This is a genomic window from Pseudomonas sp. C1C7, assembly GCF_013359595.1.
GTDB lineage: Bacteria > Pseudomonadota > Gammaproteobacteria > Pseudomonadales > Pseudomonadaceae > Aquipseudomonas.
Genome location: NZ_JABFMP010000008.1, coordinates 57,672 through 170,519 on the forward strand (window position 1 = coordinate 57,672; position 112,848 = coordinate 170,519).

109 protein-coding genes and 1 riboswitch (2 of these 110 running past the window's edge) are annotated in these 112,848 nt (G+C 62.5%); of the genes, 52 read left to right on the forward strand and 57 right to left on the reverse strand.

Annotated elements, in window-relative coordinates; all coding sequences use genetic code 11:
• Nucleotides 1-736: the start of a transketolase gene (tkt, locus tag HNO86_RS08885; RefSeq protein WP_175376630.1), read on the reverse strand. The gene continues 1,262 nt to the left of window position 1, outside the view; 736 of the gene's 1,998 nt are visible here — the first part of the coding sequence; the start codon lies at nt 734-736; its stop codon lies off the left edge, out of view.
• 271 nt (nt 737-1,007) lie between these two features.
• Between tkt and HNO86_RS08890 the strand changes: the two genes are divergently transcribed.
• From HNO86_RS08890 to HNO86_RS08905, 4 genes are all read left to right on the forward strand, one after another.
• A complete protein-coding gene (locus HNO86_RS08890) occupies nt 1,008-2,003 on the forward strand; it encodes a metalloregulator ArsR/SmtB family transcription factor (RefSeq protein ID WP_175376631.1) in 996 nt (331 codons plus the stop codon).
• An 18-nt stretch (nt 2,004-2,021) separates the two neighbouring features.
• Entirely contained in the window at nt 2,022-3,212 is a 1,191-nt protein-coding gene (metK, locus tag HNO86_RS08895) for a methionine adenosyltransferase (protein WP_175376632.1), read from the forward strand.
• 243 nt (nt 3,213-3,455) lie between these two features.
• Complete coding sequence (gene ligB, locus HNO86_RS08900) at nt 3,456-5,135, forward strand: NAD-dependent DNA ligase LigB (protein WP_175376633.1); 1,680 nt, start codon at nt 3,456-3,458, stop codon at nt 5,133-5,135.
• A gap of 81 nt (nt 5,136-5,216) precedes the next feature.
• A complete protein-coding gene (locus HNO86_RS08905; protein WP_175376634.1) occupies nt 5,217-5,612 on the forward strand; it encodes a DUF1090 domain-containing protein in 396 nt (131 codons plus the stop codon).
• 97 nt (nt 5,613-5,709) lie between these two features.
• Here the strand turns inward: HNO86_RS08905 and HNO86_RS08910 are convergent, their stop codons facing one another.
• Nucleotides 5,710-6,159 carry a cytochrome c gene (locus HNO86_RS08910; protein WP_175376635.1) on the reverse strand — a complete coding sequence of 150 codons (450 nt, stop codon included), beginning with the start codon at nt 6,157-6,159 and terminating at the stop codon, nt 5,710-5,712.
• A gap of 128 nt (nt 6,160-6,287) precedes the next feature.
• On the opposite strand from HNO86_RS08910, the gene HNO86_RS08915 reads away from it, so the two are divergent.
• Nucleotides 6,288-7,475 (forward strand): murein transglycosylase A, encoded by a 1,188-nt coding sequence (locus HNO86_RS08915; RefSeq protein ID WP_175376636.1) that lies wholly within the window; start codon nt 6,288-6,290, stop codon nt 7,473-7,475.
• 77 nt (nt 7,476-7,552) lie between these two features.
• Here the strand turns inward: HNO86_RS08915 and HNO86_RS08920 are convergent, their stop codons facing one another.
• Both HNO86_RS08920 and HNO86_RS08925 read right to left on the reverse strand, forming a co-directional pair.
• On the reverse strand, nt 7,553-7,936 hold the full coding sequence (locus HNO86_RS08920; protein WP_175376637.1) for an MAPEG family protein: 384 nt from the start codon (nt 7,934-7,936) through the stop codon (nt 7,553-7,555).
• A 23-nt stretch (nt 7,937-7,959) separates the two neighbouring features.
• A complete protein-coding gene (locus HNO86_RS08925; RefSeq protein WP_175376638.1) occupies nt 7,960-8,793 on the reverse strand; it encodes an EamA family transporter in 834 nt (277 codons plus the stop codon).
• A 298-nt stretch (nt 8,794-9,091) separates the two neighbouring features.
• Here HNO86_RS08925 and HNO86_RS08930 point away from each other — a divergent pair, with 298 nt between their 5' ends.
• Nucleotides 9,092-10,261, forward strand: coding sequence for an MFS transporter (locus HNO86_RS08930; protein ID WP_175376639.1), 1,170 nt, complete (start codon nt 9,092-9,094; stop codon nt 10,259-10,261).
• Nucleotides 10,262-10,316: 55 nt separating this feature from the next.
• Here HNO86_RS08930 and HNO86_RS08935 read toward each other — a convergent pair whose 3' ends face one another.
• Both HNO86_RS08935 and HNO86_RS08940 read right to left on the reverse strand, forming a co-directional pair.
• Nucleotides 10,317-11,186, reverse strand: coding sequence for a formate/nitrite transporter family protein (locus tag HNO86_RS08935; RefSeq protein WP_175376640.1), 870 nt, complete (start codon nt 11,184-11,186; stop codon nt 10,317-10,319).
• Between the two features lie 318 nt (nt 11,187-11,504).
• Nucleotides 11,505-11,909 carry an acyl-CoA thioesterase gene (locus HNO86_RS08940; RefSeq protein ID WP_056853937.1) on the reverse strand — a complete coding sequence of 135 codons (405 nt, stop codon included), beginning with the start codon at nt 11,907-11,909 and terminating at the stop codon, nt 11,505-11,507.
• A 189-nt stretch (nt 11,910-12,098) separates the two neighbouring features.
• Nucleotides 12,099-12,201: riboswitch (S-adenosyl-L-homocysteine riboswitch) on the forward strand.
• Between the two features lie 22 nt (nt 12,202-12,223).
• On the opposite strand from HNO86_RS08940, the gene ahcY reads away from it, so the two are divergent.
• The 5 genes from ahcY (at nt 12,224) to HNO86_RS08965 (ending at nt 18,845) form a co-directional block, all read left to right on the forward strand.
• Nucleotides 12,224-13,633 (forward strand): adenosylhomocysteinase, encoded by a 1,410-nt coding sequence (ahcY, locus tag HNO86_RS08945; RefSeq protein ID WP_175376641.1) that lies wholly within the window; start codon nt 12,224-12,226, stop codon nt 13,631-13,633.
• A 189-nt stretch (nt 13,634-13,822) separates the two neighbouring features.
• Nucleotides 13,823-14,668 (forward strand): methylenetetrahydrofolate reductase [NAD(P)H], encoded by an 846-nt coding sequence (gene metF, locus HNO86_RS08950; protein ID WP_175376642.1) that lies wholly within the window; start codon nt 13,823-13,825, stop codon nt 14,666-14,668.
• A gap of 76 nt (nt 14,669-14,744) precedes the next feature.
• Complete coding sequence (locus HNO86_RS08955) at nt 14,745-15,821, forward strand: hypothetical protein (protein ID WP_175376643.1); 1,077 nt, start codon at nt 14,745-14,747, stop codon at nt 15,819-15,821.
• A gap of 86 nt (nt 15,822-15,907) precedes the next feature.
• Nucleotides 15,908-16,732, forward strand: a complete 825-nt coding sequence (locus HNO86_RS08960) for an ABC transporter substrate-binding protein (protein ID WP_175376644.1) — start codon at nt 15,908-15,910, stop codon at nt 16,730-16,732.
• A gap of 223 nt (nt 16,733-16,955) precedes the next feature.
• Nucleotides 16,956-18,845 (forward strand): DEAD/DEAH box helicase, encoded by a 1,890-nt coding sequence (locus HNO86_RS08965; RefSeq protein ID WP_175376645.1) that lies wholly within the window; start codon nt 16,956-16,958, stop codon nt 18,843-18,845.
• Nucleotides 18,846-19,005: 160 nt separating this feature from the next.
• Here HNO86_RS08965 and HNO86_RS08970 read toward each other — a convergent pair whose 3' ends face one another.
• The 3 genes from HNO86_RS08970 to HNO86_RS08980 all read right to left on the reverse strand — a co-directional run bounded on the left by HNO86_RS08970 (nt 19,006) and on the right by HNO86_RS08980 (nt 22,244).
• Nucleotides 19,006-19,590: a YceI family protein gene (locus HNO86_RS08970; RefSeq protein ID WP_175376646.1), complete on the reverse strand. Its 585-nt coding sequence runs from the start codon at nt 19,588-19,590 to the stop codon at nt 19,006-19,008.
• Nucleotides 19,591-19,622: 32 nt separating this feature from the next.
• On the reverse strand, nt 19,623-20,174 hold the full coding sequence (locus tag HNO86_RS08975; RefSeq protein ID WP_175376647.1) for a cytochrome b: 552 nt from the start codon (nt 20,172-20,174) through the stop codon (nt 19,623-19,625).
• A gap of 309 nt (nt 20,175-20,483) precedes the next feature.
• The gene (locus HNO86_RS08980) at nt 20,484-22,244 is read right to left on the reverse strand and encodes a flavin monoamine oxidase family protein (protein WP_175376648.1); all 1,761 of its coding nucleotides are present in this window, start codon (nt 22,242-22,244) and stop codon (nt 20,484-20,486) included.
• A 222-nt stretch (nt 22,245-22,466) separates the two neighbouring features.
• Here HNO86_RS08980 and HNO86_RS08985 point away from each other — a divergent pair, with 222 nt between their 5' ends.
• The gene (locus HNO86_RS08985) at nt 22,467-23,873 is read left to right on the forward strand and encodes an adenosylmethionine--8-amino-7-oxononanoate transaminase (protein WP_175376649.1); all 1,407 of its coding nucleotides are present in this window, start codon (nt 22,467-22,469) and stop codon (nt 23,871-23,873) included.
• 163 nt (nt 23,874-24,036) lie between these two features.
• Nucleotides 24,037-24,756 carry a 16S rRNA (uracil(1498)-N(3))-methyltransferase gene (locus tag HNO86_RS08990; RefSeq protein WP_175376650.1) on the forward strand — a complete coding sequence of 240 codons (720 nt, stop codon included), beginning with the start codon at nt 24,037-24,039 and terminating at the stop codon, nt 24,754-24,756.
• A gap of 87 nt (nt 24,757-24,843) precedes the next feature.
• Here the strand turns inward: HNO86_RS08990 and HNO86_RS08995 are convergent, their stop codons facing one another.
• From HNO86_RS08995 to HNO86_RS09005, 3 genes are read right to left on the reverse strand one after another with little or no spacing between them, the layout of a single operon-like run.
• Complete coding sequence (locus tag HNO86_RS08995) at nt 24,844-25,746, reverse strand: transporter substrate-binding domain-containing protein (protein ID WP_175376651.1); 903 nt, start codon at nt 25,744-25,746, stop codon at nt 24,844-24,846.
• 31 nt (nt 25,747-25,777) lie between these two features.
• A complete protein-coding gene (locus HNO86_RS09000) occupies nt 25,778-26,128 on the reverse strand; it encodes a RidA family protein (RefSeq protein WP_175376652.1) in 351 nt (116 codons plus the stop codon).
• A 27-nt stretch (nt 26,129-26,155) separates the two neighbouring features.
• Complete coding sequence (locus HNO86_RS09005; protein ID WP_175376653.1) at nt 26,156-27,397, reverse strand: D-amino acid dehydrogenase; 1,242 nt, start codon at nt 27,395-27,397, stop codon at nt 26,156-26,158.
• Between the two features lie 108 nt (nt 27,398-27,505).
• Between HNO86_RS09005 and HNO86_RS09010 the strand changes: the two genes are divergently transcribed.
• Nucleotides 27,506-28,423, forward strand: coding sequence for a LysR family transcriptional regulator (locus HNO86_RS09010; RefSeq protein ID WP_175376654.1), 918 nt, complete (start codon nt 27,506-27,508; stop codon nt 28,421-28,423).
• Between the two features lie 22 nt (nt 28,424-28,445).
• Here the strand turns inward: HNO86_RS09010 and HNO86_RS09015 are convergent, their stop codons facing one another.
• Entirely contained in the window at nt 28,446-29,063 is a 618-nt protein-coding gene (locus HNO86_RS09015; protein ID WP_175376655.1) for a hemolysin III family protein, read from the reverse strand.
• Nucleotides 29,064-29,324: 261 nt separating this feature from the next.
• Between HNO86_RS09015 and HNO86_RS09020 the strand changes: the two genes are divergently transcribed.
• On the forward strand, nt 29,325-30,239 hold the full coding sequence (locus HNO86_RS09020; RefSeq protein WP_175376656.1) for a LysR substrate-binding domain-containing protein: 915 nt from the start codon (nt 29,325-29,327) through the stop codon (nt 30,237-30,239).
• Nucleotides 30,240-30,350: 111 nt separating this feature from the next.
• On the opposite strand, the gene madM is transcribed toward HNO86_RS09020, so the two are convergent.
• From madM to pilG, 15 genes are all read right to left on the reverse strand, one after another.
• Nucleotides 30,351-31,115 (reverse strand): malonate transporter subunit MadM, encoded by a 765-nt coding sequence (madM, locus tag HNO86_RS09025; RefSeq protein ID WP_175376657.1) that lies wholly within the window; start codon nt 31,113-31,115, stop codon nt 30,351-30,353.
• Nucleotide 31,116: 1 nt separating this feature from the next.
• Nucleotides 31,117-31,533, reverse strand: coding sequence for a malonate transporter subunit MadL (gene madL, locus HNO86_RS09030; protein ID WP_175376658.1), 417 nt, complete (start codon nt 31,531-31,533; stop codon nt 31,117-31,119).
• A 65-nt stretch (nt 31,534-31,598) separates the two neighbouring features.
• A complete protein-coding gene (gene mdcH / locus HNO86_RS09035; protein ID WP_175376659.1) occupies nt 31,599-32,510 on the reverse strand; it encodes a malonate decarboxylase subunit epsilon in 912 nt (303 codons plus the stop codon).
• On the reverse strand, nt 32,507-33,127 hold the full coding sequence (locus HNO86_RS09040) for a malonate decarboxylase holo-ACP synthase (protein WP_175376660.1): 621 nt from the start codon (nt 33,125-33,127) through the stop codon (nt 32,507-32,509). The genes mdcH and HNO86_RS09040 overlap by 4 nt, the downstream gene beginning before the upstream one ends.
• Nucleotides 33,121-33,921, reverse strand: coding sequence for a biotin-independent malonate decarboxylase subunit gamma (gene mdcE, locus HNO86_RS09045; RefSeq protein WP_175376661.1), 801 nt, complete (start codon nt 33,919-33,921; stop codon nt 33,121-33,123). Before mdcE ends, HNO86_RS09040 begins: the two co-directional genes overlap by 7 nt.
• A complete protein-coding gene (locus HNO86_RS09050) occupies nt 33,918-34,769 on the reverse strand; it encodes a biotin-independent malonate decarboxylase subunit beta (RefSeq protein ID WP_175376662.1) in 852 nt (283 codons plus the stop codon). The genes mdcE and HNO86_RS09050 overlap by 4 nt, the downstream gene beginning before the upstream one ends.
• Nucleotides 34,762-35,061, reverse strand: a complete 300-nt coding sequence (locus HNO86_RS09055) for a malonate decarboxylase subunit delta (protein WP_175376663.1) — start codon at nt 35,059-35,061, stop codon at nt 34,762-34,764. Before HNO86_RS09055 ends, HNO86_RS09050 begins: the two co-directional genes overlap by 8 nt.
• Nucleotides 35,061-35,936, reverse strand: a complete 876-nt coding sequence (locus tag HNO86_RS09060) for a triphosphoribosyl-dephospho-CoA synthase (protein ID WP_175376664.1) — start codon at nt 35,934-35,936, stop codon at nt 35,061-35,063. The genes HNO86_RS09055 and HNO86_RS09060 overlap by 1 nt, the downstream gene beginning before the upstream one ends.
• A complete protein-coding gene (gene mdcA / locus HNO86_RS09065) occupies nt 35,937-37,607 on the reverse strand; it encodes a malonate decarboxylase subunit alpha (RefSeq protein ID WP_175376665.1) in 1,671 nt (556 codons plus the stop codon).
• Between the two features lie 235 nt (nt 37,608-37,842).
• On the reverse strand, nt 37,843-38,313 hold the full coding sequence (locus tag HNO86_RS09070; protein WP_175376666.1) for a chemotaxis protein CheW: 471 nt from the start codon (nt 38,311-38,313) through the stop codon (nt 37,843-37,845).
• Complete coding sequence (locus HNO86_RS09075; protein WP_175376667.1) at nt 38,306-44,248, reverse strand: Hpt domain-containing protein; 5,943 nt, start codon at nt 44,246-44,248, stop codon at nt 38,306-38,308. Before HNO86_RS09075 ends, HNO86_RS09070 begins: the two co-directional genes overlap by 8 nt.
• Nucleotides 44,249-44,297: 49 nt before the next feature.
• Complete coding sequence (locus HNO86_RS09080; protein WP_175376668.1) at nt 44,298-46,358, reverse strand: methyl-accepting chemotaxis protein; 2,061 nt, start codon at nt 46,356-46,358, stop codon at nt 44,298-44,300.
• Between the two features lie 211 nt (nt 46,359-46,569).
• Complete coding sequence (locus HNO86_RS09085; protein WP_175376669.1) at nt 46,570-47,103, reverse strand: chemotaxis protein CheW; 534 nt, start codon at nt 47,101-47,103, stop codon at nt 46,570-46,572.
• A gap of 10 nt (nt 47,104-47,113) precedes the next feature.
• On the reverse strand, nt 47,114-47,479 hold the full coding sequence (pilH, locus tag HNO86_RS09090; RefSeq protein ID WP_096514418.1) for a twitching motility response regulator PilH: 366 nt from the start codon (nt 47,477-47,479) through the stop codon (nt 47,114-47,116).
• Nucleotides 47,480-47,536: 57 nt separating this feature from the next.
• Entirely contained in the window at nt 47,537-47,941 is a 405-nt protein-coding gene (pilG, locus tag HNO86_RS09095) for a twitching motility response regulator PilG (RefSeq protein WP_175376670.1), read from the reverse strand.
• Nucleotides 47,942-48,287: 346 nt separating this feature from the next.
• On the opposite strand from pilG, the gene gshB reads away from it, so the two are divergent.
• The 7 genes from gshB (at nt 48,288) to HNO86_RS09130 (ending at nt 54,332) form a co-directional block, all read left to right on the forward strand.
• On the forward strand, nt 48,288-49,259 hold the full coding sequence (gene gshB / locus HNO86_RS09100; protein ID WP_175376671.1) for a glutathione synthase: 972 nt from the start codon (nt 48,288-48,290) through the stop codon (nt 49,257-49,259).
• A gap of 161 nt (nt 49,260-49,420) precedes the next feature.
• Nucleotides 49,421-50,320, forward strand: coding sequence for an energy transducer TonB (locus HNO86_RS09105; protein ID WP_175376672.1), 900 nt, complete (start codon nt 49,421-49,423; stop codon nt 50,318-50,320).
• Nucleotides 50,321-50,424: 104 nt separating this feature from the next.
• Nucleotides 50,425-50,997, forward strand: coding sequence for a YqgE/AlgH family protein (locus tag HNO86_RS09110; RefSeq protein ID WP_175376673.1), 573 nt, complete (start codon nt 50,425-50,427; stop codon nt 50,995-50,997).
• Nucleotides 50,997-51,434 carry a Holliday junction resolvase RuvX gene (gene ruvX / locus HNO86_RS09115; RefSeq protein WP_175376674.1) on the forward strand — a complete coding sequence of 146 codons (438 nt, stop codon included), beginning with the start codon at nt 50,997-50,999 and terminating at the stop codon, nt 51,432-51,434. The genes HNO86_RS09110 and ruvX overlap by 1 nt, the downstream gene beginning before the upstream one ends.
• A 94-nt stretch (nt 51,435-51,528) precedes the next feature.
• Nucleotides 51,529-52,032 carry a bifunctional pyr operon transcriptional regulator/uracil phosphoribosyltransferase PyrR gene (gene pyrR / locus HNO86_RS09120; protein ID WP_175376675.1) on the forward strand — a complete coding sequence of 168 codons (504 nt, stop codon included), beginning with the start codon at nt 51,529-51,531 and terminating at the stop codon, nt 52,030-52,032.
• 27 nt (nt 52,033-52,059) lie between these two features.
• Nucleotides 52,060-53,064: an aspartate carbamoyltransferase catalytic subunit gene (locus HNO86_RS09125; protein ID WP_175376676.1), complete on the forward strand. Its 1,005-nt coding sequence runs from the start codon at nt 52,060-52,062 to the stop codon at nt 53,062-53,064.
• Nucleotides 53,061-54,332, forward strand: a complete 1,272-nt coding sequence (locus HNO86_RS09130) for a dihydroorotase (RefSeq protein WP_175376677.1) — start codon at nt 53,061-53,063, stop codon at nt 54,330-54,332. The genes HNO86_RS09125 and HNO86_RS09130 overlap by 4 nt, the downstream gene beginning before the upstream one ends.
• A gap of 37 nt (nt 54,333-54,369) precedes the next feature.
• Here HNO86_RS09130 and HNO86_RS09135 read toward each other — a convergent pair whose 3' ends face one another.
• Nucleotides 54,370-54,789 (reverse strand): TM2 domain-containing protein, encoded by a 420-nt coding sequence (locus HNO86_RS09135; protein WP_175376678.1) that lies wholly within the window; start codon nt 54,787-54,789, stop codon nt 54,370-54,372.
• A 249-nt stretch (nt 54,790-55,038) separates the two neighbouring features.
• Here HNO86_RS09135 and HNO86_RS09140 point away from each other — a divergent pair, with 249 nt between their 5' ends.
• A complete protein-coding gene (locus tag HNO86_RS09140; protein ID WP_175376679.1) occupies nt 55,039-55,659 on the forward strand; it encodes a C40 family peptidase in 621 nt (206 codons plus the stop codon).
• 98 nt (nt 55,660-55,757) lie between these two features.
• On the opposite strand, the gene HNO86_RS09145 is transcribed toward HNO86_RS09140, so the two are convergent.
• Complete coding sequence (locus tag HNO86_RS09145; protein WP_175376680.1) at nt 55,758-56,792, reverse strand: type IV pilus twitching motility protein PilT; 1,035 nt, start codon at nt 56,790-56,792, stop codon at nt 55,758-55,760.
• 86 nt (nt 56,793-56,878) lie between these two features.
• Here HNO86_RS09145 and HNO86_RS09150 point away from each other — a divergent pair, with 86 nt between their 5' ends.
• From HNO86_RS09150 to HNO86_RS09190, 9 genes are all read left to right on the forward strand, one after another.
• The gene (locus HNO86_RS09150; protein WP_175376681.1) at nt 56,879-57,565 is read left to right on the forward strand and encodes a YggS family pyridoxal phosphate-dependent enzyme; all 687 of its coding nucleotides are present in this window, start codon (nt 56,879-56,881) and stop codon (nt 57,563-57,565) included.
• Nucleotides 57,566-57,586: 21 nt separating this feature from the next.
• On the forward strand, nt 57,587-58,405 hold the full coding sequence (gene proC, locus HNO86_RS09155; protein WP_175376682.1) for a pyrroline-5-carboxylate reductase: 819 nt from the start codon (nt 57,587-57,589) through the stop codon (nt 58,403-58,405).
• A 24-nt stretch (nt 58,406-58,429) separates the two neighbouring features.
• The gene (locus HNO86_RS09160) at nt 58,430-59,017 is read left to right on the forward strand and encodes a YggT family protein (protein WP_175376683.1); all 588 of its coding nucleotides are present in this window, start codon (nt 58,430-58,432) and stop codon (nt 59,015-59,017) included.
• Nucleotides 59,018-59,208: 191 nt separating this feature from the next.
• Nucleotides 59,209-60,348 (forward strand): homoserine O-acetyltransferase, encoded by a 1,140-nt coding sequence (locus HNO86_RS09165; protein ID WP_175376684.1) that lies wholly within the window; start codon nt 59,209-59,211, stop codon nt 60,346-60,348.
• A 7-nt stretch (nt 60,349-60,355) separates the two neighbouring features.
• Entirely contained in the window at nt 60,356-60,976 is a 621-nt protein-coding gene (metW, locus tag HNO86_RS09170) for a methionine biosynthesis protein MetW (RefSeq protein WP_175376685.1), read from the forward strand.
• Between the two features lie 26 nt (nt 60,977-61,002).
• On the forward strand, nt 61,003-61,437 hold the full coding sequence (locus tag HNO86_RS09175) for a DUF4426 domain-containing protein (protein ID WP_175376686.1): 435 nt from the start codon (nt 61,003-61,005) through the stop codon (nt 61,435-61,437).
• Nucleotides 61,434-62,030 carry an RdgB/HAM1 family non-canonical purine NTP pyrophosphatase gene (gene rdgB / locus HNO86_RS09180; RefSeq protein WP_175376687.1) on the forward strand — a complete coding sequence of 199 codons (597 nt, stop codon included), beginning with the start codon at nt 61,434-61,436 and terminating at the stop codon, nt 62,028-62,030. The genes HNO86_RS09175 and rdgB overlap by 4 nt, the downstream gene beginning before the upstream one ends.
• Nucleotides 62,027-63,232, forward strand: a complete 1,206-nt coding sequence (gene hemW, locus HNO86_RS09185) for a radical SAM family heme chaperone HemW (protein ID WP_256672586.1) — start codon at nt 62,027-62,029, stop codon at nt 63,230-63,232. Before rdgB ends, hemW begins: the two co-directional genes overlap by 4 nt.
• A 9-nt stretch (nt 63,233-63,241) precedes the next feature.
• Nucleotides 63,242-63,565, forward strand: coding sequence for a DUF3392 domain-containing protein (locus tag HNO86_RS09190; RefSeq protein WP_007975393.1), 324 nt, complete (start codon nt 63,242-63,244; stop codon nt 63,563-63,565).
• Nucleotides 63,566-63,691: 126 nt separating this feature from the next.
• Here HNO86_RS09190 and trmB read toward each other — a convergent pair whose 3' ends face one another.
• The 4 genes from trmB to HNO86_RS09210 all read right to left on the reverse strand — a co-directional run bounded on the left by trmB (nt 63,692) and on the right by HNO86_RS09210 (nt 65,946).
• Nucleotides 63,692-64,417 (reverse strand): tRNA (guanosine(46)-N7)-methyltransferase TrmB, encoded by a 726-nt coding sequence (trmB, locus tag HNO86_RS09195; RefSeq protein ID WP_175376688.1) that lies wholly within the window; start codon nt 64,415-64,417, stop codon nt 63,692-63,694.
• Nucleotides 64,418-64,426: 9 nt separating this feature from the next.
• Nucleotides 64,427-65,221, reverse strand: a complete 795-nt coding sequence (locus HNO86_RS09200) for a thiazole synthase (RefSeq protein ID WP_175376689.1) — start codon at nt 65,219-65,221, stop codon at nt 64,427-64,429.
• 72 nt (nt 65,222-65,293) lie between these two features.
• Nucleotides 65,294-65,494, reverse strand: coding sequence for a sulfur carrier protein ThiS (gene thiS, locus HNO86_RS09205; protein ID WP_175376690.1), 201 nt, complete (start codon nt 65,492-65,494; stop codon nt 65,294-65,296).
• Between the two features lie 71 nt (nt 65,495-65,565).
• A complete protein-coding gene (locus tag HNO86_RS09210; protein ID WP_175376691.1) occupies nt 65,566-65,946 on the reverse strand; it encodes a DUF423 domain-containing protein in 381 nt (126 codons plus the stop codon).
• 75 nt (nt 65,947-66,021) lie between these two features.
• Between HNO86_RS09210 and mtgA the strand changes: the two genes are divergently transcribed.
• Nucleotides 66,022-66,744, forward strand: a complete 723-nt coding sequence (mtgA, locus tag HNO86_RS09215) for a monofunctional biosynthetic peptidoglycan transglycosylase (RefSeq protein WP_175376750.1) — start codon at nt 66,022-66,024, stop codon at nt 66,742-66,744.
• A gap of 142 nt (nt 66,745-66,886) precedes the next feature.
• Here mtgA and rpoH read toward each other — a convergent pair whose 3' ends face one another.
• From rpoH to ftsY, 4 genes are all read right to left on the reverse strand, one after another.
• Nucleotides 66,887-67,741: an RNA polymerase sigma factor RpoH gene (gene rpoH / locus HNO86_RS09220; RefSeq protein ID WP_110965350.1), complete on the reverse strand. Its 855-nt coding sequence runs from the start codon at nt 67,739-67,741 to the stop codon at nt 66,887-66,889.
• A 112-nt stretch (nt 67,742-67,853) separates the two neighbouring features.
• Complete coding sequence (ftsX, locus tag HNO86_RS09225) at nt 67,854-68,876, reverse strand: permease-like cell division protein FtsX (protein ID WP_175376692.1); 1,023 nt, start codon at nt 68,874-68,876, stop codon at nt 67,854-67,856.
• Nucleotides 68,873-69,544 carry a cell division ATP-binding protein FtsE gene (ftsE, locus tag HNO86_RS09230; RefSeq protein WP_175376693.1) on the reverse strand — a complete coding sequence of 224 codons (672 nt, stop codon included), beginning with the start codon at nt 69,542-69,544 and terminating at the stop codon, nt 68,873-68,875. Before ftsE ends, ftsX begins: the two co-directional genes overlap by 4 nt.
• Nucleotides 69,541-71,040 (reverse strand): signal recognition particle-docking protein FtsY, encoded by a 1,500-nt coding sequence (gene ftsY, locus HNO86_RS09235; protein ID WP_175376694.1) that lies wholly within the window; start codon nt 71,038-71,040, stop codon nt 69,541-69,543. The genes ftsE and ftsY overlap by 4 nt, the downstream gene beginning before the upstream one ends.
• Nucleotides 71,041-71,383: 343 nt before the next feature.
• Here ftsY and HNO86_RS09240 point away from each other — a divergent pair, with 343 nt between their 5' ends.
• The 5 genes from HNO86_RS09240 (at nt 71,384) to HNO86_RS09260 (ending at nt 76,744) form a co-directional block, all read left to right on the forward strand.
• Nucleotides 71,384-72,739 carry a pitrilysin family protein gene (locus tag HNO86_RS09240; RefSeq protein WP_175376695.1) on the forward strand — a complete coding sequence of 452 codons (1,356 nt, stop codon included), beginning with the start codon at nt 71,384-71,386 and terminating at the stop codon, nt 72,737-72,739.
• Complete coding sequence (locus HNO86_RS09245; protein ID WP_175376696.1) at nt 72,732-74,222, forward strand: pitrilysin family protein; 1,491 nt, start codon at nt 72,732-72,734, stop codon at nt 74,220-74,222. Before HNO86_RS09240 ends, HNO86_RS09245 begins: the two co-directional genes overlap by 8 nt.
• On the forward strand, nt 74,222-74,833 hold the full coding sequence (rsmD, locus tag HNO86_RS09250) for a 16S rRNA (guanine(966)-N(2))-methyltransferase RsmD (protein ID WP_175376697.1): 612 nt from the start codon (nt 74,222-74,224) through the stop codon (nt 74,831-74,833). Before HNO86_RS09245 ends, rsmD begins: the two co-directional genes overlap by 1 nt.
• Nucleotides 74,834-74,896: 63 nt before the next feature.
• Nucleotides 74,897-75,895, forward strand: coding sequence for a hydrolase (locus tag HNO86_RS09255; protein ID WP_175376698.1), 999 nt, complete (start codon nt 74,897-74,899; stop codon nt 75,893-75,895).
• Between the two features lie 3 nt (nt 75,896-75,898).
• Nucleotides 75,899-76,744, forward strand: coding sequence for an AraC family transcriptional regulator (locus HNO86_RS09260; protein ID WP_175376699.1), 846 nt, complete (start codon nt 75,899-75,901; stop codon nt 76,742-76,744).
• Between the two features lie 15 nt (nt 76,745-76,759).
• Here the strand turns inward: HNO86_RS09260 and HNO86_RS09265 are convergent, their stop codons facing one another.
• The gene (locus tag HNO86_RS09265) at nt 76,760-77,614 is read right to left on the reverse strand and encodes a sulfurtransferase (RefSeq protein WP_175376700.1); all 855 of its coding nucleotides are present in this window, start codon (nt 77,612-77,614) and stop codon (nt 76,760-76,762) included.
• A gap of 45 nt (nt 77,615-77,659) precedes the next feature.
• A complete protein-coding gene (locus HNO86_RS09270; protein ID WP_175376701.1) occupies nt 77,660-78,334 on the reverse strand; it encodes a TetR/AcrR family transcriptional regulator in 675 nt (224 codons plus the stop codon).
• 146 nt (nt 78,335-78,480) lie between these two features.
• On the opposite strand from HNO86_RS09270, the gene HNO86_RS09275 reads away from it, so the two are divergent.
• From HNO86_RS09275 to HNO86_RS09295, 5 genes are all read left to right on the forward strand, one after another.
• Nucleotides 78,481-79,911: a coniferyl aldehyde dehydrogenase gene (locus HNO86_RS09275; RefSeq protein WP_175376702.1), complete on the forward strand. Its 1,431-nt coding sequence runs from the start codon at nt 78,481-78,483 to the stop codon at nt 79,909-79,911.
• A gap of 28 nt (nt 79,912-79,939) precedes the next feature.
• Nucleotides 79,940-80,485: a twin-arginine translocation pathway signal protein gene (locus tag HNO86_RS09280; RefSeq protein WP_175376703.1), complete on the forward strand. Its 546-nt coding sequence runs from the start codon at nt 79,940-79,942 to the stop codon at nt 80,483-80,485.
• A gap of 132 nt (nt 80,486-80,617) precedes the next feature.
• Nucleotides 80,618-82,213, forward strand: coding sequence for a GMC family oxidoreductase (locus HNO86_RS09285; protein WP_175376704.1), 1,596 nt, complete (start codon nt 80,618-80,620; stop codon nt 82,211-82,213).
• Between the two features lie 115 nt (nt 82,214-82,328).
• Nucleotides 82,329-82,808 (forward strand): pantetheine-phosphate adenylyltransferase, encoded by a 480-nt coding sequence (gene coaD, locus HNO86_RS09290; protein WP_085723843.1) that lies wholly within the window; start codon nt 82,329-82,331, stop codon nt 82,806-82,808.
• Nucleotides 82,809-82,953: 145 nt separating this feature from the next.
• A complete protein-coding gene (locus tag HNO86_RS09295) occupies nt 82,954-83,205 on the forward strand; it encodes a YfhL family 4Fe-4S dicluster ferredoxin (protein ID WP_003195146.1) in 252 nt (83 codons plus the stop codon).
• Nucleotides 83,206-83,299: 94 nt separating this feature from the next.
• Here HNO86_RS09295 and HNO86_RS09300 read toward each other — a convergent pair whose 3' ends face one another.
• From HNO86_RS09300 to HNO86_RS09310, 3 genes are read right to left on the reverse strand one after another with little or no spacing between them, the layout of a single operon-like run.
• A complete protein-coding gene (locus HNO86_RS09300) occupies nt 83,300-83,620 on the reverse strand; it encodes a multidrug transporter (RefSeq protein WP_175376705.1) in 321 nt (106 codons plus the stop codon).
• A 52-nt stretch (nt 83,621-83,672) separates the two neighbouring features.
• Nucleotides 83,673-84,485 (reverse strand): bifunctional DNA-formamidopyrimidine glycosylase/DNA-(apurinic or apyrimidinic site) lyase, encoded by an 813-nt coding sequence (mutM, locus tag HNO86_RS09305; protein WP_175376706.1) that lies wholly within the window; start codon nt 84,483-84,485, stop codon nt 83,673-83,675.
• Nucleotides 84,486-84,499: 14 nt separating this feature from the next.
• Complete coding sequence (locus HNO86_RS09310; RefSeq protein ID WP_175376751.1) at nt 84,500-85,315, reverse strand: HDOD domain-containing protein; 816 nt, start codon at nt 85,313-85,315, stop codon at nt 84,500-84,502.
• A gap of 210 nt (nt 85,316-85,525) precedes the next feature.
• Between HNO86_RS09310 and HNO86_RS09315 the strand changes: the two genes are divergently transcribed.
• The 3 genes from HNO86_RS09315 to ilvD all read left to right on the forward strand — a co-directional run bounded on the left by HNO86_RS09315 (nt 85,526) and on the right by ilvD (nt 90,153).
• Complete coding sequence (locus HNO86_RS09315) at nt 85,526-86,722, forward strand: class I SAM-dependent rRNA methyltransferase (protein WP_175376707.1); 1,197 nt, start codon at nt 85,526-85,528, stop codon at nt 86,720-86,722.
• A gap of 134 nt (nt 86,723-86,856) precedes the next feature.
• Nucleotides 86,857-88,053: an MFS transporter gene (locus HNO86_RS09320; protein WP_175376708.1), complete on the forward strand. Its 1,197-nt coding sequence runs from the start codon at nt 86,857-86,859 to the stop codon at nt 88,051-88,053.
• A gap of 258 nt (nt 88,054-88,311) precedes the next feature.
• A complete protein-coding gene (gene ilvD, locus HNO86_RS09325; RefSeq protein WP_175376709.1) occupies nt 88,312-90,153 on the forward strand; it encodes a dihydroxy-acid dehydratase in 1,842 nt (613 codons plus the stop codon).
• 165 nt (nt 90,154-90,318) lie between these two features.
• Here the strand turns inward: ilvD and HNO86_RS09330 are convergent, their stop codons facing one another.
• Nucleotides 90,319-91,374 carry a haloacid dehalogenase-like hydrolase gene (locus HNO86_RS09330; RefSeq protein ID WP_175376710.1) on the reverse strand — a complete coding sequence of 352 codons (1,056 nt, stop codon included), beginning with the start codon at nt 91,372-91,374 and terminating at the stop codon, nt 90,319-90,321.
• A gap of 239 nt (nt 91,375-91,613) precedes the next feature.
• Between HNO86_RS09330 and HNO86_RS09335 the strand changes: the two genes are divergently transcribed.
• A complete protein-coding gene (locus HNO86_RS09335) occupies nt 91,614-93,005 on the forward strand; it encodes an L-cystine transporter (RefSeq protein WP_175376711.1) in 1,392 nt (463 codons plus the stop codon).
• Nucleotides 93,006-93,124: 119 nt separating this feature from the next.
• Here HNO86_RS09335 and HNO86_RS09340 read toward each other — a convergent pair whose 3' ends face one another.
• Nucleotides 93,125-93,637: a dihydrofolate reductase gene (locus tag HNO86_RS09340; protein ID WP_175376712.1), complete on the reverse strand. Its 513-nt coding sequence runs from the start codon at nt 93,635-93,637 to the stop codon at nt 93,125-93,127.
• A gap of 85 nt (nt 93,638-93,722) precedes the next feature.
• Between HNO86_RS09340 and HNO86_RS09345 the strand changes: the two genes are divergently transcribed.
• Nucleotides 93,723-95,093, forward strand: coding sequence for a DUF2868 domain-containing protein (locus tag HNO86_RS09345; RefSeq protein WP_175376713.1), 1,371 nt, complete (start codon nt 93,723-93,725; stop codon nt 95,091-95,093).
• On the forward strand, nt 95,086-96,462 hold the full coding sequence (locus HNO86_RS09350; protein ID WP_175376714.1) for a GTPase/DUF3482 domain-containing protein: 1,377 nt from the start codon (nt 95,086-95,088) through the stop codon (nt 96,460-96,462). Before HNO86_RS09345 ends, HNO86_RS09350 begins: the two co-directional genes overlap by 8 nt.
• Nucleotides 96,463-96,608: 146 nt before the next feature.
• Here the strand turns inward: HNO86_RS09350 and HNO86_RS09355 are convergent, their stop codons facing one another.
• From HNO86_RS09355 to HNO86_RS09380, 6 genes are all read right to left on the reverse strand, one after another.
• Nucleotides 96,609-97,166, reverse strand: coding sequence for a phosphonate degradation HD-domain oxygenase (locus tag HNO86_RS09355; protein WP_175376715.1), 558 nt, complete (start codon nt 97,164-97,166; stop codon nt 96,609-96,611).
• Between the two features lie 124 nt (nt 97,167-97,290).
• Nucleotides 97,291-98,316 (reverse strand): putative 2-aminoethylphosphonate ABC transporter substrate-binding protein, encoded by a 1,026-nt coding sequence (locus tag HNO86_RS09360; RefSeq protein ID WP_175376716.1) that lies wholly within the window; start codon nt 98,314-98,316, stop codon nt 97,291-97,293.
• 52 nt (nt 98,317-98,368) lie between these two features.
• Entirely contained in the window at nt 98,369-100,093 is a 1,725-nt protein-coding gene (locus tag HNO86_RS09365) for a putative 2-aminoethylphosphonate ABC transporter permease subunit (RefSeq protein WP_175376717.1), read from the reverse strand.
• Nucleotides 100,093-101,169: a putative 2-aminoethylphosphonate ABC transporter ATP-binding protein gene (locus tag HNO86_RS09370; RefSeq protein WP_175376718.1), complete on the reverse strand. Its 1,077-nt coding sequence runs from the start codon at nt 101,167-101,169 to the stop codon at nt 100,093-100,095. The genes HNO86_RS09365 and HNO86_RS09370 overlap by 1 nt, the downstream gene beginning before the upstream one ends.
• 163 nt (nt 101,170-101,332) lie before the next feature.
• On the reverse strand, nt 101,333-102,196 hold the full coding sequence (locus HNO86_RS09375; RefSeq protein WP_175376719.1) for a LysR substrate-binding domain-containing protein: 864 nt from the start codon (nt 102,194-102,196) through the stop codon (nt 101,333-101,335).
• 16 nt (nt 102,197-102,212) lie between these two features.
• Nucleotides 102,213-104,468 (reverse strand): heavy metal translocating P-type ATPase, encoded by a 2,256-nt coding sequence (locus tag HNO86_RS09380; protein WP_175376720.1) that lies wholly within the window; start codon nt 104,466-104,468, stop codon nt 102,213-102,215.
• A gap of 86 nt (nt 104,469-104,554) precedes the next feature.
• Here HNO86_RS09380 and cadR point away from each other — a divergent pair, with 86 nt between their 5' ends.
• Nucleotides 104,555-105,004 (forward strand): Cd(II)/Pb(II)-responsive transcriptional regulator, encoded by a 450-nt coding sequence (gene cadR, locus HNO86_RS09385; protein ID WP_175376721.1) that lies wholly within the window; start codon nt 104,555-104,557, stop codon nt 105,002-105,004.
• A gap of 114 nt (nt 105,005-105,118) precedes the next feature.
• On the opposite strand, the gene HNO86_RS09390 is transcribed toward cadR, so the two are convergent.
• The 3 genes from HNO86_RS09390 to HNO86_RS09400 form a co-directional block, all read right to left on the reverse strand.
• Nucleotides 105,119-106,090 carry a thymidylate synthase gene (locus tag HNO86_RS09390; protein ID WP_175376722.1) on the reverse strand — a complete coding sequence of 324 codons (972 nt, stop codon included), beginning with the start codon at nt 106,088-106,090 and terminating at the stop codon, nt 105,119-105,121.
• A 48-nt stretch (nt 106,091-106,138) separates the two neighbouring features.
• Entirely contained in the window at nt 106,139-106,951 is an 813-nt protein-coding gene (gene lgt, locus HNO86_RS09395; RefSeq protein ID WP_175376723.1) for a prolipoprotein diacylglyceryl transferase, read from the reverse strand.
• A gap of 83 nt (nt 106,952-107,034) precedes the next feature.
• On the reverse strand, nt 107,035-107,817 hold the full coding sequence (locus tag HNO86_RS09400) for a sulfite exporter TauE/SafE family protein (RefSeq protein ID WP_175376724.1): 783 nt from the start codon (nt 107,815-107,817) through the stop codon (nt 107,035-107,037).
• 132 nt (nt 107,818-107,949) lie between these two features.
• On the opposite strand from HNO86_RS09400, the gene HNO86_RS09405 reads away from it, so the two are divergent.
• Nucleotides 107,950-108,696, forward strand: a complete 747-nt coding sequence (locus tag HNO86_RS09405; protein ID WP_175376725.1) for an NRDE family protein — start codon at nt 107,950-107,952, stop codon at nt 108,694-108,696.
• Nucleotides 108,697-108,825: 129 nt separating this feature from the next.
• On the opposite strand, the gene ptsP is transcribed toward HNO86_RS09405, so the two are convergent.
• Nucleotides 108,826-111,105 carry a phosphoenolpyruvate--protein phosphotransferase gene (ptsP, locus tag HNO86_RS09410; RefSeq protein ID WP_175376726.1) on the reverse strand — a complete coding sequence of 760 codons (2,280 nt, stop codon included), beginning with the start codon at nt 111,103-111,105 and terminating at the stop codon, nt 108,826-108,828.
• 22 nt (nt 111,106-111,127) lie between these two features.
• Nucleotides 111,128-111,607: an RNA pyrophosphohydrolase gene (locus HNO86_RS09415; protein WP_007897732.1), complete on the reverse strand. Its 480-nt coding sequence runs from the start codon at nt 111,605-111,607 to the stop codon at nt 111,128-111,130.
• A gap of 143 nt (nt 111,608-111,750) precedes the next feature.
• Between HNO86_RS09415 and HNO86_RS09420 the strand changes: the two genes are divergently transcribed.
• Complete coding sequence (locus HNO86_RS09420; protein ID WP_175376727.1) at nt 111,751-112,407, forward strand: HAD family phosphatase; 657 nt, start codon at nt 111,751-111,753, stop codon at nt 112,405-112,407.
• 93 nt (nt 112,408-112,500) lie between these two features.
• Here the strand turns inward: HNO86_RS09420 and HNO86_RS09425 are convergent, their stop codons facing one another.
• Nucleotides 112,501-112,848 carry the 3' portion of a DUF2269 domain-containing protein gene (locus tag HNO86_RS09425; RefSeq protein WP_175376728.1) on the reverse strand. Its footprint extends 78 nt past the window's final position, so the window shows 348 of its 426 coding nt (coding positions 79-426); its start codon lies off the right edge, out of view; its stop codon occupies nt 112,501-112,503.

Consider the following 112,848-nt stretch of genomic DNA (forward strand, 5'->3'; position numbering starts at 1 on the left):
TGGTGGTCTTGCAGCAGATCAGGGTCGGCAGCGGGCTCTTGCGAGCGGTTTCGATGGCGGTCTTGATCTCTTCCGGGTCGTGACCGTCAACGTTGCGGATCACTTGCCAGTTGTAGGATTCGAAACGCTTCGGCGTGTCGTCGGTGAACCAGCCTTCGACTTCGCCGTCGATGGAGATGCCGTTGTCATCGTAGAAGGCGATCAGCTTGCCCAGGCCCAGAGTGCCGGCCAGGGAAGCGACTTCATGGGAAATGCCTTCCATCATGCAGCCATCACCCAGGAACACGTAGGTGTGGTGATCGACGATGTTGTGGCCAGGACGGTTGAACTGCGCCGCCAGGACTTTTTCAGCCAGGGCAAAGCCCACGGCGTTGGCCAGACCCTGACCCAGCGGGCCGGTGGTGGTTTCAACACCCGGGGTGTAGCCGAATTCCGGGTGGCCCGGGGTGCGGCTGTGCAGTTGACGGAACTGCTTGAGGTCTTCGATCGACAGGTCGTAGCCGGTCAGGTGCAGCAGCGAATAGATCAGCATCGAGCCGTGGCCGTTGGACAGCACGAAGCGGTCACGGTCGGCGAACGATGGATTGCTCGGGTTGTGCTTGAGGTAGTCGCGCCACAGCACTTCGGCGATATCCGCCATACCCATAGGGGCACCGGGATGGCCGCTGTTGGCTTTTTGCACGGCATCCATGCTGAGGGCACGAATGGCGTTGGCGCGCTCACGACGGCTAGGCATCGCTGTTCTCCTGCGGGTCTGAATCGAGAGTTAATAAAACGAAACGGAAAAAAGGCGAGCATTTTCCCTCACCGGGCCGCCTCGGGGCAATGACAGATAGTCATCTGAAGGCGTTTTTCCAATCGATAACGGCGCTTTTGGCGGGTGAAACCTTTCCGCCTTCCGTTTGTTGACTGAAGCTAACGCCAGGAAGTGCCATCTATCGAGCAATATCAAAACTTTTTGATATTGCTCTTGCGATGCTACCGGTGCGTGACTAGACTGCCGGCCCATGAACCTACGCGTGCCTTCCATTCGCCATGACGATTGCGACGAGCTGGCGGCCCTTTGCAAGGCCGGCGGCGATCCGTTGCGCCTGAATGTCTTGCGCGCGCTGGCCAACGATTCGTTTGGCGTGCTGGAACTGGCGCAGATCTTCGGCATCGGCCAGTCGGGCATGAGCCATCACCTCAAGGTCCTGGCTCAGGCCGACCTGGTGGCGACCCGCCGCGAAGGCAACGCGATTTTTTACCGCCGCGCCCTGCCCCACACCGATCTGCCGGGCGGCAGGCTGCACGCGGCCCTGCTCGAAGAAGTGGACGAGCTGACGCTGCCGGCCGATGTGCAGGCGCGGATCGCGCAGGTCCATGGGCAACGCGCTGCGGCCAGCCAGGACTTTTTCTCACGGGTCGCGGAGAAGTTTCGCGCCCAGCAGGACCTGATCGCCGGTCTGCCGCAATACGGCGACAGCGTGGTGGCCCTGCTCGACAAGCTGGGCTTCAGCGAAGGCGCGACCGCCATCGAAGTCGGCCCCGGAGACGGCGCCTTTCTTCCCGAGCTGGCGCGCCGCTTCACGCAAGTCACGGCGCTGGACAACAGCCAGGCGATGCTCGAACTGGCGCGCCAGCTGTGCGAACGCCAGGCACTGGGCAACGTCACCCTGCAACTGGCCGATGCCTTGAACGGCGTGAGTTTCAAGGCCGATTGCGTGGTGTTGAACATGGTGCTGCACCACTTCGCCGCACCGGCCGATGCGCTCAAGCACATGGCCAATTTGCTGCAACCAGGGGGCAGCCTGCTGGTGACAGAGTTATGCAGCCACAACCAGAGTTGGGCCAGGGAAGCCTGCGGTGATCTCTGGTTGGGGTTTGAACAGGACGATCTGGCCCGTTGGGCCACCGCCGCGGGACTCGCTCCCGGAGAAAGCCTCTATGTAGGTTTACGTAATGGTTTCCAGATTCAGGTCCGCCACTTTCAGCGGCCGACTGGCGACACTCACCATCGGTAACTTCAGGAAAACATCGAGATGAGCGAATACTCCCTTTTCACCTCCGAGTCCGTGTCTGAAGGGCATCCGGACAAAATCGCCGACCAGATTTCTGATGCGGTGCTGGACGCAATCATTGCTGAAGACAAGTTCGCCCGCGTTGCGTGCGAGACGTTGGTGAAAACGGGCGTGGCGATCATCGCCGGCGAAGTCACCACTTCGGCCTGGGTCGACCTGGAACAGCTGGTTCGTGACGTGATCACCGACATCGGCTACACCAGCTCCAACGTCGGCTTCGACGGCGCGACCTGCGGCGTGATGAACATCATCGGCAAGCAGTCCCCTGACATCAACCAGGGTGTCGACCGCGCCAAGCCTGAAGATCAGGGCGCCGGCGACCAGGGCCTGATGTTTGGCTACGCCAGCAACGAAACCGACGTGCTGATGCCGGCACCGATCACCTTCTCGCACCAGCTGGTTCAGCGCCAGGCCGAAGCCCGTAAATCCGGCCTGCTGCCTTGGCTGCGCCCGGACGCCAAGTCGCAAGTGACCTGCCGTTACGAGAACGGCAAGGTTGTCGGCATCGACGCGGTGGTTCTGTCGACCCAGCACAACCCTGAAGTGTCGTACAACGACCTGCGCGAAGGCGTGATGGAGCTGATCGTCAAGCACGTGCTGCCTGCCGAACTGCTGTCCAAGGACACCCAGTTCCACATCAACCCGACCGGCCAGTTCATCATCGGTGGCCCGGTGGGCGACTGCGGCCTGACCGGCCGCAAGATCATCGTCGACAGCTACGGCGGCATGGCTCGCCACGGCGGCGGCGCGTTCTCCGGCAAGGATCCATCCAAGGTTGACCGTTCGGCAGCCTACGCCGGTCGTTACGTGGCCAAGAACATCGTTGCAGCCGGCCTTGCCGAGCGCTGCGAGATTCAGGTGTCCTACGCCATCGGCGTCGCCCAGCCGACTTCGATCTCGCTGAACACCTTCGGCACCGGCAAGATCAGCGATGACAAGATCGTCAAGCTGGTGCGCGAAGTGTTCGACCTGCGTCCATACGCGATCACCACCATGCTCGACCTGCTGCACCCGATGTACCGCGAAACCGCGGCGTACGGCCACTTCGGGCGCACCCCGGAAACCAAGACCGTGGGCGACGACACCTTCACCACGTTCACCTGGGAAAAAACCGACCGCGCCGACGCTCTGCGTACTGCTGCTGGTCTGTAAGGCTTCCCTGGCGGTACCAGAAGCCCCGCACGGTTTTGCCGTGTGGGGCTTTTTTTGTTGCAGAAGATCAAAAGATCGCAGCCTTCGGCAACTCCTGCATTGGATCGGCTTGCACCTGCAGGAGCTACCGAAGGCTGCGATCTTTTGACTTTGCTCTTCGCAACACTCGGAAAACCTTCTATCCGAGCAGCATTCGATAGCCGACCTAACCTTCAGGCACCCCAATGAGCAAGGACGCTCACGATGCCCCTCTACCTGCGCCTTTTCTTAACTTGCCTGATCACCCTCGCCAGCCTGAACACCCAGGCCACCCCATGCCCCGACTGGCCACCTGAACGCGCCGCAAACGAACTGACCGCCCTGCAAAACCGGGTCGACCTCTGGGACGACAGCTACCACCGCGAAGGAAAATCCCTGGTCAGCGATGAACTCTACGATCAATCCCGCGAGCGCCTCGCCCAATGGCGCCAATGCTTCAACAGCAAGTCCCCCGCTGATCCATTGCGCACGGCGCGCGGCACGATTGTTCATCCGATCGCCCATACCGGTCTCGACAAACTGCAGGACGAAAAAGCCGTCGAGCAATGGTTGCGTCATCGCCAGGACGTCTGGGTGCAGCCCAAGGTCGACGGTGTCGCCGTGACGCTGATCTACCAAGGCGGCCTGCTGACCAAGGCGATCAGCCGCGGTGACGGTGCACAGGGCCAGGACTGGACGGCTTCGGCGCGCCAGATCGCGGCCATCCCCCGGCAACTCACTCAGCCACTAGACCTGCTGGTTCAAGGCGAACTCTATTGGCGGCTGACCGAGCACGTTCAGGCCCAGGCCGGCAGCCTCAATGCCCGCTCGACAGTCGCCGGCCTGATGGCGCGCAAAATCCTGAATACAGAGCAGGCGAATGGCATCGGCCTGTTCGCCTGGGACTGGCCGGAAGGCCCCGCCAGCTTGCCGGAACGCACCGCAACCCTGAATGAACTGGGCTTCCCCGACACCACCCTCTACAGCCAATCGATCAACACACTGGCAGACGCGCAACGCTGGCGCGATCACTGGTATCGCTCGCCCCTGCCCTTCGCCAGCGACGGCATCGTCCTGCGCCAGGCACAACGCCCACCCGCCGAACGCTGGCAAGCCAAACCTTCCTATTGGAGCGTCGCCTGGAAATACCCCTTCGCCCAGGCGCTGGCCGAGGTGCGCAAGGTCCACTTCAGGATCGGCCGAACCGGACGAATCACCCCGGTACTGGAACTGTCACCGGTAATGCTCGATGACCGGCAGATCAAACGCGTCAGCGTCAGCTCCCTGCAACGTTGGCAGGCGCTGGACATCCGGCCGGGCGACCAGGTCGCCATCAGCCTCGCCGGCCTGACCATTCCCCGGCTCGACAGCGTGGTGTTGCGCAGCAGCGAGCGCGCGGAAATGAACGCACCCAACGCCACGGCCTTCCATGCCCTGAGCTGCTGGCAGCCGACACCGGGATGCGAAAGCCAGTTTCTCGCGCGGCTGGCCTGGCTCAGTGGCAAACAGGGGCTGGCCTTGCCCCAAGTCGGCCCGGGCACCTGGGAAAAACTGCTCAACGCAGGTCGCCTGAACGGCCTGCTGGATTGGCTGACCCTCGATGCCCAAGAGCTTGCTAATATTGACGGCTTGGGCGAGCGCAGTGGCGCACGCCTTTCGACCAGTTTCGACGACGCCCGACAGCGCCCTTTTGCCCGCTGGCTCAAGGCGTTGGGCATGCCGCCGACAGGCCAGGCGCGCCTCGCCGACTCATGGCAGGACCTGACACAACGAAGTATTGAACAATGGCAGGCTGAAGCCGGAATCGGCCCGGGACGCGCCGCGCAATTGAGTGCGTTTTTCCGCGATCCGCAGGTGCTGGCCTTGAGTGAAACCCTGAAAGCAGCCGGCATCGACGGTTTTTAGTGTCCGGGAACCCGCCAGTACCGATGAGCTCAAACAAGCCATTGCCGCAGAGAACCGACTGCCTTTTCACATGGAGCTTTTATGAAATTACTTTCACCGCTCGCCCTGTTGACCCTTTGCAGCGTGCTGTCCACCCCATTGATGGCCGATGAAGAAGCGCCCGGGCTGACCGGCTGCGCCGCCAAGAAACAAGGCATCATCAATCAGATTGAACTGGCCAAGTCCCGCGGCAACGACAGTCAGTTGGCCGGTCTGGAAAAAGCCCTGAGCGAAGTCGAGGCCAACTGCACCGACGCCTCGCTGAAGAAAGAGCGGGAGAACAAGGTGCTCGAGGCCAAGCATGAAGTCAGCAAGCGTCAGGCAGACCTGGACAAGGCCATGAAAAAAGGCGACCCGGAGAAGATCGACAAGCGCAAGGAAAAACTGGCCCAGTCCCGCAAGGAATTGCAGGAAGCGGTGGACGAGCTCGATAAATAATCCGGACTAAACGCTCCATGTAGCAGCTGGCGAAGCCTGCGTCCGGCTGCGCAGCAGGACGCAGGCTTCGCCAGCTGCTCCAGAGGCAGCGCACCGATCAATGATCCCTGAACGCCTTATGACATGCACTGCAAGCATCCTCGACCTTCTGCACCGCCGGCCCCAGGTTGCTGGCCTTGTAGGGCTGGATCTGACTGGCGATCACCAGTTCGCCGGTGGCGCTTTCAAGATCGCGAGCCATTGCCTGAAAGCGTGCCTGCTGTTCCCATACATCGCTGGTCGCACTGGTGTGGTCTTCCTCTCGAACCTGCGGGAAATGTTTCCAGGGTTCGTGGGACAAGGCGTCGAGTTTCACCGCGCCTTCGGCAAATTTAGGCCCGTCGAACGGAATGCGGCCACGCAACATGCCACCCAGGTCTTCACCGGTCTTGAGCATTTGCTTGAAAATCGCCTTGCGCTGACCCAGCGGCGAATTGGGGTCGATCCCGCCGCACGCGGACAACGTCAGGCAGGCCAGCAATACAACAGAAAGTCTTTTGAGAGTCATGGTGGCTTCAGGTCACGGGAAACGGCGGCCAGTATCCTCGTGTCCTCGGCAAACACCAATAGCCCTAACATTAATACGGGTTGTCTGAGTGCATGGAGCACTCGGGCAGCCGGCAAAGGAATTACTCCATGAACAGCCGTTTCAAGGCCTGGCGCCAGCGCCTTGCCCGCACCCTGCCCATCGCAGCCCTGCCGATGGTGGCCCTGCTCGCAGGCTGCACCGGTGGTGAAAAACAGCCTCCGAAAACCCACGCCCTGGCCACTTACTCCGCCGGTACCTGGGAGGCCCTGCCGGCCGTGAGCGATAACGACCTGGTCGCCGGTTTCGGCTCCTGGCGCAGCGCCTGTACGCGGCTCAAAGCCGACCCGGTCTGGGGCGGCACCTGCGCCGCGGCGGCGAACGTGCCGCAAATTGCCAACGATATTCGCGGCTTCCTCAAGCAGAACCTCGATGTCTACGGCCTGCGCGCCGCCAACGACAACCCCAACGGCCTGATCACCGGCTACTACGAACCGGTCTATCCCGGCAGCCTGACGCAGACCGCCAGCGCCAACATCCCGGTGTACGGCGTGCCTGAGGACATGATCATCGTCTCCCTGGACAGCATCTATCCGGAACTCAAGGGCAAACGTCTGCGCGGTCGCCTTGAAGGCCGGGTGCTCAAGCCCTACGACGATGCGGCAACCATTGAAAGCAAGGGCGTGAAGGCGCCGGTGGTGGCCTGGTTGACCGATCCGATGAACCTGCAATTCCTGCAGATCCAGGGCTCGGGGCGCATCCAGCTCGACAGCGGTCGCCAGCTGCGCATCGCTTACGCCGACCAGAACGGTCACCCCTATCGACCGATCGGCCGCTGGCTGGTGGAACAGGGCGAGCTGAAGAAAGAAGACGTGACCATGGGCACCATCGCCGCCTGGGCCAAGGCCAACCCGTCGCGTATTCCGGAACTGCTGGGCAGCAACCCGAGCTATGTGTTCTTCACCCGCAACCCCGACAGCAACGAGGGCCCTCGCGGCTCGCTGAACGTGCCGCTGACGGCGGGTTACAGCGCGGCGGTGGATCGCAAGGTGATTCCGTTGGGCAGTCTGTTGTGGCTGTCCACGACCCGTCCGGATGGCAGCGCGCTGGTGCGGCCGGTGGCGGCGCAGGACACCGGTGGGGCGATTGCCGGCGAGGTTCGTGCGGATCTGTTCTGGGGGACTGGAGATGCAGCTGGGCAACTGGCCGGGGACATGAAGCAGCAGGGGCAGATCTGGATGTTGTGGCCTAAGGGGGCGGCGTTGCCGCAGGTGCCTCAGGTTGCTGATAAGCCTTGAGGCCCTGAAGATCAAAAGATCAAAAGATCGCAGCCCCTGCAGGAGCTGCCGAAGGCTGCGATCTTTTGCTTTTGCCGTTACATCGACACCACAAAAAACGCCACGATCAGCCCCAACCCAACGAACCAGACCAGCGTCCGCAGGATCGCCCAGTCCGCCAGGTAGCAAATGATGTAGAGCAGCCGGCTGGTGATGAACAGCACCGCCAGCACATTGATCGTCACCAGCTCGGCGTTTTCCACCAGGTGCGCCACCAGGACGGCCGCGGCGAATGCCGGGGTGATTTCAAAGCCGTTCAATTGCGCCGCATGGGCGCGCCGGGCCAGGCCGTTCAGCGACTCGAGGAAATCCCGGGGATCGTGGTTGTCGTCCAGGCGGTAACCGCCAGCGATCTTGGCCACGGCCGTGCACACATACGGCAGGAAAATCGCGATCAAAATGCACCACAGAGCAACCGTCATAGAGCAATCCCTTCTTCAGGTTTTCAGAATTTCATCACCAGCATGCCGATCAATACCAGCCCACAGGCTAAGAGCCGCGGCCGGCCGAAAGGTTCTTTCAGGTATCGCATGCCGAACAGCACCACCAGAATCACGCTGATCTCGCGCAGGGCCGCCGCTTCGGCAATCGAGCCCAACTGCATGGCCCACAGCACCAGAGCGTAGCTGAACAACACGCAGAACCCGACCGCCAGGCCCAATCGCCATTGCTCGCGCCAGAACAACCGGAACGCCGGTCGCTTGCGCGCCCAGGCCAGCAACGGGAACGGCCAGGCACTGAGCAGTGTCACCCAGACCAGATAATCCAGAGGATGCGACCAGCGCCGCAGCGCCTGACCATCGATGAAGGTGTAGCAGCCGATGCACAGGCCGATCAGCGCCACCACCGGCAGCATCGACCACGGCAAGCGCGCACCGCCTCCGCCCTGCCACAGCAGGCACAACATGCCCAATGGGATCAGCAGGATCCCGAAGATCTGCTGATGGGTCAGCACCTCTCCGGCAAAGATCAGCGTCAACGCCAGCACCACCAGCGGTGACAACCCGCGCATCAGTGGATAGACCAGCCCCAGATCGCCCACCCGATAGGCCTGGATCAACAGATAGCGATAGAGCAACTCGAAGGCCGCCGACGCCAGGATCCACGGCCAGATCTCCAGAGGCGGCAGTTCCACGAATGGCAACATCACGACCACGAACAGCAGCGCCACGCTGTCCATGCAGGCCACCACCAGCAGCCGTTCGGCGCTGAATTTGATCAGGGTATTCCACGCCGCATGCAACAGCGCCGCCACCAACACCAGAGCCGTCGCAAGCACGGCACACTCCTTTTTGTTGCCGCACGGTCCTCTGCAGGCGCTGTCGAAGGCTGCGATCTTTTGACTTTAAAGATCAAGATTAAAAGATCGCAGCCTTCGGCAGCTCCTACATAAAGCGCGCAGAGAATTGATTCGCGATATGTCAGCAGCTGTTTATACTGCAAACCGACCACGCCGCACTCAGTTGCGCACAGACTAATTCCAATAAAAATCCTGCCCCGCCCGCTCTCGTCGAGATCGGGCGCCGGCCTGCGTATGCCTGATCACCGCGTCCAGACTAACGACAGAGACCCTGCGCATGCCACTCGCCTTGCTTGCACTCGCTGTTGCCGCGTTCGGCATCGGCACCACTGAATTCGTCATCATGGGCCTGCTGCCCGACGTCGCCCGCGACCTCGCGGTGAGCATTCCCCACGCCGGCCTGTTGATCACCGGCTACGCGCTGGGCGTGGTGTTCGGGGCGCCGATCCTCGCGGTGGGCACCGCGAACATGCCGCGCAAGGCCACGCTGCTGGGCATGACCTTGATGTTCATCCTCGGCAACGTGCTCTGCGCTTTGGCACCGAACTACGCCACGCTGATGGCCGCCCGAGTGGTCACCGCGCTGTGCCACGGGGCGTTTTTCGGCATCGGTTCGGTGGTGGCCGCAGGATTGGTGGCGCCGAACAAGCGGGCACAGGCGATTGCGATGATGTTCACTGGCCTGACTCTGGCCAATGTGCTGGGTGTACCTTTGGGCACGGCGCTCGGGCAATACGCCGGCTGGCGCGCGACGTTCTGGGCGGTGTCGGTGATTGGCGTGATCGCCGCGATTGCGCAGTGGCTGTGGCTGCCGAAAAACATCGCGATGGACAAGGCCAACCTTGCCAGCGAATTCCGGGTGCTGGGCAAGCTCAACGTGCTGCTGGCGCTGGGCATGAGCGTGCTGGCGTCGACCAGCCTGTTCAGCGTCTTCACCTATATCGCGCCGATCCTGCAGGACGTCACCGGCGTCAGCCCCCACGGCGTGACCGTCATGCTGCTGTTGTTCGGCGTCGGCCTGACTGCGGGCAGCATGCTCGGCGGGCGCCTGGCAGACAGTCGCCTGCTGCCCTCGCTGACGGGCATGGCACTGGCCGTGGTGCTGGTATTGGCTGCCTTCAGCCAGACCAGCCACTCGGTGATCCCGGCGGCGATTACCCTGGTGTTGTGGGGGATTTTTGCCTTCGCGCTGTGCCCGATCCTGCAACTGCTGATCATCGACCAGGCCCACGAAGCGCCGAATCTGGGCTCGACCCTGAACCAGAGCGCCTTCAACCTCGGCAACGCCACCGGCGCCTGGATCGGCGGGCTGGTGGTCGCCAGCGGCGCAGATCTGGCGGACCTGCCATGGACCGGCGCACTGGTCAGCGGGTTGACGGTGCTGACAGCGCTGTTCTTCATCTACCGTCAGCGGCGCTCCGTAGCAGTCCTCAACGCGCCAAGCTGAAACCGAATCACGCTCTCTGTAGCAGCTGGCGAAGCCTGCTGCTACATGGACCGCGTTATTCAGGTTTTTCTTCCTGATCCGCCGACTCTTTCGGGGGGCCGCTCTCGCTGCGAATCTGCGCATGACTGATCAGCGCGAAGATGAAGCTGCCGCCGATGATGTTCCCCACCAGCGTGGGCCCGGCGAACACGGTCCAGAAATCCTTCCACGGCAACTCACCGGCGAACACCAGGTACGAAACCTCCAGTGAGCCGACCACAATGTGGGTGAAATCCCCCAGCGCCATGAAATAGGTGATGAGGACGATGATCCACACCTTGGCGCTTTCCATGGACGGGATCATCCAGACCATGGTGGCGATCATCCAGCCGGAAATGATGCCCTTGGAGAACATCTGGCTGCGGTCGCCTTCCATGACCTTGCGGCCGATGTCAAGAAAGGCGACGTCGGTCTTGCTGTCGAAAATCGGCAGTTCCAGCATCACGTAGGCCACCAGTAAGGTGCCGCACAGATTGCCCACCAGCACCACCGACCACAGTCGCAGCAAGCGGCCGAAATTGCGCAACGTCGGTTCGCTCATGACCGGCAACACCGCGGTCAGGGTGTTTTCGGTAAACAATTGCTGACGGGCAAGGATCACCGCGAGAAAGCCAGCGCAGTAGCCGAAACTGGCGACCACCTTGAAACCCTCGCCATCGGGCAGACGCGAATTCAACAACCCCATGGCCATCAACGACAGCCCCATGGTCAGCCCGGCCGCCAGCGCCGACCACCACAGCGCGGCGATGCTGCGCTCAAGCTCCTGATCGCCCTGTTTTCTGATGATTTCATGCAACACCGCCGCACGCGGTGGCTGATTCTTTTCGACCTCGCGCTTTTCCTTGGCCGAGAGATCGGGGGTCTTTCCACTAATGGGAGTAGTCATGGCACGAACACCGGTGGCGGGTCATTTAGCTACGACCGTGGCCACCGGCATCGGTTCTGTGCGGGAGCAGGCTCCCCCCCGGCAGGAGCGAGGCTTGCCCGCGAAGAGGCCGGCAAATCCAGCAATTTTGGTGACTGACACACCGTCTTCGCGGGCAAGCCTCGCTCCTACAGTTTCAGGGGGTACGCAAAATAGGCGGATCAACCAAAACCACTGTGGGAGCGGGCTTGCCCGCGATGAGGTCGGTACATTCAACGAAGATGTTGAATGTCAGGCTGCCATCGCGAGCAGACTCGCTGCCACCGCTTCAAGTCGGCGTCATTCGACGCTGGCGTCGTCCTTGAACTGGTCCTTGACGTACTTGATCTCGGTCCGCCCGTGGGGTGCCGGCAGGCCGTCTTCGCCGAGGTTGACGAAGACCATTTTCTCCACCGTCAGGATGCTTTTACGGGTGATCTTGTTGCGCACTTCGCAGGTCAGGGTGATGGAGGTGCGGCCGAACTCGGTGGCGGTGATACCCAGTTCGATGATGTCGCCCTGGCGCGAGGCGCTGACGAAGTTGATCTCGGAAATGTACTTGGTGACGACGCGCTGATTGCCCAGCTGAACGATGGCATAGATCGCCGCTTCTTCGTCGATCCAGCGCAGAAGACTGCCGCCGAACAGCGTGCCATTGGGGTTGAGGTCTTCGGGCTTGACCCATTTGCGGGTGTGGAAATTCATGGGGGGTCTCCGAGGTGTCTGGACGAAGGTGGTGAATGGCCCCCAGCTTCAAGCTTCAAGCCTCAAGCTGCAAGTAAAAGCCGACCCGTTCTCGCTTGTCGCTTGTCGCTTGCAACTTGTCGCTCAAAGAAAGCTATAATCGCCCCCGTTTCAAAACGGTAACTTCTACTTGCTACCGTTTCCCGCCACCTGTCCGAGGGGCGCTGCAGCAGGTAAAACCTGTCAGGCTCGGATGGGGCGTTGCCAGGCCTTGAACGGCCCGACACTAAACGCACAACGGCGCCCATTCGCATAACTACGAATGGAGGCTCTTCATGAGCGCTGTAATCACGCCTGCAGATTTTACCGACTACAAAGTCGCCGACATGTCCCTGGCCGCCTGGGGCCGTCGCGAAACCATCATCGCCGAATCCGAAATGCCGGCCCTGATGGGTCTGCGCCGCAAGTACTCCGAAGAGCAACCGCTCAAGGGCGCGAAGATCCTCGGCTGCATCCACATGACCATTCAGACTGCCGTGCTGATCGAAACCCTGGTTGCCCTGGGTGCCGAAGTACGCTGGTCGTCCTGCAACATCTTCTCGACTCAGGACCAGGCTGCCGCTTCCATCGCCGCTGCCGGCATTCCGGTTTTCGCCTGGAAAGGTGAAACCGAGCAAGAGTACGAGTGGTGCCTGGAGCAGACCATCCTCAAGGATGGCCAGCCTTGGGACGCCAACATGATCCTCGACGACGGCGGCGACCTGACCGAGCTGCTGCACAAGAAATACCCACAGGTTCTGGATCGCGTCCACGGCGTGACCGAAGAAACCACCACCGGCGTGCACCGCCTGCTGGACATGCTGGCCAAGGGCGAGCTGAAGATCCCGGCCATCAACGTCAACGACTCGGTGACCAAGAGCAAGAACGACAACAAGTACGGCTGCCGTCACAGCCTGAACGATGCCATCAAGCGCGGTACCGACCACCTGCTGTCCGGCAAGCAGGCGCTGGTGATCGGCTACGGTGACGTGGGCAAGGGTTCGGCCCAGTCCCTGCGTCAGGAAGGCATGATCGTCAAGGTCTCCGAAGTCGACCCGATCTGCGCCATGCAGGCCTGCATGGACGGTTTCGAAGTGGTATCGCCGTTCATCGACGGTATCAACAACGGCACCGAAGCCAGCATCGACAAGGCCCTGCTGGGCAAGATCGACCTGATCGTGACCACCACCGGTAACGTCAATGTTTGCGATGCGAACATGCTCAAGGCCCTGAAAAAGCGCGCCGTTGTCTGCAACATCGGTCACTTCGACAACGAAATCGACACCGCTTTCATGCGCAAGAACTGGGCATGGGAAGAAGTTAAGCCACAGGTGCACAAGATCCACCGTACCGGCGCTGGCAGCTTCGATCCGCAGAACGACGACTACCTGATCCTGCTGGCCGAAGGCCGTCTGGTGAACCTGGGCAACGCCACCGGTCACCCGAGCCGCATCATGGACGGTTCGTTCGCCAACCAGGTGCTGGCGCAGATCTTCCTGTTCGGCCAGAAGTACGCCGACCTGTCGCCGGCCCAGAAAGCCGAGCGCCTGACCGTTGAAGTACTGCCCAAGAAACTCGACGAAGAAGTGGCCCTGGAAATGGTCCGCGGTTTCGGCGGCGTCGTGACTCAACTGACCAAGACCCAGGCCGACTACATCGGCGTGACCGTCGAAGGTCCGTTCAAGCCGCACGCTTATCGCTACTAAGAGCAGCTGCAAGCGATGAGCTTCAAGCGGCAAGCGAGGTCAAAAGCCGACCTTGCCGCACGAAGCTCAACACTTTGCCCCAAACTTGCTATCACAGCTCACCGTTGTAAGTTTCAGGAACGAGAGACGAGCGCACCTCCGCCTCTCTTGCCGCTTGTGGCTTGCAGCTTGAAGCTGGAGACCTCCCCCATGTCACAAGATCGTCGCTACAGCTTCGAGTTCTTCCCTACCAAGACCGACGCTGGGCATGAGAAGCTGCTCGCCACTGCCCGTCAGCTGGCTGCCTACAACCCCGATTTCTTCTCCTGCACCTACGGCGCTGGCGGTTCGACCCGTGATCGCACCCTCAACACCGTGTTGCAGCTCGAAAGCGAAGTCAAAATCCCTGCCGCACCGCACTTGTCCTGCGTGGGCGACAGCAAGGACGACTTGCGTGGCCTGCTGAGCCAGTACAAGGCCGCCGGCATTACCCGTATCGTCGCGCTGCGCGGTGACCTGCCATCGGGCATGGGCATGGCCAGCGGCGAACTGCGCCACGCCAATGACCTGGTTGAATTCATTCGTGAAGAGACTGGCGATCATTTCCACATCGAAGTCGCCGCTTACCCGGAAATGCACCCGCAAGCGCGCAATTTCGAAGACGATATCGCCAACTTCGTGCGCAAGGCCAAGGCCGGCGCGAACAGTGCGATCACCCAGTACTTCTTCAACGCCGACAGCTACTTCTACTTCGTCGATCGCGTACAGGCGCTGGGCGTCGACATTCCAGTGGTGCCAGGCATCATGCCGATCACCAACTACAGCAAACTGGCACGCTTCTCCGACGCCTGCGGTGCGGAAATCCCACGCTGGATCCGCAAGCAACTGGAAGCGTACGGCGACGACACCCAGAACATTCAGCGTTTCGGCGAGCAAGTCATCACCGAAATGTGTGAACGTTTGTTACAGGGTGGCGCGCCAGGGTTGCACTTCTATACCCTGAACCAGGCCGACGCCAGCCTGGCTGTGTGGAATAACCTGAAGCTGCCCCGCTGATCGTTATCCCCGCAGGAACAAGGGCCCTCTTCGGAGGGTCTTTTTTTTGAAAACAAAAACATGGAATGCTGCAGCAATGATGCCCGCCACCCCACGCCCACAACTGGTCTATCTGGTCTTTGGTTCCGAAACCTATCACCAGGAAGCCGTCTTCAGCATTGCCAGTGCCCTGGCGTGGCTAGAGGGAACGCCGGACGCCGCCCTGGATATCCAGGTCTTCAGCGACAACCCGCAGCCCTACGAAAAACTGCCGGTGCGCGTTCGCCCGCTCGACGAGGCCACCCGCCGTCGCTGGAACGAACCCCATGGCTATCACTTTCGCGCCAAACATGTTGCCCTGCGCGAAGTCCTGCAAGAGTCCGAACTTGCACTGCTGATCGACACCGACACCTTCTTCCATTGCTCGCCGCTCAAATTGTTCGAGCGCGTGCAACCGGGCACGCTGCTGTGCAACGACTACTACACCACCTACGGCAACAATAAGGAAAACGTGCTTTACAGCGCGCTGGCGACCACGCTGAAGGAGCGAGGCCTGGCGGACGATCAGATGACGCTGCTCAATTCCGGCGTCATCGGCCTGCACCAAAAGGATGCGCACATCCTGGATCATTCGATCGCCCTGATCGACGAGCTGTATCCGTCCGTGCGCGGCGCGTACACCCTCGAAGAGTTCTGCCTGTCGGTCGCGGCCTACCGCACGCTGAAAGTCACCAAGTGCCCGGACCTGATCCATCACTACTGGAGCCGCAAGCAGCTGTTCCGGGCCAAGGTCCAGGCCTGGGTTGCCAAACATGCCGCGCAACCGACCAGTGTGGCCGCCCTGGCCGATACCCATCAAGTGACGGATCGACTGCCACGCCCCCCTCGCTCCCAGCGAATGCTCTACAAGCTCATCACGCTGGCGCTACCCGTGCACCTGCGTCAGTTCATTCGCGAAATCCTATACGGCTGCTACGACCACCCCAACGAATTCGATAAGGCCTGCGGTCCGGTCTGGTGGGAAAAGGCGCTGCAAAACCAGAAGGAACGCGTCGGTACGCCCGTTTGCCACAAGGTGCTGGAACACTGGTTCACCCACCGGTCGGTCAGGCTGATTCTGGGGCAGCGATGCGCGGCGATTCATGAACACTTGCTCAACACGCCAGCGAAATAGAGACGTCGCGCCCAATCTGCTCAAGTCTTCGTTAAACATGCAAGCCAGAGCTTCTCATTAAGCGTTGGGCGTACTAACCTCAGGCCATGCCTGTCATTTTCCAGCTTCTGACCGCTGTGCTTATCACTTGCCTGAGCTTCACTGCCCGGGGCGAGAAATTGCGCATTGTCACCGAACCGTGGGCGCCCTACGTCTACGAGGAAAATGGCAAGGCCCTGGGCCTGGACTACGAAACTACGGCCATCGTCTTCAAGCGTCTGGGCATCGAAGTCGAATGGCAATTCCTGCCGTGGAAACGCTGCCTGTCGATGCTCGAAACCGGTCAGGCCGACGGTGCGCTGGACATCTTCCACAGTGCAGAGCGCGACGCGACCCTGCTCTACCCCAGCGAACCGCTGTCGCAAGTGCAGTTCGTGATGTTCTACGCCAACGAGCGCCCTCACCCCTTTCGCACCCTCGACGAACTGCGCGGCCTGACCATAGGCATCTCGCCGGGCTACCTGTACAGCCAGGATTTTCGCGACTCGACGCTGTTCACCCGGGAACCTGCGCCGAGTCATGAAGCCAACTTCGGCAAGCTGCTTCGCGGACGGATCGACCTGCTGATCACCGACCGCCGGGTCGGCCAGCATTTGCTCGACGAACTGAAGATCCGCGACAAGATCACCGAAAACCCCACCATCATCAGCCAGCAGAGCCAGTTTCTGGCGGTGCGACGCAATGCCGGCATGGACTTGCTGGTGCAGCGTTTCGGCGCCGAACTCAAGCGTTTCAAGCGCGAGCCGGCCTACGCGGAACTGAGCGCCCGTTACGGTGCCGCGCCCGCCGATCCGGCAAGCGCGACCAATGGCGCGAATGCCACCGCCATCCGCGGCAAAACCGTTGAGCAGCAGGAAAGCGGCGCGCAGTGATTGCTCTGTTATACTCCCGCGTTCCCGCCAGGCTCACGCCCGGACGCCCGGAATCGTTCAAGGCATCTTGACCCCGCTACAGCGCAGCTCTTCAGCCCGCGCGAGCACTCCAGACGAGCTTTCGAAACCCGGCAGGACCGGACGGGATTGCGTCCTCTCAAACGCCATTCGCGCCAGGCAAGACTCCCATTGGGCAACGCCCTAACTAAAAACAGGATTACTCATGTCCTTTGCTTCCCTCGGTCTCTCCGAGGCTTTGGTCCGCGCTATCGAAGACGCGGGCTATACCGAGCCTACTCCGGTGCAACAGCGGGCCATTCCCGCCGTGTTGCAGGGCCGCGACCTGATGGTCGCCGCACAGACAGGTACTGGTAAAACCGGCGGTTTCGCCCTCCCGATCCTGGAGCGGTTGTTCCCCAACGGTCACCCGGACAAATCCCAGCGCCACGGCCCGCGCCAGCCGCGCGTCCTGGTCCTGACCCCTACCCGCGAGCTCGCAGCCCAGGTTCACGACAGTTTCAAGGTCTATGCCCGTGACCTGAAATTCGTCAGCGCCTGCATCTTCGGCGGCGTCGGCATGAACCCGCAGATCCAGGCCATGTCCCGTGGCGTGGACGTGCTGGTGGCCTGCCCCGGCCGTCTGCTGGACCTCGCCGGCCAAGGCAGTGTCGACCTGTCCCACGTGGAAATCCTCGTGCTGGACGAAGCCGACCGCATGCTCGACATGGGTTTTGTCCATGACGTGAAGAAAGTCCTCGCGCGCCTGCCGGCCAAACGGCAGAACCTGCTGTTCTCGGCGACCTTCTCCAAGGACATCACCGATCTTGCCGGCAAGCTGCTGCACAACCCGGAACGCATCGAAGTCACGCCGCCGAACACCACGGTCGAGCGCATCGAACAGCGCGTGTTCCGCCTGCCTGCCAGCCACAAGCGTGCGCTGCTGGCCCACCTGATCACCGCCGGCGCCTGGGAACAGGTGCTGGTGTTCACCCGCACCAAGCACGGCGCCAACCGCCTGGCCGAGTACCTGGACAAGCACGGCCTGCCGGCTGTGGCGATCCACGGCAACAAGAGCCAGAACGCGCGCACCAAGGCCCTGGCCGACTTCAAGGCCAATGAAGTGCGCATCCTGGTCGCCACCGACATCGCCGCTCGCGGCCTGGACATCGACCAGTTGCCACACGTGGTCAACTTCGAACTGCCGAACGTCGATGAAGACTACGTGCACCGCATCGGCCGTACCGGTCGTGCCGGCCGTTCGGGCGAGGCCATCTCGCTGGTCGCGCCAGACGAAGAAAAACTGCTGAAAAGCATCGAACGCATGACCAAGCAGAAAATCGCCGACGGCGACCTGATGGGCTTCGATGCCAGCGCCGTGGAAGCGGAAAAACCTGAAGCCCGCGAACGTCCGGACATGCGCAACCCGCGCAACGCCCGTGGCCCGCGCGGTGAAGGCGCGAACGCCGGCAGTGGCGGTCGCAAGGACAAGGGCAAGGACAAAGGCAAGGAAAAATCCGCCAGCGAACGTGGTGAACGCGGTGAGCGTGGCGACCGCCCTGCCCGTCAGCAAAAACCACGGGAAGGCACCCCGGCTCGCGAACAGCGTCCAAGCCAGCCGCCACGTGCCGCAGCCGATCGTGATCCGGAAGAGTTTCTGGACGACGATATCGACAACTTCGGTAACCGCGTCGACTACGTGCCGCAGCAGAAGCCGGCCCAGGGTCGTGGCCGTCGCCAAGGCACTCCGGGACAAGGCGCAGCCGCCGGTTCCGGCGCGCCACGTGGCGGCAAGCCACAGGGCCAGGGTCGCCAGAACGGCCCGCGCAACAGCGATGGTGCCAGCAGCGGCACCCCAGGCGCCAAGCGCAATGGCCCACGCAACGGTGCACCACGTGGCGATGGCCAGGGCCGTCGTGAAGACTCGCGCAATCGCCGCCCGTCCCGTGACGACCAGTCCCGTTCGGAACCGGCCGTGCAGAACCCTCGGGGCAATGCGCCGAAGATCATGCACAAGGAGTCCAAGGTCGACCGCTTCCCGACGCCTGAGCAGCTGGATCAACTGCCAAGCCGTCCGCGCGGTGAAAAGCCGGCGTTGCTGACGCGTAATCGCTGAGCTGTCGCTGAAATAAAAAATGCCCCGTACCGAAAGGTCCGGGGCATTTTTTTATGCACATCAAATTGCTTGTGTAGGAGCTGCCGAAGGCTGCGATCTTTTGATCTTAAAAAACAAAATCAAAAGATCGCAGCCTACGGCAGCTCCTACAGTCTCAGCATTACTTCGCTTTGACACCTTCAAACGAAACGTACATGTCGACCGCGTCGGACTGTGGACCCAGGTCCATCATCTTGCCGAAATCAGAGCGCTTGAGGCTGAAGGTACCCTCGAAGCCTGCACGGTAGCCGCCCCATGGATCCTTGCCTTCACCCAGGAAAGTGGCCTTGACCACGATTGGCTTGGTCACGCCCAGGATGGTCAGGTCGCCGGCCACGTCAGCGGTGTCCTTGCCGGCAGCGTTCTTGCCGGTTGGCTTGACGCTGGTGGAGACGAAGGTGGCCTTGGTGCCGTTCAGGAAGTCTTTGCTGGAGATGTGCTTGTCACGTTCGGCGTTGTTGGTGAAAACGCTGGCGGTGTTGACGTTGAACTCGATCTTGCTGTCTTCAGGCTTGGCAGCGTCGAAGCTGAACTTGCCATCGATGTCCTTGAAAGTACCGGTGATGTAGCTGTAGCCCAGGTGGCTGATCTTGAAGTCAACGAAGGCGTGCTGGCCTTGTTTGTCGACCACGTAGTCGGCGGCCATCACATTGGCGGACAACAGGGCGGAACCGATTGCCAGAGCGGCGAGAGTCTTTTTCAACATGCTTTGTTTTCCTTGGTAGTCGAGGTTGAACTTCAGTCTTTGCGACCCAGCATGCGCTTGAGGGTCACGTCGCGGTCGATAAAGTGGTGCTTCAATGCTGCCAACGCATGGAGGCCGGAAAAAATTACCAGCGCCCACGCCAGGTAGAGGTGAATCGCGCCGGCGTTATCCGCCTGATCCGGTAGCCCGGAAATCAGCGCAGGCACTTCAAACCATTCAAACACCGGTATCCCGACACCTTCTGCGGTGGAAATCAGGTAACCGGCAATCATCACGGCGAACAGACACAGATACAGAAAGGCATGGCCGAATTTCGCGCCCAGGCGCGTCATGGGGCTATAGCTGTCCAGGGTCGGCGGCGGTGGGCTGATGAAGCGCCACAACACCCGAAAAATCATGACCGCCAGCAGAATCAGACCGATGCTCTTGTGCAGGTCGGGACCTGCCTTGCGCCACGGATCGTAGTAGCCGAGGCCAACCATCCACAGCCCCAGGCCGAACAAACCGAACACTGCCAGAGCCACACCCCAGTGCATGAAGATGCTGACCCAGCCGTAGCGGGAAGTAGAGTTACGTAGCTGCATTGCCGGGTTCCTGTAAGTGCTGGGCCAAGACTATCGATTTACCTATCGAATTAAAGCCGAAAATTTCGCTCTGAAAGATCGAGAAATGCGATCAAGAGTCTGAAATGGGTGAGTTAAGAAAAGATTAAAGGCGAAAGTTTGACCAGGTGTTAGCGATCAGACGGAAATTTGTCGCAGCCCATCCGACGCCATCGCGGGCAAGCCCGCTCCCACAAGGATCTATGGGAGCGGGCTTGCCCGCGAAGGCATTAGTCCAGGCAATAAAAAAGCGCGGCCTGTAAGCCGCGCTTTTTTGTTCAACCCAATGCCTTACTGAGCCTTGGTCTCAGTCGCCGGTTTGGCCGCCGGCTTCTTCGCCGGTTCAGCCTTTTTCGCCGGAGCTTTTGCCGGGGCCTTTTTCGCTTCGGTCTTGGCCGCCGGTTTCTTGGCCGGTGCCTTGGCTGGCGTCTTCTTGGCGGGCTCTGCTTTTACCGGTGCCGCAGCAGGCTTCGGCGCTTCTACCGGAGCAGGGGCCGGCGCTGGCGCAGGTGCTGGAGTCGGCGCAGGTGCCGGGGCAGGCTCTGGTGCCTTGGCCGGTTCCGGCTTCTTCTCGTCATCCGAACCACCGAACAGGTTGGTGAAGAAGTTGCCCTTCTTCGCCGCGACCGCGCCGGCTGCTGCGGCGGCCGCCACTGGTGCGGTTTTGGCTGGCTCGAACGACTTGCCCGCCGCCAGGTCTTCGACCTGACTGGCCGCGCGCTGGCCGGAACGCAGTGCGCCTTCCAGGGTGCCCGGGTACAGGGCGTCGGTGTGTTCGCCGGCGAAAGTGACGCGCTGGATCGGACGTTCCCACAGGCGCCAGAACTTGCTGATCTGGCCAGGACCGAAGGCCAGGTAGGCGCCGCCGGTCGATGGATCGGTGCTGTAGCGACGGATTTCATAACCGGTGAACGAGCCGCGCGCCTGTGGATAAAACGCGTGCAGGCGAATCAGTACCTGATCGACCATCTGCTTGTCGCCAAAGGCCTGCATCACCCGCGCGTTGTCGCCGGACAGGTTGATCACCACGTTGGCGCCGCCCTTCAGGGCCGGTTCGATCCACAACATGCCAAGGCCGGTGTTGCTGTAGATCTCGCCGGACATGCGCGCCTTGCTTTCCCACACCGGCGTCTTGAACTTGAGCATGATCTGGTCGCGCCAGCCGTAGTTGGTGCCCTTGATCGCGGCCAGGTGCTGGGCGTCCAGCGCCGGAGTCATCTGGATCTTGTTCAGGGCGCGCAACGGCACGGCCAGGACCACGTAGTCAGCCTGGTAGCCAACGCTGCCGACCTTGACGGTCACGCCGTCCTTGTCCTGGGTGATGGCCGACACCGCAGAATCGGTCTTGATGGTCTTCAGCTGTTTAACGAAGGCCTGGGACAGCACCGCACTGCCGCCCACCAGTCGCGAAGCGCGCAGGTCGCGGTCGGAGACGCCACGATAAACACGGTTCTGCTGGGCGAAATACAGCAGCGACAGGCGCGAAGGCTCGTCATAGCGGGTACGGATCTGCTGGTTGACCAGCTGACGCGCGGTCGGCGGCAGGTTCTGCTTGTCGAGCCAGCCGGACACGTTGATCTGGTCCAGGGCGTGCAGGGTGTTGTTGGCCGCCGGGTTCAGCGGGTCATCGATCGAGCGCGCCAGATCATCGGCGGTTTTCTCGTAACGCTTGAGTGCCTCGGCGGTGACCGGGTCCTTGGTGGCCAGGTCCGCCGCGCTGTAATACACGCCGTCGATCAGGTAGCCCGGAGTCCGCACGAATTCAGGGGCCGGCGTGGTGCTCAGCTTGAAGGTCGAGACGTACTTGTTGAGCACCGGCTGGGTCTTGTCGTTGCCGATCCACTCGCTGGTGGCCATGCCGGAGCGGCCGCCCAGGCTTGGCTTGGCCTCCAGCAGCGTGACCTGCCAGCCCTTGGTCTGCAGCTCGTAGGCCGCGGTAAGGCCCGCAACCCCGCCGCCGATCACGATCGCGGTTTTATCCTTGGCCAGCGCAGACACGCTGAACAGCCCCAACATCACCAGCGCACAGGCGCGCAGCCAACCGACAGACATTCAGCGAACTCCGGAAAACACGTAGGAAAAATCTGTTTTGCGAGCCAGACGGCTCAAAGAAGCGCGAAGGATACGTCAGGCTTCCGATGCTCGCCAGCAACGTCTATCGCCCCGTAAAAAGTAGCTCAATCGACACAATGGGTTGTTCGCAGGGCACGCATTGCATAGGCTTGCGCGACTGTATGTCCGCGTGTGTCACGGACAGCCTCGAGGAGACTGAGAATGGGCCTGAATAATCAGTGGATGCAGCGCGATCTCGCCGTGTTGTGGCATCCCTGCACCCAGATGAAAGACCACGAACAGCTGCCGCTGATCCCGATCAAGCGCGGTGAAGGCGTCTGGCTGGAAGACTTCGAAGGCAAGCGCTACCTCGATGCCGTCAGCTCCTGGTGGGTCAACGTGTTCGGCCACGCCAACCCGCGGATCAACCAGCGCATCAAGGATCAGGTCGATCAGCTGGAACACGTGATCCTCGCCGGTTTCAGCCATCAACCGGTGATCGAGCTGTCCGAGCGCCTGGTGAAGATGACGCCTGAGGGCCTGAACCGGGTGTTCTACGCCGATAACGGTTCGTCCTGCATCGAAGTCGCGCTGAAAATGAGCTTTCACTACTGGCTCAACCGAGGCCAGCCGAACAAGAAACGCTTCGTCACCCTGACCAACAGCTACCATGGCGAAACCATGGCGGCGATGTCGGTGGGCGACGTGCCGCTGTTCACCGAAACCTACAAAGCCCTGCTGATGGACACCCTCAAGGTGCCGAGCCCGGACTGCTACCTGCGCCCCGAGGGCATGAGCTGGGAAGAACACTCGCGCAATATGTTCGCCGCCATGGAACAGACGTTGGCCGAGCATCACGACAGCGTCGCGGCGGTGATCGTCGAGCCGCTGATCCAGGGCGCCGGCGGCATGCGCATGTACCACCCGGTATACCTCAAGCTGCTGCGCGAAGCGTGCGATCGCTATGGCGTGCACCTGATCCACGACGAAATCGCCGTGGGCTTCGGCCGCACCGGCACCCTGTTCGCCTGCGAACAGGCCGGCATCCGCCCGGACTTCCTCTGCCTGTCCAAGGCCCTGACCGGCGGTTATCTGCCGCTGGCGGCGTGCCTGACCACCGACGAGGTCTACAGCGCCTTCTACGACGATTACCCGACCCTGCGTGCCTTCCTGCATTCGCACAGCTACACCGGCAATCCGCTGGCCTGTGCGGCGGCGTTGGCGACGCTGGATATCTTCGAGCAAGACAACGTCATCGAGAACAACAAGGCCCTGGCCGCGCGCATGGCCTCCTCCACGGCGCACCTGGCCGAGCATTCGAACGTGTCCGAGATCCGCCAGACCGGCATGGTGCTGGCGATCGAGATGGTCAAGGACAAGGCCAGCAAAGAGGCTTATCCGTGGCAGGAGCGTCGTGGGCTGAAGGTGTTCCAGCATGCGCTGGAGCGTGGTGCGCTGCTTCGGCCACTGGGTAGCGTGGTGTATTTCCTGCCGCCGTATGTGATTACGCCGCAGCAGATTGATTTCCTGGCTGAAGTGGCCAGTGAGGGGATCGATATCGCTACCCGTGACAGTGTCAGCGTGGCGGTGCCGAAGGACTTTCATCCGGGGTTCCGGGATCCGGGCTGATTTGTTGTAGTGCCTGGGCGGGCCTCATCGCGGGCAAGCCCGCTCCCACAAGGATCTGCGTCGTACACAAATCATGTGAACACCAATGAACCTGTGGGAGCGGGCTTGCCCGCGATGAAGTCGCCACCGATTCAACTGATTCACACTTTTCCAGAGACAAGAAATGAGACTGTCCCGCTTCTTTATCGACGCCCCCCTGAGCACCGGGGAGCACGAATTGCCCGAGGCCCAGGCCCATTACATCGGCCGGGTGCTGCGCATGGCCGAGGGCGATGCGTTGCAACTGTTCGACGGTTCGGGCCAGGAATTCCGGGCCCGGCTGGTCGAGGTCGGCAAGAAACGCGTCGTGGTGCAGATCGATGAAAGCTTCGCCGGTCAGGTCGAGTCGCCGTTGCAGATCCACCTCGGCCAGGGCCTGTCCCGTGGCGAGCGGATGGACTGGGCGATTCAGAAGGCCACCGAGCTGGGCGTGAGCGAAATCACCCCGATCTTCAGCGAACGCTGCGAAGTCCGCCTGAAGGACGAACGCGCCGACAAACGCCTGCTGCACTGGCGCCAGGTGGCGATCAGCGCCTGCGAACAATGTGGTCGCTCGCGGGTGCCGGTGATCCATCCGCCGGTGTTGTTGGCCGATTGGTTGAAGCAGACTCAGGCCGAGTTGAAGCTGGTGCTGCATCCGGTGGCAGAGCCCCTGGTCAGTCATGCCAAGCCATCGACGCTGGCGTTTCTGATCGGGCCGGAGGGTGGGTTGTCGGATGTCGAGGTTGAGCAGGCCAAAGCCAGCGGTTTTCGTGCTGCCCGCCTGGGGCCGCGGGTGTTGCGCACAGAGACTGCGCCGGTTGTGGCGCTTTCTGTGGCCCAGCAGCTTTGGGGTGATTTCTAAAAAAAGATCGCAGCCTGCGGCAGCTCCTACAGGAGTACGCATTCCCCTGCAGGAGCCGCCGAAGGCTGCGATCTTTTGATCTTGACCTTACTGCACCGGATGACTCACCGGCTTGGCAATGATCGCCTTCAACTCACTGGTCATCGGAAACTCGAGATTCAAACCCTTCGGCGGAATCGGCTGTTCGAACCAGCGCTGATAAATGCCATTGATCTCCCCCGAGCTGTACAGATCCCCCAACGCCCCGTTGACCAGCGCAAGGAACTGCGGATCGTCCTTGCGCACCATGCAGCTGTAGATCTCCCGCGATTGCTCTTCTCCGACCACCACCCACTTGTGCGGATCATGGGCCTTGGCGCGTTCGCCGTAGAGCAGCGCGTCATCCATGTAGAACGCCGCCGCTCGCCCCGATTGCAGCATCTGGAACGCTTCGCCATGGTCCTTGGCACTGATCACGAACATGTCGATCTTGTTGTCGACGTTGTAGCTCTTCAGGAAGCGCTCGTTGGTGGTGCCGGCGGTGGTCACCACATTCTTGCCACGCAGGTCGGCGAAGCTCTTGATGCCGCTGTCCTTGGCCGTCAGCAACTGGCCTTTGACGTAGATGAAACCGTAGGAGAACGCCACTTGCTTCTGGCGCTCGGCAGTCACGCCCGTGGAGCCGCATTCCAGATCCACGGTGCCGTTCTGCACCAGCGGAATGCGCGTCTGCGAAGTCACCAGGTTGTACTTCACCCTCAGGTCCGGCAAGGCCAGTCGCTGCTGGATGCGCTCGACGATCTTGCTCGCCAGATCCACCGAATAGCCCATCGGTTTGCCGCTCTGATCCCCCACGTAAGAGAACGGCACCGACGCATCGCGATAGCCCAGGGTGATGCTGTGGCTGTTGGCGATCTTGCCCAGGGTGCCGGTCAGCGGCGCCTCGTTGGCCTGAACCTGACTGCCGAGCAACAGCCCGAGGGTGCAGCCGAGCAACGTGATTTTTTGCATTGTTATTCTCCGTTGTGGGTGTTGGTGTGTTTCACGAACGAGCAGCGATGACGGTGATTTCCACCAGCACCTGCGGGCGGGCCAGTTCGGCCTGCACCGTGGTCCGGCTGGGCGCCTGTCCCGGCGACAGCCAGGCCGACCAGACTTCGTTCATCGCGGCAAAATCCTCGCCGATGTTTTTCAGGTAAATGGTCGCGCTGAGCAGATGATCCTTGTCGCTGCCGGCTTCGGCCAGCAAGGCGTCGATCTTCGCCAGCACTTCGCGGGTCTGGTCGCCGACCTCTGTGGCATCCCCCGGCACCTGGCCGGAGAGAAATACCAGGTCGCCGAAGGTCACGGCGCCGGACAGGCGCGGGTTGCTGTGCAGACGTTCAATGGTCATGACTGACTCCTCATGTGAAACAGGCGTTCACGCCGCACGGTGATTGAAGCCGTGCAGGTCGATGGAAGGTTGGCGCTGGCCGATCAGCTCGCTGAGCAGGCGTGCGCTGCCGCAGGCGAGGGTGAAGCCCAGCGCGCCATGGCCAAGATTGAGCCACAGGTTGCGATACGCCGTGCCCCCCAGCAGCGGGACGCCGCTGGGCGTTGCCGGACGCATGCCGGCCCACTCCACGGCAGCCTCGTAGTCGCCGGCATTGGGGAAGGTGTCGCGGGCCTGGCGCTTGATCAGGGCCAGGCGCTTGGGGTCGACGGCCGGGTCGAAGCCGACGATGTCGACCATCGCCGCCACCCGAAGTTGCTCGCCGATGCGCGCATAGACGATCTTGCGGTCGTAGTCGGTGATGCTCACGTCCGGCGCCCGGTGGCCGGCACCGATCGGCACGGTCAGGCTGTAGCCCTTGAGCGGGTACAGCGGCAGTTGCAGGCCCGGCAGGTTCAGCAGCGGGCTGCGGTGGCCGGCGGCGATCACCAGTTGATCGACCGCCAATACCTGCTCGCCCAGCTCGATGGCATTGACGCTGCCATTGGCGTGGCGAATGCCGGTCACCGTTTGCCCCATGCGCCATTCGCAGCGGCCGGAAGCGGAGAGCCGTTCGGCCAGCACCTGGCAGAAGGCATGGCAATCGCCCACCTCTTCGTCCGGGGTATGGATCCCGCCGACAAAGGCACCCTCGGCCAGCGCTGGCTCGAGCTGCGCACACTCGGCAGCCGACAGCACCCGCTGCTGTTGCGGATCGGCCAGCTTGTTGCGCGCATGCTCGAAATTGCCGCTGTTGCGAAACGTCACCAGCTTGCCATTGCGCCGCCACTGGAAGTCGGCCAGGCCGTCGTCTTCGCGCCAGTGCTTGAGCGTGTCCTGGCTCAACAGCGCCAGGCGCAACAGATGGGCGGCGTTTTCCCGGTTGACCGAGCTACGGCAGGCGGCGAGGAACGAGACCATCCAGCGCCACTGCGCCGGGTCCAGGCGCGGGCGCAGCTTGAGGGGCGAATCGCCGCGCAGCATCCAGCCGATCGCCTGCAACGGCACGCCGGCATCGGCCAGCGGCGCGACGTAGCGATAGGAGAGCTGGCCGCCATTGGCGAAACTGGTCTGGCTGCCCAACGCGTCCCGGGCCTCAATCACTGTCACGTCGAAACCGTCGCGCACCAGCGCATAAGCCGTTGCCAGACCAATCACACCGCCGCCGATGATGCACACACGCTGAGCCATTGCCGTTCCAAAACCGTTGTGAAGATGCGCCCGAGGTTAGAGCCAGGTGACAGGCGTCGAACAATGAATAAAGATGCCAAACCCATAAACAAAGGTTATGGACTCGCCATGCGCCTTCGTCACATCGAGATTTTCCAGGCCATCCGCCAGACCGGATCGATCAGCGCCGCCGCGCAATTGCTGCACGTCTCCCAGCCGGCGGTGACCAAGGTGCTGCAACACGCCGAGCAGCAGCTTGGGTTCCCGCTGTTCCTGCGGGTGCGCGGCAAGTTGCAGGCCACCCCCGAAGCGCTGGAGCTGGAGCGCGAGGTCGACAAGGTCAGCGAGAGCCTGCAAGGCGTGCGGCGCCTGGCGCAGAGCCTGCGTCGCCAGCCGGGCCACAGCCTGCGCATCGGCGCCACCCCGGCCTTGGCTCTGTCACTGCTGCCACCGGCCATTCACGAGTGGACCGGGCGTTACCCGGATATCGCCTGCGAACTGTCCAGCGCCCACAGCCGGGAGCTGGTGCAGAACCTCTTGATGCGCGAAGTGGATGTCGCCCTGACGTTGCAGCGACCGGATCATCCGGGGTTGAAGGCTCAGGAACTGGCTCGCGGGGTGTTGGTGGCGTTGGCGCCAAAGGGGCATTGGCCGGAGGCGGAAGTCGGCCAGCCGTTGCCGCTGATGGCGTTGGCGGATGCGCCGTTGATTGGGCTTTCCAGCGCCGACCCGTTGGCCGCACGGCTCGACAGTTATCTGGAAGCAGTCGAACCGCCTCCCCGGGTGCGCATTGCCGTGCAGACTTATTCACTGGCCCGGGCGATGGTGGAGTCGGGTGCAGGGCTGGCGGTGATCGATCCGTTCACGGCCCTTGGCGCGTCTCCCGCCACGACCACCATCCGCCCGCTGGCACCGCCGCTGCCCATCACCCTGTACGCCGTCACCCGCGCCAGCGAACCACCGCCGCATACCTTGAATGATTTGTTGCAAGTGTTCAGTCGGCGGGCGCAGGAGCAACTGGATCACTTGATCCCGACACCGACCTGACTGCTCCCACAGGGGGTTGGGTTCACAACACGTAGAACCAGATCGCCACAAAGTGCAGCAAACTCCCGGCAATCACGAACAGATGCCAGATCCCATGGGCATGCCGCAGCCGATCCCCGAGTGCAAAGAAAATGATGCCCACGGAGTACAGCACCCCACCCATGGCCAACCAGGTAAACCCCGCGCGCCCCAACGCCGCCAGCAACGGCTTGACCGCCACCAGCACGATCCAGCCCATCACCGCATAAATCACGATCGACAGCACCCGCGCTTCCGAGCGCGGTTTGATCTCCTGCAGGATGCCGATCAGCGCCAGCCCCCAGACAATCCCGAACAGCGTCCAACCCCACGGCCCGCGCAGCGTGACCAGGCAGAACGGCGTGTAGCTGCCGGCGATCAGCAGATAGATCGAGAAGTGATCGACCTTCTGCATGATCGCCTTCTTGCGCCCGCGCACGCTGTGGTACACGGTCGACGCGCTGTAGAGCACCAGCAAGGTAAAGGCGTAGATCGCCATGCTGACGATCTTCCACACACTGCCATCCAGGCTGGCGACCACGATCAGCCACACCCCCCCGACAAACGCCGCAATCGCCCCGACCAGATGCGTCCAGGCGTTGAGTTTTTCCCCGTGATACATCGTTTACCTACCTCGTATTTCGCTACAGCCAGCCTCAAGCATAAAACCCCAACATGTCCGTCCATCGCATCCCCTGCAGGAGCTGCCGAAGGCTGCGGTCTTTTGATTTTGCCTTTGAAAGATCGCAGCCTCGTTTCACTCGACAGCTCCTACACGCTCGTACACAGCTCCTGCACAGCCCCGGCACGTCGGCATGAACAAGCCAAGGCGCAGGACAACGGAATTGGGCACAATCGACAGATTCCAAAAAGAGTCCACCCCATGTTGATCGACGAAGAGTTGACCCTGAAAAAACTCGAGGTGTTCCTGGCCTTCATGCGTACCGGCAATCTGGCCCGGGCCGCGGCCGAGTTGCAGACCAGTAACGTCAGCGTGCACCGGGCGATTCATTCTCTGGAAAGCGCCCTGCGCTGCCCGCTGTTCAAGCATGAGGGGCGCAACCTGACGCCTCTGGAGAGCGCCTATGTGCTGGAAGAGCGCGCGCAGAAGCTGATTCAGGACGTGGTCGAAAGCGTGCGTCTGACCCGCGAGGCCGCGGGGTTTTCCGCCGAGCGTTTCAAGCTCGGCTCACTCTATTCACTGACCGTGAAGACCGTGCCGCAATTGATCATGGGCCTGAAGATCCGCCGCAGCGAGCTCAACATCGACCTGATCCTGGGCTCCAACTTCGACCTGCTCTACAAGCTCAAGAACATGGAAGTCGACGCGATTCTGGTGTCCCTGGACGACAGCATCAACGACCCGGACCTGGAGCACCTGCCGCTGTTTTCCGACGACATCTTCCTGGCCACCCCGGCCGACTCGAAGTTCGCCCATCGTGCTGAAGTGGACCTGGCCGAGGTGCGCGACGAAACCTTCATCACCCTGACCCAGGGCTTCGCCACCCATCAGGACGGCAATCGGGTGTTCAACCAGGCGGGGTTCGAGCCGAAGGTGGCGATGCAGGTCAACGACATCTTCACCCTGCTGAGCATGGTCAGTTCGGGCGTGGGTTATGCGTTGCTGCCGGGGAGGATTGCGGCGGTGTATGAGAACCGGGTGAAGCTGATTCCATTGCAGGAACAGTACCGGTTGCAGCAGCACATCGGGGTGGTGTTCCTGAAGGCCAAGGAGCGTGATCCGAATCTGCTGGCGTTGTTGGCGGAGTGTCGGATGTATGCCAATCGGCAGGGTTGAGACGGAGTCGCCCCATTCGCGAGCAAGCCCGCTCCCACATGGGATCGCATTCCAATGTGTGAGCGGGCTTGCTCGCGAAGGCGTCGGAACATTCAATGAATGATTTAAGGCTTAACCAACAATCCCACGAACAATGAAGTACAGCACCGAAGGCCCCAACAGGCAGCCCAGCCCGGTATGGAAAGTCGCCGTCAACGCCCCATAAGGCACCAACCGCCGATCCGTCGCCGCCAGCCCCGCCGTCACCCCGCTCACGGTCCCGGCCAGGCCGCCGAAGACCATCGCCGAGCGTGGATTGTCCAGGCCCATCCAGCGGGCCGCTACCGGTGTGCCGACCATCACCAGAATCGCCTTGATCAGGCCGGTGGCAATCGACAGCGCCATCACATCAGAAGTCGCACCAATCGCCGCGCCCGTCACCGGGCCGACGATGTAGGTCACCGCCCCCGCACCAATGGTGGTCATGCTGATCGCATCGCGATAACCGAACGCCCAGGCCATGCAGGCCCCGACAATGAACGGCAGCACCGTGCCCAGCAGCAGCGCGATGACGCCGATCAGCCCGGCCTTTTTCGCTTCGGTGGCCTGCACTTCGAACGCCGTGGCGACAATGGCGAAGTCCCGCAGCATGGCGCCGCCCATCAGGCCGATGCCGGAGAACAGCGTCAAATCCGCCAGGCCTTTTTGCCCGCCGGTCAGGGTGCCGCCGACCCAGGCCAGGATCAGGCCGATGACGATGGCAATCGCCGAGCCGTGGATGCGCCCGAAGGTCAGGCGCTTCGACAGGATGACCGACACCCACATGATCACGCCGACGAAGGCGAATGCCGTGACCAGACCGTTGTGTTCCAGACCTTTCTCGATGAGATCCCACATATCAGCGACCTCCTGCTGGCGTGCCGGCCACCGATAACTCGGTCGGCTCGTCAGGCAACGGATCGCCCTTGTGGGTCCGGCTGATCAGGGCAATGGTGCAACCGCAGACCACCACCGAACCGATCGCCGCCAGCACCGCCACCGGGCCGCCGTGCAGGGCCGTGACCACGTTCTGCTGCGCCGCCATCGCCACCACCACCGGAATGTACATGGCGCCCCAGAAGCCGACGCCCATCTCGCAGTCCTTGGTCATGCCGCCGCGGTTGTGCATCCACAAGCGCGCGCAGATCAGCAGGATCATCGCGATCCCGACCCCGCCGACGTTGGATTTGACGCCCAGCAACACGCCGAGCATGTCACCGATGATCACTCCTGCCAGCGTACAAATCGCCAACAGCGCCACACCGTAAATAATCATTGTCGTTGTCCTCAAAGTGCATCGTCGAATGTTGTTTTTGTTGTTCGAAGGCCTGAGTCGGTGATCTAGAAGTGGCGGCTTCCCTCCTCACGCAACAGCGCCTGCAGGGTATCGAGCCGCGCACCGTCGAAAGCCATCACGGTGCCTTGCTCGAACACCCGGCGCGCCAGCCCGGTCAGCACCGCACCGGGCGGCAGTTCGATGTGCAGGCGTACGCCGCGCTCGTAGGCGCTTTGTACCGTGCCGCGCCAATCCACCACGCGGCACATGTTGAAAGCCAGGTCGTCGCGCAAGGCCTCGGGGTTGATGATCGGCCGTGCGCGGCTGCCACTCAGGTAGCCGATTTTCGGGGTTTGCAGCTTAACGCCGGCGAAGGCTTCGGCCAGGGTTTTAGCAGGCTTATCCAGCAGCGGACAGTGGGACGGCACACTCACCGCCAACCGCTTGGCCATGCCGGCACCACGGCTTCTTGCGAGTTCGGCCACCCGCTTCATTGCGCCGTCGCTGCCGGCGATCACCACCTGGTTGTCGGCGTTGATGTTCGCCAGGTAAACCGGTGAAGCATCGCTGTGAACCTGCGCCAGCAAACCTTCTACCGTCGCCAGTTCGAGGCCAGTGATCGCGGTCATGCCATAGCCCTGTGGATAAGCCTTCTGCATCAGCTCACCGCGCAGGCTGACCAGATGCAGTGCATCGCTGAACCCCAGGGCACCGGCCACCACCGCCGCCGGATAGGCACCGATGGACAGGCCGGCGACATAATCTGCCGACATCGCCAGTTGCCGCGCCGCCGCCACACCGGCGATCAGCAGGCAGAGCTGCACCGCGCGGGTCGATTGCAACGCTTGGGCAGAATCCAGCCGCGAGACGTCCTCACCGAGTACATCGCTGGCCTCGATCAGGGTTTCGCGAGGCACACGCTCAAGCATGCCCGGCTGCTGCGCGCCCTGGCCCGGGAACACCAGCAAGCTGCTCACGCTGCCTGCTCCTGCGGGTTCCAAGGATCGAGTACCAGGCAAGCCTGGCTGGCGTTTTTCAGCAGTACTCGACTCGAAGCACCGGCCCACTCGCGCAAGGCCACGGCGCCGAACGGTGTCTGCAACTGCATGTCCACTACGCACTGCGCCGCATCGAGTTGAGCCACCAGCGCACGTGCATGAACACGAGACAAAGGCTGCGCAGTACGCAGGATCAAATCCAGATCGCTGCCTTCATGCAAGGCTTCAAAACCGCTGGCCAATTCAAACCCGGCACTGCCACTGACACCCCATGTCCAACCGCAACGGTCGAGCAGTGGACGCAGTTGTTTCAGCGCCCGCAGCGCCGGCAAATCCCGAGGGCTATCGACATGGCACAGCGCTTCGGGCTGCACCCGGCGCGTCATCGAATCGATCGCCATCGACGCCGCATACCGCTGCTCGCGCAACCGCCCACGCACGCCGACCGCCACCTGCCCCGCCACCGAAACCGCACGCCGTACCACCACCGGCTGGCCGGCGCTGAGCGAGTCGATCACCCAGGCAGGCGCGTCCGCCGGCAGCTGCTCCGGGGACATACCCCAGAGCAGGTCGTGGGCCATGAGCGTGCTCACCACTGCGCTCTCAACAGTTGGCGGACGTGGCTGGAGGCCGCGCGGTTGCTGGCACCCAGACGGCTGCTCAGGTCCCGGCTACCGGCGGCATCGCTGATCGCCTGGGACAGGCACTCCGTCACGCGGCTCACATCGGTGGCGGTTGGGGTTTCGATCTGTTCCACCGACAGGGTTTCCCAGAGCAGCCCGAGGCTGGCGTAGCTGTCGATGTCGTAGGCCATCGGCGGCACGCTGGCAGCCAGGGTTTCCAGTTCCTCGACACTGCGCAGGGTCACCCGCGCGGCCGAGGCCTTGCCCATGGCATGCACCATCACTCCCGGATCACGCAGGGCGATCAGTCGGTTGGCCTGATAACCGTGGGCCAGAAACGCCCCGGACATTGCCTTGCCCACCAGCAGACCGATCACCGCATGCCCGGCCAGTCGGGCGCGGGCGTAACTGTCTGCGGCGGCCGCCAATGCCTGATGGATGCCGAGCGCTTCTTCGCGCCGGCCATAGGCCTGGCTCGGTACATCGACGATGGCGATCAGTGCGCGTTTGTGCGCCTTGCCCTGATCGGCCGTGATCACTTCATCCACCGCCTTGGCCAGGCCCCAGCCTTCCAGCAGGCCGACCTCGCCATTGCGAGCGCGGGCGAAGCGGTTGTCGGGGTCGGCCACCACGGCGATAAAGCGCACGGCCTGATCGCCCAGAAATCCATCGGCCACTTTCAACGAAGCCGGCAAGCCGTCGACCGCCTTGGCTTCGGCAGCCAGCGCGTTGAACCAGTGCAGGCCCCGGAGGGAATACGAACTCATGAGCGCGCTCCTTGATACAGGTCGCGAACCGTGGCCGGTTCGATTTGCGGTTCGGCGTTCAGTTGCGCCAGTCGCTGCAGGTACAGATCGGCCTGGGTGCTGCGTTGCCGCGCCGGCAAACCTAGCTTGAACAACTCGCCGACCTGTCGGCGAATCTGCGCCACATCATCCTCGGCGTAACGGTCCACCAGCCCGGTGGCGAAGCGTTGCTCGCCGCCGGTCAGGCTCCAGATGAAAGGCCGGTCGCGGGAGTCGTATTCCTCAAGACCGGCTTCCTGCTCGATCACCTGCGGACCGTTCAGGCCCAGACGCGCTTCCTGGGTCACCACCAGGTAGCTGCACAATCCGGCGGCGATCGACATGCCGCCGAAGCAACCGACGCTGCCGGCGATCACACCCACCACCGGCTGGTACTGGCGCAGATCGACAATCGCCGCGTGGATATCGGCAATCGCCGCCAGGCCAAGGTTGGCTTCCTGCAAGCGCACGCCACCGGTTTCCAGCAGCAGGACGGCGCGGGTCGGGATGCCCTTGCGGTTATCTTCGGCGGCCAGTTCCAGCGCGCCGGCAATCTTCGCGCCGCCGACTTCACCAAGGCTGCCGCCCTGGAAAGCGCCTTCGATGGCGGCGATCACTACTGGCGAACCGTCGAGGCTGCCCTTGGCGATCACCACGCCGTCATCGGCCTGCGGCACCACGCCCTGACGCGCCAGCCACGGCGACATGACGCGCTGGAACGGGTCGATCAGTTCTCGAAAAGTGCCGGTGTCGAGCAGGGCCTTGGCCCGCTGCCGCGCACCGAGTTCGATGAAGCTGTGCTTGTTGAGCAACGCGGTGCTGTCAGCCATGAGCGATCTCCTCGAAGCCCTGTTCCAGGCGCAGGCGCACCACACCGGGGGTGGCGCCGAAATCGTGGATGTCGATGTCCATCGCCGACGGCGTCTGGCCGTCGAACATCCGCGCGAACAGATGCTGCCAGCGCTGTTCGCTGCCGTTGACCGAGGTCTGCACGGTGATGGTCAGCTTGCCGGGTTGGCCCGGCTGGATCAGCACTTCCAGATCGCCGGAGCCGACACAACCGACCAGCGTGCGTCCGCGTGGCGGCTGCCCGGCGGGGAATTCAAAGGATAAGGTTTCCATCAGAAAGCTCCCTGGATGAGGCTGTCGCCCGCGTCGATACGGTCGATGAACAGGCAGGCTGCGAGCAGGTCGGCAGCGCCACCGGGCGAGGCATTCAAAGCGATTAATTGTTGGTCCAGTTCATGTAGCCGACGACGGCCGGCGAGGCTGGCACTGCCGCCTGCGTCGAGCACCGCCTGGGCGCCGCGCTGCATGGTGTGCAGGCCCTCTTCGCCGGCGCGGTAGAGCACGCAGGTGTCGGCCAGCCGGGTCATGATCGCCAGCAGCGCATCGAGCCGGGCGTTCTGTTCGCCATGGCCGGCGGCGCGGCTGCGTTGCAGTTGCGGCAAGGCACGTTCGATCACCGCGGGGAAGCCGAGTTGTGCTTCTTCACGGGCACCGCGTGCGCCGTAGCGCTGGGCGACTTGCGCGCCGTGGCTGAGCGGGCGTGGGGCGTGGCGATCATCGAGCAGGGCCAGGCGGGCGGCACGCAATGCGATGGAACCGGCAGCGTTGGATTTTGGCTCCAGGGCCACGGCGGCGACCAACAGGCCCAAGGCCCAGATCGCGCCACGGTGAGTATTCACACCGTCGGTGGTGGCGAGCATCGCCTGTTCGCCTTCGCGCCCGACCAGGCCGATGGCTTCGCGCAGCGGCAGACCGATTTCGCCGATCTCGATGGCGGCCTCGGCCATTTCCTTGAACGCCGGCCACAGGGCCAGTGCCGAAGCGTGCATCAGCCCCAGGTGCAGATCGGTATGGGCGCCACTGCCACGACGGTCGACCAAGGCCGGTTTCGGCGACAGGTCCGCTTCGTCGATCAGCGCGTCCACCGCCAGGTCAGCCAGGTATTCGGCCAGGCTGACGGGTTTGGGTTGCAGGTTGAATGCGTGCATTTACCAGCTCCTGAACTTGGCGGGCGGGTTGTAGAGACCACCGGACCACTCCACCAGATCGGCCACGCTTTTCGCCGCGAGCAGCTCGCGGGTGGCGTCGGTGCGGCGGATGCCGAGGTCTTCGGGCAAGGCGATCAGGCCTTCGCGGCGCATGCGCGCAGTGTCTTTCGGGTTGTGCCGCAGGCCGATGGCGGTCACCCCGGCCACGGCGGCGATCATCGCCTGGCGCTCTTCCAGCGAGCGGGCCTTGTACAGGTAGGCGATGCCTTCCTCGGTGAGCAGGTGGGTGACGTCGTCGCCGTAGACCATGATCGGCGCCAGCGGCATGCCGCTCTTCTTCGCCACGTCGATGGCATCGAGGGTCTCGACGAAGGTCGGTTTGCCGCCTTCCTGGAAGGTCTCGACCATTTGCACTACGAGCTTCTTGCCGCGTTCGAGCATCGGTTCGGCCGAGTCGGTGTGGCGCATGTCGAGCCAGGCCGGCGTGCCGTGACGGCGACCGCGTGGGTCGTGGCCCATGTTCGGCGCGCCACCGAAACCGGCCAGGCGGCCACGGGTCACGGTGGAGGAATGACCGTCGCCATCGACTTGCAGGGTGGCGCCGATGAACAGGTCCACGGCGTATTGCCCGGCCAGCTGGCTGAACATCCGGTTGGAGCGCAGGGAGCCATCGCGTCCGGTGAAGAACACGTCGGGACGGGCGGCGATGTAGTTTTCCATCCCCAGCTCGGTGCCGAAGCAATGCACGCTTTCGACCCAACCGCTTTCGATGGCAGGGATCAGGGTCGGGTGCGGATTGAGGGTCCAGTTGCGGCAGATCTTGCCCTTCAGGCCCAGAGATTCGCCGTAGGTCGGCAGGATCAGTTCGATGGCGGCGGTATTGAAACCGATGCCGTGGTTCAGGGACTGGACGTTGTGTTTTTCGTAGATCCCGCGGATCGCCATCATCGCCATCAGCACGTGCACCGGCTTGATATGGCGGGGGTCGCGGGTGAACAGCGGTTCGATGTAGAACGGCTTGTCGGCCACCACCACGAAATCGACCCAGGACGCGGGAATGTCGACCCGCGGCAGGTCGGTGACGTCGTCCACCAGCTGGTTGACCTGGACGATGACGATGCCGTCGCTGAAGGCGGCCGGTTCGATCAGGGCCGGGGTGTCTTCGGTGCTGGGGCCGGTGTAGATGTTGCCGGCGCGGTCGGCCATGAAACCGGCCGAGAGCACGACGTTGGGGATCAGGTCCACCACCAGCCGGGCGTAGAGTTCGATGTAGGTATGGATCGCGCCGATTTCCAGCAGCCCGTCTTCGAGCAACTGGCTGATGCGCAGGCTCTGGGTGCCGGCGAAGGAGAAGTCGAGCTTTCGGGCGATACCGCGCTCGAACAGATCCAGATGCTCGGCCCGCCCGACGCTGGGCATGATCATGTGCAGGTCATGGAGCTTGGCCGGATCGGCCTTGACCAGCGAGCGGGAGAGGAAATCCGCCTGCTTCTGGTTGTTGCCCTCCAGCACCACACGATCGCCCGGCAGGATCAGCGCCTCGAGCGCCGCCACAATGTTCTCGGTGGGCAGCACCACACCATCAGCCAGGCCCTTGACCTGCTCGAGCCGCCGCTGCTTCTCACTGCGCCGCCGCGTCCATCGCGAGTCGGGGGATATTGTTGTTGTCATGACCACTCCACGGGTTCGCTGTCGTGGGAGTCACCTTAGGAGTGTTGGGTGGGGGCATCAATCAAGCAGCGAGGCGGATCGTTACGGTCAGAGTAATGGTTGGCCGGGCAGACGCCTTCGCGGGCAAGCCTCGCTCCTACAGGAGGTTCGGTTGCCTGCAAATTTCGCATCCACCCACAATCACTGTGGGGGGCTTGCTCGCGAAGGGGCCGGTGGGGTCAGCGCAGAAGCCAGATCAGGCCCCCAACCCCGCCCCCACCAACAATTCTTCCATCCCCAACAAATCCGGCACCCGGGCCACTTGATCCGCCACTTGCACCGCCGCCTTTTCCAGCCGGCACAGCGGCACATCCACATAGCTCAACTGACTGTCGAGCTTGTACGACCGCGGAATCCCCTGGACCAGCATGGCGATGAATTTCAGCTCCGGCCGCCCGCCCAGTGCATTGAGGATGACGATGCGTGCACGGTCGCCGATGACGATCTTGTTGCCGCAGGCCGATTCGAAGCTCAGCAGGGGGATCTGTCGGTTGCGCCAGGTGACCCGGCCCAGGTACCAGGGCGGGGTGTCGAGGTCGAAGGCGGCAGGCTGGTAGTCGATCAGTTCGGCCACCGCGACGTTGGGCAGGATCAGGTTACGGTCGGCGAGCGGCAGCAGCAGGCCGGTGAGGTTGATGCTGCGCTGGTTGAGGCGCCGCTCATGCATGGGTTTTGCTCCACAGGGCAATGCTTTCGAGCAGGACCGATTCCTGGTACGGCTTGCCGAGGTAGTCGTTGACGCCGATGGCCATGGCCCGGTCGCGGTGTTTCTGGCCGGTGCGGGAGGTGATCATGATGATCGGCAGGTGTTGCAGGCGCTCATCGTTGCGCACCTGCGTCGCCACTTCGAAGCCGTCCATGCGCGGCATTTCGATGTCCAGCAGCATGATGTCCGGCATGTGCTCTTCGAGCAGCAGCATCGCGTCGACCCCGTCCTTGGCCGTCAGCACGTTCATGCCATGGCGTTCCAGCAGACGGCTGGTGACCTTGCGCACGGTGACCGAGTCGTCGACCACCATCACCAGCAACGGCTTTTGCGGTTCGAATTCGCTGTCCTGCACCGGCGGGCGCTGCGGCACGTGGGCCTGCATGGCGCGGATCGGCGCCAGCAGATCGAGAATCAGCACCACCCGGCCATCCCCCAGGATGGTCGCCCCGGAAACCCCCTGCACCGCCGCGAACTGCGGGCCGAGGCTCTTGACCACGATCTCCCGCGTGCCGGCCATGGCGTCGACCTGCACCGCGACATGACGATCGTTGCACTGCACCAGCAGCACCGGCAACGGCAGGCTCTGGGCCGGTAGTTTCGGCCGCGGATGGGTTTTCAGAAGATCGCCCAGATAGCACAGCTCGTAGCGCTGCCCGGCGTATTCATAGGCCGGCGGATCGAGGCGGAAATGCCCTTCCAGTTCGTTCGGCAACACGCGGACAATGCCGTCGATGGTGTTCAGCGGAATCGCATACTGATCCTCGCCGCATTGCACCATCAGCGCCCGGTTCACCGACACGGTGAACGGCAGGCGTATGCGGAAATGCACGCCCTGCCCCGGCACCGAGTCGATGCTCATGCTGCCACCCAGTTGCCGCACCTCTTCATGCACCACGTCCATGCCGACGCCGCGCCCGGAGATCTGGGTGATTTTCTCGGCGGTGGAAAAGCCCGGCTGCATGATGAACTGCAACACGTCACGGTCGCTGATTTCACTGTGCTCTTCGATCAGCCCACGCTTGATCGCCTTGCGCCGCACGGCGTCCATGGGCACACCGGCACCGTCGTCGCGGATGTCGAAAATCATGTCGCCGCCTTCGCGCAGCAGATCGAGGGTGATCCGCCCCTGCGCCGGCTTGCCCGCCGCGGCGCGCACTTCGGCGGACTCAAGGCCATGGTCGACGGCATTGCGCAGCATGTGCTCCAGCGGCGCGGCCATGCGTTCGAGGACGTTGCGGTCCATCTCGCCTTCGGCGTTGCCGACGATGAACTCCACATCCTTGCCCAGCTCGCCCGCCACCTGACGCACGATGCGTTTCAGGCGCGGCAGCATGCGTTCGAACGGCACCATGCGCGTGCGCATCAGGCCTTCCTGCAATTCGGTGTTGATGCGGCCCTGCTGTTGCAGCAGGTTCTCCGCGTCCTGATTACGCCGATCGAGGGTTTCCTTGAGGTCGAGCAGGTCGGAGGCGGACTCGAACAAGGCTCGCGACAGTTGCTGCAACTGCGAGTGACGGTCCATCTCCAGCGGGTCGAATTCTTCGTAGCCCAGGCGCTCGGCTTCCTGCTGCCGGCTGAGTATCCGGCCCTGGGTTTCGATGTCGAGGCGACGCAACTGATCACGCATCCGCTCGATGGTGGTTTCCATCTCGTTCAACGCCACCTGCGCATCGTTGACCTGCTGTTCGATGCGGCCGCGAAAGATCGATGTCTCGCCCGCCAGGTTGACCAGATCGTCGAGCAGCTCCGCCGAGACCTTGACCATGTCCGCGTTGGGGTCCGCCGGTTGCAACGGTGTTTCGGCCTTGACCGCGACTGGCTGCGCGACCGGTGTCGGCGTTTCAGGGATCGCGGCTTGAGGCACCGGTAACTCGGGAACCGAGGGATGGCTGAAATTGCGGATAGCATCGAGCAAGCGGTCGGCCGGCGGCAACGGCTCCCCGGCTCGGGCCGCGTCAAGCATCTGCGCCAGCCGGTCATGACTGCGCTGCAGCAGCTCGAACAACGCACCGGTAGGTTTCAGCAGGCCCGTGGACAAGCCTTCGTAGAGAAACTCCAGCTCATGGGCCAGATCGCCGATCGGCGTGATTTCCACCATGCGCGCACCGCCCTTGAGGGTGTGCAGGTCGCGCAGCAGGGTTTCCACTTCCTGGCGGTTCGAAGGTTCGGCCTGCCAGCGCGACAGCGCCGCGCCGGAGCTTTCGATGATGTCGAAACCTTCTTCGAGGAAGATCTCCAGCAAATCGCTGTCGTGATGGGGCGAGTCGTCGGCCTCCGGCTCGATCACTTCGACAGCACTGCCATGGCCCTGACGGAACGCGTGAATCGCCTCGATCAGCTCGGCGGGATCGTCCAGCGACTGGTGGCTCTGCAACTGCTCGAGCTGCTGCGCCAAGTGGTCATGACTGTTCTGCAGCAGCAGCGCCAGCCCTTCGCTGTAGCTGTAGCGGCGGTCCACCAGACCTTCATAGAGACCTTCCAGCTCATGGGCCAGATCGCCCACCGGCTCGACCTCGGCCATCCGCGCGCCGCCCTTGAGGGTGTGTAAATCCCGTTGCAGTGACGACAGCGGCGCCGGGTTCTGCGGATCGGCCAACCAGCGCTGCAACGCCTGGCTGGCGCTGTCGAGGATATCCACGGCTTCTTCGAGGAAGATCGAGACGATCTCGTCGTCCAGCACCACATCGGTCGCGGTCTGCGCCAGATCAGCGGTGACATCGCCCAGTTCGCGAATGCTCAGGGTGCGGCTGCCGTCACTGCGAATCAGGCCCATGGCCGACGGGTCGAGGCTCTCGTTGAGCAAGCCCTGCAAGGCCCGAACCCGATCCGGACGCGGGCTGACTTCCTGGCCCGCCGCCAGTTCGTCGAGCATGTCGATCAGCGCTTCGTGGGCACTTTGCGCTTCGCGGAAAAACACCTCGCTGACCGCCAGGCTGCTCTCTTCCACGGCACCGTAGAGGTCGAGCAAGGCTTCGCACAGTTCATCCACCGGGTGCAGATCGGCCAGGTGCGCGCCTTCGCCCAGGGTGGTCAATTCGTCCAGCAGCGCACTGAGTTCCTGGCGCTCGCCGGGGTGCTGCTGCCAGCGCTGCAACAGGCTTTCGGCGTCCAGCAGGATGTCCATGCCCTGGGCCAGGAAGTTGTTGATCAACTGCGGATCACGCTTGATCCGCAGGCTGCTGCTGGGCGCGTCCACCAGGCTTTGCAGCCGTTCGGCGAGCAAAGCCTTGGCGCGCTCGATCAGCTCGTGGGCGTGGGGAATTTCCGCCAGCGGATCCTTCTTGAGTTGGCGCAAGCCGAGGAGGAACAAGCCTTCGGCTTCCAGCAGCACTTCGACTTCGTCCAGATCCAGAGCGATCTGGTGCGCCTTGTACTCGCGCACCAGTTGATCCAGCGGCACCGCCAGTTCGACGATCGGCAAGACCCCGGCCATCGAGGCGCTGCCCTTGAGGGTATGCAGGGCGCGCAGCAGCGCATCGCTGGCCGGCAGCGGTACATGCTCGGCGGCCTCGTCGAGGAAGCGATTGAGGCTGCTCAAATGGGTTTCGGCTTCCTTGCGAAAGATCTCCAGCAGCAGCGGATCGAGGGCCGAGACGTCCTGCGTGTCCTCGTCGGACAGCGGCTCTTCACCCTTGGCCAGGGCATGGGCACGGGCGGCCATCTGATCGACATCGCTGCGCTGGCGCTGGGCATGGGCGGCGTATTCGGCCACCAGTTCCGGCAGTACACGCAGCACATCGCCGATCAGTTGCTGCACCGTGGCGCCCGGTTCGACGCTGCCTTCGAGCACCCGGTTTAACAGGTTTTCCACCGCCCAGGCCAGCTCACCGATCACCAGCGCGCGAACCATCCGGCCACTGCCCTTGAGGGTGTGGAAGGCGCGGCGCAGTTCGCTCAGGGCCGAGCGGTTGTCGGGATTGATCGACCAGCGCGGCAGGTACTCGCGAAGGATTTCCAGCACCTCGTCGGTCTCTTCGAGGAACACTTCGCGCAATTCATCGTCCACCGGCTCCTCGCCGGCGGGCGGCGGCAACAGGCTGCCGGGAGTGGTCTGGGCCGGGGGATTGAGGGCCGATACGGGGCTGGCCAATACATCGGCCAGGGACCGGGCCACTTCCGAGGCGTCCAGTTCCTGCTGGTGCTGCAGGGTCTGCGCCTCGCTGGGGCTGAGCACATCCTCGAGCACCGGAACCTGTTGCTCGCTGGGCTCTTCATTAGGAAAGAAGCCGAGGGTCGCAAGACTTTGTTCAGCGATGTCGAGCAGCTGTTCCCCAGGCGCTTGCGGGTCATCGTTGAGGCGCTCGAGGTAGTACTCGAGGCTGGCAATGACGTCCGCCAGGCTGTCCAGTTCCTGCCAGTCCGGCTGGCCCCGTTCAAGCAACAGATGCTCGCGGATGAAGTGATTGCAGGTTTCCACCAGGCTGGCCGCGCGGCTTAGCGCAATCATCGCCAGCGCGCCACGCACCTGGGTCAGCAAGGCCGGCAGCGGCTGCAAATGCTGACGGTCCCAGTCAGCGTCGATGTAGTCGACGATCATGTCCTTGGCCTGTTGCAGGCAGATGCGTGCTTCCTTGATCACGATCTGATGGATCTGCGTCAGGTCCGTGGTCGGCAGGGCGTCCTCTTCCTGGCTCTCGGGCTCCACGGTGCCGACCATGCCGGCCAGGGTCGCCTCGACGTAGAGCAAGGCCCCGGCGACGTCCATGAGAGTGGCGTCATCAGGGGCGCGCTGGCCCTGGACCAGGCTCAGCACCACCGCCAGCTGGTCGATGATGACCTTGCGCGGCTGGCCGAAACCCAGCACCGCCAGGGTGTCGGCGATCTGCCGCAAGGGCGCGAGCAGGCTGTCGAGGTCCGAGGTGTGCTGGCGGTCGCTGCGCACGAACAGGTCCAGGCGCTCCTTGACCCGCACCAGTTCCTCGCACAGGGCCGCGAGCACCGAACGCATGGCATCGCGGTCGGGACCGGCCAGGCGTGCGCGCTCTTCATCGACCATCGCGCTGTCGGGCAGCGCGTCATCCAGTCCATAGCGTTCTTTCATGGTCAGCATCTGCCCGGTGGGGTGTTCGGCCTTGGCTATGTAGAACAGCAAACTCTTGAGCAGCTCCGGCGGCGCGGGCTGATTGATGGCGGCCATGCCGTGTTCGAGCAGGCGCTTGAGTTCCTTGTCGGCGTCCTTGAACAGGCTGCGCAGCGCCGGGCTGTTGGCGATCACCCCGTCGCGCATGCCTTCGACCAGCGCCGAGGCGACCTGCCACAGCGGGCCCAGCGGCGCGTCTCCGCAAAGACTTTCGAGGCGGGAAAAGACTTTGGTCAGATAACCAAGGTTGGTGTCGCCGTCTTCCTCGCGCAACAGACCGGCCAGGGCCATTTGCAGCATCTGCCGCCACTTGCGCAGCACATTGGACAGATCGGCCGGCTCCAGCAGCGCCAGGGCTTCGTCGTTCAATGGCGGCAAGTCCGGCAGCTGCGGGCTGAACAGGCTGGTTTCCGACAACAGGGCTTCGCCCCGGGCGCTGCGCAGGTCGTTGATCAGTGGCAGCAACATCAGCGGCAGGTCACGGCGCGCGGCCTGCACCCGGTCGAGGTAGATCGGCAGTTGGCCAAGGGCTTGCAGCATCAGGTGCAGCGCTTCGTCACGATGGCTGACGCGATCGTTCTGCAGGGCGACGATCAGGTGCTCCATTTCTTCGGCGAGCAGGGCCGCGCCGTAGAACTCGACCATCTGCAAACTGCCGTGAACCTGATGGATGCACGCCAGGCAATCGCTCAGGGCATGCGTCGCCTGCGGGTCATCAAGCAAGGTTTCGATCGCGTGATGAGCCTGCTTCAGCGTTTCGGCAATCTCGCCCTTGACCCATTCGAGGGCCACATAGTCGTGCCGATCACCCATAACCACTCCACATCCCACTTCATTCAAGGTTCAAGCGCCCATGGGCGGTTCAAGCGTTGTCCGCCACCGCTTCCTTGGTGGCCGGCAAGGTGAAACCGGACACCGAGCGGCGCAGCTGGCTGGCCATTTTCGCCAGGTTGCCGATGCTCTCGGCGGTGGCGGTGGAACCGGACGACGTCTGCGTGGTGATCTGCTGGATCACGTTCATGGTCAGGGAAATCTGGCCGGCAGACGACGTCTGTTGTTGTGCGGCGTTGGAAATACTCTGGATCAGCGCCGCGAGGGTTTTGGAAACGCCTTCGATTTCTTCCAGGGCCACACCGGCATCCTGCGCCAGACGCGCGCCGCGCACCACTTCGGTGGTGGTCTGCTCCATGGAAATCACCGCCTCGTTGGTGTCGGTCTGGATCGCCCGCACCAGGGTTTCGATCTGCCGGGTCGCCGCCGATGAACGCTCCGCCAGCCGCTGTACTTCGTCGGCCACCACCGCGAAACCGCGCCCGGCATCGCCGGCCATGGACGCCTGGATCGCCGCGTTGAGGGCCAGGATGTTGGTCTGATCGGCAATGTCATCGATCAGGCTGACAATGTCGCCGATTTCCTGGGACGACTCGCCCAGGCGCTTGATGCGCTTGGCGGTGTCCTGGATCTGTTCGCGAATGTTGTCCATGCCGTGGATGGTGTTGTGCACCACCTCGTTGCCCTTGTTGGCGATTTCCACCGAGCGCTCCGCCACCGCCGAGGATTCGGCGGCGTTGGCCGAGACCTGATCGATGGATTCGGCCATGTCGTTGATCGCGGTGGAGGCTTCGGAAATCTGCTGCGCCTGATGCTCGGAGGCCTGCGCCAAGTGCATGGCGGTGGCCTGGGTTTCCTGCACGGCGGCGGCGACCTGTCCGGCGGTGAGGTTGATGGTCGCCACCAGATCGCGCAGCTGGTCCACGGAATAGTTGATCGAATCGGCGATGGTTCCGGTGAAGTCTTCGGTCACCGAAGCGGTCACGGTCAGGTCGCCGTCGGCCAGGTCCTCGATCTCATCGAGCAGACGCATGATCGCGTTCTGGTTGCGCTCGTTCTTCTCGGCGGTTTCCTGCAACTGGCGATTGGTCTCGCGGACCATGACCATGCCGATCAGGATGATCGACGCCAGTGCCGCCAGGCCCAGCACGTAGCCACCGATGGTGTCGGTGTCGCGCCCGCCGGCGAGGTTTTCGAAACCGCTGGCCAGGTGCGAGGCTTCGTCGAGCAGGGTTTGCGACAGGCTGAAGATGTTGGTGGCCGACTCGCGGACCTTGAACAGTTCGGGGGAGGTTTCGAGGATTTCATCCACGGAGCCGGAGACGAATTCGAACAGCTCGGAAATTTCCATCAGGCGCGCCCGCGCATCGCGGTCTTCGACCTGGCTGACTCGCAACGCCACATTGCCGTTCAGCATGCCGTTGAGCACCTGGCCGAAACGCGCGGCATCGCGACCGAAGGCATCGGCGGCCTGCTGCGAGTTCTCATCGCCGGACAGTACCGTGTTCACGGCGCCAAGGATGCGCTCGGCCAGCAGCGACTGACGCTGGGCCATGGCCACCTGGGCCGCGGGAGCGCCTCGCTGCAGGAGGATTTCCACGACCTTTTCGTATTCGACCTGCAACTGCGGCACGGTTTCGGCCAGGGTTGCGGCGACCTGATGCAGCGAGAGCACGGTCTGCTCGCTGGTGAGGATGGCGTCGGTGTTTTTCAGCAGGCGTTCCCAGTCCAGTTGCACCGCGCGCATTTCCGGGCGTACGGCTGGCGGTGCCGGCGGCAGGCCGGTGGCGGGGTCGCCTTTTTTCAGATAGCTCCAGCGCTGGGCAAAATCATTGCGCGCATCGCTGAGCAACTTGAACGCCGCGGCCTTGCCGGCGGCGGCTTCGGTGGCGTTCTTGGCAATGCGCTGGGACAGCACGCGCAACTCGCCGGCGTGGCCGATGTACTGCTTGTCGTACGTGGCCTGGGTGTTGAGGTAGGCGAAGTTGGCGAACAGCAACATGATGAAGATGATCAACGCAATGAACAGCGCGATGATCTGCGAACGACTGCGCGACCCTTCCATTGGCTTGCCTGTTTTAGCTTTTATCATCGGTCTTCGCCTGACTGCTGATTTTTCTGACGCGATTACTCACCCGAAACGACGAACCCTTGTAGCAGCTGGCGAAGCCTGCGTCCGGCCGCGCAGCGGTCGTAAATCTTGATATCGCGGTACATCTGGAAAACTGCATAGCCTGATTCTGCGAGGGCTTCGCCCTCGGACGCAGCCTTCGGCAGCTGCTACAGGAGGCCCTGCATATTCGTTATACCGCGATGTTCATGAACCCTTGTGACTGCGCCAGCGCAAAAGGGCTGAACACCTGCCAGCTCTGCTCGCGCTCGAAACGGCCCTGAATGAACGGCGCCATCGGGCCGTCCAGCGTATCCACCGGCTCCAGGCTGTCCTGGGCAAAATGCTGAAGGCCGAAGACTTCATCGACCATCAGCCCGGCGAACACTTCCTGATGCTCCACCACCAACACCCGCCGCTGCCGGCGTGCCGTGGACAGCTCATGCCCCAGGAAACCACCCAGGTCCATGATCGGCAGCAGACGCCCGCGCAGATTGGCCACGCCCTTGACCCAGGACCTGACCCCCGGCACCTGGGTAAAACGCGGTTCGTGCAGCACTTCGCTGACTTCGCTCATGGGCGCGACGTAGCAGTGATCGCCCAGGCGAAAACCGATGCCGCTCCAGTGTTCCTGACCGGTGGCCTGCGACGGCAATTCGGCCGCCAGCAGGCGACAGCGCTGGTCGATCTGCAGCAGCAACTCGAAAGCCGTCAGCGACTCGGTCATGACCGCGCGATCAACCGTTCAGTACGTTGTTCAGGGTTTTGAGCAGGGTTTCTTCGTCCACCGGTTTGGTCAGGTAGTCCTTCGCGCCCTGGCGAGTACCCCACACCTTGTCGGTTTCCTGATCCTTGGTGGTGATGATGATCACCGGGATGTGCCCGGTTTCCGGGTCCTTGGTCAGCTGGCGGGTGGCCTGGAAGCCGTTCAGGCCAGGCATGACGATGTCCATCAGCACGGCATCGGGTTTTTCCAGGCGGGCCAGGGCCACGCCGTCCGCGCCGTTTTCGGCTTTCAGGACTTCATGACCGTGCTTTTCCAGCATGCCGGTCAGTTTGTACATTTCAGTCGGCGAGTCATCGACGATCAGAATACGTGCCATGGTCTTCCCCATTCTTGTCGACGCAGGGCCCGTTGGCCGAGCGTCACTGTAGGTGTCTTACTGCGGCAAAACGGCGGCGAAGCCCGGAACATGGGCCTGGATCGCGTTGAGCAGTTCTTCCTTGCTGAAAGGCTTGGTCAAAAACTGATCGGAACCGACGATGCGCCCCTTGGCCTTGTCGAACAGCCCGTCCTTGGACGACAGCATAATCACTGGCGTGGACTTGAAGGCACTGTTGTTCTTGATCAGGGCGCAGGTCTGATAGCCATCCAGGCGCGGCATCATGATGTCGACGAAGATGATGCCGGGATGGTTATCGGCAATCTTGGCCAGCGCATCGAAACCGTCGATGGCCGTGATGACCTCACAACCCACGTTCTTGAGCAGCGTTTCGGCGGTGCGGCGAATCGTCTTCGAATCGTCGATCACCATAACCTTCAAGGCGCTGGGGTGCCGTTCCATAAATGCTCTGCCGTCGCCTTTGCGAATCTATTTGTCCATTTCCGGTAACCGGAAGGCTCGAAGCCCTTGATACGCAAGGGCCAGTACCACGTGGCAGCCTTTTTAGCACAGTCTCCCATGCCAATCTATCGGCCGACCGGTGCGGTGGTTTTTCCTTGACCGGGAACACACTCGGCGCCACTCTGACGCCAATTTTCACGCCGATCTTCTGTAGGAGCGAGCTTGCTCGCGATGGTCGCTAACGATGACGCGGGCAGGCTGTATGAACGCGGCGCCCTGAAGTCCATCGCGAGCAAGCTCGCTCCTACAGGTCATCACATGCCCCCCAAATTTTGAGGAAAGACCCATGAGCGTTCGCGTTGGGATTGTCATGGACCCTATCGCCAGCATCTCCTATAAAAAGGATAGCTCGCTGGCCATGCTGCTGGCCGCGCAGAAACGCGGCTGGGAACTGTTCTATATGGAACAGCGCGACCTCTACCAGGGCGAAGGCCAGGCCCGGGCGCGCATGCGTCCTCTGAAGGTGTTCGCCAACCCGGAAAAATGGTTTGAACTGGACGCCGAGCAAGACAAGCTCCTCAGCGACCTGGACGTGATCCTGATGCGCAAGGATCCGCCGTTCGACATGGAGTTCGTGTACTCCACCTACCTGCTCGAACAGGCCGAAAGCGCCGGCGTGCTGGTGGTCAACAAGCCGCAGAGCCTGCGCGACTGCAACGAAAAACTGTTCGCCACGCTGTTCCCGCAGTGCACCCCGCCGACCATCGTCAGCCGTCGCCCGGACGTGCTGCGCGAATTCGCCGATCACCACGGTGACGTGATCCTCAAGCCGCTGGACGGCATGGGCGGTTCTTCGATCTTCCGTCACACCGCCGGCCACCCTAACCTGTCGGTGATCCTGGAAACCCTGACCCTGCACGGTCAGCAACAGATCATGATCCAGGGTTACCTGCCGGCCATCGTCGATGGCGACAAGCGCATCCTGATGATCGACGGCGAGCCTGTGGATTACTGCCTGGCGCGCATCCCGGCCGCAGGCGAAACCCGTGGCAACCTCGCCGCCGGCGGCCGTGGCGAAGCCCGTCCGCTGACCGACAAGGATCGCTGGATCGCCGCCCAGGTCGGCCCGAGCCTGCGCGAAAAAGGCCTGCTGTTCGTGGGCCTGGACGTGATCGGCGAGCACCTGACCGAAATCAACGTCACCAGCCCGACCTGCATCCGCGAAATCGACAACGCCTTCGGCACCGACATCGGCGGCATGTTGATGGAGGTCATTGAGAAGAAGCTGCAAGCTGCAAGCCGCAAGCCGCAAGCTTGAAGCTCAACGCCTACAGCTTGTCGCTTGAAGCTTGAAGCTTGAAGCTTGTAGCTTGTAGCTCAACGCCTACATCTTGTCGCTTGAAGCTCGTAGCTTGAAGCTAAAAACCAACATTGCGTTATCATGCCGAGCCTCTAAAAACGCGATGTTGGTTTTTTGCCATGACCCTCCCATCCGATCTGCCCGCCGAATTTGCCCATAAGGGCGTGCGCGCGGCTGATCGTCTCGGTTTTACCCTGTTTCTGGCGGCGCTGGTGCACCTGGCGCTGCTGTTGGGCGTCGGCTTCACGATGGTCGAGCCCAAGCAGATCAGCAAAACCCTGGAAATCACCCTCGCCACCTTCAAAAGCGAAAAGAAGCCGGAGAAAGCCGACTTCCTCGCCCAGGAGAACCAGCAGGGCAGCGGCACCCTGGATAAGAAGGCCATCCCCAAAACCACCGAGGTCGCGCCTTTCCAGGACAACAAGGTGCAGAAGGTCACTCCTCCGCCCGCTGCCAAGCCCGAGGTCCAGGAGACCGCGCCCAAGGCGGCGGTGACCACCGTTGCACCGAAGCCGAAAAAAGCCGCCACCAAGACCGAAGAACCCAAGCCGGTCACCAAACCTGCGGTGGCCGCGCCGACGTTCGACAGCGAACAACTGTCCAGCGACATCGCCAGCCTGGAAGCGGAACTGGCCAACGAACAACAGCTGTACGCCAAGCGTCCGCGCATCCACCGCCTGAGCGCCGCCTCGACCATGCGCGACAAGGGCGCCTGGTACAAGGACGAATGGCGCAAGAAAGTCGAACGTATCGGCAACCTCAACTATCCCGACGAAGCCCGGCGCAAGCAGATCTACGGCAACCTGCGCCTGATGGTCTCCATCAACCGCGATGGCTCTCTGTACGAAGTGCTGGTGCTGGAGTCCTCCGGGCAACCGCTGCTGGACCAGGCCGCCCAGCGCATCGTACGGCTGGCGGCACCTTTTGCGCCGTTCACCGGCGACTTGTCGGACATCGACCGCCTGGAAATCATCCGGACCTGGAAATTCGCCCGGGGCGACCGCCTTTCCAGCAACTGATCCCGCACATCGCCCCACACGCTCCCACATTTGATCCGCGTCGCCAGCCAAATTGCGCCATCCCCAGCTTGTCAGTTCGCCCCTCGAACGCCACACTAGCGGTCATGAAAAACGTCAGCCCCAGCTACCTCAAGCATCACTTCCTGATCGCCATGCCTCACATGGTCGACCCGAACTTTGCCCACACCTTGACCTACATCGTCGAGCACACGGCCAATGGCGCCATGGGGCTGGTGGTCAACCGTCCGCAGGACCTGAACCTGGCCGACATCCTCGAGCAACTGCGCCCCGATATCGAACCGCCAGCCATCTGTCAGCACGTGCCGATCTTCGTCGGCGGGCCCGTACAGACCGATCGCGGTTTTGTCCTGCATCCGTCGGGACAGTCCTATCAGGCGACCGTTGATCTGGAAGGCGACCTGTCGCTGTCGACCTCCCAAGACGTGCTGTTCGCCATCGCCGATGGCGTGGGCCCGGCGAAAAGCGTGATCGCCCTCGGTTACGCCGGCTGGGAAGCGGGCCAGCTGGAATCGGAACTGGCCCAGAACGCCTGGCTGACCTGCCCGTTCGACGCCAACATCCTGTTCAACACCAGCAGCGAACTGCGTCTGGAAGCGGCGGCCAAACACCTTGGCATCAACTTGAGCCTGCTCACCAGCCAGGCGGGGCACGCCTGATGGCCCTGCGGTTGATCCTGGGTTTCGATTACGGCACCAAACAGATCGGCGTAGCGGTCGGCCAGGTGATCACCGGCCAGGCCCGCGAGCTGTGCACCTTGAAGGCGCAGAACGGCATTCCCGACTGGGATCAGGTCGAAGCCCTCATCAAAGAGTGGAAACCCGACGCCGTGGTGGTCGGCCTGCCGCTGAACATGGACGGCACGCCCAGCGAGATGTGCGCCCGCGCGGAAAAATTCGCCCGCCGTCTCAACGGCCGCTTCAACCTGCCCTTCTATACCCACGATGAACGCCTGACCACCTTCGAGGCCAAAGGCGAGCGCCTGGCCCGTGGCGGACAGAAAGGCAGCTACCGCGACAACCCGGTCGACGCCATCGCCGCCGCCCTGCTGCTGCAAGGCTGGCTCGACGAAAACGGCGCGCTGTTCGAAACCTGATGCACTTAAACCCGAAGAGCCGCCTAGCGGCTCTTTTAGTGATACCCCGAGCCACTTCCAGCAGCACCGGCCTGGGGCCCAAGAAGGAGCAACCATGAGCCTGCCCAATCCCGCCGAACTGATCAGCCAGATGGCGATCAGCCTCAAGGCACACCTGGAACACCGTGGCATCAGCGAACCGCGTTACATCGGTATCCGCACCGGCGGCGTCTGGGTCGCCCAGGCCCTGCTCAAGGAGCTGGGCAGCGATGAGCCCCTCGGCACGCTCGACGTTTCCTTCTACCGCGACGACTTCAGCCAGAATGGCCTGCACCCGCAAGTGCGCCCCTCGGCCCTGCCGTTCGAGATCGAAGGCCAGCATCTGGTGCTGATCGATGACGTGTTGATGAGCGGCCGGACCATCCGCGCCGCCATGAACGAACTCTTCGACTACGGCCGCCCGGCCAGCGTGACCCTGGTCTGCCTGCTCGACCTGGACGCCGGCGAGCTGCCGATCCGCCCGAACGTGCTGGGTGCGACCCTGTCCCTGGCCGCCCACGAGCGGGTGAAACTGTCTGGACCTGAGCTTGAGCTCGAAATCCAGGACCTTGCCCTTTAAACCGCCCTATTGAGAGTCCCCCTCGCGATGACGCCTCCAGAAACCAAGCGCCCGCTGCAGCTCAATGACCAGGGCCAGCTGCGCCACTTCCTCTCGCTCGACGGTTTGCGCCGCGAGCTGTTGACGGAAATCCTCGACACCGCCGACTCCTTCCTCGAAGTCGGCGCCCGGGCGGTCAAGAAAGTCCCGCTGCTGCGCGGCAAGACCGTGTGCAACGTGTTCTTCGAGAACTCGACCCGCACCCGCACCACCTTCGAACTGGCGGCCCAGCGCCTGTCGGCGGACGTGATCACCCTGAACGTGTCGACATCGTCGGCGAGCAAGGGGGAAACCCTGCTCGATACGCTGCGCAACCTGGAAGCCATGGCCGCCGACATGTTCGTCGTGCGCCACGGTGATTCCGGTGCTGCGCACTTCATCGCCGAGCACGTCTGCCCGCAGGTGGCAATCATCAACGGCGGCGACGGCCGTCACGCGCACCCGACCCAGGGCATGCTCGACATGCTGACCATCCGCCGGCACAAGGGCAGTTTCGAAAATCTGTCGGTGGCCATCGTCGGCGACATCCTGCACTCGCGGGTGGCGCGCTCGAACATGCTGGCCCTGAAAACCCTCGGCTGCCCGGACATTCGCGTGATCGCGCCGAAAACCCTGCTGCCGATCGGCGTCGAGCAATACGGCGTGAAGGTCTACACCGACATGACCGAAGGCCTGAAAGACGTCGACGTGGTGATCATGCTGCGCCTGCAGCGTGAGCGCATGACCGGCGGCCTGCTGCCGAGCGAAGGCGAGTTCTACCGCCTGTTCGGCCTGACCACCGCGCGCCTGGCCGGCGCCAAGCCCGATTGCATCGTGATGCACCCGGGACCGATCAACCGGGGCGTGGAGATCGAGTCGGCGGTGGCCGACGGCCCGCACTCGGTGATCCTCAACCAGGTGACCTACGGCATCGCGATTCGCATGGCCGTGCTGTCCATGGCCATGAGCGGGCAGACCGCGCAGCGTCAATTCGAGCAGGAGAACGTGCAGTGAAGCTCAGCATTCTTGGCGCCCGCGTCATCGATCCGGCCAGCGGCCTGGATCAAGTCACCGATATCCACATCGAAGCCTGCAAGATCGTCGCCTTGGGCGCCGCGCCAGCCGGCTTCGTCGCGGTCGACACCATCGACGCCAAAGGCCTGGTGGCCGCCCCTGGCCTGGTCGACCTCAATGTCGCCCTGCGCGAGCCAGGCTACAGCCGCAAGGGCTCGATCGTCAGCGAAACCCGCGCCGCCGCGGCCGGTGGCGTGACCAGCCTGTGCTGCCCGCCAAAGACCAAACCGGTGCTGGACACCTCGGCCGTGGCCGAGCTGATCCTCGACCGCGCCCGCGAAGCCGGCAACACCAAAGTGTTCCCAATCGGCGCCTTGAGCAAAGGCCTGGACGGCGAACAGCTGGCCGAACTGGTCGCCCTGCGCGATGCCGGTTGTGTGGCCTTCGGCAACGGCCTGGAGAGTTTCCGCAACACCCGCACCCTGTGCCGGGCGCTGGAATACGCGGCGACCTTCGACCTGACGGTGATTTTCAATTCCCAGGATCATGATCTGGCCGATGGCGGCCTGGCCCACGAAGGCCCGACCGCGAGCTTCCTCGGCCTGCCGGGCATTCCGGAAACCGCCGAGACCGTGGCCCTGGCCCGGGATCTGCTGCTGGTGGAACAGACTGGCGTGCGTGCGCACTTCAGCCAGCTCACCAGCGCTCGCGGCGTCGCCCTGATCGCCCAGGCCCAGGCTCGCGGCCTGAAGGTCACCGCCGATGTGGCGCTGTACCAGTTGATCCTGACCGATGAAGCGCTGATCGACTTCAGCAGCCTCTATCACGTCCAGCCGCCGCTGCGCACCCGCGCCGACCGCGACGGCCTGCGCGAGGCGGTCAAATCCGGGGTGGTCACGGCCATCTCCAGCCATCACCAACCCCACGAGCGGGACGCCAAGCTGGCGCCGTTCGGTGCCACCGAACCGGGCATCAGCAGCGTCGAATTGCTGCTGCCGCTGGCGATGACGCTGGTGGAAGATGGCTTGCTGGACCTGCCGACGCTGCTGGCACGCCTGAGCGCCGGCCCAGCCCAAGCATTGCGCCTGCCGGTGGGCAACCTGGCAGTGGGTGGTGCGGCGGATATCGTACTGTTCGACCCGGCGGCCTCGACCGTGGCCGGTGAGACCTGGCTGTCCAAGGGCGAGAACTGCCCGTTCATTGGTCACAGCCTGCCGGGCGTGGTGCGCTACACGCTGGTGGATGGGCGCGTCAGTCACCAGGCTTAAAACCTTGGGGTGAGGGGTTACCCCCTCACCCCAATCATTAGCGCCGCTGAGCGTTACGCAGGGAAACCTGGTCGTTCAGCGTCCAGAAGTCATACAGCACCCCGATGAAGAACAACCCACCCGTCACCAGATAGATCAAGCCGCTGATCCACTTGCCCTGGTACATCCGGTGCACGCCGAACACCCCGAGAAAGGTCAGCAGGATCCACGCCACGTTGTATTCGATGGGCCCGGCGGTGAAACGCAGGTCCGCTTCACGGTCCATGGCCGGGATCAGGAACACGTCGATCAGCCAGCCAATGCCCAGCAAACCGAAGGTGAAAAACCAGATCGTCCCGGTCACCGGCTTGCCGTAATAGAAGCGGTGAGCGCCGGTAAATCCGAAAATCCACAGCAGGTATCCGATCACTTTGCTGTGGGTGTCTTGCTGTGCAGCGGACTGCTGATAGGGGTTCATGAATGACCTCAATTCACGCGATAGATAAATATTCTTTAAATCTTTGTGACTTTTTTACGAGTGGCCGACGGATGGCAGGTGCTACCTTCTGCCCCGTGAAACCCTTGTGCCGCCTGACTTCTGTCCGACAATTGCGTCAATTTGACGCTTATTTGGTTCCGTTAGACCAAAGTGGAATCGACCAACGGCCTCGGGAATCAAAAAAAAGCTGTTATAAAGTTTCGCGCTAACCCATACGAGCCCTGCCTGATGCGTCCATTTTTTAAGACATGGCTAACCATTTGCCTATTATTGCCACTGGCCGCCCACGCCACCAATCGTGAGCAACGTCTTCCGAACGTTAATGGTTACACCCCAAAATCCCATGCTTCGGCTCCTTCGAGCAAAAGCAAGAAGTCGGTCAAAACCGCTCCTCAACTGAGCAGCAGCAAAAGCGGCCTGGTTCCGCCAATGGCGACCAAGGAAAGCAGCAACGTGCTGAGCCGCGCCGTTAATGTCCTCGGTACTCCGTACCGTTGGGGCGGCAGCAGCCCGAGCAAAGGTTTCGACTGCAGCGGTCTGGTGAAATACGCGTTCAACGACGCCACCTTCGACCTGCCACGCACGTCCAACGCCATGGCCAGCGGTCACGGCGAGAAAGTCGAGCGCGCCGACCTCAAGCCCGGCGACCTGATTTTCTTCAACATCAAGAGCCGTCGAGTCAATCACGTTGCCATCTACCTGGGTAACGACCGCTTCATCCACGCACCTCGCCGTGGCAAGTCGGTGACCATCGATACCTTGAAGAAGCCGTATTGGGAACAGCACTACGTGGTTGCCAAGCGGGTTCTGCCGAAAGAACAGAACGCGATGCGGGTTGTTCAGCGCTGATAGAAGCAAGATCAAAAGATCGCAGCCTTCGGCAGCTCCTACAGAGAAATGCATATGTAGGAGCTGCCGAAGGCTGCGATCTTTTGCTTTGAAGGCCATCAAATATTATCCGGCGTTCGCGCCTTCTCCCGCGCCTGCTCGCGGGTGACCAATCCCCGGTTCACCAGGTCTTTCAGGCCCATGTCCAGCGTCTGCATCCCCAGCGACCCGCCCGACTGAATCGATGAATACATCTGCGCCACCTTGTCCTCGCGGATCAGGTTACGGATCGCCGATGTGCCGAGCATGATCTCGTGGGCCGCAACCCGCCCGCCGCCGATTTTCTTCACCAGCGTCTGCGACACCACCGCCAGCAGCGACTCGGAAAGCATCGAGCGCACCATGGACTTTTCGTCCCCCGGAAACACATCGACGATCCGGTCGATGGTTTTCGCCGCCGATGTCGTGTGCAGCGTGCCGAACACCAGGTGCCCGGTTTCGGCGGCGGTCAGCGCCAGGCGGATAGTCTCCAGGTCGCGCATCTCACCCACCAGGATCACGTCCGGGTCCTCCCGCAGGGCCGAGCGCAGCGCCGTGGCGAAACTGCGGGTATCGCGGTGGACTTCACGCTGATTGATCAGGCATTTGCGCGATTCGTGGACGAACTCGATGGGGTCCTCGATGGTGAGGATGTGGTGATGGCGATGGTTGTTCAGGTAATCGATCATCGCGGCCAGGGTGGTGGACTTGCCGGAACCGGTCGGCCCGGTCACCAGCACAAGGCCACGGGGCGCGTCGGTCATCTTGCGGAACACGTCGCCCATGCCCAGATCCTCCATGCTCAGGATCTTCGACGGGATGGTACGAAACACCGCGCCGGCGCCGCGGCTCTGGTTGAAGGCATTGACCCGAAAACGCGCCACGCCGGGCACATCGAAGGAAAAGTCGGTTTCCAGATTCTTTTCGAACTCCACGCGCTGGGTGTCGTTCATGATGTCGTAGATCAAAGCCTGCACTTGCTTGTGGTCCAGCGCCGGCAGGTTGATGCGTCGCACATCGCCGTCAACGCGGATCATCGGCGGCAGGCCGGCGGACAGGTGCAAGTCGGAAGCGCCCTGCTTGGCGCTGAACGCCAGTAGCTCAGTGATATCCATAACACCTCTCGTTCCAGAAGCCCCAATCCAGAAGCTCTCAATTCCAGTAGAATGCCGCCAACCTCAGACCCGCTGGCGCCTCTTGAATGTCCACCATAGCAGACAACATTGAACTGGTTAGTTCGCGCATCCGCGCCGCCGCCCTCGCCGCCAACCGTGATGAACACAGCGTCCAGCTGCTGGCCGTGAGCAAGACAAAGCCCGCGCAGGACCTGCGTGAAGCCTATGCCGCCGGCCTGCGTGACTTCGGCGAGAACTACCTGCAAGAGGCACTGGCCAAGCAAGTGGAACTGGCCGACCTGCCCTTGATCTGGCACTTCATCGGCCCCATTCAGTCGAACAAGACTCGCGCAATCGCCGAGCACTTCGCCTGGGTGCACTCCGTGGATCGTCTGAAAATCGCACAACGCTTGTCCGAGCAACGCCCCGCCGATCTGCCACCTTTGAACATCTGCATCCAGGTCAACGTCAGCGGTGAAGCCAGCAAGTCCGGCTGCACCCCGGCCGACCTGCCGGCCCTGGCCAATGCCATCAACGCCCTGCCGCGTCTTAAACTGCGCGGGCTGATGGCCATTCCCGAGCCGACGGACGACCGCGCCGCCCAGGATGCCGCCTTCGCTGCCGTACACAGTTTGCAAGCCAGCCTGAATCTGCCACTCGACACACTTTCCATGGGCATGAGCCACGACCTCGAGTCGGCCATTGCCCAGGGCGCTACCTGGGTTCGTATCGGTACGGCCCTGTTCGGCGCTCGCGACTACGGTCACCCGTGACCTCATTTATAAGGACCTGACATGAGCAAGACGCGTATTGCCTTTATCGGTGCCGGCAACATGGCCGCCAGTTTGATCGGCGGCCTGCGGGCCAAGGGCCTGGACGCCGCGCAGATCCGCGCCAGCGATCCGGGTGAAGAAACCCGCGCCCGTGTGAGCGTCGAGCACGGCATCGAAGTGTTCGCCGACAACGCCCAGGCCATCCAGGGTGCCGATGTGGTGGTGCTGGCGGTCAAGCCTCAAGCCATGAAGACCGTCTGCGAAGCCATTCGCCCAAGCCTGACGCCGGGCCAGCTGGTGGTTTCCATTGCCGCCGGCATCACCTGCGCCAGCATGAACAACTGGCTCGGCGCCCAGCCGATCGTGCGCTGCATGCCCAACACCCCAGCGCTGCTGCGCCAGGGCGTGAGCGGCCTGTTCGCCACCGCCCAGGTGAGCGCCGAACAGCGCCAGCAAGCCCAGGAACTGCTGTCGGCCGTGGGCATCGCCCTGTGGCTGGACGAGGAACAGCAACTGGATGCCGTGACCGCGGTGTCCGGCTCCGGCCCGGCCTACTTCTTCCTGCTGATCGAAGCCATGACCGCTGCCGGCGTGAAGCTCGGCCTGCCAGCGGACGTCGCCGCGCAACTGACCCTGCAGACCGCTCTGGGCGCCGCGCACATGGCGGTGTCCAGCGACGTCGACGCGGCTGAATTGCGTCGCCGCGTGACCTCGCCAGCAGGCACCACCGAAGCGGCCATCAAGTCGTTCCAGGCTGACGGCTTTGAAGCTCTGGTCGAAAAAGCACTGGGCGCCGCCGCACACCGTTCCGCCGAGATGGCTGAGCAACTCGGCCGCTAATCAGCACTTAAAAAGGAATCGATAATGCTCGGACTCAATGACGCTGCCATTTTTGTGATTCAAACCCTGGGCAGCCTGTACCTGCTGATCGTGCTGTTGCGTTTCATCCTGCAACTGGTGCGGGCGAACTTCTACAACCCGCTCTGCCAGTTCGTCGTGCGCGCCACCCAGCCACTGCTCAAGCCACTGCGCCGGGTGATCCCGAGCATGTTCGGCCTGGACATGTCGTCGCTGGTGCTGGCCCTGCTGGTGCAGATGGCGCTGTTCGCGGTGATCCTGCTGCTGCAGGGTTACGAAGTGAACGTGCTGTTCCTGGTGCCTTGGGCGCTGATCGGCATCTTCGCGCTGTTCCTGAAGGTGCTGTTCTGGGCAATGATCATCAGCGTGATCCTGTCCTGGGTCGCACCGGGCAGCCACAACCCTGGCGCGGAGCTGGTGCAGCAGATCACCGAACCTGTCCTGGCGCCGTTCCGCCGGATCATCCCGAACCTGGGCGGCCTCGACATCTCGCCGATCTTCGCCTTCATCGTGCTGCAATTGCTGCAAAGCTGGCTGATCCCGCGCCTGGCGATGTACGCGCTGATGCCGCGTGAGCTGTTTGGCCTGATCTAGTATTCAGACCGCGTTATCGTTCTTCGCGGGCAAGCCACGCTCCCACAGGGATATGCATTCCAATGTGGGAGCGGGCTTGCTCGCGAATGCCGCGCCTCGGTCCAACTGAAGAAAAATCAGGCCCGGCCTTTGCTTGCCGCTAACCCCAGCGGTCTTTAGACTTACGCCTCATTTCAACGAGAGCAGGGTCGATGCCAGCTGCCTTTCCCCCCGATTCTGTTGGTCTGGTGACGCCGCAAGTGGCGCACTTCAGCGATCCCCTGGCATTGGCCTGCGGTCGCTCCCTCCCGGCCTACGACCTGATTTACGAAACCTACGGCACGCTGAACGCCACGGCGAGCAACGCCGTGCTGATCTGCCACGCGCTGTCGGGCCACCACCACGCTGCCGGCTTCCACAGCCCCGACGACCGCAAGCCCGGTTGGTGGGACAGCTGCATCGGCCCCGGCAAGCCGATCGACACCAACAAGTTCTTCGTGGTCAGCCTGAACAACCTCGGCGGCTGCAACGGCTCCACCGGCCCGAGCAGCATCAACCCGGAGACCGGCAAGCCATTCGGCGCCGACTTCCCGGTGCTGACCGTGGAAGACTGGGTGCACAGCCAGGCGCGTCTTGCCGATCGTCTCGGTATCAGCCAATTTGCAGCGGTCATCGGCGGCAGCCTGGGCGGCATGCAGGCGATGCAATGGAGCATCACCTACCCCGACCGCATCCGTCACTGCCTGGCCATTGCCTCGGCGCCCAAGCTGTCAGCGCAGAACATCGCCTTCAACGAAGTGGCGCGCCAGGCGATCCTCACCGATCCCGAGTTCCACGGCGGCTCGTTCCAGGAACAGGGCGTGATTCCCAAGCGCGGGCTGATGCTGGCGCGGATGGTCGGGCACATCACCTACCTGTCCGACGACTCCATGGGCGAGAAATTCGGCCGTGGCCTCAAGAGCGAAAAGCTCAACTACGACTTCCACAGTGTGGAGTTCCAGGTCGAAAGCTACCTGCGCTATCAGGGTGAGGAGTTCTCCGGACGTTTCGACGCCAACACCTACCTGCTGATGACCAAGGCCCTGGACTATTTCGATCCGGCGGCGAACTTCGACGATGACCTGGCCAAAACCTTCGCCAACGCCACCGCCAAGTTCTGCGTGATGTCGTTCACCACCGACTGGCGCTTCTCGCCGGCCCGCTCGCGGGAACTGGTGGATGCGCTGATGGCGGCGCGCAAGGACGTCTGCTACCTGGAAATCGACGCACCGCAAGGCCACGACGCCTTCCTGATTCCGATCCCGCGTTACTTGCAGGCGTTCGGCCACTACATGAACCGAATTACCGTGTGAGATAGCCATGAGAGCTGATCTGGAAATCATCCAGGAATGGATCCCCGCCGGCAGCCGCGTGCTCGACCTGGGTTGCGGCGACGGCGAACTGCTGACCTGGCTGCGCGACAACAAGCAGGTCACCGGTTATGGCCTGGAAAACGACGCCGACAACATCGCCGAGTGCATGGCCAAGGGCATCAACGTCATCGAGCAGGACCTGGACAAGGGCCTGGGCAACTTCGCCAGCAACAGTTTCGACATCGTGGTCATGACCCAGGCGCTGCAAGCGGTGCACTACCCGGACAAGATCCTCGACGAAATGCTGCGGGTCGGTCGCCAGTGCATCATCACCTTCCCCAACTTCGGTCACTGGCGCTGCCGCTGGTACCTGGCGAGCAAGGGCCGGATGCCGGTTTCCGAGTTCCTGCCTTACACCTGGTACAACACGCCGAACATTCACTTCTGCACCTTCGCGGACTTTGAAGCCTTGTGCCGCGAACGTGAAGCGAAGGTCATTGATCGGCTGGCAGTGGATCAACAGCATCGCCACGGGTGGGCCAGCAAGCTATGGCCTAATCTGTTAGGTGAGATCGGCATTTACCGCGTCAGCAGCCCGGGGCTCACAGACCACAAAGTCGCGGTCTGAACCGCCCTATTTCCAGGAGAACGATCATGGGTCGTCTTGCGCTGTTTGTACTTACCGCCTGCCTGAGCGTCACGGCCATGGCCGCTGATGCAATCAAAAGTGATCGCCAGGAACAATTCGGCGACACCACGGTGCACTACAACACCTTCAACTCCACCTACCTGACGCCGGAAGTCGCCAAGGCGGCGCAGCTCACCCGCAGCAAGAACCAGGGCGTGATCAATATTTCGGTAATGAAGGACGGCAAGCCGCAGATGGCCCAGGTCAGCGGCACGGTCAAAGACCTGACCAGCCAGAGCGTGCCTCTGAACTTCCGGCAGATCACCGAACAGGGCGCGATCTACTACATCGCCCAGTACCCGGTTCCGCAGCAGGAAACCCGCACCTTCGAGATCAAGGTGCAGAACGGTGACAAAATCAACACCATCAACTTCAACCAAGAGCTCTTTCCCGGCGAATGATCAACTTCACCCAACTCGTACTGGCCAGCCACAACGCCGGCAAACTCAAGGAACTCCAGGCCATGCTCGGCCAGTCGGTGCAACTGCGCTCGATCGGCGAGTTCAGCAAGATCGAGCCTGAAGAGACCGGTCTGTCGTTCGTCGAGAACGCTATCCTCAAGGCCCGCAATGCCGCGCGCATTTCCGGCTTGCCGGCACTGGCGGACGATTCGGGCCTGGCGGTGGACTTCCTCGGCGGCGCGCCAGGCATCTACTCGGCGCGTTATGCCGACGGCAAGGGCGACGCGGCAAACAACGCCAAGCTGCTCGACGTGCTGAAGGACGTGCCGCAGGAAGAGCGCGGCGCACAGTTCGTCTGCGTGCTGGCGCTGGTGCGTCACGCCGATGATCCGCTGCCGATCCTCTGCGAAGGCCTGTGGCACGGTCGCATCCTGACCCAGGCCAGCGGCGAACACGGTTTTGGCTACGACCCGCTGTTCTGGGTGCCGGAGCGCGATTGCTCCAGCGCCGAGCTGAGCCCGGTCGACAAGAACCAGATCAGCCACCGCGCCCGTGCAATGGATCTGCTGCGCCAGCGTCTGGGCTTGAAATGACCCATGAATCATCCGCGTCGCCGCTGATCTACGGTGGCGGCGCCCCATCACCTCGGGCGGCCCTGCCTGTGCTGCCGCCCCTGGCGCTGTACATCCACATCCCGTGGTGCGTGCGCAAATGCCCTTATTGCGACTTCAACTCCCACACCGCCAGCCCCGAACTGCCGGAAGAGGAGTACGTCGAGGCGCTGCTGGCTGACCTCGATCAGGACCTGCACGCGGTTTACGGTCGCGAGCTCAGCTCGATCTTCTTCGGCGGCGGCACGCCAAGCCTGTTCAGCGCCCCGGCCCTGGGCCGCCTGCTCAAGGGCGTCGAACAGCGCATCCCGTTCGCCCACGACATCGAAATCACCCTGGAAGCCAACCCGGGCACCTTCGAGCAGGACAAGTTCGTCGCTTACCGGGCGCTGGGCATCAATCGCCTTTCGATCGGCATCCAGAGTTTCCAGCAGGACAAGCTCAAGGCGCTGGGGCGGATTCATAACGGCGACGAAGCGGTGCGTGCCGCCGGCATGGCGCGTCAGGCCGGGTTCGACAACTTCAACCTGGACCTGATGCACGGCTTGCCCGATCAGTCCCTGGAGGATGCGTTGGGCGACCTGCGCACCGCCATCGCCCTGAAGCCGACCCATCTGTCCTGGTATCAGCTGACCCTGGAGCCGAACACGGTGTTCTGGAACCAGCCGCCGACGCTGCCGGAAGACGACACGCTGTGGGACATTCAGGAAGCCGGGCAAGCCTTGCTGGCCGAACACGGTTACGTGCAGTACGAGGTGTCGGCCTACGCCCAGCCCGGCCGGGCGGCGCGGCATAACCTCAATTACTGGAGCTTCGGCGACTTCATCGGCATCGGTGCTGGCGCCCACGGCAAGCTCAGCCATCCGGACGGGCGCATCGTGCGCACCTGGAAGACCCGCCTGCCGAAGGACTACCTGAACCCGGCGAAGAGCTTCAAGGCTGGCGAAAAGGCACTGGCCAATGATGAAATGCCGTTCGAATTCCTGATGAATGCCCTGCGCCTGACTGAAGGCGTCGAAGCGCGGCTCTATCCGGAACGCACCGGCATGCCCCTGGACAGCCTCGCCGAAAGCCGCCGCGACGCCGAACAAAGCGGCCTGTTGCAGGTCGAACCGTCACGTCTGGTGGCCACCGAGCGCGGACAGCTATTCCTCAACGACTTGCTGCAGAATTTTCTGACATAAGGACTTCGAATGGATTTGGTACTCGACCTGCTCGCCACCGTGTCTCGCTGGAGCCGCAGCAATCTCTCGGAAATCGCCCTGGCCCTGGTGGGTTGCCTGCTGGTGCTGTTCGGCGCGGATTTCAAAGGCTGGGTCGAACAACGCCTGGGCAGCATCGCCGGCGCCCTGCGCGTCCCGCTGATGGCCTTGCTGTGCATGATCGGCAGCGGCGCCGCCCTGATCTACGCCACGCCCTGGGTCGTGCGCGGGCTGAGCCAGTTCAACAACTACAGCCTGGCGCCGGTGTTGTTGGTGGTGTTGGTGTTGATTGGCGTAGTAGCTGACCGCCGCTGATTTCAGCCACACCCTAAAACAACTGTAGGAGCGAGGCTCGCCCGCGAAGAACGATAACGCGGTGTATCAGTTACACCGCAGCGTTCTCTTCGCGGGCAAGCCTCGCTCCTACAGATTGGGTGTTGCTCAGGATTGCTTTTCGAACTTCAGATCCCAAACCCCATGCCCAAGACGTTCGCCACGGCGTTCGAACTTGGTGATCGGGCGTTCGGCCGGGCGCGGGACGCACTTGCCGTCTTCGGCCAGGTTGCGATAACCGGGCGCGACATTCATCACTTCCAGCATGTACTCGGCGTACGGCTCCCAGTCGGTGGCCATGTGCAGGACACCGCCGACCTTCAGCTTGCTGCGCACCAGCTCCGCGAACGAAGCCTGCACGATGCGGCGCTTGTGGTGACGGCTCTTGTGCCACGGGTCCGGGAAGAACAGCATCAGGCGGTCGAGGCTGTTATCGGCGACGCAACGGTTGAGCACTTCGATCGCATCGCAATCGTAGACCCGCAGGTTGGTCAGGCCCTGGGTCAGCACGCCATTGAGCAGCGCACCGACACCCGGACGGTGAACTTCGACACCGATGAAATCCTGCTCCGGCGAGGCCGCCGCCATTTCCAGCAGCGAATGGCCCATGCCGAAACCGATTTCCAGCGAGCGCGGTGCCGAGCGGCCGAACACCTGGTCGTAATCCACCGGCGCATCGGCCAGCGGCAGCACGTACAGCGGCGCGCCCTGCTCCAGGCCGCGTTGCTGGCCTTCGGTCATGCGCCCGGCACGCATCACGAAACTCTTGATGCGGCGGTGTTGGCGCTCGTCGCCTTCTTCCGTCTGGATAGGCGTGTCGTTCGATTCAGTCATCAATGGCTCTTACTTGATCAGACCATCCAGCGGCGAAGAGGCGCTGGCGTAGAGTTTTCTCGGCATGCGGCCGGCGAGGTAGGCCAGGCGGCCTGCGACGATCGCGTGTTTCATGGCTTCGGCCATCATCACCGGCTGCTGCGCGTGGGCGATGGCGGAGTTCATCAGCACGGCCTCGCAACCCAGTTCCATGGCGATGGTGGCGTCGGATGCGGTGCCGACACCGGCATCCACCAGCACGGGAATCTTGGCTTCTTCGAGGATGATCTGCAGGTTGTACGGATTGCAGATCCCCAGGCCCGAACCGATCAGACCGGCCAGCGGCATGACCGCGATGCAGCCGATTTCCGCCAGTTGGCGAGCGATGATCGGGTCATCGCTGGTGTAGACCATCACGTCGAAGCCTTCCTTGACCAGCACTTCGGCGGCCTTGAGGGTTTCGATCACGTTGGGGAACAGGGTCTTCTGGTCCGCCAGCACTTCCAGTTTCACCAGGTTGTGGCCATCGAGCAGCTCACGGGCCAGGCGGCAGGTACGCACGGCTTCGACGGCGTCGTAGCACCCGGCGGTGTTCGGCAGGAAGGTGTAGCGATCCGGCGACAGCACTTCGAGCAGGTTCGGCTCGCCCTCGATCTGGCCCAGATTGGTGCGGCGCACGGCGAAGGTGACGATCTCGGCACCCGACGCCTCGATGGCCTGGCGGGTTTCTTCCATGTCACGATATTTGCCGGTACCGACCAGCAGACGCGACTGGTAAGTACGACCGGCCAGAACGAAAGGCTTGTCGCTACGAACGATGCTCATGGGAAATCCTCTGTAGGGGTGAGGTTCTTGCGGAATGCTTGATGCTGAGGCCGCAGGCCTTTTGCCGGACGACTAGCCGCCGCCGATGGCGTGCACCACTTCGACGGAGTCGCCGTCGTTGAGCGCGGTGTCTGCGTGCTGACTGCGCGGAACGATATCCAGATTGAGTTCGACCGCCACCCGGCGTCCGGTCAGGTCCAGACGGGTCAGCAGGGCCGCAACGGTTTCACCGTCGGGCAGTTCAAAGGATTCGCCGTTCAACTGAATGCGCATGCCAAATGCCGCCATCATTTTAAAGGGCTGGCATTCTAGCCCGATCGTGACCTAAAGGTCAGCAATAAGCGTCAGGCGGTCAGCGGCAAGCGCCAGGCGGCGAGGCCCAGGCAGAGCCAGCCCGCGAGGAAGCACAGGCCACCGAAAGGGGTGATGATCCCCAGCTTGCTGAAACCGGTGAGAGTCAGCACATACAGGCTGCCGGAGAACAGCAGGATGCCGATGGCAAAGGATGCGCCGGCCCATGTCACCAGACGCCCCGGGACCTGCGTGGCCAGCAGCGCGACGCCCAGCAGCGCCAGGGTGTGCACCAGTTGATAGGTGACGCCGGTGTGGAAAATCGCCAGGTACTCGGCGCTCAGGCGGTTTTTCAGGCCGTGGGCGGCAAAGGCCCCAAGGCCGACACCGGTGAATCCGAAGAAAGCGGCCAGCATCAGAAAGCCACGCAGCATGAATAACTCCAGTCAGACTCGATCAACAGGGTCTGTATAATGGCCCGCTTCAACGGGTTCGGCCAAGCCATCTCTATGCTGCGTATCTATTTCCGTCGCTTCACCAAAGCCGTGCTCTGGTTCATGGCTGGCAGCGTATTGCTGGTGCTGATCTTTCGCTTCGTGCCACCGCCCGGCACGGCGCTGATGGTCGAGCGCAAGATCGAATCCTGGATCGACGGCGAACCCATCGACCTGCAGCGCACCTGGAAGCCCTGGGAAGAGATCTCGGACGATCTGAAAGTCGCGGTGATCGCCGGCGAAGACCAGAAGTTTCCCGAGCACTGGGGCTTCGACATCGACGCCATCCGCGCGGCGCTGGCCCACAACGAGCTGGGCGGTTCGGTACGCGGGGCCAGCACCCTGAGCCAGCAAGTCTCGAAAAACCTGTTCCTGTGGTCCGGCCGCAGCTGGCTGCGCAAAGGGCTGGAAGCCTGGTTCACCGGGCTGATCGAAGTGTTCTGGCCCAAGCAGCGGATTCTCGAGGTCTACCTGAACAGCGCCGAGTGGGATGACGGGGTGTTTGGCGCAGAAGCGGCGGCGCGGCATCACTTCGGCGTCAGCGCCAAAAATCTCAGTCGCCAACAGTCGAGTCTGCTGGCGGCGGTATTGCCGAACCCGCGGGTCTGGAGCGCGAGCCACCCTACCAGCTATGTGGCGCGGCGTGCCGGGTGGATTCGGCGGCAGATGAGTCAGCTGGGTGGCGACAGCTATCTGGTGGGGCTCAACGATTCGCGCCGGGCGCCGTGGTCCCGATAAAAGCAAAAGATCGCAGCCTTCGGCAGCTCCTGCATGGAATGGTGTGCCCCCTGTAGGAGCTGCCGAAGGCTGCGATCTTTTGATCTTCAAACAAAAACGCCCCGATCAATGATCGGGGCGTTTTTCATGTCCATCCCACCGCTTACGCGGCGATCGACAACTTGAGCTTGTTCATCGCGCTTTTCTCAAGCTGACGAATACGCTCGGCCGACACGTTGTACTTCTGCGCCAGGTCGTGCAGCGTGGCTTTTTCTTCTGCCAGCCAGCGCTGGTAGAGGATGTCGCGGCTGCGGTCGTCCAGCACTTCCAGCGCTTCGTGCAGGTTGTGGTTGGAGTTGTCACTCCAGTCGGCATCTTCCAGTTGACGGGCCGGGTCGTACCGGTGGTCTTCCAGATAGTTGGCCGGCGACTGGAAAGCGCTGTCGTCGTCGGCTTCGGCAGCCGGGTCGAAGGCCATGTCATGGCCGGTCAGGCGACTTTCCATCTCGCGCACTTCCCGCGGCTCGACGCCGAGGCTTTCGGCCACGCGATGCACTTCTTCGTTGTTCAACCAGGCCAGACGCTTCTTCTGGCTGCGCAGGTTGAAGAACAGCTTGCGCTGGGCCTTGGTGGTGGCCACTTTCACGATGCGCCAGTTGCGCAGGATGAATTCGTGGATTTCAGCCTTGATCCAGTGCACGGCGAACGAAACCAGACGCACGCCCATTTCCGGGTTGAAACGCTTCACGGCCTTCATCAGGCCGACGTTGCCTTCCTGGATCAGGTCAGCCTGAGCCAGACCGTAGCCGGAATAGCTACGGGCGATATGTACGACAAAACGCAAGTGGGCGAGCACCATCTGCCGAGCCGCCTCAAGATCCTGCTCATAATAGAGACTCTCGGCCAGTTCACGCTCCTGCTCCGGCGACAGCAATGGAATGCTGTTGACGGTGTGCACATAGGCTTCCAGGTTCGCACCCGGGACCAGCGCATACGCAGGCTGCAAAGAATTGGTCATACGAAAAAACCTCCGACTTACAAACTCGTGCCGTTAAGCACTGCCAGAATTGACCGGAAACCGAAGAACAAGTTCCCACAAAAAATGAAAGGTCAATACGAGCAAAATGACATTACTTGGGTGCAAGCTCCCGCAAATGGCGAGCGACTGCAATCCATGCACCGATATACCCCAACAGTACCGCGCCAAGCAAGAGAGACAGACCGTCGGCGACCGGCACGCCGGCCAGCGCAAAATCACTGCCGTACAAACCGGCCAGTCCCACTACCGCGTCGTTCAGCCAATCAAGGCCGAACGCCAGCACGCCCCAGGAAAGAATCCCCGCACCAAAGCCATACAGCGCGCCCATATAGAGGAAGGGCCTGCGCACATAGCTGTCAGTGCCGCCGACGAGTTTAATCACTTCTATCTCTGTGCGGCGGTTTTCAATATGAAGACGAATGGTATTGCCTATCACCAAAAGTAATGCGGAAACCAGAAGCACGGTCAGACCGAAGACAAATCGGTCGCCCAGCTTGAGGATGGCTGCCAGACGCTCGACCCAGACTAGATCAAGCTGCGCCTGTTGTACCTTGGGCAATTCGGAAAGTTTTTGTCTTAATGCTTCAAGCGTCGACTTGTCGACTTCCTTCGGCGTCACCAGGACCACACCGGGCAGCGGGTTTTCCGGCAGTTCCTTGAGCGCCTCACCCAGGCCGGACTGCTGCTGGAACTCTTCCAGCGCCTGATCGCGCCCCACATATTCGGCATCAGCCACACCGGGCATGCCCTTGATCTGCTCGCGCAGCGCTTCGCCTTCCGTCGGGCTGGCTTCGAGTTGCAGGTACAGGGAAATCTGCGCCGCACGCTGCCTGGAACCACCGAGACGCTCGACGTTGCTCAGCAAAAGTGACAGCCCCATGGGCAGACTCAGGGCCACCGCCATCACCATGCAGGTGAAAAAGCTGCCGATGGGCTGCTTGCCCAGGCGGCGCAGGCTGTCCGCCATGCTGGCGCGATGGCTTTCGATCCAGGCGCGGAACAGCGTGGCGAAGTCCGGGCCGTCATCGTCGTCGTGTTTTTTCTTGGCAGGCTGCGGATCGGCGGCCTTGGGGGCCACGCGCTCGGAAACCTTTGGACTGCGTGTCGCACTCATACCCCGGCCTCCCCGTCGCCGATCAATCGACCGCGCTGCAAGGTCAGCATGCGGTGGCGCATGCGCGCAATCAGTGCCAGGTCGTGACTGGCGATCAGCACGCTAGTGCCCAGGCGGTTGATATCTTCGAACACACCCATGATTTCCGCCGCCAGACGCGGGTCGAGGTTACCGGTCGGTTCGTCCGCCAGCAGCAGTGCCGGGCGGTGAACGATGGCGCGGGCGATGCCGACGCGCTGTTGCTGACCGGTGGACAGATCGCCGGGATACAGATCGGCCTTGTCCGACAGCGCAACGCGCTCCAGGGCCGAATCCACGCGCTTGGCGACTTCGACCTTGGACAGGCCGAGAATCTGCAACGGCAGCGCGACGTTGTTGAACACCGTGCGGTCGAACAGCAGTTGGTGGTTCTGGAACACCACGCCGATCTGTCGGCGCAGGAATGGAATCTGCGCGTTGCTGATGGTGCTCAGGTCCTGTCCGGCGAGCAGCAGCTTGCCGCTGGTCGGGCGCTCCATGGCCAGCAACAGCCGCAACAGGGTGCTTTTACCGGCGCCGGAATGGCCGGTGACAAACAGAAACTCGCCACGACGGACTCGAAAGCTCAGCTCATGCAAGCCGACGTGACCGTTCGGATAGCGCTTACCGACCTGTTCGAAACGAATCATGAACGCTCCCGCTCGGCAAACAGTGCCTGGACAAAGGGTTCAGCTTCAAAAGTGCGCAAATCGTCGATGCCTTCACCGACACCGATGTAGCGGATCGGCAGGCCGAACTGCTTGGCCAGGGCAAAAATCACCCCGCCCTTGGCGGTGCCGTCGAGTTTGGTCAGCGCCAGGCCCGTCAGTTCGACGGTCTGGTTGAATTGCTTGGCCTGGTTGATGGCGTTCTGGCCGGTACCGGCATCGAGCACCAGCAGCACTTCGTGCGGCGCGTCGGCGTCGAGCTTGCCGATCACCCGGCGAACCTTCTTCAGCTCTTCCATCAGGTTGTCTTTGGTGTGCAGACGACCGGCGGTGTCGGCGATCAGCACGTCGATGCCACGGGCCTTGGCGGCCTGCACGGCGTCGAAGATCACCGAAGCCGAGTCGGCGCCAGTGTGCTGGGCGATGACCGGGATCTTGTTGCGCTCCCCCCAGACCTGCAATTGCTCCACCGCCGCGGCGCGGAAGGTGTCGCCGGCGGCCAGCATGACTTTCTTGCCTTCCAGCTGCAGCTTCTTCGCCAGCTTGCCGATGGTGGTGGTCTTGCCGGCGCCGTTGACGCCGACCACCAGAATCACGAACGGCTTGTTCTGCGAGTGGATTTTGAGTGGTTGCTCGACAGGCCGCAGCATCGCCGCCAGCTCGCCCTGCAGGGATTTGTACAGCGCATCGGAATCGGCCAGCTCCTTGCGCGCGACCTTCTGGGTCAGGCGCTGGATGATCACCGAAGTGGCTTCGACGCCAACGTCAGCGGTCAGCAAGCGGGTTTCGAGATCATCGAGCAACTCGTCATCGATGGCTTTCTTGCCCAGGAACAGGCTGGCCATGCCTTCGCCGATGCTGGCACTGGTCTTGGACAGGCCCTGCTTGAGACGGGCGAAGAAACCGGTTTTGGCTTCTTCGACGCGCGGTGGCTCGGCAGGCTTTTCGACAGGAGCTTCGACAGGCGCTTCGACGGGAGCGACAGGGGCAGCAGCTACGGGCGCAGGCGCCTGGACTACCGGTGCAGGCGGGGCCACGAAGGCAGGAACGACAGGTTCGGGAGCAACAGGCTCGGCCTGGACAACGGGCGCTGCGACCGGCGCCTGAACCGGCTCGGGTGCAAACGCGCTCGGCGCGGGAATCGGTGGAGTAACGTGCGGCGCCTGTTCATCTTCAACCAGTGCCACCGGCTCTTCCGCCACCGGCAAGGTCAGCCATGGCTCGGAAGCTGGCGTCAAAGGCTGTTCGACGGCAACGGCAGGCTCCGCTTCGACCACCGGCTGGAGCACCGGCTCCGCGATCGGCAATACCACCGGTGCCGGTTCTGCTGTTTCTACAGCTGGCGCGGGAGCCGGCTCGGGAATTGGTTGGGGCTGTTCGACGACGGGTTCCTGCGGCTTTTTGCGCAGCCATCCGAACAGGCTTTTTTTCTCGCCAGCCGCAGCTGGGGTCTTCTTGTCGTCGTTGGAACCAAACATGGAGGACGGCTATCTCACGGTAGCGACGCGCCAAGGGGCGCCCCGGTAATAAATATTCGATGCAGAACAGACTGCGATTGATCGAGCTTGTTCACGCGCAACATTTTGTCGAGGTGCTGATCGGCGCCTCAAGGAATCGATTTCTCAATGGACTAAAGCAGCAAAATCGGCGAAAAAGCAGAAATCGGTTGATAAATATCCACCTTTCGTCGCAAACCCATTCAACCTGATCAAGCATAAAGGCCTGATAGGCGTGGCCGCCGCTAAAACGGATCAGTATCCTAGCACCCTCTCGCCCGCAGACGCTAAGACCAAGCGGGCAGCCCAACAGGTTTAAAAACGAATGAATGCTCTAGCCCGCCGCGCCGCAGGCCTGCTGCTCAGCACAGTTTGTCTGCCCCTCTCGGCCCTGGCTGCCGATCCGCAACCCACCCACGAATTCACCCTCGACAATGGCTTGAAGGTCGTCGTGCGCGAAGACCATCGCGCGCCGGTGGTGGTTTCCCAGGTCTGGTACAAAGTCGGGTCCAGCTACGAGACGCCGGGTCAGACCGGCCTGTCCCACGCCCTGGAACACATGATGTTCAAGGGCAGCGAAAAAGTCGGCCCCGGCGAAGCGTCGCTGATCCTGCGCGACCTCGGCGCCGAAGAGAACGCTTTCACCAGCGATGACTTCACCGCCTATTACCAGGTGCTGGCCCGCGACCGTCTGGGCGTGGCCTTCGAACTGGAAGCCGACCGCATGGCCAGCCTGCGCCTGCCGCCTGACGAGTTCGCACGCGAGATCGAAGTGATCAAGGAAGAACGCCGCCTGCGCACCGACGACAAGCCGATGTCCAAGGCCTACGAGCGCTTCAAGGCCATGGCCTATCCCGCCAGCGGCTACCACACGCCGACCATCGGCTGGATGGCGGACCTGGACCGCATGAAAGTCGAAGAGCTGCGTCACTGGTATGAATCCTGGTACGTGCCGAACAACGCAACCCTGGTGGTGGTCGGCGACGTGACCCCGGACGAAGTCAAAACCCTGGCCCAGCGCTACTTCGGCCCGATCGCCAGACGCGATGTGCCGCCGGCGAAGATCCCGCTGGAACTGGCCGAACCCGGCGAGCGCCAGATCACCCTGCACGTGAAGACCCAACTGCCCAGCCTGATGCTGGCGTTCAACGTGCCGAGCATCGCCACCGCCGAAGACAAACGCTCGGTCAACGCCCTGCGCCTGATCTCGGCCCTGCTCGACGGCGGCTACAGCGCGCGCATCCCGACACAACTGGAGCGCGGCGAGGAACTGGTGTCCGGCGGCTCGTCGAGCTACGACGCCTACACCCGCGGCGACAGCCTGTTCACCCTGTCGGCCACGCCCAACAGCCAGAAGAAAAAGACCATGGCCCAGGCCGAAGCCGGTTTGTGGAAGCTGCTCGAACAGCTGAAGACTACCGCGCCGTCCGCCGAAGAACTCGAGCGTGTACGCGCCCAGGTCATTGCCGGCCTGGTTTACGAGCGTGACTCGATCACCAGCCAAGCCACCGCCATCGGCCAGCTGGAGACCGTCGGCCTGTCCTGGAAACTGATGGACACCGAACTTGCCGACCTGGAAAGCGTGACCCCACAAGACATCCAGAACGCCGCCAAGCTGTATTTCACCCGCGAACGTCTCAGCGTCGCCCATGTACTGCCGGAGGAGACGCCTCATGAGTGATCACAAGAAACCGCGCCGCGCCTTGCTCGGCCTGGTCGCCGTGGCCCTGATCGGCTCGGCTGCCTTCTATTTCACCAAGACCGGCGACACCGTCGCCAGCGAAGCCCTGGACAAAGCCAAGGCCAGCCAGAAGCTGCAATCGCTGGCCGAACTCAACGGCAAGGCGCCAAGCCATCGCAAACTCGACGTACAGACCTGGAACACCGCCGAAGGCGCCAAGGTGCTGTTCGTCGAAGCCCGTGAGCTGCCGATGTTCGACATGCGCCTGATCTTCGCCGCCGGCAGCAGCCAGGACGGCGACGCTCCTGGCCTGGCCCTGCTGACCAACGCCATGCTCAACGAAGGCGTGGCCGGCAAGGATGTCAGCGCCATCGCCCAGGGCTTCGAAGGCCTGGGCGCCGATTTCGGCAACGGTGCCTACAAGGACATGGCGGTGGCGTCCCTGCGCAGCCTCAGTGCCGCGGACAAGCGCGAACCGGCGCTCAAACTGTTCGCCGAAGTCGTCGGCAAGCCGACCTTTCCCGAGGACTCCTTCACCCGCATCAAGAACCAGATGCTCGCCGGTTTCGAATACCAGAAGCAGAACCCCGGCAAACTGGCCAGCCTTGAGCTGATGAACCGCCTGTATGGCGATCATCCGTACGCCCACGCCAGCGATGGCACGGCCAAAAGCGTTCCGGCCGTCACCCTGGCGCAACTGCGGGCGTTCCACCAGAAAGCCTATGCCGCCGGCAACGTGGTGATCGCGCTGGTCGGCGACCTGTCCCGCGCCGAGGCCGAAGCCATTGCCGCCCAGGTTTCCGCCGCCCTCCCGAAAGGCCCGGCCCTGGCGAAGATCGCGCAACCGATCGAACCCAAGGCCAGCATCGGCCACATCGAGTTCCCGTCCAAGCAGACCAACCTGATGCTCGCGCAACTGGGCATCGACCGTGACGATCCGGATTACGCGGCCCTGTCCATGGGCAACCAGATCCTTGGCGGCGGCGGTTTCGGCACGCGACTGATGAGCGAAGTGCGGGAGAAACGTGGTTTGGCCTATGGCGTGTATTCGGGCTTCACCCCGATGCAGGCGCGCGGCCCGTTCATGATCAACCTGCAGACCCGCGCCGAGATGAGCGAAGGCACCCTGAAACTGGTGCAGGACGTGCTTGCCGACTACCTCAAGACCGGCCCGACCCAGAAGGAACTCGACGATGCCAAGCGCGAACTGGCCGGCAGCTTCCCGCTGTCCACCGCCAGCAACGCCGATATCGTCGGCCAGCTGGGTGCGATCGGCTTCTACAATCTGCCATTGAGTCACCTGGAAGACTTCATGCAGCAGTCGCAGAACCTGACCGTCGAGCAAGTCAGGGATGCGCTGAACAAACACTTGAGCACGGATAAAATGGTCATCGTCAGCGCTGGTCCGACCGTGCCGCAAAAGCCGTTACCGGCCCCATCTGATAAACCTGCCGAGCAACCGCTCGGGGTTCCGGAGCATTAATGGCCACTCGTGCGAAAAAACCTGCCCCAAGACAGCACAACGGCGTGAACCAGCTGCGCATCATCGGCGGCGAATGGCGCAGCCGCAAGCTGAGCTTCCCCGACGCCCCGGGCCTGCGCCCGACGCCGGACCGGGTGCGTGAAACCCTGTTCAACTGGCTCGCCCCCTACGTGCCCGGCGCCAAGGTGTTCGACCCGTTTGCCGGCAGTGGCGCGCTGTTCCTCGAAGCCCTGTCCCGTGGCGCCTCCACGGGTCAGGCGCTGGATGCCAGCAGTCTGGCGGTGTCCAGCCTGAAGGAACACCTGGGCACCCTGCGCTGCACCAACGGTCATGTGCAGACCGCCGACGCCCTGCGTTATCTGGAAACCCAGCCGGCCATCGCCTATGACCTGGTATTCCTCGACCCACCGTTCCACCAGGACCTGCTGCCAGCCGTTTGCAAGCTGCTCGAAGAGCGCCAGTGGCTGGCCGAGGACGCCTGGGTCTACACCGAAAGCGAAACCGCCCCCTCGACCCTCAGTCTGCCCGGCAACTGGCGCCTGCACCGGGAGCAAAAATCCGGGCAGGTCTATTATTCGTTGTGGCAACGTATGGCAGAGATCGCCGGCTGATCGGCCGGCCTGTACAAGGCGCGCACCTTGATCCGGGTGCGCGTTGCTGCTTCGAGAGCAATCGTGTCCCATCCGTCAGAACGCTTCACTCCCGCCTTCGGCCTCGGCAACCCGCACTTGCAGACCTTGTGGGGACCGCTGTGGCGTAAAACCACCCATATCGAGCGCGAACGCGAGCGTCTGTGGCTCGAAGACGGCGACTTCCTGGATCTTGACTGGCACGGCCCGCACAGCGCCGAAGCGCCCTTGGTGCTGGTGTTGCACGGGCTCACCGGCTCGTCGAACTCGCCTTATGTGGCCGGCATGCAAAAAGCGCTGGGCGACCGTGGCTGGGCCAGCGTCGCGCTGAACTGGCGCGGCTGCTCAGGCGAACCCAACCTGCTGCCACGCAGCTACCATTCCGGCGCCAGCGAAGATCTGGCCGAAACCATCAGCCACCTGCGGGCCAAGCGACCACTGGCACCGCTGTACGCGGTGGGTTATTCGCTGGGCGGTAATGTCCTGCTCAAGCACCTGGGCGAAACCGGCAGTGACAGCGGCGTGCTCGGCGCCGTGGCGGTGTCGGTGCCGTTTCGTCTGGACCAGTGCGCCGACCGCATCGGCCAGGGTTTCTCCAAGGTCTATCAGGCGCATTTCATGCGCGAGATGCTCGCCTACATCAAGAACAAGCAGCGCCAGTTCCAGCATGACGGGCGCGAAGATGGCCTGGCGGCACTGGCGGCCCTGGGCTCGCTGGAGAACCTGCGCACCTTCTGGGATTTCGATGGCCGGGTGACGGCGCCGCTCAACGGCTTCCTCGATGCCGAGGACTACTACCGCCGGGCGTCGAGCCGCTATTTCCTGGGTAAAATCCGCACCCCGACCCTGATCATCCAGGCCGCCGACGACCCCTTCGTGTTTCCCCACAGCCTGCCGCAAGCCGAAGAGCTGTCGCCCTCCACGCAATTCGAGTTGCAGGCACGGGGCGGACATGTGGGATTCGTCGACGGCTCGGTCAGGCAACCGGGTTACTACCTTGAGCGGCGGATTCCGCAATGGCTCAGCTCTGTAGGGCTGACATAGGTCATGGACGTCAATCAGGGCGAGTCGATCCACTTCTGGCAAACCGCGCCATTGGCCGGGATCGAACTGCTGTCGGCGCGCTACATCGACCATCGCTTCGCGCCCCATGTGCACGATGGCTATGTGATCGGCATGATCATGGCCGGCGCCCAGCGCTACCGCTATCGCGGCGCCGAACATCTGGCGGGCAGCGGCACCCTGGTGCTGATCAACCCCGATGAACTGCACACCGGCCACAAGGGCACGGAAGACGGCTGGCTGTATCGGGCGTTTTATCCGGAAAGCGGGCAGATCACGTCTCTGCTGGACGAGCTCGAACTGCCAACCCACCACCTGCCGGCGTTCGGTGCCACGCTTTACCGCGATCCGGACCTGGTCAGCGGTTTCTGCCAATTGCATCGGCTATTGGAAAGCCCGGCCACCGCACTGCAGCAGCAGACCGCTTGGCGTGAACTGACGCTGGCGTTGTTGCAGCGTCATGCGGCGGTGGGCGAAGCCGGCAAGCCGGGCAAGGAACATCGGGCGGTGACCCGAGCCAAGGAGTTGTTGCACGCACAACTGGCAGCGCCGCCTTCGCTGGAAGAGCTGGCGGCGGCGGTCAATCTGTCGCCCTTCCATTTCGCCCGCGTGTTCCGCCGCGCCACCGGCATGCCGCCGCACACCTGGCTGATGCAACAGCGCATCGCCCGGGCGCGAGCCTTGTTGCAAGGGGGGTGTTTGCCGCTGGAAGTCGCGATGCAACTGGGTTTTGCCGACCAGAGCCATCTGAGTCGGCAGTTCAAGCAGGTGTATGGGGTGGGGCCGGGGGCGTATCGCAGCGCCCGGCAATCACTCACAACACATCTCTAAATGTGGGATTTACAGTTACTCCCCGGTAGCGATCCCCCGCGCAGGATCGTTGATCCACTCGCTCCACGAACCGGCATACAACGATCCCAACGGATAACCCGCCAGACACAGCGCGAACAGGTTGTGGCAAGCCGTCACGCCGGAACCGCAGTACGCCACCAGATCATCCGGCGAACGCCCCGCCAGCTTCTGAGCGAACCGCTGCTTGAGCTGATCGGCCGGCAGGAAACGCCCGTCGGCACCCAGGTTGTCGGTGAACGCCGCGCATTGCGCGCCGGGAATATGCCCGGCCACCGGGTCGATCGGCTCGACTTCACCCTTGAAACGCGGCAAAGCGCGGGCATCGATCAAGGTCAGTTCCGGTCGACTCAGGCGTTTCTGCAATTGTTCGGCACTGAGCAGCAGCGAATGGTCCGGGGCTCCGCTGAAGCTGCCACGGGTGATCGTCGGCGCATCCAGGCTCAGCGGCAGACCCGCCCCGTGCCAGGCCTTGAGCCCGCCATCGAGGATGAACACCCCCTCGCGCTTGCCCAGCCACGCCAGCACCCACCAGGCCCGCGCCGCATAGGCACCGGGGCCGTCGTCATACAAAACCACTTCGCTGTCGTTGTTGATGCCCCAGGCCTGCAGACGTTCGATCAGCTCGGCCGGCTCCGGCAACGGGTGTCGGCCGGTCACGCCCTTGACCACCTTCCCGCTCAGATCCCGCTCCAGATCGGCAAAGCTCGCCCCGGCGATATGGCCTTCGGCATAGCTGCGTTGACCGTAATCCGGGTCTTCGAGGGCAAAACGACAATCGAGAATCACCAGCCCCGGCTGGTCCTTTTTCAGGTCCAACGCTTGCGGGCTGATCAACTGCGCAATGGGCATAACGGGCTCCTGTGAATAAACCGGGTCTGGATGCTACTTCACTTTTTAACGCGAGACTTCTTCCAGCGCCTGTGCCAGCGGCACGTAAAACTCTTCGAACAGCGCATTGACCTCATCACGGGCCTGATCGGTGACGAACCCGGCCTCCAGCACCAGCACCTGGTACACGCCGCGCTTGATCGCCTGCTCGCTGAGGTGGCTGGAGTTTTCCCGGGTGGTGCACAGAAAGCGCACCCAGGAAGTGAGGATGATCCAGGCATTGAGGGTCAGGGACTCGATCTGCACCTTGTCCATGGTCAGGATGCCGGCGGCGACGAAGCCCTTGTAGATGGCGGCGCCCTGGATCAGGCAGCGCTGGGAAAAGCGCCGATAACGCGCGGCCAGCTCGCTGTCGCTGTCGAGCAGGTGCTCGAGGTCGCGGTGCAGGAAGCGGTAGCGCCACATCGCCGAGAGCAGTTCCTTGAGGTAGAAACGCTTGTCCTCGACCGTGGCCGCGCGCCCCTGGGGCGGACGCAGGAAGCTGTCCACCAGGCTTTCGTATTCGCTGAACAGCACGGCGATGATCGCCTGCTTGTTGGGGAAGTGGTAGTACAGGTTGCCCGGAGAAATCTCCATATGGGCAGCAATGTGGTTGGTGCTGATGCTGCGCTCGCCCTGTTGATTGAACAGCTCCAGGCTGTTCTGCACGATGCGCTCGCTGGTTTTTATTCGTGGGGCCATGGCTTGAGCTTAAATTCAGAGTGCGTTGACGGGCATCTTACGACCTATCCGGAAATGGATAAAACAAAGCTGCGCCAGTATGTCATTTGACTTTGTAGAGCATAGACTCTAAAAAGTGCTTCATTACAATAAATACGGAGCCGACCATGACTGCTGAAATTTCCTACCTGCAAGATCTGCAGCAACCGCTGGCGGAGCTCCAGGCACAGTTCGAAGCGCAGCGCGCCGCCTATGCCGCCAACCCGATGCCGCCCGCCGCCCAGCGCCTGCAATGGCTCAAGGCGCTGCGCGATCTGCTCGACAGCGAACGCCAGGCCCTGATCGACGCCATCAGCCAGGACTTCAGCAATCGCAGCGCCGATGAAACCCTGCTCGCCGAACTGATGCCCAGCCTGCACGGCATTCATTACGCCAGCAGCCATCTCAAGCGCTGGATGCGCCCGTCGCGACGCAAGGTCGGCGTGGCCTTCCAGCCGGCTTCGGCCAAGGTGGTTTACCAGCCGCTGGGGGTGGTCGGGGTGATCGTGCCGTGGAACTACCCGCTGTATCTGGCCATCGGTCCGCTGGTGGGCGCGCTGTCGGCGGGCAACCGGGTGATGCTCAAGCTCAGTGAATCGACCCCCGCCACGGGACTTCTGATGAAGCAGCTGCTGGCGCGCATCTTCCCCGAAGACCTGGTATGCGTGGTGCTGGGCGAGGCCGATATCGGCGTTGCGTTCTCCAGGCTGCGTTTCGATCACCTGCTGTTCACCGGCGCCACCAGCATCGGCAAGCACGTGATGCGCGCGGCGGCGGAGAACCTGACCCCCGTCACCCTGGAACTGGGCGGCAAGTCCCCGGCCATCGTGTCCCGCGACGTGCCACTCAAGGACGCCGCCGAACGCATCGCTTTCGGCAAGACCCTCAACGCGGGCCAGACCTGCGTCGCCCCTGACTACGTGCTGGTGCCGGACGAACGCATCGGCGAGTTCGTCGAGACCTATCGCCAGGTGGTGCGCGGCTTTTATCCGACACTGGCGGACAACCCGGACTACACCGCCATCATCAATGACCGACAACTGACGCGGCTCAACGGCTACCTGAGCGATGCGACCAGCAAGGGCGCGCTGCTGATTCCGCTGTTCGATCAGGGTCAGGGACGCCGCATGGGGCATAGCCTGCTGCTGAATGTCACCGACGAGATGACGGTGATGCAGGACGAAATCTTCGGCCCGCTGCTGCCGATCGTGCCGTACAAGGATCTCGATCAGGCCTTTGCCTACATCAACCAGCGCCCTCGCCCACTGGCGCTGTATTACTTCGGCTACGACAAACGCGAACAACAGCGCGTGCTCAACGAAACCCATTCCGGCGGCGTGTGCCTGAACGACACTCTGCTTCACGTTGCCCAGGACGACATGCCTTTTGGCGGCATCGGTCCCTCGGGCATGGGCCACTATCACGGTCGCGAGGGCTTCCTGACGTTCAGCAAGGCCAAGAGCGTGCTGGTTAAACAGCGCTTCAACGCGGCGAAACTGATTTATCCGCCCTACGGCAAATCCATTCAGAAGCTGATCCAGAAGCTGTTCATTCGCTAACGCTCAACGCCAACGGATAACAACAATAATGGGCCAAAGCCTGTCCGATACGCCCGCGCTGTCACGGCGCGGCCTGCTCAAATTCAGCCTGGGCGCCAGCGCCTTTCTCGCGACGGCCGGGTTGGGCGCGAGCCTGAGCGGCTGCTCATCGAGCATTCCGGAAAGCGGTTTCGCGGCGCTGCGCGGCGGCGACCTGCTGTTCCTGCGGGCACTGATCCCGGTGATGCTCGACGGCGCGGTGAGCGCCGAGCGCATGCCCGCAGCCGTCGACGGCACCTTGAAAAGCCTGGACTACAACCTCGATCACCTGTCGCCGGAAATGCTCAAGTTGACCCGGCAACTGTTCGACGTGCTGGGCATGGCCGTCACCCGAGGACCGCTGACGGGTATCTGGGGCAGTTGGGAAAATGCCAGCGCCGACGATATCCGGCGGTTTCTCGATCGCTGGGAGAACAGCGCGTTGAGCCTGTTGCGCATGGGGCATAGCTCGTTGGTGCAACTGGTGATGATGGCCTGGTATGGGCGCAGGGAGTCGTGGGCGCATTGCGGGTATCCCGGGCCGCCCACCGTTTAAGGCCGAGTCGCCCTGTTCGCGGGCAAGCCTCGCTCCTACAGGGGGTTGTGTATTCCTTGTAGGAGCGAGGCTTGCCCGCGAAGACGTCAGCCGCCCCACCACACATTCAAAAAATAAGAAGAGAACCCGAAGATGCCCGTACCCGACCCGTTCCGCGAAGGCATGGCCCGTGGCTGGAAAACCCATGACGGCTCGCAACTGACCCAGGACCTGACCCTCGAAGCGGATGTGGCGATCATCGGCAGCGGCGCCGGCGGCGGGACCACGGCGGAAATCCTCAGCGCGGCCGGCTACAAGGTGTTGCTGATCGAAGAAGGCCCGCTCAAGACCAGCAGTGATTTCAAGCTGCTCGAAGACCAGGCCTATAGCAGCCTCTATCAGGAAGGCATCGGCCGCATGAGCAAGGACGGTGCGATCACCATCCTTCAGGGCCGGGCCGTGGGCGGCACCACGCTGATCAACTGGACCTCCAGCTTCCGCACCCCGCAGCAGACCCTGGAACACTGGGCCAAAGAGCACGACGTCAAGGGCCACAGCCCCACGGACATGGCGCCGTGGTTCGAAAAAATGGAGCAGCGCCTGGGCGTCGCCCCCTGGATGGTTCCGCCCAACGCCAACAACGACGTGATCCGCAAGGGCTGCGAACAGCTCGGCTACAGCTGGCATGTCATCCCGCGCAATGTGCGCGGCTGCTGGAACCTGGGTTACTGCGGCATGGGCTGCCCGACCAACGCCAAGCAATCGATGATGGTCACGACCATTCCGGCCACGCTGGAAAAAGGCGGCGAGCTGCTCTACCTGGCGCACGCCGAGAAACTGCTGATCAGCGGCGACAAGGTCACCGGGCTGCAATGCGTGGCGATGGACGCCCGCTGCGTGGAACCTACTGGCCGCAAAGTTACGGTCAAGGCACGGCACTATGTGCTGGCCGGCGGCGGGATCAACAGTCCTGCGCTGCTGCTGCGTTCCGACGCCCCGGACCCGCACAAACGGCTGGGCAAACGGACGTTCCTGCACCTGGTGAACATGTCCGCCGGGCAGTTCGAGGAGGTGATCAACCCGTTCTACGGCGCGCCGCAGTCGATCTACTCCGACCATTTCCAATGGCAGGACGGCACCACCGGACAGATCGGCTACAAACTGGAGGTTCCACCGCTGCACCCGGCGCTGGCCGCGACGCTGCTCGGCGGTTTTGGCCAGGAAAACGCGCAGCACATGGCCAACCTGCCGCACACCCACGCCATGCTCGCGTTGCTGCGCGACGGTTTCCATCCGGACAGCCCCGGCGGCAGCGTCGAGTTGCGCGGCGATGGCTCGCCGGTCCTCGATTACCAGGTTTCACCCTATGTCTGGGACGGTTTGCGCCGGGCTTTCCACAGCATGGCCGAGATCCAGTTCGCCGGTGGCGCCAGGGCGGTGATGCCGATGCACGCCGATGCCGGTTACGTGAAAACCCTGGGCGAAGCACGCCAATTGATCGACGGACTCAGCCTTGAGCTGTACCGCACGCGGCTTGGCAGCGCCCATGTGATGGGTGGCTGCGCCATGGGCGAAGACCCGAAGAACGCCGTGGCAGACAGCCTCGGCCGGCATCATCAGCTGGGCAACCTGTCGATTCACGACGGCTCGCTGTTCCCCACCAGCATTGGCGCAAACCCGCAATTGTCGGTCTACGGACTGACGGCGCAACTGGCGACTTCCCTGGCCGAACGTTTAAAAAACCCATGAAAACGACGAACATTCCCATCGTCTATAGTGCTGACTTACCCAACAGTCGACTTTCCCGACCGGTAAGGCTGCGATACCATCCGACTCCCCAACGCACTCCCGCCAGGACGCCGCGATGAACCGAGTGTTGTACCCAGGTACCTTCGACCCTATAACCAAGGGCCATGGCGATCTGGTCGAACGCGCCTCGCGCCTGTTCGATCACGTGATCATTGCCGTGGCCGCCAGCCCCAAGAAAAACCCGTTGTTCCCCCTGGAACAGCGTGTCGAGCTGGCCCGCGAGGTCACCAAACATTTGCCGAACGTTGAAGTCGTCGGCTTCTCGACCCTGCTGGCGCATTTCGCCAAGGAGCAGAACGCCAACGTGTTCCTGCGTGGTTTGCGCGCGGTGTCGGACTTCGAATACGAGTTCCAGCTGGCCAACATGAACCGGCAACTGGCCCCGGACGTGGAAAGCCTGTTCCTCACGCCGTCCGAGCGTTATTCGTTCATTTCCTCGACGCTGGTGCGCGAAATCGCAGCCCTGGGCGGGGATATCACCAAGTTCGTCCACCCTGCGGTGGCGGACGCCTTGAAAGAACGCTTCAAGAAGTAATACCCGAAAATGCAGGGGCTGCCGGCTCGCAAAGCGCGGCAGCCGCTCGTCTGTCGCCGGCAAGCTGGCTCCCGCAGCGCCAATGCGGCACAATTGCGCGCATTGGTTTATTGCGCCCGGGCCTACCGCCCTGGCTGGAGTTAGCATGTCCCTGATCATCACCGACGATTGCATCAACTGCGACGTCTGCGAACCCGAATGCCCGAACGCCGCCATTTCCCAAGGCGAAGAGATCTACGTGATCGACCCGAACCTGTGCACACAGTGCGTCGGCCACTACGACGAACCGCAGTGCCAGCAGGTCTGCCCGGTGGATTGCATCCCGCTGGACGAGGCTCATCCGGAGACTGAAGAGCAGTTGATGGAGAAGTACCGGAAGATTACCGGTAAGGCTTGAAGCCTTAAAAGATCGCAGCCTTCGGCAACTCCTACCCTGGAATACGTACATCCTGCAGGAGCTGCCGAAGGCTGCGATCTTTTGATTTTGCCTTTCATTCCGTCTGCTCGAACCCCTCCCCGATACACCCCAGACACCGCACGAACGCCGCTTTCGCCGGGTCCACCACCAGCGCCTGCCCTGCATCGCCCACGCCACCGCCCATCGCGGTAAACGGCAACGAGACCACGAACACGCCCGCGCCAAGCACCGTCGCCACCACCAGCAACGGTCGGGCGATCAGCAGGTCGCCGATCATGGCGTACGCCGGTGGGTTATGGATGGTGTAGAGCGGATCGCCGCTGCCGTTGTTGGCCACGGCGCTGGTGCCGACGCTCAACAGCAGAGCGGCGGCGAGGGATTTATACAGCTTCATGGCACGGTCCTTCGGCTGGCAGTCAGAACACTGACTATAGACCGTCAGCCATTCAGGTCTGGCAGCGCGGGCAAAACACGCTGGCGCGCTGCCCGAGTTTCACTTCCCGCAACGTGGTTCCACAGACCTTGCACGGCTCGTCGTTGCGGCCATACACGAACAATTCCTGCTGGAAATATCCGGGCTGCCCGTCACCGCCGATAAAGTCGCGCAACGTAGTGCCGCCGCGCTCGATGGCGGCGGCCAGGATGCGTTTGATCTCGATGGCCAGCTTCAGATAGCGCGCCCGGGAAATGCCCTTGGCTTCGCGGCGCGGGTCGATCCCGGCGGCGAACAGCGCCTCGGTCGCGTAGATGTTGCCGACGCCCACTACCACCGCGTTGTCCATGATGAACGGCTTGACCGCCATCGAACGCCCGCGGGACAGCTGGAACAGGCGCTCGCCGTCGAACAGGTCGGTCAGCGGCTCCGGCCCCAGGCGAATCAGCAGTTCATGGTTGAGCGGATCGAGGCTCCAGAGCATCGCGCCAAAGCGCCGTGGATCGGTGTAGCGCAGGGCCAGGCCGGACTCCAGTTCGATGTCCACATGCTCGTGCTTGGCCGCCGGCAGGCCGACCTCCACCAGACGCAAATTGCCCGACATGCCCAGATGGCTGATCAGGGTGCCGACTTCAGCGTTGATCAACAGGTACTTGGCGCGGCGCTCCACCAGCACGATGCGCTGGCCGGACAGGCGCACATCGAGGTCTTCGGGAATCGGCCAGCGCAGGCGACGGTCACGCACGATCACCCGGCTGACGCGCTGGCCCTCCAGGTGCGGGGCGATGCCGCGACGGGTGGTTTCGACTTCTGGCAATTCAGGCATGGTGACTCTCTAAATCAGCGGTGAGCGCCCAGCTCGCGGATCGTCTGCTTGAGGTTTTCGAAATCGTAATCGGACAGGCCGACGTAATCGAGCACCAGCGGCCCGATGGTTTCCCACTCATGGTCCTCGGTCTGGTTGCCCAGCACCCGGTAGGACGCGCAGATGTGCTCGGCCATCTTCAGGATGCCCAGCAGGTTCTTCAGCGAACTGTTGCGCGAGGACTCGTCGCTGAAGATCGCCAGGGCGTTGTGGTGATTGGCGATGGCGGCCGTGACGTGCTCCGGCAGGCGCCAGGATTTGGCGGTGTAATAGCCGACCACGGCGTGGTTGGTGTTGTAGGCCTGGTTTTCGGTGTCCACTACCCGGCATTCCGGGCCGGCGTTGGCGTAGGCCTGCTCGAGCACCGTCATGTAGTCGGGGAAACGCTGGAGCATCAGCGGCACGCCGCAGTCGTGGAACAGGCCCAGGGCGTAGGCTTCGTCGCCGGCCTGCACGCCGACGCGCTTGGCCAGGGTCAGGCAGGTCATCGCCACGTCCTGGGCGGTGTCCCAGAAACGGCTCAGGGTGACGATGGTTTCATCGTTCATCTCGCCCTTGATCGACTGCGCGTTGATCAGGTTGATGATTGAGCGGCTGCCCAACAGATTCACCGCGCGCTTGATCGAGGCGATCTTGTTGGTCAGGCCGTAATACGGCGAGTTGACGATCTTCAGCAGGGAGCCGGAGAGGCCCGGATCCTGGGAAATCAGTTTGGCAATCACATCCAGATCCGGATCGGGCATGTACTGCTCCATCTGCAGATCCACCATGATCTGCGGTTGGGCAGGCACACTGATGCCTTGCAGGGATTGATGGATCTGTTCTGGAGTCAACTCTTGGGACATAAGTACACACTCTGGGCCAGGCGCAGATTCTAGCTTCTAAAAGTTGGATCCGACATACCAAATCTCCGGTTGGCCTCTCTTCACCACATGTCCAGTGCCGAACCCGCCTGCCCTGCAACGCGCTATACTCCCGCTCTTTTTTTCCGGAGCGACGTCATGTCCCTGTCTAGCCTGCGCCTCAAAGCCAACGCCGACCGTCGTCTGCGCAACGGTCATTTGTGGGTCTACAGCAACGAAATCGATGTAGCCGCTACTCCTTTGCACGGTTTCAAGGCCGGTGATCAGGCGATCCTCGAAGCCGCCGGCGGCAAGCCGCTGGGCATCGTCGCCATGAGCCCGAACAACCTGATCTGCGCCCGCGTGCTATCGCGCGACATCAAGCTGCCGCTGGACAAGTCGCTGCTGGTGCATCGCCTGAACGTGGCGCTGTCGATCCGCGATCGCCTGTTCGACAAGCCGTTCTACCGCCTGGTCTACGGCGACTCCGACCTGCTGCCGGGCCTGGTGGTCGACCGTTTCGGCGACATTCTGGTGGTGCAGATCGCCTCCGCAACCATGGAAGCGCACAAGGACGACGTGATCGCCGCGCTGACCCAGGTGCTCAAGCCTAGCGGCATCCTGTTCAAGAATGACTCGGCTGCCCGCGACGCCGAAGGTCTGGAGCGTTACGTCGACACGGTGTTTGGCGTGGTGCCGGAGTGGGTGGCGCTGGAAGAGAACGGCGTGAAATTCGAAGCCCCGGTCATCCAGGGCCAGAAAACCGGCTGGTTCTACGACCACCGCATGAACCGCGCCCGCCTGGCGCCGTATGCCAAGGGCAAACGCGTACTGGACCTGTACAGCTACATCGGCGGCTGGGGCGTGCAGGCTGCCGCCTTCGGCGCCAGTGAAGTGTTCTGCGTCGATGCCTCGGGCTTCGCTCTGGACGGTGTGGAGCGCAACGCCGCGCTGAACGGCTTCGCCGACAAGATGACCTGCATCGAAGGCGACGTCTTCGAAGCCCTGAAGGAACTGAAGGCCAGCGAAGAACGCTTCGACGTGATCGTCGCCGACCCGCCCGCCTTCATCAAACGCAAGAAAGACATGAAAAACGGCGAAGGCGCCTACCGCCGCCTGAACGAACAAGCCATGCGCCTGCTCACCAAGGACGGCATCCTCGTCAGCGCCTCCTGCTCGATGCACTTGCCGGAAGACGACCTGCAAAACATCCTCCTGACCAGCGCCCGCCACCTGGACCGCAACATCCAGATGCTGGAACGCGGCGGCCAGGGCCCGGATCATCCGGTACATCCGGCCATCCCTGAAACTCGCTACATCAAGAGCATTACTTGCCGGTTGCTCCCCAATAGCTAAACCGCTCGCTGGTTGTAGGAGCGAATCAGTTCGCTCCTACAACAATCTCAGAAAAGCCCTGCAGCACTTCCATTGACTTGACCTCGCCTCAAATGAATCCTCGGTCACCCCTCACGGACCGAGTACACCCCTGAATGAGTCACCTGCCGGGCAATACAGAAAAATCTTCCATCATCCTTCTGTTGATGACGATGACGTTGCTTGCCGTCTTCCCTCTAGACGTCGTCCTCCCTTCCTTCCCTGCCCTCTCTGAACACTTTCGTACCCCTACCGCCAATATCTCCCTTTCCGTCAGTGTCTTTGCCATCGCTCTGGCATTTTCGCTGCTGCTGATCGGGCCTTTATCCGATATGTTCGGCCGTAAAAAATTGCTACTGGGGGGAATTGCACTGGCGACGGCGGGTGCAGCGGGTTGTCTGTTCACGAACGATTACGCATGGTTCCTCAGCTTTCGTGTTGTTCAGGCAGTGGGTTGTGGGGCGTTTGCCTTGTCCCAGGCGCTATTGCAGGATTTGTTCGCCGGTCGAGAGCTGGAGCGGCTGCGGATCTGGATGGCGACTGCCGGGGGTATTTTCATTTCGTGCTCTCCATTGATGGGCACCTGGCTGCAATTGCATCTGGGCTGGCGGGGGAGTTTTTACGTGTTCATCACCCTGGCGGTTATTGTCTGGCTGAGGGCTTGGTTTCTGCTTGAGGAAACTCGCAGCAGCAGTCCGCTGACGAGGCAATTTTTCGGTTCTTATTGGTTGCTCTGCACCGATATTCGATTTATCGGTTACTGGCTCATTTCCGCACTGGCTTTCGCCTGCCATTTCTCGTTCATCGCCATTTCTCCGATTGTGTTCATTGAACAACTGAACCTTTCGCCCTATGACTTCGCCTGGATACTGTCCCTGTATGGTTTGGCCTATGTGGCCGGGGGATTTGTTGCCACCATGCTGCACCGACGGCTGGAAGGCGCCATGCAAATCACTGTCGGCCTGGGTGTTATCGCGCTTTCGGGGCTGGTGATGCTGTGGTTGGCCCGGGTGTCCGGCTTATCCGTTGGCACCGTACTCATTCCGATGCTGATCTGTACCGCCGGCACCACCATCTGCCGGCCCATCGCCAACTCCAGGGCCATGGGCCTTTATCCACAGCACGCCGGCACCGCGACTTCGGCCGGTAGCCTGTTGATTTTCATGTGTGGCGGCCTGATCAGTGCCGTGATCAATGTCGCCTCCGAAAACACGACCACTGCGCTCGGCCTGTGTTTCCTGGTTTTGAGTGCCGCGGGCCTTGTCCTGAATACACTTATCGAACGACAGGATTCGGCGCTGAAATCGAGTTGAGCACTGCCGGTCGTCATCCCGCACGCTTCGTCCACACTGGATCAGCACTTCCCGGCATTCCCTCCAGCCGCCAGCCGTGTAGAATCGCGAACATTCATCGCCAGTCATCCCCGGCGGGTTTATGAGCTCAAGCTGAAGCGCGCGGCGATCCCGCAAAGTTATCGGCAACCTTTGGACACACGGCCATTACCGAGTACTCCAGACGTCAATAGAAGCTCACTTCCCTTTTGATACCTGATTAGCCGCCCGGAGTGCTTCATGCCTGATTACCGCTCGAAAACATCCACCCACGGCCGCAACATGGCCGGTGCCCGCGCACTGTGGCGCGCCACGGGGATGAAAGATGACGACTTCAAAAAGCCGATCATCGCCATTGCCAACTCCTTCACCCAGTTCGTACCGGGCCACGTCCACCTCAAGGACCTGGGCCAACTGGTCGCCCGCGAGATCGAACGCGCTGGCGGTGTCGCCAAGGAATTCAACACCATCGCCGTGGACGACGGCATCGCCATGGGCCACGACGGCATGCTGTATTCGCTGCCGAGCCGCGAGATCATTGCCGACTCCGTCGAGTACATGGTCAACGCCCACTGCGCCGACGCTATTGTCTGCATCTCCAACTGCGACAAGATCACCCCTGGCATGCTGATGGCCGCCCTGCGCCTGAACATCCCGGTGATCTTCGTGTCCGGCGGCCCGATGGAAGCCGGCAAGACCAAACTGGCCAGCCATGGTCTGGACTTGGTCGACGCCATGGTGATCGCCGCCGACTCCAGCGCTTCTGACGAGAAGGTTGCCGAGTACGAGCGCAGCGCCTGCCCGACCTGCGGTTCGTGCTCCGGCATGTTCACCGCCAACTCGATGAACTGCCTGACTGAAGCCCTGGGCCTGGCCTTGCCGGGCAACGGTTCGACCCTGGCCACCCACAGCGACCGCGAGCAGCTGTTCCTGCAGGCCGGCCGTACCATCGTCGAGCTTTGCAAGCGCTACTACGGCGAGAACGATCAGTCGGTGCTGCCGCGCAACATCGCCAACTTCGAAGCCTTCGAAAACGCCATGATGCTCGACATCGCCATGGGCGGTTCGACCAACACCATCCTGCACCTGCTGGCCGCTGCCCAGGAAGCCGAGATCGCTTTCGACCTGCGTGACATCGATCGCCTGTCGCGCAAAGTGCCGCAACTGTGCAAGGTCGCGCCGAACATCCAGAAGTACCACATGGAAGACGTGCACCGTGCCGGCGGGATCTTCAGTATTCTCGGCTCGCTGGCCCGTGGCGGCCTGCTGCACACCCAGCTGCCGACCGTGCACAGCCGCAGCATGGAAGAAGCCATCGCCAAGTGGGACATCACCCAGACCAACGACGAAGCGGTTCACCACTTCTTCAAGGCAGGTCCTGCCGGCATCCCGACGCAGACCGCGTTCAGCCAGTCGACCCGTTGGGACACCCTGGACGACGACCGTGAAAACGGCTGCATCCGTAGCTTTGAGCACGCCTACTCCAAAGAAGGCGGCCTGGCCGTGCTGTACGGCAACATCGCGCTGGATGGTTGCGTGGTGAAAACCGCCGGCGTCGACGAGTCGATCCACGTCTTCGAAGGCAACGCCAAGATCTTCGAAAGCCAGGACAGCGCCGTGCGCGGCATCCTCGCGGACGAAGTGAAGGAAGGCGACATCGTCATCATTCGCTACGAAGGTCCGAAAGGCGGCCCGGGCATGCAGGAAATGCTCTACCCGACCTCGTACCTGAAGTCCAAGGGCCTGGGCAAAGCCTGCGCCCTGCTCACCGACGGCCGTTTCTCCGGCGGTACTTCGGGTCTGTCCATCGGCCACGCTTCGCCTGAAGCCGCTGCCGGTGGCGCGATCGGTCTGGTGAAGGACGGCGACAAGGTGCTGATCGACATTCCGAACCGTTCGATCAACCTGTTGGTCAGCGACGAAGAACTGGCCGCGCGCCGGGTCGAGCAGGACAAGAAGGGCTGGAAACCGGTTGAAGTGCGTCCACGTAAAGTGACCACTGCGCTGAAGGCCTATGCCCTGCTGGCGACCAGCGCCGACAAGGGCGCTGTGCGTAACAAGGCGATGCTGGACGGGCTTTGATGCCTGATCGCTGAACAAAAAATACCCCGCCAAGTGCGGGGTATTTTATTTTCGCCGATCCCCTGTAGGCGCTGCCGAAGACTGCGATCTTTTGATTTTGATGTTTAAAAGCAAGATCAAAAGATCGCAGCCTTCGGCAGCTCCTACAGAGGAATTCAACCAGTCTTACTGGATTTCTTCAGGCTTCACGATCACCCAGTTCTTGTCTGCCGTCACCGCCAGCCCTTCCTTGGCCTGGGCCGCGGCGTTCTTGGCCATCATGCCTTGGATCTGGGTCATGTACTTGTCCTTGCGGTTGACCCACAGGTGGATGCCGCCCTTGGCCACGTCGACGCTGTGGAACAGCATGTAGCCGTCGCTGCTCGGGGTGTCGCCGCCGACCAGGACCGGTTTTTTCCATTCGTCGATGTAGGTCAGGATCGCTGCCTGCTTGCCGGCCATCCAGGTTGCCGGGGTCCACAGGTATGGGGTCAGTTCCAGGCCGAGGTTGGCCTTCTCGTCATATTTGCCGGCGGTGATCTGCTTGCGCGCGGTGGTCAGTTCGCCGGTTTTCGGGTCCTTGAGCAGCAGGGACACGCCGATCACGTTCTGCGGCTTGACGTTGTAGCCGTACTTCGGATCGGACGCGACCATGCGCACCAGCTCTTCGGAAGCGGCGGTCATCACGTAGACCTCGATGCCGTTCTCCATCAGCTTGTTGTACAGCTCTTGCTGGCCGGTGAAGATTTTCGGCGGGTTGACGTCGAGCTTCTTGACCACGTCGCCTTCGTAGTAGGTCGCCGGCACCGGTTTGCCCGAAGCCATCATCTCGTCGACGTAGCCCTTGAGTTCCTTGAGGGTGAAGCCGGAGAACACCTGGGCGACCCATGGGTAGCAGACCATGTCGTCGACTTCGCAGAGACGGTAGTAGTAGCTGAACAGGCTTTCCTTGTGGTCGGCGGTGTCCTTGAACGGAATGAGTTTCAGGGAGGGATCGAGTTTGTCGCGGGTGATCAGGCCCTTGTTTTCCATGAACGGCAGCAACGACTCTTCGAGGTCGTAGCGGTAACTGGTGTTGTCCATGTCGAACACCGCGTAGTTACCCTTGTTGGCGTTGGCCGCGATCATCGCGTCCAGCGCCTTGGCCTGATCGGCGGGCCAGTGCTTCAGGTCCGTGGCGAAGGCCTGGCTGGCAAGGCCGAGGCACAGTGCAGCAGCGAGCAGTTTCGGTGCGAACTTCATCTGCAGATCTCCCTGATTCAAAGAGATCAACGCTAGCAAATCAGTGTGACAGTCCTCGTCTGTCAGCGACCGCCAACACGCCTATCGCGCCAATTGCATCCCGAGAGCGACATGCGCTTATTCCCAAAACGACAGTTTCAAGACGTTTTCGGTATTAATTCATTGGAAATCAAGCTGTTAGGCTTGCCGGTTCGCAGCTGCCCCGCAAGGCAGCTGGCACATGTCTAATGGGAGTTCCAATGAATCTGCCGCTGATTCTCAATCTGTTGGTGTTCCTCGCCCTGCTCCTGGGCCTGGCACAAACCCGCCTCACCAACTGGAGCCTGGCCAGGAAAGTCCTGCTCGCGCTGGTACTCGGCGTGGTGTTCGGTGTCGCGCTGCACACCATTTACGGCACCGGCAACCCGGTGCTGAAGGCGTCGATCGGCTGGTTCGATCTGGTGGGCAACGGTTATGTGCAGTTGCTGCAAATGATCGTCATCCCGCTGGTGTTCGCCTCGATCCTCAGCGCCGTGGCCCGCCTGCACAACGCATCATCGCTGGGCAAAATCAGTTTCCTGACCATCGGCACCCTGCTGTTCACCACCGCCATCGCGGCGCTGATCGGCATCGGCCTGACCAACCTGTTCGGCCTGACCGCCGAAGGCCTGGTGGCCGGCACCCAGGAAATGGCCCGCCTGCAAACCATCCAGACCGACTATGCGGGCAAGGTCGCCGACCTGAATGTGCCGCAATTGCTGCTGTCGTTCATCCCGCAAAACCCGTTCGCCGACCTGGCGCGGGCCAAGCCGACGTCGATCATCAGCGTGGTGATCTTCGCCGCCTTCCTCGGCGTCGCAGCCCTGCAACTGCTGAAGGACGACGCAGAAAAAGGTCAGAAAGTGATCAACGCCATCGACACCCTGCAAGCCTGGGTGATGCGTCTGGTGCGCCTGGTGATGAAGCTGACCCCGTACGGCGTGCTGGCGCTGATGACCAAGGTGGTGGCGGGCTCGAACCTGCAGGACATCATCAAGCTCGGCAGTTTCGTGGTGGTGTCCTACATCGGCCTGGGCCTGATGTTCGTGGTCCACGGCCTGCTGGTGTCCGCCGCCGGGATCAACCCGCTGCGCTTCTTCCGCAAGATCTGGCCGGTGCTGACTTTCGCCTTCACCAGCCGTTCGAGCGCCGCGACCATTCCGTTGAGCATCGAAGCGCAGACCAGCCGCCTGGGCATTCCACAGGCCATCGCCAGTTTCGCCGCCTCGTTCGGCGCGACCATCGGCCAGAACGGTTGCGCCGGCTTGTACCCGGCAATGCTCGCGGTGATGGTGGCGCCCACTGTCGGCATCAACCCGCTGGACCCGCTGTGGATCGCGACGCTGGTGGCGATTGTGACCTTGAGTTCGGCCGGGGTGGCCGGTGTGGGTGGCGGTGCGACCTTCGCCGCACTGATCGTGTTACCGGCGATGGGCTTGCCGGTGTCACTGGTGGCGTTGCTGATTTCGGTTGAGCCGCTGATCGATATGGGGCGCACGGCGTTGAACGTGAGCGGTTCGATCACCGCCGGTGCAATTGCCAGCCAGGCGATGCAGCAGACGGATAAGGCGCTGTTGGAGGCGGATGAGCATTCCGCTTTGGCGCACGCTTAAGTCTTTCAGCGACTGAGCGGGCCCTTCGCGGGCAAGCCCGCTCCCACAGGGATCTTCGGTGTTCACACGATTTGTGATTCACCTTAAACACTGTGGGAGCTGGCTTGCCAGCGATGCTTTTAAGCCCTTTCCCAGACTTCGAAGTTGTACGCCGGCTTGTCACCTTCCGCCGGATTCGGAACATTCGACACCAGTTTCCACTGTTGCTGATCAAACTCCGGAAACCACGCATCCCCTTCCGGGCTCAGCGCCACGCGGGTCAGGTACAGGCGATCGGCCTGGGCCAACCCTTGCGCATACAACTGCGCGCCGCCAATCAGCATCAGCTCATCGACGCCCTGCGCCTTCGCCCATTCTTCGGCGCGGGCCACGGCGGCTTCCAGCGACGGGTAGACCTCGGCGCCTTCGAGCAGCAGACCGGCCTGACGGCTGACCACGATGTTCAAGCGGCCCGGCAGCGGGCGGCCGAGGGAATCCCAGGTCTTGCGACCCATGATGATCGGCTTGCCCAGGGTGGTGGCCTTGAAGTATTTGAAGTCCCCCGGCAGGTGCCAGGGCATGCTGTTGTCGACGCCGATCACGCGGTTTTCACCGAGGGCCGCGATCAGGCTGAGGGGGAGTGATTTAGTCATGCCGGCGAGGATACCAGAGGCGTCCGTACCCCGATAAGCGCCACAGCGGTTATGCTCACAGCTCAATTAAGCGACGGGATGCCGCGTGACTGAACTCAATAACCTCTGGCTCACGGAAACCATTCGCCTGCGCGAAGAGCACGCAGGTCCCCTGGAAGATCTGGAAGCCAATCGCCTGGCCCGCAGCGCCGGCGGCGATCTGCCGACCCGCATTCAACGCCGGGCCCTGTGGCTGGCCGAGCGGGATGGCTTGAGCTGTGCGCTCACCCATTGGCTGCAAGGGGCGCGGCTGGCGCTGCTCGTGCTGGCGGTGCTGGCGGTGGTCAGCGGCGCCGGCCTGGCGTTTGCCGCCCTGGGCGACGGGCAGACGCCGGTCAATGTGTTCTGGGCCCTGGGCAGCCTGCTCGGGCTCAATCTGGTTCTGCTGTTGAGCTGGGCTTGCGGCCTGCTGTTCGCCGGCGAGCACGGCGCCAGCCTCGGCCGCTTGTGGCTGTGGCTCAGCGAAAAACTCGCCCGGGACGCCAAGGCCGCACAACTGGCCCCTGCGTTGCTCCTGATGCTGCAACGGCAGAAACTCAATCGCTGGGCCATCGGCATTCTGGTCAACGGCTTGTGGTTGCTGGCGATGCTCAGCGCGCTGGTGATGCTGCTGACGTTGATGGCCACCCGGCGCTACGGTTTCGTCTGGGAAACCACCATCCTCGGCGGCGACACCTTCGTCGCCCTGACCCAAGGCCTCGGCGCCCTGCCGTCCCTGTTCGGCTTAAGCGTGCCCACGACCGAGATGATCCGCGCCAGTGGCGACGCCGCGCTGAATATCGAAAGCGCACGGCAAGCCTGGGCCGGGTGGCTGGTGGGTGTGCTGCTGGTGTACGGCGTGCTGCCGCGCCTGCTGCTCGCGCTGTTTTGCCTGTGGCGCTGGAAGTCCGGCAAGGCGGCCTTGCACCTGGACCTGAACTTGCCCGGCTACGCGCAACTGCGTGAACGACTGATGCCCACCAGCGAACGCCTGGGCATCAGCGATGCGGCGCCCGAGCAGCTTCATCGGGTGGAAAGCGGCGTCAGCGAGGCCCAAGCCGATGGCGCGCTGCTGGTGGCCATCGAGCTGGACGATCAGCGCCCGTGGCCGCCGCAGTTGCCGAAAAACGTCAGCAACGCCGGCGTTCTCGACAGCCGCGAATCACGGCATAGACTGCTCGAGCAACTGAGCCGCTTCCCTCCGGCCCGACTGGCCATCGCCTGCGATCCCCAGCGCTCGCCGGATCGCGGCAGCCTTGCCTTGATCGCCGAACTGGCCCGCAGCGCCGCGGCCACCCGGGTCTGGCTGCTGCAGGCGCCGCCCGGCGAAGCGCTGGATGCTGACCGCCTCGGCGACTGGCATGCGGCGCTGCAACAGCTGGACATTCCATTCGCCGATAGCGGGCCGCTGAACTGGCTGGAGAGCGGTCATGACTGATGGCAAAAACGCGCCGCTGAAACTGGCCGTGGTCGGCCACACCAACGTCGGCAAAACCTCCCTGCTGCGCACCCTGACCCGCGACGTCGGCTTTGGCGAAGTCTCCCATCGCCCCAGTACCACGCGGCATGTCGAGGGTGCGCGGCTGTCGGTGAACGGCGAGCCGTTGCTCGATCTGTTCGACACGCCGGGCCTTGAAGACGCCATCGCCCTGCTCGAATACCTCGAGCGCGTGGAACGTCCTGGCGAACGCCTTGATGGCCCGGCTCGACTGGCGCGCTTCCTCGATGGCAGCGAGGCGCGGCAGCGCTTCGAACAGGAAGCCAAGGTGCTGCGCCAGTTGCTCACCTGCGATGCCGGTCTCTACGTGATCGATGCCCGCGAACCGGTGCTGGCCAAGTACCGCGATGAGCTGGAAGTGCTGGCCAGCTGCGGCAAACCACTGCTGCCGGTACTGAATTTCGTCAGCAGCGCCAACCACCGCGAACCAGCCTGGCGTGAAGCCCTGGCGCGACTCGGCCTGCATGCGCTGGTGCGTTTCGACAGCGTGGCGCCGCCGGAGGATGGCGAACGTCGACTCTATGAAAGCCTCGCGCTCTTGCTCGAACACGCGCGGCCACAACTGGAGCGGCTGATTGCCGATCAACAGGCGCAACGCCAGGCGCGTCATCAGAGTGCCGGGCGATTGATCGCGGAACTGCTGATCGACTGCGCGGCATGCCGGCGCAGCGTGGCCAGCGAGGCCGAGCAGGAACAGCAGGCCATCAGCGAACTGCGCCAGGCCGTGCGCCAGCGGGAACAGCGCTGTGTCGAAGCCCTGCTCAAGCTCTACGCCTTCCGCCCGCAGGACGCGGCCGCCAGCGATTTGCCGCTGCTCGACGGGCGTTGGGGCGATGATCTGTTCAATCCGGAAACCCTCAAGCAATTGGGCGTGCGGGTTGGCGGCGGGATTGCAGCGGGTGCGGCGGCCGGGGCGGGTGTGGATTTGCTGGTGGGCGGTTTGACCCTCGGTGCTGCTGCACTGGCGGGTGCCATTGCCGGCGGTGCGCTGCAAACAGCGCGCAGTTATGGCAGCCGGTTGCTGGGCAAGATCAAGGGCCAGCGCGAGTTGACGGTCGATGACAGTGTGTTGCGATTGTTGGCGTTGCGCCAACGGCAGTTGCTGCAAGCACTGGAAGCCCGTGGGCATGCGGCGATGGAGAGCATTCAGGTGGCGACGCCCCAGGACAAATCCTGGCGCGAGGGCAAGTTGCCAGAAGCCTTGAACCGAGCGCGAGCGCATCCACAGTGGTCGTCACTCAACGGACAGGCGAAATTGAATCAGGCGGAGCGGCAGGAGCAGGTTGAGGTGTTGGCGCAGCAGTTGTAGCCGTCGAGAAATGTGTTGTTCTGGCCGGCCTCTTCGCGAGCAAGCCCGCACACATTTGACCTTCAGTGAGTCCAAATGTTGGGTTCAACGCAGAACCAATGTGGGAGCGGGCTTGCTCGCGAAAGCAGCCAATCGGTGCAAGGGTTTTACGCCGCCAGCAACCGCAATGCCTTTTCCTTCAAAAGCCCCATATCCATCACTGGCACATGCATCTCCTTGGCCAGCTCATCCCACTGACGCATGCGCAAACTTACTGCGCACAGCGGGTCCTGCTCGAAAGCATCCGCTTCGGCCTCAGTCATCACCCCGCCCTGATATTCCAGGGTTCGGCGGCTGGCTTCGCTCAGGCGCTGGTAATAGCCCGGCTCCCTGAGCGTCAGGTAACGCTTGGCCTGAACGTGGTACTCCACCAGACGCGCCATGCGTTCACTGAAACCCGCGCTACGCAGGTAGTCGGCGCCCAGCCGTTCATGGCTGACCACGCCATACCCGCCCATGTTTTCCGCGTCTTCGGCGCATATATGGCCGATGTCGTGGAAGAACGCGGCGAGCACCACTTCGTCGTCGAAGCCTTCGGCCATGGCGCATTGCGCGGCCTGGGACATGTGCTCGATCTGCGATACCGGCTCGCCGATGTAATCGGCCTCGCCAAAGCGTTCGTACAGGGCGAATACTTTGGCGACGGTTTGTTCGTTGGGGCTCATCAGAAGTCTCTCGATGAAGTGGGATTTGCGTTGAAGGGTAGACCGCTTTCGCGGGCAAGCCCGCTCCCACAGGTTATGTGGGAGCAGGCTTGCCCGCGATGAGGCCCTATAAACCTACAAAGATTTACTTGGCCGCCACTTTCTCGGACTTGCCGTCATAGCGCTTGCGCCACTCGGTCAGGATCTCGTCGCGATTCTTCGAGGCCCAGGCAAAGTCGTTCTTGATCAGGCGCTGCTCGTAATCGGCCGGCAATTCGGTCTGCGGTTTGGCGATGCCCGGCTGGGCGAGTACGGCGAAGTTTTCCTTGTACAGCTCCATTGCCTGCGGGCTGGCCGAGAAGTCGGCGAGTTTCTTCGCCGCTTCTTCATGGGCGGTGCCCTTGATCACGGCAGTCGCTTCGATCTCCCAGCCCAGGCCTTCCTTCGGCAGGATGATGTCCAGTGGCGCGCCCTGGCGCTTCAACTGCACGGCCGGGTATTCGAAGGAAATACCGATCGGGAATTCGCCCGCCGCCGCCAGCTTGCACGGCTTGGAGCCGGAGTGAACGTACTGGCCGATGTTCTGGTGCAGGTCGTCCATGTACTGCCAGCCCTGCTTCTCGCCGAAGGTCTGCAGCCAGGCGCTGACGTCGAGGAAACCGGTGCCGGACGAGGCCGGGTTCGGCATGACGATCTTGCCCTTGTACTCAGGCTTGGTCAGGTCTTGCCAGCTCACCGGCTTGGTCAGGCCCTGTTTCTCGGCTTCGACGGTGTTGAAGCAGATGGTCGCCGCCCAGACGTCCATGCCGACCCAGGCTGGCGGGTTGGCGGCGTCGCGGTAGTTGCCGCCGATCTTGCCCAGGTCCTTCGGTGCGTAGCTTTGCAGCATGCCTTGCTGGTCGAGGATCGCCAGGCTCGAAGCGGCCAGGCCCCACACCGCGTCAGCCTGCGGACGCTCTTTTTCTGCCAGCAGCTTGGCGGTGATGATGCCGGTGGAATCGCGTACCCATTTGATCTCGACGTCCGGGTTGGCTTTCTCGAAGGCTTCCTTGTAGGTCTTCAGCTGTTCGGCTTCGAGGGCGGTGTAGACCGTCAACTCGGTTTTCGCCGCGAAGGCGTTCAGGCTGAAAGCGGTGAGGACAGCAGCGGCCAGGGCCATAGGCTTGAACATGATCTTTTCCTGTTATTGAGTTGAGGACGCTTTGGGTTGGGTGTGCAGCGAATCAATGACCGGGCGCGGTCTGCCGCCAGGCCTGGGAGCGGCGCAGCAAGCCGCGCGAAGCCCCGGCCAGCAGCAGGGACACGCCCGCCGAGGTGAATAGAATCAGGGTCGACATCGCGGCCGCGCCGCCGACGTTGCCGGCGTCGTCCATGTTCAGCACCGCCACCGCCGCGAGGATGGTGTCGGGGCTGTAGAGGAAGATCGCCGCCGAGACGGTGGTCATGGCCGAGACGAACAGGTAGCGCACGATGTCCAGCAGCGCCGGCAGGCAGATCGGCACGGTGACCCGCAGGTAGTGTCGATACAGCGGTGCCTTGAGCGACAGCGCGGCGGCTTCGAACTCCGCGTCGAGTTGGCGCAGGGCCGTGGTGGCAGTCATCTGCGCGGTGGTCAGATAGTGAGCGATGGTGCAGACCACCAGCAGGGTCATGCTCCCGTAGAACACGTGCAGCGGGTTGCCGGTGAGGTTGAAGAAGAAGACGTAACCCAGACCGAGCACCAGCCCCGGCACCGCCATCGGCACGAAGCTGAGCATGCGCAGCGCAAGGTTCAGGCCGCGCTGGCCCCTGGTTTTCTCCATCAGGTACGCCCCGGTGAAGATCAACGCGCTGCCGATCAACGCCGTGTACAAGGCCATCTTCACGCTGTTGCCGTAGGCCAGCCAGCCACCGCCGGCGGTATCGTTGAACTGGTAATGGTTCAGCGACAGCGACAGGTTGTAGGGCCAGAATTTGACCAGCGACGAGAACACCGCCATGCCGAACACCAGCAGCAATGCGGCGCTGATCAGCAGCACGATCGCCATGTAGCAACCGTCACGCAGTTTCGATGGCGCCGGCTTGTAGACCTGCGCCCGACCGCTCATGGAGTCGCCATGACGGCGACGCAGCCAGGCATCGACACCGAAGCTGAACAGCGCCGGCAGCAGCAACACCATGCCGATCAAGGCACCGCGTCCGAACTGCTGCTGACCGACCACGGCCTTGTAGGCTTCCAGCGCCAGCACTTGGTAGTCGCCACCCACGACCACCGGCACGCCGAAGTCGGTGATGGTCAGGGTGAAGACCAGGCAGAACGCGGCGAACACCGCCTGACGGGTGGCCGGCCAGGTGATGCTGCGAAAGGCCTTGGCTGGACTGGCACCCATGCTGGACGCGGCATCGAACAGGCGCGCATCCGCCAGGGACAGGGCTGACAGCAGAATCATCAGAGCGTGCGGGAAGGTGTAGATGACCTCGCCCAAAACGATGCCCCAGAAGCCGTAGATGTTGTCCGACAGCAGTCCGCGCAACATGCCCTGGTTACCGAACAGGTAAACCAGCGCAATGCCCGGCAGCATCGACGGCGCCATCAACGGCAGCAGCGAGATGCCGCGCCAGATGCCTTTGCCCGGAATCAACGTGCGTTGCAGGGCGTAGGCAAACAGGTAGGCCAGCGGTACGACGATGGCCGCGACGCTGAGGGAAACCTTCAGACTGTTGCCCAGCAGCCAGTGGAAGTTGGCACTGGTCACCAGCTCGCGAGCAGCGGCCAGGCCGCCGCCCTGCCCGGCTTCGGCGCTGAAGCCGCGCCAGAAGATCGCCAGCAGCGGCATCAACACGGCGACACCGAGCAGCACCAGCAACAGGACCTTGCCGCCGACCACGAAAATCCGGTCGCCGATCTCGGCACGGGACACCTGTCGTACCTGCTTGCGCGGCATCGGCAGCGCGATGTTCGCGCTCATCAGGCAAACACCTGCAGGCTGCGTGGCGGCAAAGCCACCATGATCTGCTGCGCGCCCAGGCGCGGCATGGCTTCCGGCGCCAGCTCAGCTAGCAGGGCGTGGCCCGGCAAATGATCCAGCTCGAAGCTCATGCGGCAGCGGTTGCCGAGGAAGGTGATCTCGCGAACCTTGGCCGGGAACAGGTTTTCCTCGTGCACCAGCGGATTGACGTTGATCGCTTCCGGACGGCAGAACAGACGGCCCGAAGCGGTCTTGGCGCTGCCGTCGGCCAGGCGCATGTTCATCCCGCCGACCCGGGCATGGCTGTCGCTGCCGCTGTCGAACGGCAGCCAGTTGCCCTGGCCGACGAACTCCGCCACGAACGGTGTGGCCGGACGGTTGTAGATTTCCTGCGGGGTGGCGTACTGCTCGACCTTGCCGTTGTTCATCACGGCGATGCGGTCGGCCATCAGCATGGCCTCGTCCTGGTTGTGGGTGACCATCAGGGTGGTGATGCCCAGTTCCCGTTGCAGCTGGCGCAGCTCGGTGCACAGGTGCTCGCGCACGCGGGCGTCGAGCGCGGACATCGGCTCATCGAGCAAGAGCAATGACGGCGCGGGCGCCAATGCCCGGGCCAATGCGACCCGTTGCTGCTGACCGCCAGACAATTGGCCGGGATACTTTTTCTCACTGCCGCCGAGGCCCACCAGTTCGAGCATCTGCCCGACGCGCTGGCGCACTTCGTCACGACTGGCGTTGGCCAGGCCGTAGGCAATGTTCGCTTCGACCGTGAGGTTGGGAAACAGCGCGTAGGACTGGAACAGAATGCCGTAGTCCCGCGCTTGAGGCGAGAGGTGGGAAACGTCGCGCTCGCCCAGGTACAACTCGCCGCTGTCCTGCTTTTCCAGACCGGCGATGCAGCGCAGCAAGGTGGTCTTGCCACACCCCGAAGGGCCGAGCAGGCACACCAGCTCACCGGCCGCCACGTCGAGGGACACGTTTTCCAGCGCGGTGAAGGCACCGAAACGCTTGTGCACGCCGCGCACTTTCATGGGCGCGCCGGGATTGGTCAGGGCGGTGGCGATCGAGTTGTTCATGGACAGGCCTCATCTAACAGATGCAGGCCATCCTAGAGTTGTAATGCGTCCGTCATATGGCAGTAAGGCAAAAACGGCCGATAGTCGTATTCGGGATTTTTGGTTGAGCCTTAAAGTTTTGTGGTGTTGGGCCTGGCCTCTTCGCGAGCAGTCACAGCAACTCTCAGGCCGGCGACATTTCCTGCGCCACGCCAAGAAACGCCGCCGGCAAGCGTGCGTTTTTTCGCTCCTTGAGGCAGTACAGATATTCCGGCAACAAGGGCGCATTTTCGATGGTCAGCACCCGCAGTTGTGGGTCATGGGGCACTTCCTGACGGGCGATGAGGCTGATGCCGATATTGCGCAGCACCGCCTCCCGGATCGACTCGCGACTGCCAATCTCCAACAGTGGCCCCAGACTCACCCCGGCACCTGCCAGCAATTCTTCGGTCATGCGCCGGGTGGTCGAGCCCGGCTCGCGCATCAACAGGGTATGCCCGGCCAGCGCGCTGAGCGGCACATGATCGTGAGCGGCCAGCGGATGGTTGCGATGCACCGCCAGCACCAGCGGGTCGCTGCCGAGCACCCGTCGAATCAACCGCGCATCCTCCAGCAACTGCGAGGACGCCGCGACATCGACCCGGTATTCCTCCAACGCTTCGAGCACCTGCTGGGAGTTGCCGATTTCCACCGACACTTCCACCTGCGGCAGTCGCTCACGAAAGGTCTTCACCAGGTCGAGGATGTAATACGGCGCCGTGGCGGCGATGCGCAACGTGCCCTGGACCTGCCCGCTGTTGCGCAGGAAAAACTCGATGTCGGCTTCCTGTTGCATCAGCGCCTTGACCATCGGCAGCAGTCGCGCGCCCTCTTCGCTGACACTCAGGCGACGACCGCCGCGGTAAAACAGCTCCACCGCGTAATGGCTTTCCAGATGGCGGATCTGGGTCGTCACCGTGGGCTGGCTCAGGCCGAGCTTCTTCGCTGCCAGGGTAATGCTGCCCAGGCGGGCAACCATGTAAAACGCCTTCAGCTCGGCACTCAGCACAACCTTCCCTCTTCGTCTATTTGCGCAACAGGCGCAAACCGTTGAACACCACCAGCAGGCTCACGCCCATGTCGGCGAACACTGCCATCCACATGGTAGCGACCCCGGCGAAGGTTACCCCAAGAAAGATCGCCTTGATGACCAGCGCCAGGGCAATGTTCTGCTTGAGGATGGCCGAGGTGTCCCGCGACAGACGAATGAAGGTCGGGATCTTGCGCAGATCGTCGTCCATCAGGGCGACATCGGCGGTTTCGATGGCGGTATCGGTGCCGGCGGCAGCCATGGCGAAACCGATCTCGGAACGGGCCAGCGCCGGGGCGTCGTTGATGCCGTCGCCGACCATGCCGACGCTGTGGCCCTGTGCATAAAGGTCTTCGATGGCTTGCAGCTTGTCGCTCGGCAACAGGTCACCCCGGGCCTGGTCGATGCCGACCTGCGCCGCAATCGCCTGGGCGGTGTGGACGTTATCGCCGGTGAGCATCAGGGTTTTCACGCCCAGTTCGTGCAATTGGCCGATGGCCTCGCGGCTGGATTCCTTGACCGTGTCCGCCACGGCGAACAGCGCCAGCGGGCCGGACTGATCGAGCAGCAGCACCACGGACTTGCCCTGTTTCTCCAGCGCGAACAGCTTCTCTTCCAGTTGCGACGAGCACAGGCCCAACTCTTCCACCAGCCGGTGGTTGCCCAAATGATAGGTCTGGCCGTTGATATCGCCGCGAACACCACGACCGCCCAGCGCCTCGAAGTTATCCACAGTCAGCCGCGCGAGGTTTTTATCCACAGCAGCGTTAGCGATGGCCAGCGACACCGGGTGATCGGAACGCCCGGCCAGCGCGGCCGCCACTGCCGGGGCCGTGGCCTCGGCGGTGGGGTCGAGGGACAGGTAATCGGTCTGCACCGGTTTGCCGTGGGTGATGGTCCCGGTCTTGTCCAACGCCAGATAGTCGAGCTTGAAACCGCCCTCCAGGTACACGCCGCCCTTGACCAGAATGCCCTTGCGCGCCGCCGCCGCGAGACCGCTGACGATGGTCACCGGCGTGGAGATCACCAGCGCGCAAGGACAGGCAACCACCAGCAGCACCAGCGCACGGTAGATCCAGTCGAACCAGGCGGCGCCCATGAACAGCGGCGGGATCACTGCGACCGCCAAGGCGAGGATAAACACCGCGGGCGTGTAGATTTTCGAGAACTGGTCGACGAAGCGCTGGGTCGGTGCCCGCGCGCCCTGGGCCTGTTCCACGGCGTGGATGATTCGCGCCAGGGTCGAGTTGTTCGCCGCGGCGGTCACTGCGTATTCCAGGGAGCCGGCCTGATTGATGGTCCCGGCGAACACCTTGTCGCCGACGGTTTTCTCCACCGGCAGGCTTTCCCCGGTGATTGGCGCCTGGTCGATGGTCGAACTGCCGCTGACCACTTCACCGTCCAGCGCGATGCGCTCACCGGGTTTTACCCGCACCCGCGCACCCAGTTCGACGCTTTTCACCTCCTGTTCGACCCAACTGCCATCGGCCTGCAATACCGTGGCCTGCTCCGGCGTCATCTGCATCAATCCGCTGATCGCATTGCGCGCGCGATCCAGGGAGCGGGCCTCGATCAATTCCGCCACGGTGAACAGGAACATCACCATCGCCGCTTCCGGCCACTGGCCGATCAGCACCGCGCCTGTTACAGCGATGCTCATCAGCGCGTTGATGTTCAGATTGAAATTTTTCAGGGCAATCCAGCCCTTTTTGTAGGTACCCAGGCCGCCGCTGAGGATCGACACCAGAGCGATGATCGCCACGACCCAGTTCGGCGCGGCGCTTGTGAAGTGGATCACTTCTGCCAGCAAGGCAGTGACGCCGGACAGCGCCAGGGGCCACCAGTGTTTCTTTTCAGGTTTGGGTGCCGGTGCCTCGACGCCCTCTTCCAGCGCTTCGGCCTGCATGCCCAGGGACTGGATGGCCTCGATGATCGGCGCGGTGCCGGGCAGGTTATGGGTCACGCCCAGCACCCGGTTAATCAGATTGAACTCCAGCTGCTGAACGCCGGTCAGTTTTCCTAGCTTGTTCTGAATCAGCGTCTGTTCGGTGGGGCAATCCATTGCCTCGATGCGAAAACTGCTGTGTCGCGCATCGGCACTCGGCGTTTCGCTCAACCGGACCAGCGCCGGAGCTGCAACCTTCGAGGAACAGCAGGAATCACCGCCGTGGGAGTGTTTGTGCACAGGCTGCAGTTTGTGACTGTGATCGTGCCCGTCGCCGGGTTTGTGAATATGCAGGGAATCGCTCATTGGGTTGCGTCCATAAGAGTACCTGTTGCCAAGTAAAGACCCTGTAGCGACTATAGGGTCAAGCACCCTTTTTGGAGATCATCGTCATGAAGATCGGAGAGTTGGCGAAACTGACGGATTGCGCGGTAGAGACCATCCGTTACTACGAGCGCGAAAGCCTGCTACCGGAACCGGCACGCAGCGACGGCAACTACCGCGTCTACACCCAGGCCCACGCCGAACGCCTGACCTTCATCCGCAATTGCCGCACCCTGGACATGACCCTGGAAGAGATCCGCAGCCTGCTGGCCTTTCGCGACAGTCCGCAGGACCAGTGCGAAAGCGTCAACGCACTGATCGACGAGCACATTCACCATGTGAAAGCGCGGATTGATGGGCTGATGGCGCTGCAGACACAGTTGATCGACCTGCGCCAACGTTGTGGCGAAGGGCCGGACATCGATCAATGCGGGATTTTGCAGCGGTTGGAAGTGAGTGGCGGGGTGGTGGCGACGGAGGTTGAACACTCGCACGTGGGCAGAAGCCACGGCCACTAAGAACTCCCCAAAACACTGTAGGAGCTGCCGAAGGCTGCGATCTTTTGACTTTGATTTTCAAGATCAAAAGATCGCAGCCTTCGGCAGTTCCTACATTTTGATTGGGGCTTGGCGTCAGACCGCCATCGGCGCGGTCATTGGCGCATGGTGCTCGTAGCCTTCCAGCGTGAAGTCGCTCGGCTCCACCAGCTCCAGCCACTCCGGCTGATACACACCGGTCTTGGCAAACTCCGGCACACGATCATTGATCACCAGCTTCGGCGCCGGCAATGGCTCGCGCTTGAGCTGTTCGTTGAGCATGTCCAGGTGGTTTTCGTAGACGTGGGCGTCACCGATGAAATAGGTGAACCAGCGCGGCGTGTAGCCGGTCAGGCGGCCGATCAGGCTCAGCAGCGCAGCGCCTTCGGTGAGGTTGAACGGCGTGCCCAGGCCCAGGTCGTTGGAACGGATGTAGAGCGTGAGAGAAATCTCTTTGGTCTCGACGTTCGGGTGGAACTGGTACAGCAGGTGGCACGGCGGCAGGGCCATTTCATCGAGCTGGGCGCAGTTCCAGCCGTGGAACAGGATGCGGCGGCTGCCCGGGTCCTTGATGATGGTGTCGACGCACTGGCGCACCTGATCGATGGCCTTGTACAGCACCACATACGCCTTACCGTCTTCCTCGCCTTCGGCGATCTGACGATAGCCTTGTTCCAGGGTCTGCTGGATGGCGGCCGGGTTGCTCAGCGGGATCTGCTTGTACGCCGGCCATTTGCGCCATTGCACGCCGTAGATTTCGCCGAGGTCGTCCACGCCCTGACGGAACGGGTTGCCCAGCCACTGGGCGTTTTCGTTGGCGTTCTGGTCCCAGACCTTGCAGCCCAGCGCACGGAATTCGGCTGCGTTGTTCACGCCACGCAGAAAACCGCACATCTCGCCGATGGCTGATTTGAAGGCCAGCTTGCGGGTGGTGATCGCCGGGAAACCTTCCTGCAGGTCATAGCGCAGCATCGCGCCGGGAAAGCTGATGGTGTTCACGCCAGTACGGTTGGCCTGTTTGGTGCCGTTCTTGATGACGTGGGCGACCAGTTCGAGATATTGCTTCATGAGTTACCTGTGTCCTTGAACCCGCAGCTTTCGCTGCGGGGTTCGAATTTATACGGCTGCCGCGGGCGTCGCCGGTGCACGGTGATAGGCCAGCCAGATCAGCAACAGACCGCCGAGGATCATCGGCACGCACAGCACCTGACCCATGGTCAGCCAGTTCCAGGCCAGGTAGCCCAGCTGTGCGTCCGGTACACGGACGAATTCGACGATGAAACGGAAGATGCCGTAGAACAGCGCGAACATGCCGGACACCGCCATGGTCGGCCGTGGCTTGCGGGAGAAGATCCACAGGATCAGGAACAGCGCCACGCCTTCGAGCGCGAACTGATACAGCTGCGACGGGTGACGCGCCAGTTGTGCCGGGTCGCTGAATGGCGGGAAGACCATCGCCCACGGCACATCGGTCGGCTTGCCCCACAGCTCGGCGTTGATGAAGTTGCCGATACGCCCGGCGCCCAGACCGATCGGCACCATCGGTGCAACGAAGTCCATCAGCTGGAAGAACGACTTGTTGTTCTTCTTGCCGAACCACAACGCCGCCAGCATCACGCCGATGAAACCACCGTGGAACGACATGCCGCCCTTCCAGACCTCGAAGATCAGCGTCGGGTTGGCCAGGTACGCATGCAGATCGTAAAACAGCACATAACCCAGGCGTCCGCCGACGATCACCCCCATCGACATCCAGAACACCATGTCGGAGAGCTTTTCCTTGGTCCAGGTCGGATCGAAGCGGTTCAGGCGGCGGGAGGCCAGCAGCCAGGCACCACCGATGCCGATCAGGTACATCAACCCGTACCAGTGGATTTTCAGCGGACCGATGGCCAGGGCCACCGGATCGATCTGCGGGTAAGGCAGCATTGCGACTCCTTAAAAGCGTTCAAATCTTCAAAATGCCCGGGCGACGCTGCCACCCGAGGATTAAGCCAGGATTGCGCCGTGCGTCAAAACAGGAAACTCAAGCCGACGCAGAACAGCAAAGCGGCAAACAGCCGTTTCAGCAACTTCGGCGACAGCCTGTGCGCCAGTCGCGCGCCGATGCGGGCAAACACCATGCTGGTCAGGGCGATGCCCAGCAACGCCGGCAAATAAACAAAACCGAGACTATGGGCCGGCAACAGCGGATCGTGCCAGCCCAGAATCATGAAACTTAATGCACTTGCAAAAGCGATCGGCAGGCCGCAGGCCGACGAAGTCGCCACCGCCTGCTGCATCGGCACGCTGCGCCAGGTCAGGAACGGCACGGTCAGCGAGCCGCCGCCGATCCCGAAAATCGCCGAAGCCCAGCCGATCACACTGCCGGCCACGGTCAGACCGAGTTTGCCCGGCACCGTTCGACTGGCCTTGGGCTTGACGTCCAGCGCCAGCTGCGCGGCGATCACCAGGGCGAACACACCGATGATCTTTTGCAGGTTGGGCCCGGAAATCGCTTCGGCGGTCAGGGCGCCGAATCCGGCGCCGATCAGGATGCCCACGGTCATCCACAGGAAGATCGGCCAGCGCACGGCGCCACGCCGGTGGTGCTCGCGCACGGCGTTGACCGAGGTGAAGATGATGGTCGCCAGCGAAGTACCGACCGCGAGGTGGGTCAGGATCGACTGGTCGAAACCCTGAAGGGTAAAGCTGTACACCAGCACCGGAACGATGATGATCCCGCCGCCCACGCCAAACAGCCCGGCCAGCACCCCGGCACAGGCGCCAAGCGCCAGATAGAGCACAAATTCCATGCTGTTTGCCCACCCATCCCCAAAACCGGAGCGGCATGGTAACGGATGCATGGCCTCGGGCTCCACTGGATGGCGATGGATACCCGCACGATGACTGCGTAGAGTGGGCAAAAAACACACAAGGACCACCTTATGTGCCTGATTGTTTTTGCCTGGCGACCGGGTCATGCCCAGCCGCTGATCGTGGCGGCCAACCGCGACGAGTTCTATGCCCGCCCGACCCTGCCGCTGGCGCAATGGCCGGAATCGCCGCAGGTCTACGCCGGCCGTGACCTGGAGGCCGGCGGCACCTGGCTTGGCGTCGGCACGAACGGGAGGTTTGCCGCGCTGACCAATATTCGTGACCCCCAGCGGCCTGCCGGGCGCAAATCACGGGGTGAGCTGGTAGCGCGATTCCTCACCGGTGACGTACCTATTGACGACTATTTGAGCGAAGTTGTCGCACGTTCGGCGGAATATGGCGGATTCAACCTGCTGGTGGGTAATAACCATGAGCTCTGGCACTTCAATGCCCGGGAGTCGGAAGCGGTGATGCTGCGGGCGGGGGTTTATGGCCTTTCAAACGCGGGGCTGGATACGCCGTGGCCGAAACTGCTCAAAGCGAGAGCGGCGTTGAGTGAAGTTCTGGCTGATCCGCAACCCCAGGCATTACTGGCCCTGCTCGCCGATGCGCAGCAAGCGCCGATTGCCGATCTGCCAGACACTGGAGTGGGTGTAGCGACAGAAACACTGCTGTCGAGCGTGTTTATTGCCAGCCAGAGCTATGGGACGCGGGCGAGTACGGCGTTGATCGTGCAGGCTGATGGTGCGCGGCACCTGGTCGAAAGGAGTTTCGGGCCGTATGGCGGGCATCTTGGGGAGGTTGAGGTCAGGCTTTAGTTTTGTGCTGTCAGGACTGGCCCCATCGCGGGCAAGCCCGCTCCCACAAGGTTCTCGGTGATCACACCATCTGTGTTTCACTCGAGAACCTGTGGGAGCGGGCTTGCCCGCGATGGGGGCACCGCAGATCTAGACAGCCTTGGCCGAAGCCGGATTGGTCATCTTCGAGAGCCCCAGCTTTTTCAGCGCCAGTTGCAGCGAGCTGTGGATAACTTGAGGGTTGTCGATGGTCATCAGCTCTTCCAGCAACTCCCGGGACTTGCTCAGATTGATCTGGCGCAGCATCCACTTCACCTTCGGCAGGTTGGTGGCGTTCATCGACAGGCTGTCGAAACCCATCGCCATCAACAGCACCGCCGCCGCCGGATCACCGGCCATTTCGCCGCAGATGCTCACCGGCTTGCCTTCGGCATGGGCGTCGCGGACCACGGTCTGCAGGGCTTGCAGCACCGCCGGGTGCAGGTAGTCGTAGAGGTCGGCCACCCGCGGGTTGTTGCGGTCCACGGCCAGCAGGTACTGGGTCAGGTCGTTGGAGCCGACCGACAGGAAGTCTACCTGCCGCGCCAGTTCCTTGGTCTGGTACACCGCGGCCGGAATCTCGATCATCACCCCCACCGGCGGCATCGGCACGTCGCAACCTTCGTCGCGCACCTCGCCCCAGGCACGGTGGATCAGGTGCAGGGCTTCTTCCAGTTCGTGGGTGCCGGAGATCATCGGCAACAGAATGCGCAGGTTGTTCAGGCCTTCGCTGGCCTTGAGCATGGCGCGGGTCTGGACCAGGAAGATTTCCGGGTGGTCGAGGGTGACGCGAATGCCGCGCCAGCCGAGGAACGGGTTGTCTTCCTTGATCGGGAAGTACGACAGCGCCTTGTCGCCACCGATGTCCAGGGTACGCATGGTCACCGGTTGCGGGTGGAACGCGGCCAGTTGTTCGCGGTAGATCGCCAGCTGTTCCTTTTCGCTCGGGAAGCGCTGGTTGATCATGAACGGCACTTCGGTGCGGTACAGGCCAACACCCTCGGCGCCGCGCTTCTGCGCCCGGGCCACGTCCGCCAGCAGGCCGGTGTTGACCCACAACGGCATGCGGTGGCCGTCGGTGGTCACGCACGGCAGGTCGCGCAGGGAATCGAGGCCCAGGGCCAGTTGTTTCTCTTCCTCCACCACTTCGGCGAACTGCTTGCGCAATACGTCACCAGGGTTGGTGTACACCTCGCCTCGGTTACCGTCGACGATCAGTTCGATGCCGTCGACCTTGGCATAAGGCAAATCGACCAGGCCCATCACCGTCGGGATGCCCATGGCCCGGGCCAGGATCGCGACGTGGGAGTTACCCGAACCGAGTACCGACACCAGGCCGACCAGTGTGCCTTCCGGCACCTCGCCGAGCATGGCCGGGGTCAGCTCCTCGCTGACCAGAATGGTTTTTTCCGGGTAGACCAGGTTCTGCTGGCGCTCTTCCTGCAGGTAGGCGAGCAGCCGGCGGCCCAGGTCCTTGACGTCCGACGCCCGCTCACGCAGGTATTCGTCGTCCATCAGTTCGAAGCGGTTGACGTGATCGGTCACGACCTGACGCAAGGCGCCCTGGGCCCACTGCCCGGTCTTGATCACGGTGGTCACCTCGTTGCCCAGCGCCGCATCGTCGAGCATCATCAGATAGACGTCGAACAGCGCGCGCTCTTCCGGGCGCAGCTGGGTGGCGAGCTTGGCGGACAACGCACGCATGTCGGCGCGCACGCCTTCGATGGCGGTCTTGAACAGCCCAAGCTCGGCGTCGATGTCGGTGATGGTCTTGTCGGGCACCACGTCCAGGTCGGCCGGTGGCAACATGACTACCGCGGTACCGACCGCCGCGCCCGGCGAACCCGGCACGCCGACGAACTTGGCTTCCTGGATGCCCTTGCCCTGACGGCCCAGGCCGCGGATGGAACCGGTGGCTTCGGCGTGGGCGATAACGCCGGCGAGCTGCGCACTCATGGTCACGAGGAAGGCTTCTTCACCCTCATCGAACTGGCGGCGTTCTTTCTGTTGGATGACCAGCACGCCAACGACGCGGCGGTGGTGAATGATCGGCGCCCCGAGGAACGAGGCGTAGCGCTCTTCACCGGTCTCGGCGAAGTAGCGGTAGCGCGGGTGATCCGCGGCGTTTTCGAGGTTCAGGGGTTCTTCACGCGTGCCGACCAGGCCGACCAGACCTTCATTGGGGGCCATGCTGACCTTGCCGATCGAGCGCTTGTTCAAGCCCTCGGTGGCCATCAGCACGAAACGGTTGGTCTCGGGGTCAAGCAGATAGACCGAGCAGACCTGGCTGCCCATGGCCTCTTTGACGCGCAACACAATAATCCCCAACGCCGCCTTGAGATCCTTGGCGGAGTTAACTTCCTGGACGATCTTGCGCAGCGTATTGAGCATGGCTCGGGGTCGAACTCCGTCGTCAGTCGCGCGCTAAAAGGCGCGGGGCAAGCTCTTTGAGGGCGCGCCGATACACCTCGCGCTTGAATGTCACCACCTGGCCCAGCGGATACCAATAGCTGACCCAGCGCCAGCCATCGAACTCCGGTTTACCGGTCAAATCCATCCGCACCCGCTGCTCGTTGGAGATCAGGCGCAGGAGAAACCACTTCTGTTTCTGGCCGATGCACAGCGGCTGGCTGTGCGTCCTGACCAGACGTTGCGGCAAACGATAGCGCAACCAGCCCCGGGTGCAGGCGAGTATTTCAACATCCTCGCGTTCCAGGCCCACTTCTTCGTTCAGCTCGCGGTACAAGGCGTCTTCCGGCGTCTCCTGGGGATTGATTCCGCCCTGAGGAAACTGCCAGGCATCTTGATTGATTCGGCGAGCCCATAGGACCTGGCCGGCATCATTCGTCAGAATGATCCCGACATTAGGACGAAAACCATCGGGGTCGATCACGGCAACAACCTCGCAAACGCATGTCGCCGCATTGTTCCACAAAGGTCGTGAAGGCAGCAACGCGCCGGCTTACCTTATGTGCACTCTTGTGAAAAGTCCGTATTCTGGACGCCTTTCTACAGACTTTTCAGCGAGTAACTGCAATGCGGCTGGCTTTATTCGACTTGGACAACACGCTTCTGGGCGGCGACAGCGACCACGCCTGGGGCGATTACCTGTGTGAACGCGGCTTCCTTGACCCGGTGGCCTACAAGGCACGCAACGACGAGTTCTATCAGGACTACCTGGCGGGCAAGCTCGATAACGATGCCTACCTGAACTTCTGCCTGGAAATCCTGGGCCGTACCGAAATGGACGTGCTCGCCCTCTGGCACAGCGACTACATGCGCGACTGCATCGAGCCGCTGATGCTGCCCAAGGCCATCGAACTGCTGGCCAAGCACCGCGCCGCCGGCGACAAGCTGGTGATCATCACCGCCACCAACCGCTTCGTCACCGGCCCCATCGCCGAGCGCCTGGGCGTCGACACCCTGATCGCCACCGAATGCGAAATGCAGGACGGCCGCTACACCGGGCGCAGCACCGACGTGCCGTGCTTCCGCGAAGGCAAGGTGACAAGGCTCAATCGTTGGCTGGAGGAGACCGGGCACAGCCTGGAGGACAGTTACTTCTACAGCGACTCTATGAATGACTTGCCGCTGCTGGAGCAGGTGACGAATCCGGTGGCGGTTGATCCGGATCCGAATCTGCGGGCTGAAGCCGAGAAACGTGGCTGGCCGGTAATCAGTCTGCGCGACTGAAACCGCTTCGCGGGCAAGCCTCGCTCCTACAGGTCGGTGATGAACCCTGTAGGAGCGAGGCTTGCCCGCGAAGATTCGATACGGTCTCAGACTTTAAACCGGCTTGGCGCCCATCAACCCGGCAATGGCGATAAAACAGACAAAACTGAACAACGCCAGGGCAAAGCTGAACCGCCCCACCCCGCCCGGCGTCTTGCGCGCCTTGTTCAGCCGTACCAGCAGCCAGAACCACGCCAGCGCCGCTACGGTGTAGAGCACGCTGGACGCCAGCAGCCAGGTCTGCCCCAGCGGCCAGCCCACCAGGTGCACCATCCACCAACCGGTGAAGGGCATGCTCAGCAGCGCCAGCCCCATCAACAGCCAGATGAACACCCGCGGGCTTTGCAGGGTACGGCTTGGTGCGGTGGCATCACCGTTGCGCCTGGTACGCCAGACCCAGAG

Bases quoted from the DNA above. Each gene is read 5' to 3' on its own strand.
- HNO86_RS08890 (WP_175376631.1), top strand. From the start codon at position 1,008: ATGAACCTACGCGTGCCTTCCATTCGCCATGACGATTGCGACGAGCTG.
- metK (WP_175376632.1), top strand. From the start codon at position 2,022: ATGAGCGAATACTCCCTTTTCACCTCCGAGTCCGTGTCTGAAGGGCAT.
- ligB (WP_175376633.1), top strand. From the start codon at position 3,456: ATGCCCCTCTACCTGCGCCTTTTCTTAACTTGCCTGATCACCCTCGCC.
- HNO86_RS08905 (WP_175376634.1), top strand. From the start codon at position 5,217: ATGAAATTACTTTCACCGCTCGCCCTGTTGACCCTTTGCAGCGTGCTG.
- HNO86_RS08910 (WP_175376635.1), bottom strand. From the start codon at position 6,159: ATGACTCTCAAAAGACTTTCTGTTGTATTGCTGGCCTGCCTGACGTTG.
- HNO86_RS08915 (WP_175376636.1), top strand. From the start codon at position 6,288: ATGAACAGCCGTTTCAAGGCCTGGCGCCAGCGCCTTGCCCGCACCCTG.
- HNO86_RS08920 (WP_175376637.1), bottom strand. From the start codon at position 7,936: ATGACGGTTGCTCTGTGGTGCATTTTGATCGCGATTTTCCTGCCGTAT.
- HNO86_RS08930 (WP_175376639.1), top strand. From the start codon at position 9,092: ATGCCACTCGCCTTGCTTGCACTCGCTGTTGCCGCGTTCGGCATCGGC.
- HNO86_RS08935 (WP_175376640.1), bottom strand. From the start codon at position 11,186: ATGACTACTCCCATTAGTGGAAAGACCCCCGATCTCTCGGCCAAGGAA.
- HNO86_RS08940 (WP_056853937.1), bottom strand. From the start codon at position 11,909: ATGAATTTCCACACCCGCAAATGGGTCAAGCCCGAAGACCTCAACCCC.
- ahcY (WP_175376641.1), top strand. From the start codon at position 12,224: ATGAGCGCTGTAATCACGCCTGCAGATTTTACCGACTACAAAGTCGCC.
- metF (WP_175376642.1), top strand. From the start codon at position 13,823: ATGTCACAAGATCGTCGCTACAGCTTCGAGTTCTTCCCTACCAAGACC.
- HNO86_RS08955 (WP_175376643.1), top strand. From the start codon at position 14,745: ATGATGCCCGCCACCCCACGCCCACAACTGGTCTATCTGGTCTTTGGT.
- HNO86_RS08960 (WP_175376644.1), top strand. From the start codon at position 15,908: ATGCCTGTCATTTTCCAGCTTCTGACCGCTGTGCTTATCACTTGCCTG.
- HNO86_RS08965 (WP_175376645.1), top strand. From the start codon at position 16,956: ATGTCCTTTGCTTCCCTCGGTCTCTCCGAGGCTTTGGTCCGCGCTATC.
- HNO86_RS08970 (WP_175376646.1), bottom strand. From the start codon at position 19,590: ATGTTGAAAAAGACTCTCGCCGCTCTGGCAATCGGTTCCGCCCTGTTG.
- HNO86_RS08975 (WP_175376647.1), bottom strand. From the start codon at position 20,174: ATGCAGCTACGTAACTCTACTTCCCGCTACGGCTGGGTCAGCATCTTC.
- HNO86_RS08980 (WP_175376648.1), bottom strand. From the start codon at position 22,244: ATGTCTGTCGGTTGGCTGCGCGCCTGTGCGCTGGTGATGTTGGGGCTG.
- HNO86_RS08985 (WP_175376649.1), top strand. From the start codon at position 22,467: ATGGGCCTGAATAATCAGTGGATGCAGCGCGATCTCGCCGTGTTGTGG.
- HNO86_RS08990 (WP_175376650.1), top strand. From the start codon at position 24,037: ATGAGACTGTCCCGCTTCTTTATCGACGCCCCCCTGAGCACCGGGGAG.
- HNO86_RS08995 (WP_175376651.1), bottom strand. From the start codon at position 25,746: ATGCAAAAAATCACGTTGCTCGGCTGCACCCTCGGGCTGTTGCTCGGC.
- HNO86_RS09000 (WP_175376652.1), bottom strand. From the start codon at position 26,128: ATGACCATTGAACGTCTGCACAGCAACCCGCGCCTGTCCGGCGCCGTG.
- HNO86_RS09005 (WP_175376653.1), bottom strand. From the start codon at position 27,397: ATGGCTCAGCGTGTGTGCATCATCGGCGGCGGTGTGATTGGTCTGGCA.
- HNO86_RS09010 (WP_175376654.1), top strand. From the start codon at position 27,506: ATGCGCCTTCGTCACATCGAGATTTTCCAGGCCATCCGCCAGACCGGA.
- HNO86_RS09015 (WP_175376655.1), bottom strand. From the start codon at position 29,063: ATGTATCACGGGGAAAAACTCAACGCCTGGACGCATCTGGTCGGGGCG.
- HNO86_RS09020 (WP_175376656.1), top strand. From the start codon at position 29,325: ATGTTGATCGACGAAGAGTTGACCCTGAAAAAACTCGAGGTGTTCCTG.
- madM (WP_175376657.1), bottom strand. From the start codon at position 31,115: ATGTGGGATCTCATCGAGAAAGGTCTGGAACACAACGGTCTGGTCACG.
- madL (WP_175376658.1), bottom strand. From the start codon at position 31,533: ATGATTATTTACGGTGTGGCGCTGTTGGCGATTTGTACGCTGGCAGGA.
- mdcE (WP_175376661.1), bottom strand. From the start codon at position 33,921: ATGAGTTCGTATTCCCTCCGGGGCCTGCACTGGTTCAACGCGCTGGCT.
- HNO86_RS09050 (WP_175376662.1), bottom strand. From the start codon at position 34,769: ATGGCTGACAGCACCGCGTTGCTCAACAAGCACAGCTTCATCGAACTC.
- HNO86_RS09055 (WP_175376663.1), bottom strand. From the start codon at position 35,061: ATGGAAACCTTATCCTTTGAATTCCCCGCCGGGCAGCCGCCACGCGGA.
- HNO86_RS09060 (WP_175376664.1), bottom strand. From the start codon at position 35,936: ATGCACGCATTCAACCTGCAACCCAAACCCGTCAGCCTGGCCGAATAC.
- mdcA (WP_175376665.1), bottom strand. From the start codon at position 37,607: ATGACAACAACAATATCCCCCGACTCGCGATGGACGCGGCGGCGCAGT.
- HNO86_RS09070 (WP_175376666.1), bottom strand. From the start codon at position 38,313: ATGCATGAGCGGCGCCTCAACCAGCGCAGCATCAACCTCACCGGCCTG.
- HNO86_RS09075 (WP_175376667.1), bottom strand. From the start codon at position 44,248: ATGGGTGATCGGCACGACTATGTGGCCCTCGAATGGGTCAAGGGCGAG.
- HNO86_RS09080 (WP_175376668.1), bottom strand. From the start codon at position 46,358: ATGATAAAAGCTAAAACAGGCAAGCCAATGGAAGGGTCGCGCAGTCGT.
- HNO86_RS09085 (WP_175376669.1), bottom strand. From the start codon at position 47,103: ATGACCGAGTCGCTGACGGCTTTCGAGTTGCTGCTGCAGATCGACCAG.
- pilH (WP_096514418.1), bottom strand. From the start codon at position 47,479: ATGGCACGTATTCTGATCGTCGATGACTCGCCGACTGAAATGTACAAA.
- pilG (WP_175376670.1), bottom strand. From the start codon at position 47,941: ATGGAACGGCACCCCAGCGCCTTGAAGGTTATGGTGATCGACGATTCG.
- gshB (WP_175376671.1), top strand. From the start codon at position 48,288: ATGAGCGTTCGCGTTGGGATTGTCATGGACCCTATCGCCAGCATCTCC.
- HNO86_RS09105 (WP_175376672.1), top strand. From the start codon at position 49,421: ATGACCCTCCCATCCGATCTGCCCGCCGAATTTGCCCATAAGGGCGTG.
- HNO86_RS09110 (WP_175376673.1), top strand. From the start codon at position 50,425: ATGAAAAACGTCAGCCCCAGCTACCTCAAGCATCACTTCCTGATCGCC.
- ruvX (WP_175376674.1), top strand. From the start codon at position 50,997: ATGGCCCTGCGGTTGATCCTGGGTTTCGATTACGGCACCAAACAGATC.
- pyrR (WP_175376675.1), top strand. From the start codon at position 51,529: ATGAGCCTGCCCAATCCCGCCGAACTGATCAGCCAGATGGCGATCAGC.
- HNO86_RS09125 (WP_175376676.1), top strand. From the start codon at position 52,060: ATGACGCCTCCAGAAACCAAGCGCCCGCTGCAGCTCAATGACCAGGGC.
- HNO86_RS09135 (WP_175376678.1), bottom strand. From the start codon at position 54,789: ATGAACCCCTATCAGCAGTCCGCTGCACAGCAAGACACCCACAGCAAA.
- HNO86_RS09140 (WP_175376679.1), top strand. From the start codon at position 55,039: ATGCGTCCATTTTTTAAGACATGGCTAACCATTTGCCTATTATTGCCA.
- HNO86_RS09145 (WP_175376680.1), bottom strand. From the start codon at position 56,792: ATGGATATCACTGAGCTACTGGCGTTCAGCGCCAAGCAGGGCGCTTCC.
- HNO86_RS09150 (WP_175376681.1), top strand. From the start codon at position 56,879: ATGTCCACCATAGCAGACAACATTGAACTGGTTAGTTCGCGCATCCGC.
- proC (WP_175376682.1), top strand. From the start codon at position 57,587: ATGAGCAAGACGCGTATTGCCTTTATCGGTGCCGGCAACATGGCCGCC.
- HNO86_RS09160 (WP_175376683.1), top strand. From the start codon at position 58,430: ATGCTCGGACTCAATGACGCTGCCATTTTTGTGATTCAAACCCTGGGC.
- HNO86_RS09165 (WP_175376684.1), top strand. From the start codon at position 59,209: ATGCCAGCTGCCTTTCCCCCCGATTCTGTTGGTCTGGTGACGCCGCAA.
- metW (WP_175376685.1), top strand. From the start codon at position 60,356: ATGAGAGCTGATCTGGAAATCATCCAGGAATGGATCCCCGCCGGCAGC.
- HNO86_RS09175 (WP_175376686.1), top strand. From the start codon at position 61,003: ATGGGTCGTCTTGCGCTGTTTGTACTTACCGCCTGCCTGAGCGTCACG.
- rdgB (WP_175376687.1), top strand. From the start codon at position 61,434: ATGATCAACTTCACCCAACTCGTACTGGCCAGCCACAACGCCGGCAAA.
- hemW (WP_256672586.1), top strand. From the start codon at position 62,027: ATGACCCATGAATCATCCGCGTCGCCGCTGATCTACGGTGGCGGCGCC.
- HNO86_RS09190 (WP_007975393.1), top strand. From the start codon at position 63,242: ATGGATTTGGTACTCGACCTGCTCGCCACCGTGTCTCGCTGGAGCCGC.
- trmB (WP_175376688.1), bottom strand. From the start codon at position 64,417: ATGACTGAATCGAACGACACGCCTATCCAGACGGAAGAAGGCGACGAG.
- HNO86_RS09200 (WP_175376689.1), bottom strand. From the start codon at position 65,221: ATGAGCATCGTTCGTAGCGACAAGCCTTTCGTTCTGGCCGGTCGTACT.
- thiS (WP_175376690.1), bottom strand. From the start codon at position 65,494: ATGCGCATTCAGTTGAACGGCGAATCCTTTGAACTGCCCGACGGTGAA.
- HNO86_RS09210 (WP_175376691.1), bottom strand. From the start codon at position 65,946: ATGCTGCGTGGCTTTCTGATGCTGGCCGCTTTCTTCGGATTCACCGGT.
- mtgA (WP_175376750.1), top strand. From the start codon at position 66,022: ATGCTGCGTATCTATTTCCGTCGCTTCACCAAAGCCGTGCTCTGGTTC.
- rpoH (WP_110965350.1), bottom strand. From the start codon at position 67,741: ATGACCAATTCTTTGCAGCCTGCGTATGCGCTGGTCCCGGGTGCGAAC.
- ftsX (WP_175376692.1), bottom strand. From the start codon at position 68,876: ATGAGTGCGACACGCAGTCCAAAGGTTTCCGAGCGCGTGGCCCCCAAG.
- ftsE (WP_175376693.1), bottom strand. From the start codon at position 69,544: ATGATTCGTTTCGAACAGGTCGGTAAGCGCTATCCGAACGGTCACGTC.
- ftsY (WP_175376694.1), bottom strand. From the start codon at position 71,040: ATGTTTGGTTCCAACGACGACAAGAAGACCCCAGCTGCGGCTGGCGAG.
- HNO86_RS09240 (WP_175376695.1), top strand. From the start codon at position 71,384: ATGAATGCTCTAGCCCGCCGCGCCGCAGGCCTGCTGCTCAGCACAGTT.
- HNO86_RS09245 (WP_175376696.1), top strand. From the start codon at position 72,732: ATGAGTGATCACAAGAAACCGCGCCGCGCCTTGCTCGGCCTGGTCGCC.
- rsmD (WP_175376697.1), top strand. From the start codon at position 74,222: ATGGCCACTCGTGCGAAAAAACCTGCCCCAAGACAGCACAACGGCGTG.
- HNO86_RS09260 (WP_175376699.1), top strand. From the start codon at position 75,899: ATGGACGTCAATCAGGGCGAGTCGATCCACTTCTGGCAAACCGCGCCA.
- HNO86_RS09265 (WP_175376700.1), bottom strand. From the start codon at position 77,614: ATGCCCATTGCGCAGTTGATCAGCCCGCAAGCGTTGGACCTGAAAAAG.
- HNO86_RS09270 (WP_175376701.1), bottom strand. From the start codon at position 78,334: ATGGCCCCACGAATAAAAACCAGCGAGCGCATCGTGCAGAACAGCCTG.
- HNO86_RS09275 (WP_175376702.1), top strand. From the start codon at position 78,481: ATGACTGCTGAAATTTCCTACCTGCAAGATCTGCAGCAACCGCTGGCG.
- HNO86_RS09280 (WP_175376703.1), top strand. From the start codon at position 79,940: ATGGGCCAAAGCCTGTCCGATACGCCCGCGCTGTCACGGCGCGGCCTG.
- HNO86_RS09285 (WP_175376704.1), top strand. From the start codon at position 80,618: ATGCCCGTACCCGACCCGTTCCGCGAAGGCATGGCCCGTGGCTGGAAA.
- coaD (WP_085723843.1), top strand. From the start codon at position 82,329: ATGAACCGAGTGTTGTACCCAGGTACCTTCGACCCTATAACCAAGGGC.
- HNO86_RS09295 (WP_003195146.1), top strand. From the start codon at position 82,954: ATGTCCCTGATCATCACCGACGATTGCATCAACTGCGACGTCTGCGAA.
- HNO86_RS09300 (WP_175376705.1), bottom strand. From the start codon at position 83,620: ATGAAGCTGTATAAATCCCTCGCCGCCGCTCTGCTGTTGAGCGTCGGC.
- mutM (WP_175376706.1), bottom strand. From the start codon at position 84,485: ATGCCTGAATTGCCAGAAGTCGAAACCACCCGTCGCGGCATCGCCCCG.
- HNO86_RS09315 (WP_175376707.1), top strand. From the start codon at position 85,526: ATGTCCCTGTCTAGCCTGCGCCTCAAAGCCAACGCCGACCGTCGTCTG.
- HNO86_RS09320 (WP_175376708.1), top strand. From the start codon at position 86,857: ATGAGTCACCTGCCGGGCAATACAGAAAAATCTTCCATCATCCTTCTG.
- ilvD (WP_175376709.1), top strand. From the start codon at position 88,312: ATGCCTGATTACCGCTCGAAAACATCCACCCACGGCCGCAACATGGCC.
- HNO86_RS09330 (WP_175376710.1), bottom strand. From the start codon at position 91,374: ATGAAGTTCGCACCGAAACTGCTCGCTGCTGCACTGTGCCTCGGCCTT.
- HNO86_RS09335 (WP_175376711.1), top strand. From the start codon at position 91,614: ATGAATCTGCCGCTGATTCTCAATCTGTTGGTGTTCCTCGCCCTGCTC.
- HNO86_RS09340 (WP_175376712.1), bottom strand. From the start codon at position 93,637: ATGACTAAATCACTCCCCCTCAGCCTGATCGCGGCCCTCGGTGAAAAC.
- HNO86_RS09350 (WP_175376714.1), top strand. From the start codon at position 95,086: ATGACTGATGGCAAAAACGCGCCGCTGAAACTGGCCGTGGTCGGCCAC.
- HNO86_RS09355 (WP_175376715.1), bottom strand. From the start codon at position 97,166: ATGAGCCCCAACGAACAAACCGTCGCCAAAGTATTCGCCCTGTACGAA.
- HNO86_RS09360 (WP_175376716.1), bottom strand. From the start codon at position 98,316: ATGTTCAAGCCTATGGCCCTGGCCGCTGCTGTCCTCACCGCTTTCAGC.
- HNO86_RS09365 (WP_175376717.1), bottom strand. From the start codon at position 100,093: ATGAGCGCGAACATCGCGCTGCCGATGCCGCGCAAGCAGGTACGACAG.
- HNO86_RS09370 (WP_175376718.1), bottom strand. From the start codon at position 101,169: ATGAACAACTCGATCGCCACCGCCCTGACCAATCCCGGCGCGCCCATG.
- HNO86_RS09380 (WP_175376720.1), bottom strand. From the start codon at position 104,468: ATGAGCGATTCCCTGCATATTCACAAACCCGGCGACGGGCACGATCAC.
- cadR (WP_175376721.1), top strand. From the start codon at position 104,555: ATGAAGATCGGAGAGTTGGCGAAACTGACGGATTGCGCGGTAGAGACC.
- HNO86_RS09390 (WP_175376722.1), bottom strand. From the start codon at position 106,090: ATGAAGCAATATCTCGAACTGGTCGCCCACGTCATCAAGAACGGCACC.
- lgt (WP_175376723.1), bottom strand. From the start codon at position 106,951: ATGCTGCCTTACCCGCAGATCGATCCGGTGGCCCTGGCCATCGGTCCG.
- HNO86_RS09400 (WP_175376724.1), bottom strand. From the start codon at position 107,817: ATGGAATTTGTGCTCTATCTGGCGCTTGGCGCCTGTGCCGGGGTGCTG.
- HNO86_RS09405 (WP_175376725.1), top strand. From the start codon at position 107,950: ATGTGCCTGATTGTTTTTGCCTGGCGACCGGGTCATGCCCAGCCGCTG.
- ptsP (WP_175376726.1), bottom strand. From the start codon at position 111,105: ATGCTCAATACGCTGCGCAAGATCGTCCAGGAAGTTAACTCCGCCAAG.
- HNO86_RS09420 (WP_175376727.1), top strand. From the start codon at position 111,751: ATGCGGCTGGCTTTATTCGACTTGGACAACACGCTTCTGGGCGGCGAC.